This is a genomic window from Microbacterium jejuense, from assembly GCF_039544225.1.
GTDB classification, from domain to species: Bacteria; Actinomycetota; Actinomycetes; order Actinomycetales; family Microbacteriaceae; genus Microbacterium; species Microbacterium jejuense.
Genome location: NZ_BAABLG010000002.1, coordinates 1 through 115,343, shown reverse-complemented (window position 1 = coordinate 115,343; position 115,343 = coordinate 1). Strand labels below are relative to the sequence as shown.

The following is a 115,343-nucleotide window of genomic DNA, read 5'->3' as shown; positions in this document are numbered from 1 at the left end:
CTCCATTCCAGACCTCGCGAGTTCGCGCAACGGCAAGTCACCGCCTCGTTCGTAGGCGACAGCAACCTGGCTCCGAAACACGTCGGCCTCGCGACGCACCACCATTTCGTGGATCCGCTCCTTGTTTCCCAATCGCGCGTACAGCGTGGGCTTGGTCGTCCCGGCCGCACGAGCAATATCGACGATCTGCGCACGCGCAAAGCCGTCGATGTAGAAAATCTCGCGCGCAGCATCCAGAAGGACGTCGACATCGAAGCGGCGTCCGCTGGGACCGGGAAGGGTGGGGGCGGGCACCCGCTCAGTGTAGAAGTCTGCACGGGTGCCCGCCTTACTCATCCGGTGACCGCCGTCAGCGCCGCCAGGTAGCCGAACCGGTACCCGTTGTCGTTGGGGTGTACCGGCGGAAGGTCGACGACCGATCGAACCCACGGCTGAAGCGAACAGACGTTGTGTCCGGAGAAGATCGAGCGCACGTCGACCCAGTGGAAACCGGCATCCGTGGCGAGCTCTCCGAGGCCGTTGTCGAAGAGATCGATCGAGGCCACGATCTTCTGACGCTGGTACTGATTCGGAACGAACAGGCCGTAGCAGAACCAACCGGTCTCGAAGATGTGCGGGTATCCGAGCACGTACACATCCGCGTTCGGCGCCGCGTCGCGAATCGCTGCGTACGTCGCCTCGACCTTCGCCAAATAGCCGGGGAGGTCGACCGCGAACTGCTGATTCACCGTGTTGCACTGGGCATTGCCGAGAAGGCAGTTGGTGACGAGGTTGCCGAGTACCGCGTCGTTGCCACCGATGGTGATCGTGACGACATCCGTCGTTGCGCTGAGCGCTGAGAGCTGGGTCGAGAGAACATCCTCCGTCGTTGCGCCACCGCAACTGGCATCGATGAAACTCGTGATGCCGTGCTGCTCTGCCCACAGCGTCGGATACCCGTTGGGGCTCGTCCCGCATCCGCCCGGAGAGGATCCCGTGGCACCGAGCCCGGACGAGAAGGAGTCGCCCAAGGCGACGTACTCCGTGTCTGGACCATAGGGCGGCGTCGCCTGGGCCGGGGCGCTCAGCCCGAAAGCAAGGACCGCGGTCAGCAGTGCGGCGAGGGAAGAGATCGTGCGTCGTTGCATACTCAGCTCCGTTGCTCGTCGGTCCGCGTCGATGCGGACTCGTGACGGCTCCCGAAGCTAGCGATAACCTTTACTTAAAGTCAAGCAATGGCACCCACTGCGATTTCGTCATGCGCCGTGACGGCGGAAGTGACGCAAGTACAGGTGAAGCATGGTCTGGTTGGGCAGTCCGTCGTAGCGCGCAGAGATGAGGTGATCGCCCCATCGGCGGTAGACCGCCTGAATGTCGACGCCCGATCGCTTGGCCTCCGCAACGAAGTTCCGAACCCCGGCAACCGGAACCAGGTGATCAGGCACGCATGCCGTCAATAGAGTCGGCGGCGCCGCCGGCGACAGGTAGTTGTTCACCCGGATGGCCTCGATGCGTTCCGGGAAGTCCGCGATGTCGCCGCCGATGTAGGTACGCACCATGTCGCGGGTAGCCGGACCCCACTGTGGATCGATGTTGTCGTGGACGTAGACCGGGTCGACCGCGGGTACTTCGCCGGCGACCGCAGTAACACGGGGGACGCTCTTCCCGTTCGGCAGCTCGAGGCGGTCCACCGCTGAGGCATACGTCGCGGCAAGTGCGAGATTCGCGCCGGCCGAGCCACCCCAGACGACGATTCGCTCGGCATCCGCCGTCCACCGCTCCGCATTCTCGGCCGCCCACGCCAGCGCCATGCCGATCTGCGACATGGCGACGTCCCAGGTCGGCCGGGAATCGGTCGCGAGGCTGTACTCCGGTGCGATGACGACGTATCCGTGATCAGCGAACCAGCGCAAGTCCGCCGAAGCGTCGTCGGGCGCGCCCTGGATCCAACCACCGCCATGCACGTAGACCATCAATGGCGCGCTCTCAACCCGCGGATTCCGCGGAAGATAGATCTCTGCACGCAGCGGTCGACCATCGCTGTCCGCGGCATACGACTCCACCGCGTCCGGGGTCGGCTTGGGACTCCTCCGCACAGAGAATGCCGACACCGACACTGACGCCCCGGCAGCCCGAGCGGCCCGCACCTGGTCGACGAGGATCACGGCCGAAGCCAGCGTGCTCACCGAGCCGAGCACTGCGAGCACACTGCCGAATCGCTTGCTCCCCAATGCCGCCGCCCCTGAGGCAGCGCCAGAACCGACCATGCCCGCGATCACCCCCGGACCGATATACGTCGGCCACACCAGCGAGCCGGCGACACCGATCCGCGGGAGGCGGGGAACAAAGGCACCAAGTGTGAAGAGCGAGACAAGCGCCACGATCGGCGCCGCCAGCGTCAGCAGCGCGGCTCGAAAAGCCGACCGAATCACATGCGCCCGCCGAGATACTCGCGCCATGGGAACCTCCTTGAAACCCACCCATCTGGATGGCTTTCATGTTAGTGTGTTGTCGCTCGAGCCGGAGTGCGGCTTGCCATCACAAGGAAGTGAGCCTCTCATGTCGACCGACATCGATGCCCCTGCGGCGGTCTCCGAGAAGAAGCGTCGCGGCATGGTTCCGATGGGAGAGCGTCTCGCGTACATCATCGGATCAGGCTCGCACTTCACCGCACACTTCTTCATCTCGGCGTTCCTCGCCACGTACCTGCTGATGATCGGCATCCCGCCCGCGATCTCTGCTGTCGTGGTGCTCGTGCTGCGCGTGTGGGATGCCGCGAACGACCTGCTGTTCGGCTACCTCGTCGACCGGGTGCGCCTTAACGGCGGCAAGAGCCCCTTCCTCCGCTGGCTCTTCCGCGGTCGCTACCTCCCCTGGTACCGCATCGCGGCCTTCATTCTGCCCATCGCGATGATCGTGACCTTCACGGTCAACACCGACGCGCCGATCTGGCTCCGCATCGTCCAGTACGCCATCGGCTACATGCTGTACGACTTCGCGTACACGCTGTCATCCACGCCCTACGGCTCGATGCTGAACACCCTCACGAACGACAACAACGAGCGCACCACTCTCCAGTCGTACAGCGCACTGGGGCAGATCGTCAGCAACCTGCCAGTCTTGATCCTCGGCACTCTTCTGATCGCGGGCAGCTGGGGATACGCGGGCTCCGCCATCCTCTTCGCTTTCTGGGGGATTCTTCTCGCGATTCCGGCCATGTTCGCCTTGAGGGAGCGCAACATCGCCGTCACCGAACCAGAGCCGGAGAAGGCGGATGCCGAGGCTGAACATGGCTTCCGCCAGATGCTGCGCTTCCTGCGGTCGACGCCCGAGCTCGGCTTCCTCGTGCTCGCCATCCTCGTTCTCGGCTTGACCGCAACCGGCGGCGCCTATTCGCTCTTCATCGGGTTCTATATCTTCGACAACGCGTCGCTGGCATCGCTCATCGGTCTCATCGCGATCGTGCCCACGCTGCTGCTGATCCCGCTCCTCCCGCCGCTGTTCAAGAGGGTCGACAAAGTCGTGGCGATTAGGGTCGCCGGCATCGTCGGTGTCGCCGCTGGCGTCGGGCTCTACAGCATGGGCGTCGAAGGCGCTCCCGCGAACCTGGGTCTGTTCATCGCGCTCGAAGCGGTGAAGGGAACCTGCCTCATCCTCATCCTGCTCGCGACGCAGATGCTGCTTCCCGACATCGCCGAGACCGGCCGGTTCCGCACCGGAACCGATCACACCGCGATGGTCTGGGCGTCGTACGGTTTCGCGAACAAGTTCGGCACGAGCGTCGTGTCGTCTCTCTCGCTACTGATCCTCGCCGCGTATGGCTTCGTCAGCGTGGAGGCCGGCAGCTTCGAAGAGCTCGCGAAGATGAAGGCCGACGGCGTCGCACTTCAGACCGACACTGCGATCCAGGGCTTGTGGGATGTCAGCCACCTCTACCCCACGATCGGACTAGCAGTCACCTGCATCTTCTTCTTCTTCGTGAAGATCCGACGCCGCGACATCGCCACGATGGCCGCCGCGAACTCGGGCGAGATCTCGATGGATGAGGCCAAGCAGCGCCTGAACTGACCATCGTTCACTACTCGAGCCACGTTGCCAAAGCGGAGTCGAACGCCGCTGAGTCGACGTTCGCCTCCCATCCGTGAGGCGCCGGAATCGTTTCGACGAGTACCGAGTCCCCGTTCATCGAGAGGAAGCGTCGGCTGAGTGAGAACGGAATCTCTTCATCCCCCGCGGAGTGGACGACGACTGTCGGCACCTCCACGGACGGACGCCGCAGCCAGTCGAGACTCTCAAAGTCCAGCGGGGCAGCGAGACCGAGCCAGCGGCTGACCTTGCGGGAACCGAGGGCCTGCATCACGGCTGTCGCCGCAATGCGCGGCAACCGCGCTCGATGAACGCCATGACGGATGATGGCGCGCCAGTCGGTCGCTGGGGCGATGAGCGCGAGCCGGTCGAAGGCCGTGGGGTCGTGCTGAAGCAGATTGAGCGCAAGCCCCGCGGCCATCGACCACGCAACGACGTATACGGCGGTTGCCCCCTGCGATCGCGCGAAGGCGACAGCATCGGCGAGGTCCCGCCACTCACACTGGCCGAGCATCGATGCGCCCGCGTGGGGGCCATCGCCAGACCCTCGATATGTGATCACCAGCGACGTCAGACCGCCGCTAGCCGCCGCGTCAACTGATCGCAGCGCGACGAGCCGCGAAGTGCGGATGCCCTGCACGTGGATCACCCACGGCGCATTGAGAGACTTCCCATGCAAGAGCCAGGCCGGGGCCGCGGCGCCGTCGCACAGAGGTACCGTCACGTCCGTCCAGTCAGGGTCGATCTCGCCAGGACCGCTCATGATGTGGCCGGTCCAGTGAGCTTCGAATGGTTCGCTACTGATGGGCGCGGTCGTCTTGAGAACGCGACGTGTCACTCGAGCGCCGCGCAGTGACACCACCGGGCCGATCAGCGCGTGATGCTCAAATTCCTTCCCGAACCAGAGTCCGTAGTGCCCGTCAACAACGGTGAGATCGTTGCGCGGTAGGTCGATGTCGTCGCCTACGCCGCGCACTGTCAGAGTCTTCCGGCGCGGTGTAACGCCGACAACGCGACGTGCCAGCATCCAGATCATTACTGCGGCAGTCGCTGCGAACACGCCAAGGATCGCGACAACAGCGCCAATCACCTTCAAGGTGCGCTCACCGCCCCCGCGACACTCGACATCCGAACCACAGCTGGCGCGCGCATCTGTCGGTCGATCATCTCCGTGGCGGCGCGAAGGAGGACTCTCTCGCGCTTCGTCAGCTCCTGGCTGTTCGCGATGTCTGTCAGGCGAACGGCCAGCCGATAGGTCTCATGCACCGGGTCCTCGTCAGGAATGGGTTTCACGATCATCCCGCGGTCGATGCTCGCCTTCGCGAGGAGCCGCCCGAGTGTCGCGTTCATCGACCTCCTGCCGGCGCGGGCGACGGCGAAAACGATGATGCCGGCGCACACCAGGACGACACCGCCGTAGAACGGAATCGTGAACAGCGCTCCGACGGCTTCGACCGACGGGGTCCGTCCCAGACCTGCGACCCGCAGCGTGAGATAGGCGATCTCGATGAGGCTCGCCACGAGGATCGACCATGCGCCGACGCGGATGAAGATGTACGGCCGTGGCTTTCGACCGCGGATTCCGCGCAGCATCCGCACCATGATGAGCACGACGCATCCCATGTAAAGCGATGCGTACGCCCACAGGCCGAACTGGTCGGCCGTCTCCTTGATGAACTCGTCCGTCGTCGGCCCTCGCTCGGTGATCAGCAGGAACGGGATGGTGAAGGAGAGGAACATCGCGGGCAGCTCCCACAGGCTGCGCGGACTGAATCGGCTGCCGTCGAGCGTGAGGGTTGCCTGCATGACGAACCAGAATGCCGTGGTCGCGAGGATGTTCTGGACGAGGTTTACGACGTTCGTTCCGCCGAACCAGCCGTCGACGATCGGCAGCGGGACGACGACTCCGACCATGAACACGGCAGTGAGCCCCGTGATGGTGGCGATCCAGGTCAGTCGGCTCGACGGCTCGCGAACTGCAGACGGCAGTCGAATCAGCGTGAGGGTCAGGAGCGCGAGAAACGCAATGGCTTCGATACTGAGGACCATCAGCCGAACACCGCTTCGTCGTGACCGTGGCGCGGTCGAAGGAGCAGCCGCGAGAGGAGCTGCGACAGCTTCTCTGCTTCGGCCTCGATGACGAGCTCGTTGTCGGTGAAGTCCAGGTCGAGCTCGAAGTCCGGGGTGACGATGCCCCGCGCGAGCACAGTCTGGCCGGCGCGCACGTGACGAGACCCAGGGTGCTTGATGGGCAGCGTCGCACACCCGGCGTGCTCGAACAGGACGTGCGACAGTTCGTGGAGCACCGTGTGGAACTGATACCAGCGAGGGTCTGACTTGCGCACGAGGATCTTCGCCGAGTCGGTGGTGAGCAGAACCAGGCCGGTGATGTTCTCCCAGTCCCGATCGCCGACCGGTTCGATGTCGATCCGTTTGCCGGTGGCCGACGCGACGTGCCGAACGATGTCGTCGAGCTCAACCTCGTCGGGGAGATCGAGACGCTGAAGCTGAGCATCTGCGCGAGCGCGCAACTCTTCATGATCTCGAGATGCGCGGTAGCTCATGACGCCCGACCTCCGATCACGATCTCGGCACAGCGATCGCTCGAATGGTCCCACTGTACGCCGATGCGCAGTAGCGGTGAGGGGAATGCGCTAATGCGCAGAGATCGACCTGAGGGTCTGAGCAATCGCGCGCAGGGCTGCCGGCGAGATCTCGCCGACGGCCCGCGCTGACACCGAGTCGGCACCGGACGCCTTGAGCGCCTCACGGAACTCGAAGTTCGCCTCCGCCGCCTCGACTGCGGCGGCGTCATCCAGGTCGAGCAGGTAAGCCGTCGGGACGCCCGCATACGAACCGACGCCTTCGAGCACCCTCACACGAACAGGTGTGCGCGGATCCCCCGCGAGCAGGCTGGACCACTCGTCGCGGTCGAGCGCTACCCCGCGCTCGGCGAGTTCGTTGATGAGGCCGTCGATGTCGAACGCGGATCCGTCCAGCCGCGGGGCGTGAGATGCCGCGGTCAGCCGGCGGCCTAGTTCCTTGGCATCGGTGTCGACGACCGGCTCGATCTCCCGAGCGTCGCCGATGGATGCTGCGACCCGCGAGATCTCGTGTGGATGGATTCCGAGTGCCTGTGCGAGCTTCTCGATGTCGTTGGCATCGAAGGGAGCTGCACCCCGCAGGCGCCCATAGAAGTAGCTCGCCGACATTTCGGATCGGTCGATCAGTTCTTGATTCGTCATGCCCGCGGCGTCACGGAGGGTGGAAATCGCGCGCACCAGGTCCATCGACCAAGCGCCGGCCTCGCCCTGGGAACGTCTACCCACGACGACAGGTTATCGCTACGCACAGTGCGGGAGTTTGCTATCTATTTCAGCACATGAGGCGTATGTTGCACCTATGTACGCACACTTCCCATACGCGCTCCCCCGCCTGCCGCCGCCCCGGTGACGACCGAAACGGTGACGACCGAAACGGTGAGTGAACACCTACCTCTGCTGATGAAGCCGCCACAGGGCGACTGCGAAGGGGGTAGGGCGTCATGGCTCATCAGAGGTCCGATGCCGGTGCCACTCAGGCGAAGCTGGACCGGATCCATGCTCAGCTAGCCGAGGCGGTAGCCGACCTCGTGACGGGCGGAGACTGGAAGCGCGCGCTCACGTTCGCGGCTCGGTTCCGCTCTCGGTCATTCAGCAACACCCTGCTGATCTGGATGCAGCACGCTACGGCGTTCGATGAGGGCCGGGTCTCCGATCCGACGCCGACGTACGTCGCCGGCTTCCACCAGTGGCTCACTCTGGGGCGATCCGTCGATCGCGGCCAGCGCGGCTACATGATCCTCGCCCCGGTCGTGGGCCGGTTCGCCTCGCCTACTCCGCAGGTCGCCGAGTCGTGGCGGCGGCTATCGCCGCGCGAGGCTCCACAGCGCGGCGAAGTGATTCAGTCGCGACTGGTGGGCGTACGTCCCGCTTACGTGTGGGACGCCTCACAGACCAGCGGTGACCCGATCCCCGAGCCACCACAGCCCCGGCTTCTTGAGGGGCAAGCGCCGACAGGGATGTGGGACGGACTTGCGGCGCTCGTGCGTGCACGGGGGTATTCGTTGCGCCTTGTCGACAGCGATCGGAATCTCGGAGGAGCGAACGGCATGACGGACTACATCCTGAAGAGTGTGGCTGTCCGAGGCGACATCGATCCGGCCGCCCGAGCGAAGACTCTCGCCCACGAACTCGCCCACGTGCATCTGCATGGGCCGGATCACCCGGAGGCCACGCTGCATCGCGGCATCGGCGAAGTCGAAGCGGAGTCCGTCGCGCTGATGATCGGCGCGGCCCACGGACTCGACACATCTGACTACACCGTGCCCTACGTGTCGACCTGGGCAACGTCCGTCGACGGCAAGACACCCGTCGAAGTCGTTCAGGCAACTGCCGAGCGTGTCCGGTCGACCGCACTCGCGATCCTTTCGCAGCTGGACACGGCACAGGTGGGATCCGGTGACCCGCCGGGGTTGGTGCGCGAGCAGAAGTCGGGACCGACCGCATCCGGACGTGCCTTCGAAGCGCGCGACAACGCGGCCCGGGTGATGGCCGACCGGCAGCACCGGAGCCGCACCGCGACGGCAGGTCGGGGGCTCTGATGGACACCGCGTCGCTGTTCGCATCCGTCATCGGGCTCTCGCAGAGAGAGGGTGTGGAGCGGTTCGCCGCAGCTGGACTTCCAATCTTTCCCTGCAAGGCGGCCGAGAAGCGCCCCCTGACCCGTCACGGGTTCCTCGACGCAACCACCGACATCGACGAGATCCGGACGTGGTGGACTCGGTGGCCCGAGGCGAACATCGGCATGCCGACCGGATCCGCCTCCGGGCTCGAAGTGGTCGACATCGACGTGCACGGTCGAGTGCGCGGCTTCGCGGCGTTCGAGCTCGCTCGCCGCGAGGGCCTCTCGGACCGCTGGCAGGCGTTGGTGAAGACAGCATCCGGCGGAATGCACGCGTACTACCCCGCGGATCCCGACCGTCCTCAACCTTCGTGGCAAGTGGCTCGGGCCGGGATCGACTTTCGTGGTGATGGCGGCTATGTCGTCGTCCCTCCGTCGCGGGTGCTGTTCGAAGGCAACAGGTGCGGATACGAGTTGATCGGAGCAGGGCGAGGGGATGCGGTGCCGATCGACGCGACCGCGCTTCGACAGTTCCTCGATCCGAGGCCGGCTCCCCCGTCGAACGGCGCCATCGGGGACCGGCGCGACGTCGACGCGGATCGGATCGCTGCCTGGCTCGCCACGCGCGTCGAGGGTGAACGCAACCGCGCGCTCTACTGGGCAGCGTGCCGCCTGGCGGAGAACGGGGTCACGGATCACCGCGCGCGGGACGTTCTCGGCCCGGCCGCAGAGCGCGCCGGCCTTCAGCAATCAGAGATCCTGACGACGATCCGCTCTGCCTACCGGACGGCGGTGGTGTCGACGGCGCCCTTTCGAAGCAGCCAGGGCGGCAGGTCGATGAGCGGGCAGGTGGTCTTGTGATCCCCGCTCCCGCAGACCCACGGCCGGGCCGAGTCGCCGTGTGGACGGCGATCGCGGGCACGGTCTTCATCGCGATCGGCGCCTTCTGGCTCTCTTTCACGGCGCTCGCCGATCTTGCGCGCCGATCTGGCATCGCCCCGGCGCAAGCGTGGGCGTGGCCTCTCATCGTCGACGGTGTCATTGTCGTCGGCACGGTTGCCGTCGTCGCATTGGCGGGCCGACGTGACGCCTGGTACCCATGGATGCTTCTCATCGCAGGCGCTGCGGCATCGGTCGCCGCAAACGCCATTCACGCGATCGTCGCCGCCGACGCCGACGTTCCCTCGCTACTCGCTGCGTGCGTCGCGGCGGTACCGCCGCTGGTCCTGCTCGCGATCACCCATCTCACCGTCGTCCTCACACAGCGCTTTCGAGTTCTTCCTTCCTCCACAGCGCGGCCGGAAATCGCGCCATCCACAGAAGTCGTGCAGCTTCGCCCGACGCCGGACACTCCGGAGAAGGGTGCCCGTAAAGACATCGCGGCGCTGATGCGTCAGCGAGGCATGTCGAACAAGGAGATCGCGAGCGTCACAGGAGTCCATCCGTCGACAGTCGGCCGGTGGTTTGCGGGGACGCTCGACACACCTGACCTCCAGAACGGAGTCACGCCATGAACGAGTACGCCCCTGACGAGCGCGTGGACTCGCGCCAAGGTGCGAGCGCGCCCGTCAACTTCGGCGACCGCGCGGACACGTCCGCCCGCGATGAGGTCTCCGAGTTCGCACGGCACGGCGATCCTTCACTCACGAAGCAGCCGCTCAGTCTGTCGGGTGGCGAGCGCGTCCGGAGCGAAGTCGTGTGGATGCGACCCACGGAACTCGTTCCCGCGGTCACCGGCCGCGTCGCCGGGCAAGGCATCGACCTTGAATCGGCGATCGCGCGCCGCGCCCGCGCTTTGCCGACCCAGGGCGTTGCGGCCACGCGACGCGCTATTCGCGATCGGGCGCTTCACCTCCCGCCCGTTTCGGCATTCGGAAGCAGCCGCCATGCGCACGGCGCTGTCCGACGTTCCGGGATCGGTCGGTAGCGAGGTTGCCATGGACACCCAGCGCTCCTGGTCACCTGCGGACGCTCCCACATCGGCTCCGCGTGTCCCCCGCTCGGCGCGGGAAGACGACGCTCGTGAACAATTCGAGACCTCGGAGGGTCTTCGCGAACTGCTCGAACGCCTTGCCGCGCAGGATCACGGAGCCTGGCGCCACGACAAGGATGCGGCCGCGCTCATGGCCTACGTCGTCAAGCGCTACGCGAAGCTGGCGCGCAAACACGGGCTCGACCCGTGGGACGCGGCGGCGGCCGCCTTCGATGCCATGCGCCTGCCCTCGGTGCGAAACGCCGATGATCCGTGGGCGGTCGTGACACGAGCCGTCCAGGTCACCCTGATTGCGGAGGAACGGGCGAACGGTCTGCTGTGCTCGGTGTACCAGGCGCGGAGACCCGAGTTCTCCTCCTTCCACGACCCCGAGCGGTTCAGCGATCGCGAGAACCCGCTGAGCGACTATCACCCGGCGCTCAGAGTGGAGTCGATGGAGGACATCGACGCCGCCGACACGCCGCACGCAGGCGCCGGCATCCTCGAGGCCATCGAGAACGCGATCGCTTTCATGACGCTCCTCGGTTGGCCGCGGACGCCGGCGCGCACCGCGATGGAGTACATCTGTGCCCGGCTCAGCGAGGTGCCCTCGCGCGCGACGGCCTGGGAGTCACTGCGACGAGACGTCCATGGGAGGACTCTCCTCGACTTGTCGTCGGCGTCATGGAACGGACTCCTCCGCGCCGTCCTCGGTAACCCGGAGCCCGAGGTGGCTCGCACTACAGCGGGGCGCGGCATCCTGCTCCGGCTGCTGATCGGCGAACCCTTGAGGTCTCTTCTCACGGATGACGATCTCGTCCTCGCCGTCAGCCTGGCGGCCCCCGCCGAGAGAGCGAGGCGGTGAGCGTGAGCACACGGATCGGACACATCGAGCTCGAACGATCGATCGCCTCGATCGTCGTCGGGAAGCGGCACCGCCACGAGTACGGCGACATCGACGAGTTGGCCGCGTCCATCACCCGCGATGGGCTGCTGCAGCCGGTCACCGTCACGCCGGAAGGCGTGCTCGTGTGCGGGGCCAGACGACTCGAAGCTCTGAAGCGTCTGGGCGAGAAGACGATCAAGGTCTGGGTCAGATCGGGGATCTCGGACCGGCTGGCCGAACTCCTCGCAGAGCAGGCAGAGAACGTGCTCCACAAGCCGCTCACACCCACCGAGGCCGCAACGCTGTACACGGAACTGAAGGAGTACATCACCGAGGACGCGCTGCGACGCCAATCCGCAACGCAGTTCAGCCGCAGGGACGATTCTGCCGGAAACTACGGTGGTGCCACCGTGGCACCACCGCAGTTCAAGCCGGGTAAGAGCCGCACCCAGGCAGCGAAGATGGTGACCGGCAGAGCGTCGTACACGACTCTTGAGCGCATCGCAGAGCTTCAACGGCTCGTCGACAGCCCGGTGACGGATCCGGTGTTGAGAGAACGCGCCGGCAATGAGTTGCGCCTCATCGACCAAGGTGGCAGCGTCACCGCGGCACACGCGCGCATCAGAGAGTTCGTCGACCCGGAACCAGTGCGCACCTTCGAGGACTTCGAGGCGCCCGACGACTTCGAGCCGCCCGATGAACTCGAGCAACTGGCGAACGCCGCGCTCGCCCGCGTCAAGGACGCGAAGCGCAAGGGGCGCTCACCCAAGGCGCGGCCAGCTTCCACGCACGTCTTCCCTGTTCGCGCTTTCGTGCGCGTCTGGGAGGACCTCGACCTGTGGTGGACGCACTTCGACGTCAACGCCGTCGCCACCGAAGTGTCCGACGAGCAGCTCACGCAGTTCGAGGAGACGCTCGCCTCCACGGTGGAGTTCTTCTCCGCGCTCCGCGCAGCTCGCGCTCAAGCAAACAGGGAGATCGCGTGATGGCTCTCACCCCGCATCCCCCACGTCGCCGTCTCATCGTTCTCGTCGCGATCGGCTTCGGGATTCTTGCCGCGCTCGTGGGCGTGGGACTGTACGGACTGACGCTGGCGCCCTCGCCTGGCGCCGGCACCCCGGCTGTCACCCCGTCGACGCGGGACGCTGCCCCCGTCGCGCCAAGCCCGATGGAGACGCGCGGCGCGCCGCACGCGATCGCGTCCACGACAGATGCAGAAGCCTTTGCCCGCGACGCGGCCGAGGCACTGATCACGTGGGACACCACCGAGTTCGACCTGACGGACTACGCGCAGGTCATCGTCGACGCCGGCGACCCGTCGGGAGTCGAGACCTCCGCGCTGGCATCCGACGTCCGCTCATACCTCCCTACCGCGGATGCATGGTCCAAGCTGCGCACATATGAAACCCGGCAGTGGCTGACGATCGATGACGTATTCGTCCCAGCATCCTGGAGCGACGCGCTCGCGCAGGCGACCGAAGGCGAACTCCTGCCCGGAACGATCGCGTACACGCTCTCGGGCACCCGCCACCGCGCCGGCGTCGTCGGCACCGACGATCAAGAAACCTCCCGGCCCATCGCATTCACGATGTTCATCGCCTGCGAACCCAGCTTCGACGAGTGCCACCTCCTGCGGCTCTCCGAAGTGGACAACCCGCTTCGCTGACGGCGGCGAACATGAAGAAGCTCGCGATCTGCCTCGTGGTGGCTGTGCTCACCCTTCCCTTTGCGGGGTTGCTCGCAGTTCCGATCTTGCTCTCCCCCGCGGCCCTCGCGGCATGTCAGATGTCCGGCCAGCTCGTCGTCTCCAACGTGCCTGGTGAACTCATCGCAGCCCGCAGTGACGGAGTGTCCGTCACTCTCGGGCGTGCTCAACTCACGCACGCGGCCACCATCATCACCGTCGGCAGCGGAATCGAAGGCGTCGGGCGGCAAGGAGTGCTGATCGCGCTGATGGCGGCGCTCACGGAGTCGACACTGAGGATGCTGGCGAATCCTGCGCATCCCGAATCGCTCGACATGCCCAACGACGGTGTCGGAAGCGACCATGACTCGTTGGGTCTCTTCCAGATGCGCCCGAGTTCGGGATGGGGCACCGTCGCCAAGCTTATGGATCCGAAATACCAGGTGCGCGCATTCTTCGGAGGGGCGGAGGGGCCCAACTACCCGTCGCCGGCAGGCCTCCTCGACATTGCGGGATGGCAGACCACGGATCCAGGGTCCGCTGCCCAGTCGGTCGAGCGCTCCGCGTACCCCGACCGTTACCAGGAGTACCAGCCGGTCGCGGAAGCCATCATCACGGCGCTGACCAAGCCCACCTTTCACGGAGAGAGCTCGGCGGCTCCTCTTGACACCGTTCCTGAGACATCCCGCGTCGTCCTTCCACTCGCGAAAGGCACGTGGGTTCGATCCAGCGGGTACGGCTGGCGGACCGACCCGATGAGCGGAGAGCGCGCCTTCCACGCAGGCACCGACTACGCCGCCGCGGAGGGCACACCCATCCTCGCTGTGGCAAATGGGATCGTCACTTGGGCCGGGCCCTACGGGGGCTACGGACAGCTCATCATCATCGAGCACACGATCGCCGGTGCGCGCGTTGCGTCCGCCTACGGACACATGTGGCCAACCGGGATCTACGTGGCGGTCGGCGAGCGCGTCAGCGCCGGTCAGCACATCGCGGATGTGGGCTCATCCGGCAAATCGACAGGCTCGCACCTGCACTTCGAGATCCGACCGGGTGGTTCGTTCGAGCCATCGGTCGACGCCGAGCAGTGGCTCGCCGAGCACGGCGCCGCCGGGTTGGATGCCGCGGCGTCGGGGCGGTCCGCGTGCCTGGCTGGCGCACCGAGGTGACCGCGATGGACATCTTCCCGGACTTCGGTGCCGTCGGTGGCGCTGCTGACCTCCGTGCGATCGTGGGCGCACTCCTGATGTACGTGCTCATCTTCGCGGTGCTCGCGATCCTGGTCTGCGCAATCACCTGGGCGATTTCCTCGTCGAGCGGCAACCACCAGTCCGCAATGCGATCGCGCGCCGGGGTCCTCGTCGCCGTGGGCGCGGCAGTGCTCGCCGGCGCGGGAGTCGCGTGGATGAACTTCCTCATCGGTGTGGGCCAGCAGCTGTAGTCGCAGGCGCTCACGCGCTTTGTCGGCGCCGATGTGCCGCGGGGACGCCGCACGCACCTTGTACGCAGGTTCGTTTCCGCCCAGACAAGGAGCAAGACCGTGATTGACATCGCACCCAATGGGTCGGGACTTCCCGGCATCGAGCAGCTCCGCGTCATCGTCGGCGCAGTGATGACGGTAGGACTCATCCTCGCCGTACTCGCTCTCATCATCGCCGCCGTCGCGTGGGGTTACGGCGCGAACTCGTCCAACCCACACCTCGCGTCCCGAGGCAAGCTCGGTGTGCTCGTTGCGTGCGGGGCAGCAGTGATCTGCGGCGCATCCGTGACCCTCGTCAACTTCTTCTGGGGCGTCGGCCAGTCGGTGTGAGCTACAGACCCATCGAGAGAGGCGACGCGCGTGGGTGGAGTATGCGACATCCCGGCCATCGCCGACGTGTGCCAGAACGTCGGCACAGGTGTCGTGTCGCTCGTCGCCGCGCCGTTCGACTGGCTCGCGCACACGCTCGGTGCCGCCGCGGGGTGGTTCTTCGAGGCGGTGTGGGCGGTCTTCGACACAACAACCCTCGTCGACGTGACGGGCGGACAGTACGTCCAGGTCTACAACCTGCTCTTCGGCGTCGCGCTGTTCGTCATGCTCGTCTTCTTCTGCCTGCAACTGATCACCGGGCTGGTGCATCGGGATCCGACCGCCCTATCCCACGCCGCGGTGGGGCTCGGCAAGTCGGTCCTCGGATCATTCGTCGCGATCACGCTCACCGCGACGCTGCTGGAGATCACCGACCGGTTGGCGATCGGCATCGTCCAGGCGACCGGGAACACGATGGAGAGCATGGGCGACGGGATCGCCTTGATGGCGGCAGGGCTGATGGCGATAAACATCACGACGCCTGGCGTCGGCGCGATCATGACGATCTTCCTCGCCGGCCTCGCGATCGCCGCAACAGCGATCGTGTGGTTCTCCCTGCTCATCCGGAAGGCCCTGCTGCTCGTGGCGATCGTGTTCGCCCCGATCGCCCTCGCGGGATTCTCCTGGGATGCCGCGCGCGGCTGGTTCGGAAAATGGGTGGCGTTCGTCGTCGCGCTCGTCTTCTCCAAGCTCGTCCTCGTCGTCCTCTTCCTCGTCGCTGTCAACCAGACAGCCGCCCCGATCGATCTCGACCTCGCATCGATCAGCGACCCGGTCGCCGGAGTCGTCCTCATGCTCGTGGCGGCCTTCGCCCCCTACATGACCTACAAGTTCATCTCGTTCGTGGGCGTCGACATGTACCACGCCATGTCGACGGAACAGGAGGCGAAGAGCGCGATGAACCGTCCCGTGCCGGTACCGGTGACCCCTGCCACCGCAAGATCGGCGAAGTCGATCCTTGACGGCGCCGGCGCCGCAAAGGACGCGGGAGCGGGTTCGACAGCGACGTCGGGTGCCGCGTCGGGCGCTGGTGGAGCGTCCGCTGCAGCGGGGGCAGGATCCACCGGCGCAGGAGCGTCCGGGGTTGGCGCTGCGGGTGCGGGCGCTGCGGCGGCCGCCGGCCCCGCCGCCGCGGTCGTCATCGGGGGGCAGGTGGTCAGCAAGGCAGCGACCGCCGGTCCCAAGCTCGGCAGCGCAACCGGCGCCGCAGCGTCAGGGCACGCCGAAGGTGCCGCGCCCGCGGAGCTGCCGGCGCCGACGGGCGCCCAACCTGGCGCGCTTGGCGCTCCTCGACCGAGGCCCGCAGCTACTCCCCCGCCGCCGCTTCCCGCTCCGCGCGAAAGGACACCCGCATGACGACCACCAACTCTCACCGTGCGCATCAGCTCGGGCCGGTTCAGTTCTCGCGGCTCCCCAAGCGCGGCGTGCTGCTCGGTCTCTCGCTGGCGCAGGTGCTGACTCTCGCCATCGGACTTGTCGCATTCACTACCGCGGTGTACATGGGCGGCGGCATCCTCTTCGGCCTGACCTCGCCGGTCTGGGCGACTAGCCTGGTGCTCTCGTTCGTCCCCCTCGGCGGACGAAAGCTCATCGAGTGGGTTCCCATCGGGGTTCGCTGGGTGTGGCGAAGCATCGGCGGCCAGCTTCGGTTCCGAGCTGATGTCGTGCGGCCGCGCCCGGCTGGCACACTCGCGCTCCCTGGAGACGCCGCGGCGCTGCGCGAGTGGGCGGATCCGGAAACGGGCGCCGCGATGATCCAGGATCCGCATGCCCAGACTCTGACCGCCGTCGTCAACATCACCCATCCCGCGTTCGTCCTTCTCGACAGCGGCGAACAGGAACGACGGGTCGCCGGCTGGGGCCGTGTGCTCGCGACCGTATGCCGATCCGGCCGCATCGCCCGAGTGCAGATCTCCGAGCGCACCATCCCCAGTTCAGGAAGCGGGCTCGCGGAGTGGTGGTCCCGACACGGAATCGACGACGGTAGTTGGCCGGCAGTGACGTACAGGGAGCTCATCGAGCGCGCCGGGCCTGCAGGCGAGCGGCACGCGACCACAATCTCTCTCGCACTCGATACGCGCGCGGCAGCACGACAGATACGAGCGGCCGGAGGCGGGATGAAAGGCGCTGCGAGCGTCCTCCGGCAGGAGATGACCACCTTCGCCGCCGCCCTGCGTGCCGCCGACCTCGCACCGACGGAGTGGTTGACTCCGGGCGAGGTGGCCGTAGCCCTCCGATCGGCTTATGACCCTGCGGTCGCGCCCGCCCTCGAGCGCCATGGTGATATCGGCCGATCACTCGCGACCGCGGGCCCTGTTGCCGTCACCGAGACCTGGGATCGGCTGCGCACCGATTCCGCCCATCACACCGTCCTCTGGATCTCGGAGTGGCCGCGATCGCAGGTGTTCCCCGGCTTCCTCTCCCCTTTGCTCCTGACCTCAGGCATCCAACGCACGCTCACACTCATCTGCACCCCCGTTCGCGCCGATCTCGCGGCACGCGACATCCGGAGGAAGAAGGTGGGGCTCCTTTCCGACGCGACGCAGCGCGCGAAGATCGGTCAGATCGAGGATGCCGCTCGCACGGCCGAGTACAACGACGTCATCCAGCAGGAGTCAGACCTCACCGCGGGGCACGGGGTGCTGCGCTACACCGGCCTCGTCGCGGTGTCCGCGCCGACGGCCGACGAGCTCGATGCTGCGGTCGCTGCGATCGAGCAAGCTGCCGTGCAGGCAGCCTGCGAGACGCGACGGCTTGTGGGGCAACAGGCGCAGTCGTTCGCTGCCGCAGCCCTCCCCCTCTGCCGAAGCATCTGACCCGCCTTGGCGCAACGATGACGGCGAACCTCCCCGGGGACCTCACGCGCACCTCTTCAGAGACTCCGCAGCAAGGGAAGCATCATGCCCACTTTTCAGGATCCCGTCGTGGATGGCGAGGAAGCATGCCAGGCGCTGCGCGCCCTCGCGCACGCCACACGCTCGTTCGACCAGCCGGCACAGACCTACGCCGTAGTCGGAGACGTGCTCGGCGGACTGAGATCGCTCGAACAGGTCCTTGAACAGCTGGCCTCGGCGCATACCAGTGAGACCGCGATCGCCCGCACGGACGATGGCGACCCGTGGGCCGGCATTGAGGAGGCACACGCTGCCGCGAGTGCTCTGCGCCGGGCTTCGACGCTTGTCGCACGAGCCGGCCTCGCCGTGGATCAGGCATCCGTGCACTCGGGACGCATTGCGTGGGGGACCGACACTCCGGCCGCCCTGATACCGCTGACCGAGTCGATCGCTCCGCGGATCGATGCCGACGATTCCTTCCAACGGGCCACAGGACGTTCGTCGTTCCCCCGCGCGGTGACGACACGCCCTCGACGAAGCGGGATGTCGCTATGAACGCGCGCGACGACCAGAGAGTTCACAGTGCGGTGCTTGTCGACCCTGCGGGGGAACGAAGGAAGGACCGCCGCGCCAGAAGGGCGGCGTCACAGCGACTCACCGCCGACTCACGAGCGGCCGCAACGGCGGCTCAGCGAGCCGAGTGGGAGGCACTCCGGGCCGAGCAACGGGCAGCCACCTATCTGCCCGCATCCGGCGAATCCCGGCCCGCGGCGCTGCGCACGCCCGGTCGTCTCCGTCTCCCCCGCCATCAGGACACGAGCGCGACGCTCGCCGGCGCGTACCCTTTCCTCGCCGAAGGCGGACTCGGCTCCCAAGGAGTCTTCGTCGGGCAAGACCTCTACTCGGGCGCGTCCTTCGTCTACGACCCGTGGGTGCTCTACTCGCGCGGGATGATCACCGCCCCGAACATCGTGCTCGCGGGGATCGTCGGCTCCGGCAAGTCCTCGCTCGTCAAGAGTCTCTACACGAGATCCATTCCGTTCGGTCGCCGGGTCTACGTGCCCGGCGACCCCAAGGGAGAGCACACCGCCGTCGCGGAAGCCGTCGGCGGTCAGGCGATCGTGCTCGGACACGGCATGTCGAATCGCCTCAATCCGCTCGACGAGGGGCACCGGCCGGCGGGTCTCTCCGATGAGAGTTGGGCCGGACAGGTCGCCTCCCGTCGCCGCGACCTGATCGGCGCGCTCACTGAGACGGTCCTTGAGCGCCCGCTGAGCCCGCTCGAGCACACCGCAATCGATCTCGCGCTCGCCGACACGGTCCGGTCGTGCGAGACACCGATCCTGCCGATGGTCGTCGAACGGATCCTCTCACCCGACGAGTCTCACCGGGCCGACGATCGACTGGTGGAAGACGGCCGTGTGGTCGGGCACGCTCTCCGCCGACTCGTCGCCGGCGACCTCGCCGGGCTCTTCGACGGCCCCAGCACGGTCACGTTCGATCCGAGCCTTCCGATGATCTCGCTGGACCTCTCCCGGGTCGCCGAGAACACAACGCTCGTCTCCGTGCTGATGACGTGCTCCTCAGCGTGGATGGAGTCGGCCCTCCTCGACCCGCACGGTGGGCAGCGATGGGTCATCTACGACGAGGCCTGGCGTCTGATGTCGCACCCGGCTCTGCTGCGGCGGATGGATGCCCAATGGCGACTCGCCCGCCACTATGGCATCGCCAATCTCCTGGTCTTCCACAAGCTCTCCGACCTCGACAACGTCGGCGACCAGGGCTCCGCCATGCGAGCGATCGCGTCCTCGCTGCTTGCGAACGCCGAGACCCGGATCATCTACCGCCAGGAAGCCGACCAGCTCGGTGCTACCGCGAGTGCGCTCGGGCTCACCGGAACCGAGCAGAGTCTGCTGCCGGGATTGGGGACGGGACAAGGTCTGTGGCGGATCAAGGACCGCAGCTTCGTGGTGCAACACCAGCTGCATCCCGCAGAACTCGCGGCCTTCGATACCACCAGCCGAATGACGGAGGGCGTGAAATGAGCAGAACGCTAGCGGCGCGGAAGGCGCCAGAGGAACGCCGCCTGCCGCCGGTCCTTCCGGTGATCGCGATGACGATCGCGACCGACGGAACCATGACCGTCACCATCGACGGTACGCCGCTCGAGCCGCCCCGATTCAGTCCGCCGTGGGTGCGCTCCTCGTTCGCAGCCGTCATCGACTCCGTGCTGGAAGACCGGGGCTCACCGGTGCGAGTACTCGTCTACGAAGCCGACGGCACCGTCTTCAGCGACCTCATCACCCGACCGCTGCAACGGGAACTTGACCCGACCGCACCGCCGCCGCAGCGAGAGGAGTCACCGGTAGGTCCGGTGCACGGCGCCGACGCCCTCATCGACGCCGCGCCGTTTATCGCGCCGCCGCGAGTCGTGCTCGGCGACGATGGCTTCATCCCCGGAGAGGACGTCGCCGTCGCGATCATCGTGCGACACACGAAGGCAGCCGCGGATGGTTCCGCGCGAGCACTCCTGGAACCGGGGATCTGCCAGGTCAGCGTGACCGGTGAGGTTGTGCTCGTGGGGCGGATCTCGGGCACCTGCGTCATCGGAGACCCGACGTGACCGGCAGCCCGGGCCTGGATGTCTCAGGTCGCGACGGACTCGCCAACCTCGCTCTCCTCGGGTTGGGCGGGGTCATCGCGATCGCCGGGGTTCTTCGTATATCCGGCAACGTCGCCGCGTTAGTCACCGGTGCGGCGCAACCGACCGGTGGTCTCGCGTCCGGACTCGGGGTGTTCGGATCGCCCGCAGACCCCGGGAACGCACTCGGCTCCGTCGGACTCAATCCGATCGTCTACTGGGCCGCCGTGGTTCTGTTTGTGGCGCTCGTCGCCGTTGCCGCGTGGTGGGTGTGGCGAGTCCTCCGCAGCCTGAATCGCCATGCTCTCTCCGATCCCAACCGCATCGCAGGGATCGCCTCCTCGGCAGACGTGCGGCGCGCAGCATCCGATCGCGCGCTCCTCTCCCGAGCCGCCCACCTGCGCGCGTCGCTCACCAACCCGCAGCCCAGCGACGTCGGATACCTCGTCGGCGTGGCACGAGGGTCGAAAGTCTGGACCTCGGTCGAAGACTCCATCCTCGTCATCGGCCCACCGCGGTCAGGGAAAGGGGCGCACATCGTCATCAACGCGATCCTCGACGCCCCGGGAGCGGTCGTCACGACCTCCACCCGCCCAGACAACCTCACCACGACGATTCGAGCGCGGATGAAGCACGGCCCCATTGCTGTGTTCGATCCGCAACAACTCGCCGCCGGAGTTCCGGCAGGACTGCGGTGGTCGCCGGTGCGGGGGTGCGAGATCCCGCTCACGGCGATGATCCGAGCCACAGGGCTTGCAGCTGGTACCGGTCTCTCAAGCGTCGGGGTGGAGAACGGCGGCTTCTGGGAGGGAAAGACGCGCACCGCGCTACAGGCGCTCCTTCATGCGGCCGCGCTCGACGGCCGCTCGCCAGCTGAGCTCTACCGTTGGACCCTCGACCCGACCGCGGCACAGGAAGCCGTCGCGATACTCACGAGCAACCCGGCCGCGGCAACAGGCTGGGCGGAGTCACTCGAGGCGATGATCGACGCTGACCCTCGAACACGGGACTCCATCTGGCAAGGAGTGTCCCTCGCCCTCGCCGCACTTGCCGACCCACGTGTTCTCGACGCGGTCAGCCCGGGCGAGGACGAGCACTTCGATCCAGAAGCCTTCCTCCGCCACAACGGCACGCTGTACCTCCTGGCGACGGGCGCCGGCGCGGGCGCCTCCTCCTCGCTGGTGGCCGCGCTGGTCGAGGACCTCGTCGAGACCGCTCGACGGATCGCCGCCCGCTCCCCTGGCGCGCGACTGGACCCGCCCGTTCTCCTGGCGCTTGACGAGATCGGCAACCTCGCGCCGCTACCTTCCCTGCCGGTACTGATGGCGGAAGGCGGAGGCACCGGGATCACGACGATGCCGGTGTTGCAGTCCCTCGCGCAGGCACGGCAGCGCTGGGGCGACAACGCGGCGACAGCGATCTGGGATGCGAGCATCGCCAAGATCGTGCTGGGCGGAGCATCCGGATCCCGCGATCTCCAGGACATCTCCACCCTGATCGGCGACCGCGATGAGATCACCGACTCCGTCACGGTCGGCGAACGCGGGCTCCGCTCCATCCAACGCTCGACACGACGGGTTCCGATCATGCCGCCCGACGTGATCCGAACCCTGCCGTACGGCACCGCCCTGCTCATGCTGAGGGCCGCGCCGCCGATCGTCACGCAGCTGCGCGAGTGGACGTCGCGACCCGACGGCGCAACGCTGCGCGATGACCGCGCGTGTGTCGAAGAGCGGCTGCGGCGGGGATAGCGAACGCACCTCCTTGGTGACGGCCGACCCGCGGCCTTCTCGGTAGGAGCATCCGATGACCATCCACACCCAGCAATCACTCTCCGGCTTCCTCGCCTCGGAGCCTCAACTCGCTTTCAACGCGAAGGGCGAGGCCCGCTTCTGGGCACGCATCGGGCAGGAACACTACGAGCGCAACGAAGACGGCTCCTTCACACAGACCGAGACGACGTACCACGACCTCGTGATGTTCCGCCGCAACGCCGAACGCGCCTACGCCATGTTCAACAAGGGCGACGCCTTCATCGCCGAGGGTTACACCCACACGTCGTCACGACAGCGCGACGGCGAAACGGTCGAGACCGAAGAGTTCGTCGCGAAACGCCTCGGCCACGACTCGGCCCGCACGAACTACACCCTGCAGCGGGGCCGCACCCTCCCGCCGCTGGCACCCTCGACACCCGCCACGACCAAGCCCGCGGTGCGACCCGTGGGCCTCTGAGGCCGAGCGATGACTGCGGATGAGCCCCTCCACATCCCGGGCTACCAATTCGACCCACCCGCGCCCGACGAGCCGGACACCGAGCCCGAAGGACTTCCTTCGATCCCACGCCCGGTGAACTGGAACATCCTCACATCCGACCAAGCCGCGTTCGAGTGGGTCGAGCTTGACAGATGGGTGAACTGGCTCCGCAGGACATATGGGCTCGGTCCATCGGTCATTCCGCCGCTGTGGCATCGTCACCCTGAGCTCGTCTGGGAGCTATCAGCCCTGCACCTCCACTGGCTCTGCGCCTACGACGAACAGCAGCACGGGTCCGCACCCCTGGGATGGCACCAAGACTTCGCCGCCGTACGCGAACGTCTTCACGACTGGGTGGCTGCGTCCGGCTCGCGTCTCGACCGCGACCGGGCGACGCGTCAGACCGCGTGGCCTGGAGAAGACGCTGCGCCCACGATCGCCGAAGCGCCGATTCACGATCGGGCGGCCGACTTCCGCAGCTTCGTCGTCGAGGATGTCGCGCGACGGAGAGCCGTGGAGGACGCCTTCATCGCGGATGGGGGCGGCGGTCGCGAGTAGACTCTCCGCGGCCGCGCTCGCTGGAGGACCGACCTTCGAACGCCTAGCTGAACGGGCTCGTGCCCCAGAGGTGCCCCTCGTGGTCTTGCAAACGCACGCCTACGACGACTATTGGGTGGACTCGGGCAGGTCGACGAAGAGCTCGCCGTCGTTCGGCCTGGCCGTGGTGGTGATCTCGCCGCGGGCCATTGCCCGCTGATACAGGAGGAACCGGACCGACTTAATGTCAACCTTGGTCATCTGCCGATAGTCGACGTAGCAGTGCCCCGGCGCACGCGCGCGGTCTTCTTCGAGCGGTGCGGCCGCGTCGTCGATCGCGAACGTTTCGGCCTCGAACACCTCGTCGACGCTGACTGCCCACACCCCCGTCGACTTGCTGTTGCCGTTTCCGGGCTCGTTGTGCCAGTCCCGCGCATCCTGCGCAGAAACCACGCTGGATCGAGAGTACGACGGCTTTCCCTGGTCGGCCGTCGACGGGCCAAAGACGTGCGTGAGGATCGCACCGTCAGGCACCATCCACTCAAGGATCTGCCGATACAGGAGCTCCTCGCGATCGTCGATAAGGCTCTCGCCCTCGTGGAGCGTCACGTTCGGCGCCGTCACGTCTCGTCCTCCTTCGCGAAGCGGACAGCGTCCTTCAGGTTGCGAGTCTCAGTCTGCGTGCCGCGGCGCTCGCCGGTTCGCATCGAGAAGAGTTCGAAAAGGCCGTCCTCGAGGATCTCAACTGAGCGGATCCCGCTAGGCGTGATCCACTCCAGGAGCACCCCGCCCTCTTCAGTCGGTGCGAGAGACGGTGGGCGAATCTGCACGTCGACCTGGCGGAGCAGCTGCTGTGCAGCGTCGAGCGCGATCGACGAGATCTGCTCGCCCCTGCCGTCCGCCCATCCGGACGGCAGTGTGACGAAGCTGGTGAGTGCTCGTCCCCAGGCAGTGTCATCGAACTCGATGCGTTCGATTCGCGACGTGGTCCAGAAGCCCCACGGTTCGCCATCTTTGGACCGTAGGTCGCCATAGATTCGGGTGAGCGGCCCATCGCTCGTCGAGTTAACGACCTCGCGGAGAGAGTCGAGGATCTCCGGGTTGCCGGCGTAGCGCCCGAGGATGCGGCCGTACTTCTCGCTGTTGAGCTCGAATCGCTTTCGCTCCGCGTCAACGACGGTCACGCGGGCGACCATGCTCGTCTCCTCGTGCGTCACCCCCGAGGCGGCCGTGAGCGGCGGCTCGCTGAGGAAGTCCTGGAGGATCAGTCGGCCCGCTGCTGCAGGGCGGGTGTCGATGGTGATGGTGACGGGCGGCTCGTCAGCGTCAGCCGAGTACAGCACCATCGACTGGCCAACCTGCAGTGTCGAGCCGAGCTCCGCGATCGTCCCTCGAACCTCGTCTTCGACGTCGTCTGGAAGTTCAGGAAGGGTCGTGCCCTGGTAGGCAGCCTCGATTGTCGAGTCGATCGCGTCCTGAGCTTGTTCGCGGTACTCCTGGTGGATGGCTGTCTGCTCGAATACGAGGACGATCTCCGCGCTGCCGTCTTCAATGTCCTCGATCACCAGGCTCACGGAGTCGCGGAAGTCTGCGGGGAGGGACTCGCCGGGGTGATCACGTAGCCACTCGTGCTCAGCGAAGCTGCGGATCGCGTTCTGGTACCGCTCGAGTTCGATGAGGTAGTCGACGGGCAGGCGTCCTCCGTCGAATCTCGAGCCCGTAAGACGGATACGCTTCGCGCTCGCCTCGGGCTCGGTCATTCGCTCATCGTAGGGGTAGCCATCCCCACCGCGCGAATGCGCGACGACACGTGCGCGACATGGATCGCAGTGGTCATCGTCGAGGCGAACCACGCTCGGCGGTGGCGCGCCTCCCCCGCGCCCTCCGCATCACCGATCGGAGCGCCGGCACCGCTCATCGGCTTCGGCGCGAAACTCGCGCTCGAACACCGCTGAGCCCGCACAGCATGCTGAGCAATCGCGATTGCGCGCATCGGTCCCACCCTCGTGCGGTGCGCGGAAGAGGAACGTGTCAGAGCGTGATGTCGGGTTCCCTTTTGACGAGGTCGGTCGTGAGCCAGCGAAAGATCGTCAGCGACGAAGTCGGGGACGCAGCACTGGCACGGAGGTAGCCGCGGCTGGCGAACTCGAGCGCGTGGCGGCGCGGCTCCGTGTAGACGTCGAGAGGCAACATCCCGCCTCGGAAACGTGCCCGGGAGACCTCTGCGACACGGGCGCGCAGCTCAATCTCATGGTCGGCGAAGTATTCCTCGGCGATCGCGAGGATCTCCCGGACGACACGACGGTTCTCCGAACGCTCGTGCAGCGCATGCACCAGTTCGGGGGGAGTCGGTTCATCCTGCTCTCGGATTCGGGCGACATCCACACCGCTGCGCTTCTTCGCGAAGAAGGCGGTTGCTGCGGCTTCGTTGTGGCGTCGCTCCGGAGCGTGCACGCGGTGCAGCTGCCGCTCAGGGAGCCCGGCGCGTGCCTGGCGACGCGCGAGGCGCCTCGCCTTGTTCTCGCGATCACGGTACGTCGCACGCTGAGCGGTGGTGGGTGACCATGTCGAGTCGCGGCCGGCGGCCCTGGCACGGTCGACGGCGCGGCGGCGGGCCTCGTTCGCCTTCTCCGGGTCTGCGGCTTCACTGGCGCGGCGGCGTTCGGCGATCGCGTCGCGGTTCCGGTAGTAGTAGTCACGCTGAGCCTGCTTGTACGCGTCTGGGTGCTTCTGCTTGTACCGCTCCCGTGCCTGCTGACGCTCCTCCGGGTGCTCCTTGGCCCACGCTTTGGCGCGATCGATTCCCTTCTGGCGCTGAGCTTTCTCCTCTCGCGCACGCTGCGTCCGCTGGCGTTCACGGTCGCGGTTCTTGCGACGGATGTCTTCGCGATTCCGTTCCCGGTACTCGGCGTAGTAGCTCGGGTGCGCGTCGTTCCACGCCTTCCGCTGTGCGGCCAGGCGCGCTGCGCGCTCGTCGTCGCTCGCGTGCGCGTCATTCATGGTGGTCCACGGCGAGCACGTCGTCGAGCTCGACGAGCGCGGTGAACAGCTCCTCGCGTGTCGCGGTGGGGTCGGTGATCGCACGCGCGAAGAGTGCACTCATCCGGCCCCGTTCGGCGTCGGAGACGTCACCGAGCCGCACGAGACACCATTCGATGTCCTCGTCGAGGCTGTAGCTCGGATCATCCGCCTCGATGCCCGGGTAGTACAGGAAGGCGAGCACAGCCACGTGCTCGAGGACGGCGTCAGCCCGCTCACGATCGCTCATGCCAGGAAGGTGCGCGGTGCACGCCCTATCGACCTCGACCGTGCTCAGACCCAAGCGGATCCGAGCACGGCTGAAGTGGCGAGACCTGACTCAGATCAGCGCATCGTCGGAATCTCGACGGCCAGGTGCTCGCTGAGTTCGTCGAGGTCGACGCGGATGAGCCGACCAACGCGATACCCGTGCACGGTTCCGTCCGAGATTCGTCGGCGAAGCGTCTTGATGGAGATGCCGAACCTCTCGGCAGCGACCGCAAGAGACACCAGCGATCGCGCTGTGCGGTCGACCGAATTGTAGGTGGTCATCTCGATTGCCCCTCTCGCGTAACGCTCTCATCTCATAGGTGAGCACGCACGTCCCGCGGCTCGGATGCCGTGCCGGCATCGCTCGCAAGCGCGGCTGCGACTCGATCGCTCATGCGGTCAGCGAGCTCGCGATCCCGTTCCAGCGTGGCGTGCTGATACCGCAGCACGACACGGATGTCGGCGTGACCGCCGCGGCGCATCAGCTCCGCAAGCGTCGCGCCCTCCCGAGCGAAAATCGTGAGTCCCGTGTGACGTAGATCGTGGAAACGGAATCGTGGCGGCAGCCCGTCGATCCCCTCGCGAACATCCGCCCAGATGAAGCCCCATCGCGTGTTCGACAGTGGCATGCTGCTGCGCGCACTGCCGGGAATGAGTGGCGCCTTCGCCTCGGGTGCGACGTTGTCTCGGAGGTGCGCCTCGAGTCGACGCAGCATGAGCTTCGGGATGCTGAGCGATCTTCGACCGGCAGCGCTCTTCAGCTCGTTCGAGTAGTCACCCGTGTTCGCATTCAGCTGGCGGCGCACGTGCAGTGTGGCGCTGCCGTCGGGGTGCCATTCGACATCACGCCGTTGCAACCCCAAGCACTCGCCGCGCCGCAGTTGGCACCACGCAGCGAGCAGCACCATCATCGCCCATGGTGTCGGTGTCGCGTCGAACAACGCCTCGACCTGGCGTGGCGTGGCAACGAACTCACCCTCGTCGTTGTCCTCGCTTCGCCGTACCGACTCCTGCTTCGGAACGGAGATTGCCGGTGCCGCGGCGATGATCCCGTCGCGCGCTGCCTGGCGAAGAATCATCATGAGGACGATGAGAACAGGCCGAGTGATTCCGTTGAACTTGGATCTTGGGTTCAGCGGAGACGGGATGCTGTCGAGCCGGTCGGTCATCTCCCGGATTCGGCCCTTGTCGATGTCGCGCACGGGCGTGTTGCCGAACTCCGGAATCAGGTAGCCGTCGACCTTGCTTTTGTACGCGCGGATGGTCCCTACGGCCCGGCGCTTTCCGCTGCGGTTGGGTTCGACACGGATCTGGGCGATCCAGCGATTCGCGTACTCCGTGAAGCCGATCGAGCGAGCGCGCTCCGCATCCGCCTCTGCGCGCCGCCGCGCCGCAAGTTCGGCCGGCTGCTCCCACTCATGGCGCGCGATCTTCGTGTGCACGCTGGCGAGCCACGAGCGCGCGTCGGTCTTCGTGAGGAAAGTCAGCGGCTTGTCGTCCTCGGTGCGCGCGGTGTAGGTCTCCCCGTCGGGGGCGGGATATCGCGCCTGCCAGCGACCCGACGGGAGCTTGCGCAGGCTCCCCCACGCCTCTCGCCGGACCGACGCCGTCTCTGTCGCTCGCGCAGAACGCATCATGCCCTCCCCTGGTCAGGAGCGGACTCACGTGGACAGGCGTGCCACTCCGTGCCACTCCGTGTCTCGGGCACCAACGAACACCTTCTGATCGGGGATTTCTCCCGCGGCGCAATACACGATGTGGCACGCTGTGGCACGCGCCCGATGGCACGGCGAATCCGAATTCCGGCTGCTGAGCCACCCCGCTCTCCCCAAAGAGGTGGGTGCGTGCCACCCCCGTGCCACTCCGAATGGCCAATCCTGTTCATTCCTGTCCTCCTCTGTCTCTTGAGAGAAGGCACGAGAGAGGCCCGAATCCGCAGAGTCCTGCGCATCCGGGCCTCTCACCGGCCGTTTCGGGCCGGAGTCAGAATCGGGAGGTCAGAAGTCCCAGTCCTCGTCCTCGGTCGCCTCGGCCTTGCCGATGACGTATGACGAGCCCGACCCCGAGAAGAAGTCGTGGTTCTCGTCGGCGTTCGGCGACAGGGCCGACAGGATCGCCGGGTTCACGTCGGTGACGGTCGAGGGGAACATCGCCTCGTAGCCCAGGTTCATGAGGGCCTTGTTGGCGTTGTAGTGCAGGAACTTCTTGACGTCCTCGGTGAGGCCGACGCCGTCGTAGAGGTCCTGCGTGTACTGCACCTCGTTGTCGTAGAGCTCGTACAGCAGCGAGAACGTGTAGTCCTTGATCTCGTCGCGCTTGGCCTGATCCATCGTCTCCAGTCCGCGCTGGAACTTGTAGCCGATGTAGTAGCCGTGCACGGCCTCGTCGCGGATGATGAGGCGGATGAGGTCGGCCGTGTTCGTGAGCTTCGCGCGCGACGACCAGTGCATCGGCAGGTAGAAGCCCGAGTAGAACAGGAACGACTCGAGCAGGGTCGAGGCGACCTTGCGCTTGAGGGGCTCGTCGCCGCGGTAGTACTCCATGACGATCTGAGCCTTCTTCTGAAGGTTCTCGTTCTCGACCGACCAGCGGAACGCCTCGTCGATCTCCTTCGTCGAGCACAGCGTCGAGAAGATCGATGAGTACGACTTGGCGTGCACCGACTCCATGAACGCGATGTTGGTGTACACGGCCTCTTCGTGCGGCGTGATCGCGTCGGGGATGAGCGAGACCGCACCCACCGTTCCCTGGATCGTGTCGAGCAGGGTCAGGCCCGTGAACACGCGCATCGTGAGGGTCTGCTCCTCGGGGGTGAGCGTGTTCCACGACTGGATGTCGTTCGACAGCGGCACCTTCTCGGGCAGCCAGAAGTTGTTCACGAGGCGGTTCCACACCTCGAGGTCCTTGTCGTCCTGGATGCGGTTCCAGTTGATCGCCTGGACGTGGTTCAGGAGCTGAAGCTTCTCGCTCATTTTCTTTCTCTCAAATCCCGGGTCGGCGCGTCACAGGGTGCAGGAGACGCACTCGGTCATGTCCGTGCCCTCGAGGGCCATCTGCCGCAGGCGGATGTAGTAGATCGTCTTGATGCCCTTGCGCCAGGCATAGATCTGGGCCTTGTTGATGTCGCGCGTGGTCGCGGTGTCCTTGAAGAACAGCGTGAGCGACAGGCCCTGGTCGACGTGCTGGGTGGCGGCGGCGTAGGTGTCGATGACCTTCTCGTAGCCGATCTCGTACGCGTCCTGGTAGTACTCCAGGTTGTCGTTCGTCATGAACGCCGCCGGGTAGTAGACGCGGCCGAGCTTGCCTTCCTTGCGGATCTCGATCTTCGCCGCGATCGGGTGGATCGACGACGTCGAGTTGTTGATGTACGAGATCGAGCCGGTCGGCGGCACCGCCTGCAGGTTCTGGTTGTAGATGCCGTGCTGCTGGATCGAGGCCTTCAGCTCGCGCCAGTCGTCCTGCGTGGGGATGTGGTGGCCGGCGAACATCTCCTTGACCTTGTCGGTCGCGGGGACCCACTCCTGCTCGATGTACTTGTCGAAGAACTCGCCCGACGCGTACGTCGAGTCCGCGAAGCCGTCGAAGGTCTCGCCGCGCTCGATCGCGATCCTGTTGGACGCGGTCAGCGCGTGGAACAGCACCGAGTAGAAGTAGATGTTCGTGAAGTCCACGCCCTCTTCGGACCCGTAGTAGACGTGCTCACGGGCGAGGTAGCCGTGCAGGTTCATCTGGCCGAGGCCGATCGCGTGCGAGCGGTCGTTGCCGTCCTCGATCGAGCGGACCGAGGCGATGTGGCTCTGCTGGCTCACCGCGGTGAGGGCGCGGATGCTGGTCTCCACCGTCTTGGCCAGGTTGCCGCCGTCCATCGCCAGGGCGATGTTGAGCGAGCCCAGGTTGCACGAGATGTCCTTGCCGATGTGGTCGTACGAGAGGTCCTCGTTGAACGTCGTCGGCGTGTTGACCTGCAGGATCTCGGAGCACAGGTTGGACATGTTGATCCGGCCCTTGATCGGGTTGGCCTTGTTCACCGTGTCTTCGAACATGATGTACGGGTAGCCCGACTCGAACTGGATCTCGGCGAGGGTCTGGAAGAACTCGCGCGCGTTGATCTTCGTCTTCTTGATGCGCGAGTCGTTCACCATCTCGCGGTACTTCTCGGTGACCGAGATGTCGCCGAACGGCACGCCGTAGACGCGCTCGACGTCGTAGGGCGAGAAGAGGTACATGTCTTCGCCGTTCTTGGCGAGCTCGAACGTGATGTCGGGCACGACGACGCCCAGCGACAGCGTCTTGATGCGGATCTTCTCGTCGGCGTTCTCGCGCTTGGTGTCGAGGAACCGCATGATGTCGGGGTGGTGGGCGTTGAGGTACACCGCGCCGGCGCCCTGACGCGCGCCGAGCTGGTTGGCGTACGAGAAGGAGTCTTCGAGGAGCTTCATCACGGGGATGATGCCGCTGGACTGGTTCTCGATCTGCTTGATGGGCGCACCCGACTCGCGGATGTTCGAGAGCAGCAGCGCCACGCCGCCGCCGCGCTTGGACAGCTGCAGCGCCGAGTTGATGCCGCGGGCGATCGACTCCATGTTGTCTTCGATGCGCAGCAGGAAGCACGAGACGAGCTCGCCGCGCTGCGCCTTGCCGGCGTTGAGGAACGTCGGGGTGGCCGGCTGGAAGCGGCCCGAGATGATCTCTTCGACGAGGCCGACGGCGAGCTTCTCGTCGCCGTCCGCGAGCGCGAGGGCCGTCATCACGACGCGGTCCTCGAAGCGCTCGAGGTAGCGCTTGCCGTCGAAGGTCTTGAGCGTGTAGCTCGTGTAGTACTTGAACGCCCCGAGGAAGGTCTCGAACCGGAACTTCTTCGAATAGGCGAGGTCGTTGAGCTTCTGGACGAACTCGAACGAGTACTTGTCGAGGACGGCGCCCTCGTAGTACTCCTTCTCGACCAGGTAGTCCAGGCGCTCCTTGAGCGAGTGGAAGAACACCGTGTTCTGGTTCACGTGCTGCAGGAAGTACTCCCGCGCCGCGCGCTTGTCGGCGTCGAACTGGATCTGCCCGTTCGCGTCGTACAGGTTCAGCATCGCGTTGAGGGCGTGATAGTCCATGCCCTCGAAGCGTGCCTCCGTCTTGAAGTCCATCTGCGTCAGAGTTCCCACCATCGTTCCAATCCCGCGCTCACGCGTTCCACATCTTCAGGCGTGCCGAATACCTCTAGCCGGTACAAGTGCGGCACGTGACACTTGCGGCTGATGATGTCGCCGGCGATGCAGAAGTGCTCGCCGAAGTTGGTGTTCCCCGCGGAGATGACTCCGCGGATGAGGCCGCGGTTTCGCTCGTCGTTGAGGAAACGGATGACCTGCTTGGGAACGGCGCCCTTCTCGACTCCCCGGCCCTGGCCTCCGCCATAGGTGGGTGTCACGAGGACGTACGGCTCGTCGACCACGAGCGCCGGATCCGTCGAATGCAGCGGGATCCGGACTGCTCGTGCGCCGAGCTTCTCGATGAAACGCGCGGTGTTGCCCGACACGCTCGAGAAGTAGACCAGCAGCGGTGCGCTCGTCGCGACGCGCTGCGCCACGAGAGCAGACATGATGTCAGCTCAGACGCGCGGCGAGCTCGTCGATCTTGTCGGGGCGGAAGCCCGACCAGTGGTCCTCATCGGTGATGACGACCGGCGCCTGGAGGTACCCCAGCGCCTTGACCTGCTCGAGGGCCGTGGGGTCCTCGGAGAGGTCGTGGACTTCGTACTCGATGCCCTTCGAGTCGAGGGCTCGGTAGGTCGCCGTGCACTGCACGCATGCGGGCTTGGTATAGACCGTGATCGCCATGTCGATTCTGCTCTCCTCGTTACTTCTCCGGCAGTCCCCCCGCCGGGAGACCAATACTACATATGGGTACCGACATCCGTAAGCACCACAAGGGCTAGTAGTTACATCGGTGTGATTTTCCACCGTTCTCCCCATGTACAACACAGGTTCTCCACGGATTCATCCACAGCCCGAGGGACCTCGAAAACGCCGGGATCACGGGGGTTTCGGGAGCCACGGCCGCATCCCTCCACAGCCGCGACGGTAGTCCGGGGCTCCGACATCGGATTCGGCTGTGGAGAGCGGCCCCGGCGTGTCGCGCACCCCGTCGGCGTGTCGCGATTCGGCGGCCGTGGCGTAACGTTGTCTGGTGGCCGGCTACGGGGATCTTCTGCGCACTCCTGGCGTCCTCCGCATGATCTCGGCGCAGCTGGTCGCACGGTTCCCGAACGGCATGATCAGCCTCGTGATCCTCCTCCATATCGAGGGCATCACCGGCTCGTACGGCGCCGCCGGCGTCGTCCTGGCGGCCATGTCGATCGGGCAGGCGATCGCCGGCCCCGTGACGAGCCGGTGGATGGGCCGCTGGGGCATGCGGCGGGTGCTGACGCTCACGACAGTCGTGTCGGCGGCATCCCTGCTGGGCATCGCGTTCCTCGTCTCGCCCGTGCCGGTGTACGTCGTGCTCGGGTTCATCGCGGGCATGTCGACGCCGCCCATCGTGTCGGCGGTGCGCACGATCTACCCCAAGCTCGTCAACTCGAAGCAGCTGACCGGGCTGTACTCGCTCGACGCCTCGCTCCAGGAGATCATCTGGATCCTCGCGCCGGTGCTGATCACTTTCGTCGCCACCCAGGCGGGGACGGTCGTCGGCCTCGTGCTGGTGGTGGTCATCCTGCTGTCGGGCTGCGCGTGGTTCATCCTGTCGCCCGAGGTGGGCCGCGTGCGCATCCCGCGCAGCAAGCGGTCGCTCGGCAAGGTGCTCGCTCGTCCGCCGATCCTGCTCGCCACGGTCATCGGGTTCCTGCTGATCGGCTCGTTCGCGGCGGTCGAGGCGAGCGTCGTGGCCACGTTCTCGCACGGCGGCGTCGAGGCGGGCCTCGTGCTGGCGGTGTTCTCGATCGGCAGTCTCGCCGGCGGGCTCGCCTTCGGGCACCTGCCGATGGGGCGCTGGGCGATGGTGCGCCGCCTCACCGTGGTGGCGTTCGGCCTCGTCCTGACCACCCTCTGGGTGAACGTGTGGTGGATCTCGGCGACGCTGTTCGTCGCGGGCATCGGCATCGCCCCCGCGCTCGGCGTGCTGTCGGCGATGACGACCGCGAGCGTCAAGTTCAGCGACACCGCCGAGGCGTTCGGCTGGGTCGGCACCGGGCAGCTGATCGGCGCCGCGGTGGGCTCGGCAGTCGCCGGATTCCTCATCGACGGCCCCGGCGGGGTCACCGCCGCCTACGTGTCGGCCGCGGCGTTCTGCGCACTCGCGCTGCTCGTCGCCCTCGTGTTCGTACGCCATCAGCCCGACCTGCGCGAGCGCGGCGCGAGCCCCATCCCCGACACCGAGCCCGTGCAGACCATCGGCTGAGCCCGCCGAAGGCTGACCGTCGGCCACATCCCGCGCACACGCACCCCATAGACGCCGCATAGGGCGGACCGGTCTACTCGAGCCATGCGCACCGACGAGAAGGACTGGCTCGACGCCGACGGCAACCCCATCGACGAGGATCACCGCGGCCTCGTCTACGACATCCGCACCCTGATCGACCGGCGCCGCGCGCTCGGCATCTTCAGCGGCGTGGCCCTGACCAGTCTGCTCACCGCGTGCGGCGTGACCGGCGACGAGGACGCCTCTGCCACGCCGAGCTCGTCGGGCGCGGCATCCACCAGCCCCTCCGCGACGCCGGCGGCCTCGGCGACCGCCGACGCGTCGGGCCCGGTCGACGAGGTGCCGGACGAGACCGCGGGGCCCTACCCGGCCGACGGCTCGAACGGGGTGGACGTGCTCGACGACTCGGGCATCGTGCGCAACGACATCCGCTCCAGCTTCGGGTCGTCGTCGACGTCCGCCGAGGGCGTGCCGCTCACGATCGCGCTGACGGTGCGGGATGCCGCGACCGGCGCCGCGCTGGCCGGTCGCGGGGTCTACCTGTGGCATTGCGACCGCGACGGCAACTACTCGCTGTACAGCCGCGGCATCGAGAACGAGAACTACCTGCGCGGCGTGCAGGAGACCGACGCGAACGGCACGGTGACCTTCACGTCGATCTATCCGGCGTGCTACTCGGGGCGCTGGCCGCACATCCACTTCGAGGTCTACGAGGACGTCGCGACCGCGGTCGCCACCGGGCCGATCGTGAAGACGAGCCAGATCGCGCTGCCGGCCGAGACGAACGACGCCGTGTACGCGACCAGCGGCTACGAGCAGAGCGTACGCAACGCGAGCCAGGTGTCGCTGAGCAGCGACATGGTCTTCGGCGACGACGGCGGCATCCATCAGATCGCGACCATGGCGGGCTCCGCCTCCGAGGGCTACACCGCGTCGCTCGCCATCGGGGTCTAGGACCGGGTCACACGATCCGGCGCAGCAGCTCCAGCACGGCGAGCGCGTACGCGTCGGCGGGCTCGGGGTGCTCGAACACCTTGCGATCCCCGGCGACGACGATCTCGACCTCGTGGGTGTCGGGCAGGCGGCGCAGCGACCGGAACGCGCCGCGGAGCAGCTCGCGCAGCTGATGCTCGTGCGGCAGCCACAGCGCGTCCTCGAGCGCGACGGAGTCGAGAGCCCACTCGGTGGTGCCGTTGAAGGCGAGGATGCGACCTGTCGGGTACTCCCGCGGCTCGATCGTCATCTCGCTGACCGTGAAGACGTCGGCCTCGAACTCGGGTTCATCGAGCTGGAACCGGTCGCCCGAGCGCGGGTGCCACACCAGTCCCGCGTCACGCAGGGCCATCGCCAGTTCCGTCGAGATCACGCCAACCTCCGTGTCCATCCTGCCGTGCATGACGCCCGGTGGCGCCCACCACGGGTCGCTCCGGCTCCGACTCCTAGGCTGAGCGCATGCCCACCCCCGTCTCGCTCCCCCGCCTGTCGTGGGGCTCGGCCGTCGCCGAGCGCCGCGCGCTGCTCGTGCACGGCCTCGGCTCGACCGGCGCCCTGATGTGGCGCTACGGCGTGGCCTTGGCCGACGCCGGGTGGCGCGTCGAGGCCGTCGACCTGCGCGGCCACGGCACCGCGCCACGCACGCTGGACTACACCCTCGCCGCCTACGGCGCCGACATCGCGGCGACCAGACCCGACGACGGCGGGTCGTGGGATCTCGTGATCGGCCACTCGCTCGGCGGCGCGGCATCCCTCCTCGCGTCGGCCGCCGACCCGGGCTGGGCCCGCCGGCTGCTGCTCGTCGACCCGGCGGTCGCGCTGCAGGCCGACGATCGTGCGGGGATCGGCGCGGGGCTCGCGGCGTCGTTCGACGACCCGACGCAGGAGGCCGTGCACCGCGCCCACCCGCACTGGCACCCGCAGGACGTCGAGCTGAAGGCGCACGCCTCGCAGGTGACGAGCCGGTGGGCCGTGGAGCAGACCACCGCCCAGAACCCGACGTGGGACGTGACGGATGCCGCGCTGCACGTGGCAGTGCCGGTCGATGTCATCGCGGCCGGCGTCGGCTCGATCTTCCGCGACACGCCGGTCGAGGCGGCGGTGGCGGCCAACCCCCGCTTCCGGCCGGCCGTCGTCATCACGGGCGCCGGACACTCCCCGCACCGCGACGACCCGGAGGCGACGATCTCGGCCGTCCTCGCCCTGCTCGACTGAGGGACCTCCTCGCCGAACCGCGCAGGCGGGGGAAGAATGGCGGGGTGACGCTCTTCGATCCGACACAGCTCCTCCCCGACGACCTGCTCGAGCGCTTCCGGGCGCGAGCCGCCGTCCACGACCGCGAGAACACGTTCCCCGACGACGACCTCGCCGATCTGAAGAAGGCCGGGTACCTCGCGATGCTCGTGCCCGAGGAGCTCGGCGGATCGGGACTGGGGCTGGCCGAGGCATCCCTGCTCCAGCAGCGGCTCGCGGGCGCGGCGCCCGCCACCGCGCTCGCGATCAACATGCACCTGGTGTGGACGGGCGTCGCCAAGGTGCTCGCCGACCGCGGCAGCGACGCGCTGCGGTTCGTGCAGGAGGGCGCGGCCGCCGGCGAGGTGTTCGCGTTCGGGATCAGCGAGGCCGGCAACGATCTGGTGCTGTTCGGGAGCGGGACGGATGCCGCTCCCCTCCCCGACGGCGGCTACTCGTTCACCGGCACGAAGATCTTCACGTCGCTGTCGCCGGTCTGGACGCAGCTGGGGCTCCACGGTCTCGACACCTCGTCGGACGACGCGCCGCGCATGGTCTACGCCTTCGTGCCGCGGGCGGAGGTGCAGACGGGCCGCGTGGTCGTGCGCGACGACTGGGACACCCTCGGCATGCGCGGCACGCAGTCGCGCACCACCGAGCTGCACGATGCCGTCGCCCCGGCGGACCGCGTCGTGCGGCGCCTGGCCCCCGGACCCAACCCCGACCCGCTGGTGTTCGGCATCTTCAGCGTGTTCGAACTGCTGCTGGCGTCGGTGTACACGGGCATCGCGCGACGGGCGCTGGAGCTCGCCGTCGCGACGGCCGCCAAGCGCACGTCGAAGCGCACCGGCAAGGCCTACAGCCAGGACCCCGACATCCGCTGGCGCATCGCCGACATGGCGCTCGCGTACGACGCGCTGCCGCCGCAGATCGACGTCCTCGCCCGTGACGTGGACGTGCTCGCCGATCGAGGATCGCAGTGGTTCGCGCAGCTGGCCGGCGTCAAGCACCGTGCGGTGACGGCGGCGAAGTCGATCGTCGACGAAGCGATGCTGGTGGCGGGCGGATCGTCGTACTTCTCGGGCAGCGAGCTCGGGCGCCTGTACCGCGACGTGCTCGCGGGCCTGTTCCATCCGTCCGACCCGGAGTCCGCGCACGCCACCGTCGCGACGGCCTGGCTCGGCCCCGTCGAGGACTGACGTGTCCGGCGCCGCCACGATGACGTCCCCCGTCGGCCCGAGCCCCGCGGACCAGGAGCGCCGGCGGGCGCTGCGGCGCATGAAGGGCGTGGCGCTGGGCGCCCTGCTGTTCATGGCCGCGCTGTTCGCGGTGTCGTTCGCGTTCCAGCAGGAGGTGCCGGCGCTCGCGTACCTGCGGGCCGCCGGCGAAGGCGGCATGGTCGGTGCGCTGGCGGACTGGTTCGCGGTGACGGCGCTGTTCCGGCATCCGCTGGGCATCCCGATCCCCCACACCGCGATCATCCCGAGCCGCAAGGACGAGATCGGCCGCACGCTCGGCGAGTTCGTCGAGACCGAGTTCCTGCGCGGCGATGTGGTGCGCACCAAGCTCGTCGAGACGCCCATCGCCGCGCGGCTCGGCGAATGGCTGGGCACGCCGGCCCACGCCGAGCGCGTGGCCGCCGAGGCGTCGGTCATGGCCTCGAGCGTGCTGCAGGCGCTCAGCGACGACGACGTGCGCGACGTCATCGAGGAGCTCGCCCGCGAGCACCTCATCGCCCCCGAATGGGGGCCGCCGCTGGGCGAATGGCTGCAGCGCATCGTCGACGCAGGCGCCCATCGCGGCGCCGTCGACCTCGCCGCCGACAGCATCGCGGCGTGGCTCGCCGCCAACCACCGCTCGTTCACCGGGCTGGTCTCGCGCCGCCTGCCGTCGTGGGTGCCCTCGGTGGCGCACCGGTTCGTCGACGACACCGTCTACAACGAGGCGGTCAAGTTCGTCGGCGCCGTGCAGCGCGACCCCCGGCATCCCGCCCGCCTCGCGATCGACGGCTACCTCGAACGTCTCGCCGCGAACCTGCAGCACGACCCCGCGACCATCGGCAGGTTCGAGGACGCCAAGCTGGCCGTGTTCGACAGTCCGCGTGTGCGCGAACTGGCCGGCGAGGCGTGGGCGACCGCGAAGGCCGGTCTGCTGCGCGCGCTCGCCGACCCCGAGAGCGGTCTGCGCCGCCGCGGTGTGGCCGCGCTCGTCGAGGTCGGGGAGCGCATGACGACGGATGCCGCCCTCCAGCGCCGCGTGGACTCGTGGGTCACCGACGCCGCGGTCTTCCTCGTCGACCGCTACCGGCACGACATCGCCTCGATCATCACCGACACGGTGGAGCGGTGGGACCCGGCCGAGACGACCGAGAAGATCGAGCTCATGGTGGGCCGGGATCTGCAGTACATCCGCCTCAACGGCACGATCGTGGGTGCGCTCGCGGGCGTCGCGATCTTCACCGTCGCCCACGCGCTGCTCGGGTAGCGTCGAGTCGTGGCGCTCTCTCACGACGAACTCTGGCCGCGCGCCGGCGGGTGGCCCGCCGTCTCGACCTCTCACCCCGACGACGGAACGTGGGATGCCGCGATCCTGGGCGTTCCCGCGCACCGCACGTCGCTCTCGCCGACGGGCGCGCACGCGACGCCGGCCGCGATCCGCGAGGCGCTGCGGCGCTACAGCCCGACGCTCCTCGGCCCGCCGCCGGTGGACCTGAACGACGTGCTGCGGATCGCCGACGCCGGCGACGTCGCCGATCCCGACGGGCCCGAGGGCGAGGCATCCGTCCGCGCCGCGGTCTCGCTGCTGCGCGAGCGCACCGATCTCGTGATCGCGCTCGGCGGCGACAACTCGCTCACCTACGGCGTCGCGCAGGGCGCGGCGGCGACCGGACTCATCACGATCGACGCGCACTTCGACCTGCGCGACGGGGTCTCGAACGGCTCTCCGGTGCGGCGGCTCGTCGAGGACGGGCTCGACGGGCGGCGCATCGTGCAGCTCGGCATCGCCGACTTCGCCAACTCGGCCGCGTATGCACGGCGCGCCGCCGACCTCGGCATCAGGGTGGTCACGCTGGACGAGGTGCGCCGCCGCGGCGCCGCCGACGTCGTGGCCGAGGCCCTCGAGATCGCCGGGGCGGACGGGGGCGCGATCCACCTCGACATCGACGTCGACGTGTGCGACCGCTCGGTCGCGCCGGGGTGCCCGGCCTCGCTGCCGGGCGGCCTCGAGGCGTGGGAGCTGCGGGCGCTGGTGCGCGCGGCCGCCGCGGATCCGCGCCTGCACAGCGCCGACGTCGCCGAGGTCGACGCCACGGCGGACGCGCCGGACGGACGCACCGTGCGGCTGGCCGCACTGTGCGTGCTCGAACTGCTGGGCGCACTGGCGGCGCGCATGACCGCCCCGACGGACGGAGGCCTGTGATGATCCGACTCGCGCTGGTGCGCCATGCCAAGTCCGACTGGGGCGACCCGGGACTCGACGACCACGATCGCCCTCTCAACGACCGCGGCATGCGCGACGCCCCGGCGATGGCCGGCCGGCTGGCGGCATCCGGATTCCGTCCCGCCGTGATCCTCTCCAGCACCGCGCTGCGCGCGCGCACGACAGCCGAGGCCTTCGCCGCCGAGCTGGGCGTCGCGGTGTCGCTCGATCCGGAGCTGTACGGCGCACCGGCGGGTGCCCTGCTCGCGGCCGCCGCAGCCACGCGGGCGGCGTCCGTGCTCGTCGTCGCGCACGACCCCGGGATGACCGCGCTCGCCGGCCGTCTGTCGGGCGACGGCATCGGGCACATGCCGACGTGTGCCGTGGCGACGTTCACGTGGGCGCAGGACGACTGGGACGTAGCGACCGCGCTCGACCCGGTCGACTGGACCTTCGACACTCCCCGCTGAGCCCCGTCCGGGCGCCGATGCGGATCGGGCCGAGTGCGTATCGCGGACTTTCTCCTTCTACATCGTTGTACTCGAGTTCTACATCGTTGTAGATTGCCCTGGACAGAAGCACTGCCGCCTCGAGGTCGAGCCGCGGCAGCCGTCTGATCCCCCGTCCGATGCCGAACAGGAGACCCGATGAGATCACCCAGGGCCGCGCTCGCCCTCACCACGGCCGGAGTGCTCGTGGTGGGCGCCCTCGCGGCGAGCCCCGCATGGGCCAAGACCCCGACCGACCCGCCCGCGCCGGTGTTCGAGGACGTGACGGTCCACGACCCCTCGATCGTCACGTCCGGCGACGACATCTGGGTGTTCGGGTCGCACGGCGCGTCCGCTCACACACAGGACCTGATGTCGTGGACGCAGAACACGGTCGATCTGTCGCAGAACCCCGACAACGCGCTCTTCGACGACATCTACGCCGATCTCGCCGAGACGTTCGACTGGGCGCAGACCTCGACGCTGTGGGCGGCCGACGTCATCCGGCTGCCCGACGGCCGGTTCGCGATGTACTACAACGCGTGCGAGGGCTCGTCGCCGCGCTCGGCGCTCGGCCTCGCGACCTCCGACACCGTCGACGGCCCGTACGAGAACCAGGGCGTCCTGCTCAAGAGCGGCATGCCCGGCGAGTCCGAGAACCCCGGCGAGGTGTATGACGCGCGAGTACACCCCAACACCGTCGACCCCGACGCGTTCTACGACGCCGATGGGCAGCTCTGGATGGTCTACGGCTCGTACTCGGGCGGGATCTTCCTGCTGAAGATGGATGCCGCCACCGGCCGGCCGCTGCCCGGTCAGGGCTACGGCACCCACCTCGTGGGCGGCAACCACAGCCGGATCGAGGCGCCGACGATCCAGTACGACGCCGAGACCGGCTACTACTACCTGTACCTGTCGTTCGGCGGCCTCGGCGTGACGGGCGGCTACGACGTGCGCGTCGCCCGCTCGAAGGACGTCGAAGGCCCGTACCTGGACGCGCAGGGCAACGACATGCGCGAGGTCAAGGCCGATCCGGCACTGCCGCTGTTCGACGACGTGTCGGTCCAGCCGTACGGCGTCAAGCTCATGGGCGGCCACCTGTTCGGGCGCGAGCTCGGTGACCCCGGCACCGGCGTCGGGACCGGGTACGTGTCGCCCGGCCACACGTCGTGGTACCAGGACCCCGACACGGGCCGCATGTTCATGGTGTTCCACGCCCGCTTCCCCGGCACCGGCGACCTGCACGAGGTGCGCGTGCACCAGATGTGGATGAACGCGGACGGCTGGCCCGTCGTCTCACCGATGCGGTACGCGGGCGAGATCGCCGGCAAGGTGAAGCGCGACGACGTCGTGGGCACGTGGCAGCTGGTCGACATGGGCAAGGACATCACTGCGACGGCGGCTGAGGCATCCGACATCACCCTCACCAAGACCGGCCGCATCGGCGGAGCGGTCGACGGCGCCTGGAAGCTGACCGGCCAGCACACCGCGACCCTCACGGTCGGCGGCCAGACCTACCAGGGCGTGTTCGCCCCGGTGTGGGACCCCGATCTGCAGGCGTGGTCGACAGGGTTCACCGCGGTGTCGGCGAAGGGCGTCACGCTGTGGGGCCGTAGGACGGTGGAGGTGTCGGGCCAGGCCGCCGTCGACGCCGTCGTCGCGGACCTCTCGCTCGGCGACACGTCGGGCGTGACGGTCGACCTCGAGCTGCCCACGACCGGCACCGGCGGCACGACGATCGCCTGGGCGTCATCGGCCGCCCGGACCGTCGCGCCCGACGGCACGGTGACCCGCCCTGGGATCGGCGAGCCCGACGCGCAGGTCACTCTCACCGCGACCGTCGCGAACGGCGCGGCGTCGGCATCCGTCCCGTTCGAGATCACGGTGCTCGCGCGCACGCCGGGCGTCCTCGCGGGCGCGTGGTCGTTCGACGGCACGCTCGCCGACGCGGACGGCTCCTTCGCCCACGCGACGCCGACCGGCGCCCGCATCGATGCCGCGGGCACGGCCCCGGCGGCCTACGTGGCCGACGGCGTCGATGGACCGGCGCTGCACCTCGACGGCACCGCCGGCGTGCGGCTGCCCGACGGACTCGTGCAGGGATCGTCGTACTCGGTGAGCCTGTGGCTGCGGCCGTCGGCGCTCACGGCGTACACGACGGCCTTCTTCGCAGCCGCGAACGCGAACTCGTGGGTGAGCCTCGTGCCCCGCGGGCACGACGGCGTCGGCGGGTCGACGATGCTGTGGTCGGGGTCGCAGTGGTACGACGCCGGCACCGGCCGCAGCCTGCCGCTGGGCGAGTGGTCCCACGTCGCGTTCGTCGTCGACGGCGGTGCCGCGTCGGTCTACGTCGACGGCGAGCTGCGCTTCCAGGGCACCGGGTTCCCCGATGTGCTCGCGGGCGCCGGCAACGTCTTCGCCCTCGGCGTCAACTGGTGGGACACGCCCTTCCAGGGCGACATCGACCAGCTGACGGTGTGGAACTCCGCCCTGTCGCCCGATGACGTCGCGGAGCTCGCGACGCGCTGACCGGAGTGCGGGATGCCGCGGGCCCGGGTCGATCGTCCGACCCGGGCCCGCGGTGTCACAGTCGCTCGCCCCCGAGCCACACCGTGCGCACGAGGGGCACGCCGGGGCGGTAGGCGAGGTGCACGCGCGTCGGCGCGTCGAGCAGCACGAGGTCGGCGCGCATGCCGGGCGCGAGCGCGCCGACGTCGGATCGGCGCAGCGCCTGCGCGCCCCCGGCGGTGGCCGCCCACACCGCTTCGGCGGGCGTCATGCCCATCTCGCGCACGGCGAGCGCGATCATGAGCGGCATCGAGCTCGTGAAGCTGGAGCCCGGATTGCAGTCGCTCGCGAGTGCGACGGTGACTCCGGCGTCCAGGAGCCGCCGCGCGTCGGGGTACGGCTGGCGCGTCGAGAACTCGACGCCCGGCAGCAGGGTCGCGACGGTCGACGAGCCCGTCAGTGCTGCGACGTCATCGTCGGACAGGTAGGTGCAGTGGTCGACGGATGCCGCCCCCATCGCGACCGCCAGCTGCACGCCCTCGCCGAGGCCGAGCTGGTTGCCGTGCACGCGCGGCAGCAGACCGTGGGCGATGCCGGCCGACAGGATGCGCCGGGACTCCTCGGGGGTGAAGGCGCCCCGCTCGCAGAACACGTCGATCCACCGCGAGTGCGGCGCGCATGCCCGCAGCATCTCGTCGCACACCAGGTCGACGTACTCGTCGCGGCGGTCGGCGTAGTCGGCGGGCACGACGTGCGCGCCGAGGTAGGTGACCTCGGGCGTGACCTCGGCCGCGAGCCGTGCCAGCCGCGCTTCGTCGTCGACGGTCAGGCCGTACCCGGTCTTGACCTCGAAGGTCGTGGTGCCCTGCGCGTGCAGCTCCCGCGTGAAGCCCTGGAGCCGAACCCGCAGCTCCTCGTCGCCCGCCGCGCGGGTGGCGGCGACCGTCCGCCGTATGCCCCCGGCGGCATACGGCGTGCCGGTCATGCGCGCCTCGAACTCGTCGGCCCGGTCGCCGCCGAACACGATGTGCGTGTGGCTGTCGACGAAGCCCGGGATGACGGCCCGGCCGCCGGCATCCACTGTCGTGAGGGCCTCGGCGTGCGGCGCCTCGGACGCCGCACCGACCCAGGCGACACGGTCGCCTTCGAGCAGCACCGCCGCGTCGTGCCGCGTGCCGAGCGCGTCGCCCGGCCCGCCTGCGTTGGTGGTCAGCTCGCCGATGTTCGTGATGAGCGTGGCGGTCACGGCATCCCTCCCCTTCGTGTCCCGGATTCTCGGCGACATGTCCCGGTCTCGCCTGCTCCGGCGGTCCGGAACCAACGGAATCGGGACATGGATGGCGTCGTCAGGCCTCGTCCGACAGCATCGGCACCTGCAGGCCGCGCTCGACGGCGACCTCGCGAGCCCTGTCGTAGCCCGCGTCGACGTGGCGCATGACGCCCGTGCCGGGGTCGTTCGTGAGCACGCGCTCCAGCTTCTCGGCCGCGAGTGCGGTGCCGTCGGCGACCGTCACCTGCCCCGCGTGGATCGAGCGGCCGATGCCGACGCCGCCGCCGTGGTGCAGCGACACCCACGACGCGCCGGACGCGGTGTTGAGCAGCGCGTTGAGCAGCGGCCAGTCCGCGATCGCGTCCGAGCCGTCGGCCATGGCCTCCGTCTCGCGATACGGCGAGGCCACCGAACCGGCGTCGAGGTGGTCGCGGCCGATCACGATCGGTCCCGCGAGCTCCCCCGATGCCACCATCTCGTTGAACTTCAGCCCCGCGAGGTGGCGCTCCTTGTAGCCGAGCCAGCAGATGCGGGCGGGCAGCCCTTCGAAGTGCACGGCGTCGCCGGCCTTGTCGAGCCAGCGCACCAGCCCGGCGTTGTCGGGGAAGAGCGCCTTGACGGCCTCGTCGGTCTTGCGGATGTCTTCGGGGTCACCCGAGAGCGCCACCCACCGGAACGGGCCGCGGCCCTCGGCGAACTGCGGGCGGATGTACGCCGGCACGAAGCCGGGGAACGCGAACGCGCGCTCGAAGCCGCCCAGCTGCGCCTCGGCGCGGATCGAGTTGCCGTAGTCGAACACCTCGGCTCCGCCATCCTGGAACCCCACCATCGCGGCGACGTGCTTGGCCATCGAGCCGCGGGCACGGGCGGTGAAGCCCTCGGGATCACGGGATGCCTCGGCCCTCCAGTCCTCGAACGCGATACCGACCGGCAGGTAAGCCAGCGGGTCGTGGGCGCTGGTCTGGTCGGTGACGATGTCGACGGCGAGCTCGCCGGCGCGGTGGCGCAGCAGCACGTCGCCGAACACCTCCGCGGCGTTGCCGACGACGCCGACGCTGAGTGCCTCGCCGCCCTCCTTCGCCGCCACGACTCGCGCGAGGGCGGCGTCGAGGTCGGTCGTGTACTCGTCGAGGTAGCCGTGCTCGACGCGACGGGCCAGACGCGACTCGTCGACGTCGACGATGAGCACCGCTCCCCCGTTGAGGGTGACCGCGAGCGGCTGCGCGCCGCCCATGCCGCCGGCCCCGCCGGTGAGGGTGAGCGTCCCCGACAGGTCGTCGCGGCCGAGCGAGCGGGCGACCGCGGCGAACGTCTCGTACGTGCCCTGCAGGATGCCCTGCGTGCCGATGTAGATCCACGACCCCGCGGTCATCTGGCCGTACATCGTGAGGCCGAGCGCCTCGAGGCGGCGGAACTCGGGCCACGTCGCCCAGTCGCCCACGAGGTTCGAGTTGGCGATGAGCACGCGCGGCGCCCACTCGTGCGTGCGGAAGACGCCCACCGGCTTGCCCGACTGCACCAGCAGCGTCTCGTCGGGCTCGAGCTCGTCGAGCGTGCGCACGATCGCGTCGAACGCCTCCCAGCTGCGGGCGGCGCGTCCGGTGCCGCCGTAGACGACGAGGTCTTCGGGGTGCTCGGCGACCTCGGGGTCGAGGTTGTTCATGAGCATGCGCTTGGCGGCCTCGGCGCCCCAGCTCTTCGCGGTGCGCTCGGGGCCGCGCGGGGCGCGGACGGCGTGCTCGCCGAGGCCCCGCGGGCTGCCGGTGGTGGTGTCGGCGGTGGTCATCGTCACTCCTTCGTGGTGGTCTCAAGGGCCGCCCGCGCAACGGCGCCCGAGGCGACGAGCGCGGTCACGGCCTCCATCTCGGGCGACAGGAAGCGGTCGGGGCCGGGGCCGCCGGCGACGGTGCGGACGAGGTCGCGCACGGCGCCGGTCGCGGCACCGGGCTGCAGCGGCGCGCGCAGATCGAGGGCGCGCGCACCGGTGAGCACCTCGATCGCGAGCACGCGGGCGAGCCCGTCGAGCGCGCGACGCAGCTTTCGGGCCGCCGCCCAGCCCATCGAGACGTGGTCCTCCTGCATCGCCGACGACGGGATGGAGTCGACGGATGCCGGCACGGCCAGGCGCTTGAGCTCCGACACGATGCCGGCGGCGGCGTACTGCGCGATCATGAGGCCGGAGTCGACGCCGACCTCGTCGGCGAGGAACGGCGGCAGGCCGTTGCTGCGTGCACGGTCGAGCGCACGGTCGGTGCGGCGCTCCGAGATCGACGCGACGTCGGCGACGGCGATCGCGAGGAAGTCCAGCACGTACGCGACGGGTGCGCCGTGGAAGTTGCCGTTGGACTCGACGCGTCCGTCGTCGGTGATGACTGGGTTGTCGACGGCCGCGGCGAGCTCGCGCGAGGCGATGAGCACAGCGTGGTCGGCGGTGTCGCGGGCGGCGCCGTGCACCTGCGGCGAGCAGCGCAGCGAGTACGCGTCCTGCACGCGCGTGCAGACGGCGGGGTCGCGGTGCGACGCGACGATCGGCGAGCCGGCCAGCACGGCGCGCAGGTTCGCGGCCGACACGGCCTGCCCGACCTGCGGACGCAGCGCCTGCAGGTCGGCGGCGAAGACGGCGTCAGTGCCGAGCTGCGACTCGACCGACATGCCCGCGGCGACGTCGGCGGTGTCCAGCAGCATCGACAGGTCGTGCAGCGCGAGCAGCAGCATCCCGAGCATGCCGTCGGTGCCGTTGATGAGGGCGAGTCCCTCCTTCTCGCGCAGCACGAGCGGATCGATGGATGCCGCAGCCAGCGCGTCGGCGGCATCCCGCTCCACCCCGCCGGCGTCGCGCACGCGTCCCTCGCCCATCGCGGCGAGCGCGACGTGCGACAGCGGGGCGAGGTCGCCGGAGCAGCCGAGCGAGCCGTACTCGCGCACGATCGGGGTGATGCCGGCGTTCAGCATCGCGGCATACGTCTCGACGACCACGGGGCGCACACCGGTGTGGCCGGTGGCGAGCGTCTGCAGGCGCAGCAGCATGAGGGCGCGCACGACCTCGCGCTCGACCTCAGGGCCGGTGCCGGCGGCGTGCGAGCGGATGAGGCTCGCCTGCAGCTGCAGGCGGCGCTCCGGGGCGATGAAGGTGGTGGCGAGCGCGCCGAAGCCGGTCGAGATGCCGTAGTGCGGCTCGGGGTCGTCGGCGAGTCCTTCGACGAGAGCGCGGGTGGCGGCGACGCGGGCCAGCGCCTCGGGGGCGATCTCGACGCGGGCATCGTGGCGGGCGACGGCGACGACGTCCTCCGGGCGCAGGGGTGCGGCCCCGACGGTGACGGGCCCCATCGTCTCGAACAGCTCAGCGGTCATGCCTCGATTCCACACCGCCCGGGTGCCGTGCGACAGCGGGTCGTGGCATCCTGTGTCTGTGATCCCAGACGCGCGCCCACAGGTCCCGGCGGCCGATCACACGCTGCGGATACTGTCGTTCCTCGCCCGCCAGCGCGGGCCGGTGCCGGCGCGCACCATCGCGTCGGCGCTGGAGCTTCCGCGCTCGACCGTCTACCACCTGCTCGCGACGCTGCAGCAGCACCAGTTCGTCGTGCACCTGCCCGAGGACCGGCGATGGGGCCTGGGCATCGCGGCGTTCGAGCTCGCCGGCGGATACTCGCGGCAGGAGCCGCTCGCCCGCCTCGGGCGTCCCGTCCTCGCCGACCTCGCGGACCGCACCGGCGAGAGCGCGCACCTGGCCGTCATGCACGGCCGCGACGTGCTGTACATCGTCGAGGAGCGGGCGCCCCGGCGCCCGGCGCTCGTCACGGATGTCGGCGTGCGGCTTCCTGCGCACCTCACCGCGACCGGGCGCGCCATGCTCGCAGCGCTCCCGCGCGAGCAGGTCCGGGCCCTGTTCCCGGATGCCGCAGCCTTCGCCGACCGCACCGGCCGGGGTCCGCGGCGGCCGGGCGAGCTGCGCGACCTGCTGAGAGAGGTGCGCACGCGCGGGTTCGCTCGGGAGGACGGCGAGGTCACCCTGGGCATGCGCTCGGTCGGGGTCGCGGTGCGCGACCACGCCGGCTGGCCCGCCGCAGCGATCGCGCTCACCTGGCCCGCCGACGACGACGCGGGCGCCGACGAGCTCGCGGCGCGCGCCGAGGCGGCTGCCGCAGAACTCGAGCGCCGGATCGGCCGCGCCCGGCCCACCTGAGCCTCCGGTCCGGCTAGAGGTGCGTGTCGAGCAGCGCCACGATCTCGTCGTAGCCGCGACCCGCGGCGAGTTCGCGCGGGGTCACGCCTCCCCGTCGGCGAGCGACGGATCGGCCCCACCGTCCAGCAGCAGCTCCACGATCCGCTGGTGCGCGGGGCCGCCGTCGCTCAGCACGATCGCCTCGATGAGGGCGGTCCAGCCGAGCCGGTTGACATGGTCGAGGTTCGAGCCCGCCTCGATCAGCAGCGCGACGGTCGAGACGTGGCCGCGCTCGCTGGCGGGGATCACCGCGATGCCGCCGTACCTGTTGGTCACCGTCAGGTCGCCGCCCGCGGCGAGCGCGGCGCGCACGACGTCGTCGTACCCGTTCGCGCCGGCGTACAGCAGCACCGAGTCGCGCAGATCGTCGCGGACGTTGACGTCGGCGCCCGCGGCGATGAGCGCGAGCGCCGCATCGCGGTCGCCGCGCTTGAGCGCGGCGACGGCGTCGAGCCCGGCCCGCTGCGAAGCGTCGGCCGCGGTCGCCATCAGTCGACCTGCGAGATCGTGCCGCCTGTCAGGCGCACGAGCTCGTCATAGGTGAGCGGAAAGACGGTGTGAGGCGTGCCGCCGGCGGCCCAGATCTCGGGGTACTGCGCGAGAGCCTCGTCGACGACCGTCGTCAGGGGCGCAGGGTGGCCGGTGGGTGCGACCCCGCCGATCGCCTGCCCGGTCGCCTCACGCACCTGGTCGGGGTTCGCGCGCTGGATCCTCCCGCGCCCGAGCCGTTCGGCGAGCGCCGTCGTGTCGACGCGGTGCGCGCCGCTGGTCATCACGAGCAGCGGCTCGCCGTCGCTCATGAAGACGAGGCTGTTCGCGATCGCGCCGACCTCGACCCCGAGCGCCTCGGCGGCGAGGACGGCGGTGGAGGCGGCATCCGGGAGCACCACGATGTCTCCGGTGATGCCGGCGGCACGGATCGCGTCGTGGACGAGCAGGCTGCGAGTGGGGAGGGCGGTCACGGCGACAGCCTAACCAGCAGCGCAGACTGTCGTCGCGTGCGCACCCGACGCGGGCGAATCGGTGCAATCTGCACAATCGCCGCGCGCGCGGTTGAACAATCCGCGGGGCCGGTGTGGAATGAGAGTGGATGCCGCAACGCAGCGTCGTCCGCTGCGCCGCGCCACCCGCATCCGCAGCACCCACCAGCGGCCCACGAAGCCCGCCGAAGGAAGCACGCAATGACGCACACCACCCTTCCACTGCCCGATTTCGCGCACGAACGGGTGGAGGTGATCACCGGGCGACGCAGCGGCCTGTTCCTCACCGTGGCGCTGCACTCCTCCGTGCTGGGCTCCGCGCTCGGCGGGGCACGGCTGTGGTCGTACCCGCACTGGAGCGATGCCCTCGGCGACGCCCTGCGGCTGTCGGCGGCGATGACGCTCAAGAACGCGGCAGCCGGTCTGGACGCCGGTGGCGGCAAGGCCGTCATCGCGCTGCCGCCGGGCACCGTGCTGGACTCCGAGCGCCGTCGCGCGGCGTTCCTCGACCTCGGCGACGCTGTCGAGTCGCTGCACGGCCTGTACCGCACGGCCGAGGACGTCGGCTCGACCACCGACGACATGCTCGTCGTGAGCGAGCGCACCGAGCACGTCGTGGGTCTGCCCGACGCCGTGGGCGGATCGGGCGAGCCGGCAGGGCCGACGAGCCTCGGCGTGTACGAGTCGCTGCGGGCGACGCTGGAGCGCGTCGCGGGCACCGGCGACGTCGCCGGCCGCCGCATCACGATCTCGGGCCTCGGCCAGGTGGGCAGCCGCCTCGCGGTGCGCCTGTCGGCCGAGGGCGCGCAGCTCACCGTGACCGACGTCAACCCTGCCAAGCGCGACCTCGCGGTCGAGCTCGGCGCCGCGTGGGCCGAGCCGGGATCGGAGCACCTGGTCCCCGCCGATGTGTTCGTGCCCGCCGGCATCGGCGGCCTGCTCACCGACGACGTCATCGACGCACTCGACGCGAAGGCGGTGTGCGGCCCGGCGAACAACCCGCTCGCCGAGCACGGCGGCGCGGCGCGGCTCGCCGGGCGCGGCATCCTCTACGCGCCCGACTTCGTCGTCAATGCGGGCGGCGTGATCTACCTCGACCTCGAGGCCAAGCAGCTGGGCACGCGCGCCGAGATCATGGGCCGCGTCGCGCGCATCGGCGACACCGTGCGCCGCATCCTCGACGAGGCCGAGGCACGGGGCGTCACGCCGCTGGAGGCCGCGGAGGGTCTGGCCGCCGAGCGTCTCGCCGCGGGAGGGCGGCAGGCCGTACTCGCCTGAGACTGCGTTCCACAGGCACCGGAATCCGGTTCCACATCTTCGGCGCGAGGTGGCATGATGGGCGCAACCCGCGCCGTGCGACGGCTACCGATCAAAGGAGATCCGGTGTTCACCAGTACCCACCCCGATGTCGAGATCCCCGAACTCAGCGTCTACGACTACCTGTTCGCGACGCTGACGGACGACGACCTCGGCCGCGTCGCCCTCGTGGACCCTGCCACCGGCGCCGAGACGACGTACGGCGCGCTGCGCATGCAGATCGACCTGTTCGCCGGCGCGCTGGCGGCCCGCGGGGTCGGCCTCGACACCGTGCTGGGCCTGCTGTGCCCGAACGTGCCGGCGTTCGCGACGGTGTTCCACGGCATCCTGCGCGCGGGCGCGACGGTGACGACGATCAACTCGCTGTACACCGCGGGCGAGATCGAGAAGCAGCTGCGGGATGCCGGGGCCACCTGGCTCGTGACGGTCAGCCCCCTCCTCCCCCAGGCCACGACCGCGGCCGAGGCGGTCGGCATCCCTCACGAGCGCGTGATCGTGCTGGACGGTGCGGCCGGTCACCCGAATCTGCGCGAGCTGCTCACCGAGGGCTCTCCCGCGCCCGCGGTGTCGTTCGACCCGGCGACGCACGTCGCGGTCCTGCCGTACTCGTCGGGCACGACCGGCATCCCCAAGGGCGTCATGCTGTCGCACCGCAACCTCGTCGCCAATGTGGCGCAGTGCGTGCCGAACATGAACCTCGACAGCTCGGACCGTGTCCTCGCGGTGCTGCCGTTCTTCCACATCTACGGCATGACGGTGCTGCTGAACCTCGCGCTGCGCAAGCGGGCGAGCCTGGTGACGATGCCGAAGTTCGACCTCGTCGAGTTCCTCACGAACATCCAGAAGTACCAGTGCACGTACCTGTACATCGCGCCGCCGATCGCCGTCGCGCTGGCCAAGCACCCGATCGTCGACCAGTTCGACATCTCCAGCGTGCACACGGTGTTCTCGGGGGCGGCGCCGCTCGACGGCGAGACGGCCGAGATCGCCGGCCGCCGCATCCACGCGCGCATGCTGCAGGGCTACGGCATGAGCGAGCTGAGCCCGGTGTCGCACGCGATGTACTACGGCCGCGACGACGAGCCGGTCAGCTCGGTCGGCGGCATGCTGCCCAACACGCTCAACAAGCTCGTCGACACCGAGACGGGTGAAGAGATCACCGAGATCGGCCCCGACGGCGTGACCAAGCCGGGCGAGCTGTGGGTCGCGGGCCCGAACGTCATGCTCGGCTACCTCAACAAGCCCGAGGCGACAGCCGAGACCCTCGACGCCGACGGGTTCCTGCACACCGGCGACGTCGCGGTCTACCACGAGGGCGGCTACTTCTCGATCGTCGACCGGGTGAAGGAGCTGATCAAGTACAAGGGCTACCAGATCGCTCCCGCCGAACTCGAGGCGCTGCTGCTGGGCCACCCGAAGGTGATGGATGCGGCAGTCATCGGCGTGCTCGACGACGACAAGCAAGAGATCCCGAAGGCCTTCATCGTCGCCGCCCCCGACTCCGGGCTCACCGAGGACGAGGTCATGGTGTTTGTCGCCGAGCAGGTCGCACCGCACAAGAAGGTGCGCCGTGTCGAGTTCATCGATGCCATCCCGAAGTCCAGCGCCGGCAAGATCCTGCGCAAGGACCTGCGGGCGCGCGAGAGCGCGGCCGTCTGACCCGGCACTGATCCAAGGGATGCCCCGGCGAATGCGTTTCGCCGGGGCATCCCGTCCGTCCGCCGCTAGGTTGGCGCCATGGAAGGGCTCTGGCTCGCCGCGCTGAGCGGCATCATCGGCGGCGGGACGCTGCTCGTCGGCGCCGGTGTGGCATGGTTCGTCGACATCCCGCAACGGGTCGTCGCCGGGATCATGGCTCTCGGCGCCGGCGTGCTGATCTCGACGCTCGCATTCGAGCTCGTCGAGGAGGCGGCCGACGACGGCGGCCTCGTCCCGACGACGGTGGGCTTCCTCGGCGGCGCGATCCTCTACATCGTCGCGGACCAGCTGGTGTCGAGACCGAAGAAGCGCAAGCCCGTCGCCGGGGTCGACGGCGACGGCAGCGCGAGCATCGTCGCCCGGCGCGCCGGCGCGGGCGGTGCTGCCGCCGGCGCCGGGCTCGTGATCGCGATCGGGGCGCTCATCGACGGCATCCCGGAATCCATCGTGATGGGCCTGTCGGTGCTGCAGGGCGGCATCAGCATCCCGATCGTGGCGGCGATCGCGATCAGCAACTTCCCCGAAGGGCTGGGGTCGACGGCGGCCCTCAAGCGCGGCGGCAGCAGCGGGCGGTTCGTCGCGCTGCTGTGGGTCGGCATCGCCCTCATCACGGTGGCCGCCTCGATGCTGGGGTTCGCGGCGTTCCAGGCCGCTCCGGCGAACCTCATCGCGCTCATCACGACGATCGCCGCGGGCGGCCTGCTCGCAATGGTGTGCAACACGATGATCCCCGAGGCGTTCGACGAGCAGCAGGCGCTGACCGGGCTGTGGGCGACGATCGGGTTCCTGGGGGCGTTCCTCCTCCACGAGCTGGCCGGCTGACTCAGCCGCGACCGCTGTGCCATGGTGTGAGGCATGAGGTTCCTCCGCTGGTTCGTGCGGTTCTCCGTCGTGTGGCTCACGATCATCGTCATCATCACCGTGCTGACCCTCGGCGCTGCCGGCTACGAGCGCACCTCGAAGTGGATCGCGATCGTCTACGTCAGCCTGGTCATCGCGTGGACGCTCATCGGGATGGTGCGCGACGTGATGCGCGGGCATGTGGGACTCGACGTGCTCGCCGTCGTCGCGATGATCGCCACGCTCGCGGTCGGCGAGTACGTGGCGTCGCTCGTGATCGTGCTGATGCTGTCGGGCGGCGAGGCGCTGGAGGACTACGCCAGCCGTCGTGCCAAGCGCGAACTGACATCGCTGCTGGATCGCTCGCCACAGGTGGCCCACGTGCTCGTGCACCCGCACTCCGACAGCGACGAGGTGCAGGATGCGGATGCCGCCGACGTACGGGTCGGCGACGTCCTTCTGGTCAGGCCCGCCGAGATCGTGCCGGTCGACGGCACACTGCTCAGCGACGACGGCTCGTTCGACGAGTCGTCGCTCACCGGCGAGAGCCTGCCGGTGAGCAGGTCGGCGGGCGACGAGGTGCTGTCGGGGTCCGTCAACGGATCGCGCGCGGTGCGCATCCGCGCGCTGCGGCGCAGCGCCGACAGCCAGTACCAGCAGATCGTCGAGCTGGTGAAGCAGGCGCAGGACGATCGGGCGCCCACCGTGCGGCTGGCCGACCGCTTCGCGATCCCGTTCACGGCGGTGTCGCTCGTCATCGCCGGTGCCGCGTGGGCGATCTCGGGCGACCCGACGCGGTTCGCGGAGGTGCTGGTGCTCGCGACGCCGTGCCCGCTGCTGATCGCCGCTCCGGTGGCGTTCCTCGGCGGGCTGTCGCGCGCGGCGAAGGCGGGCATCATCGTCAAGGGCGGCGCGGTCATCGAGCAGCTCGCCCGCATCCGCTCGGCCGCGTTCGACAAGACCGGCACGCTCACCGAGGGGCGGCCCGACCTGGTGGCGGTCGAACCGGCGCCCGGCTTCGGCGAGGACGAGCTGCTCACGCTCGCTGCCTCGGCCGAGCAGTACTCCAGCCATGTGCTCGCCGACGGGATCCGACGCGCGGCCGCGGCGCGCGGCATCCGTCTGCATCCCGCCGTCGAGGCGCACGAGGTGGCGACCAACGGGGTCACGGCCGAGATCGACGGGCGGGTCGTCGTGGTAGGCAAGCCGGCCTATGTCGCCTCGCTCGCGCCCGACACGGTCCGGCGCAGCATCCGCGAGGGTGAGGCGGCAGCCTATGTCGCGGTCGACGGCCGCTTCGCGGGAACCCTGGTGCTGGCCGACGATCCGCGTCCCGAGTCCGCCGCAGTCGTCGCGTGGCTGCGCGACACCGGGGTCGAGCGGATCGCGATGCTCACCGGCGACGCGCAGGCGACGGCGGATGCCGTGGCCCGGGGTGTCGGGATCACCGATGTGCACGCCGAGCTGCTGCCGCCCGAGAAGGTCCACCTCGCCGCACAGATGCGGCCGCGTCCCGTGATGATGGTCGGCGACGGCGTCAACGACGCGCCGGTGCTCGCGGCGGCCGACATCGGCATCGCGATGGGCGCGAAGGGGTCCACCGCCGCCGGTGAGGCCGCGGATGCCGTCGTCCTCAAGGACTCGCTCCTGGGCATCGCCGACGCCGTCTCGATCGGTCGCCACACGCTGCGCGTCGCGTACACCGCGATCTGGATCGGCATCGCGCTGAGCATCGGGCTGATGCTCGTGGCGACGACCGGCGTGATCCCGGCCGTGGCGGGCGCGTTGATACAGGAGGGCGTCGACCTCGCGACGATCCTCTACGCCCTGCGCGCGCTCACGGGTCCGGCGACGGGGCTGGTCGTCCCGTCGCCCCAGCCGCATCACCGTGAGCCCGTCGACGCCGCCTGACCCACCTCGCCCGCGAGACGTCGCAACGTGTCGCAACTCGCGAGCCTGTGCGACCATCGCGACGGCTCGGCGCCGGTGGAGCGTCAGTGCAGGGCGGGCGTGGCGGGCAGTGGCGCCGTGCGCCGCGCCAGCAGCGCCGTCGCCGCGCCCAGCACCACGGCGGCGACCGAGACCCAGATCAGCACCCGGAAGTCGACGACCGCGAGCAGTCCCGCACCGAGGACCGACGCGAGCGTCTGGGGCAGGTTGATGACGACATTGCCCGCGGCCCCGGTGCGGCCCTGCAGCGCATCGGGCGTGAGGCGCTGGCGCAGCGTCGCGAAGGCGACCACGGTCGGCGGGATGCCCAGGCCCAGCACGAACATGCCGACACCGCCGGCGATCACGGAGCCGAACGCGAACGGCACGCTCCCGGCCGCCACGAGCAGCAGGCCGAGCGCGGCGGTGCGTCCCTCGCCCCAGCGGGTGACGAGCGTCGCCGACAGCAGTCCGCCGATCACGGCACCCGCCCCCTGGATGGGGACGAGCACGCCGATCGCGGCGGGGTCCGCCTGCATCGCGTCCAGCGCCGGGAACACGACGATGTTGAGCAGGCCGGTCGCGCCGAACCCGATCGCGACGGCGATCGTGACCACGCGCAGGCTCTGCGGCGCGAAGAGGTGCTCGAACCCGGCGGCCAGCTCGCGGAAGTAGCCACGGCCCGCCTCACGCTCCGGCGCGGCAGCCCCGACCGGAAGGCCCGCGACGATCACGGCCGCGACGGCGAAGCACGCGGCGGTCATCACGATCACCGCCGGAGCGCCCAGCCACACGTACAGGGCGGTGCCGATGAGCGGCGAGACCAGCCGCAGCGCGTTGTCGATCGTCGAGAGCATTCCGTTGCCCGACGCCAGCTGGTCGTCGCGCAGCATCGCGCGGATGATGCCCGACTGCGCGGAGGCTGTCACATACCCGGCCGCGCTGTAGACGACGACCACCGCGTACACGAGCCACAGCTGGCCCGCGCCCGAGACCAGCAGCAGCGACAGCAGCACCGGCACCAGCGCGACGTTGTTGATCACGAGCAGGCGGCGGCGCGGCATCCGGTCGGCCATCATGCCGATGAACGGCGCGAGGATCGCGGGCACGCCGAGGGCGACGAACACGAAGCCGGCGGCCACGTCGGAGCCGGTGAGCTCCTTCACCCACACCGCGATCATGAGGTACAGGGCGCTGTCGCCGAGGTTGGTGGCGACCCACGCGCCGGCCAGGCGCGGGAATCCCGGGGCGGACCAGGCGACCGGGAGCCGCAGGCGGCCGGTCATCGGTCAGCCTCCGGCTCGGAGGTTACCGGCCCGGGGGTCACGGGGCCGGGGCTCACGGGCTCAGGGTTGACGACCGCGAAGAACTTCGAGAACCGTGCGCCCGCCGGCCGCTTCGAGGGATCCGCGTGGCGCCCGGCGAACCGGTCGGTGAGGTCCTGGATGTCGCGGCTCAGCTGCGCCAGCTCTTCGGCGGTGGCCCAGAACGACGATCGCGTGAACGTCGTCGCCTGCACCCATTCGTCGCTCTCGCGGTCGATGCGCGAGAACCAGTCCATTGTGCGCACGAACTCGGACTCCAGCCCGATCGACGCGACTGCCTGCAAGGCGCGCAGCGAGCCGGGCTGCGCGGGATCAGGACGCATGTCGAAGTCGGCCGACCGCACCCGCCACGGCTTCTCGCGCCCGCGGCGCTCGGCGCGCTCGATGTACCCGTACTTCTCCAGCGTGCGCAGGTGGAACGAGCAGCTCGCCGGCGACTCCCCCAGCGCCTCGGCGCACTCGGTCGCCGTGGCCTCGGTCACATCGCTCAGGTAGTCCAGCAGCGCGATCCGCACCGGATGCGCAAGGGCACGGATCCGCTCAGGATCCGTGATCCGCTCTCGTCGTTCAGCCGTCATGCGTCTCAGCGTAGATTCTAAAGACTTCTTTCGCAAGACTTCTTTAGAATGACCCGCCGCAGAAGGGTGGATGCCGCCACCCGGCCGGGTGGCGGCATCCATTCCCTCACGGGCGCCGGATCACGGCCACGGCGACGGCGCCGGCGGTGCGACCACCGGCGGCCGGTCGTCGCACGTGATGGTGTTCGGCAGCTCCCACGCCGCCAGCCACGGCCCCGTCGTACCGCCCCCGTCGTTGCCACCGAGGTCGGTGACAGAGAACTCCGAGCCGGTGGACGGGAACCCGAACGATCCGCAGTTGTTGATGCCCACGGCGCCGACGCCCCGCGCGTCCACGTTCTGGAACGAGGCCCCGCCCTTGACCCGCGCACTGAGCACGGACGTGCCGGTGCCGTCGACGCGCACATCGGCGAACGACACGTCGGTCATCGAGTAGAGGTCCTTCACGCCCCACTCCGACACCAGCATGATCGCGTTGTACGTGCTGTCCAGGTAGTGGTCGCCGGTGACGTGGATGCCCGAGATCGAGCCTTCGAGGGCGTACACCCACAGCGAGCCGAGCCCGATGTTCCAGTTGAGCTCGCGCGTGCCCGCGCGCACCGTGGTGTTGTCGCGGAACGTCAGCGCGCCCGCGAACGGGTGCGCGCCGAACCGCGACCCGGCGTGCAGCGCGCTGCCCTCGCGGATCGTGTCGGCGACGAGGTTGCCCGCCACGGTGTTGTCGGTGCCGCCGTAGATCGCGATGCCGTTGGCGAGGTTCGGCGTCTGCACGGTGTTGCGCTCGAACGTGTTGCGGGCATTGGTGAGCGTCGTGCCGCCCCGGGACTCCGCCCACATCGCCAGGCCGTCGTCGCCGGAGTTGCGCACGAAGTTGTGCCTCGCCACCGAGTCCGTCACGCCGATGTGGAAGTTCAGCGCATCGGCGATCTGGTCGACGATGATGTTGCGCTCCACGGTGACGTTCGACATCGGACCGTCGAACCACATGCCGACCTTGGTGTGCTGGATGTACAGATCCGAGAACGACGAGTCGTGGAACGCCCCGCCGATCGCGTTGACCTGGTCGGTGTCGATGCGTTCGCGAACGTCGCCGACGATCGAGAAGCCCGACAGGTGGACGTCGGTGCTGCCTCCGTCGGCGGCATCCTTGCCGTAGAAGCCCACGCCGGTGTGCGTCGAGCCGTCCGCGGCGGGCTGGGCGAGCGCGACCTCGCGGCCCACGATCTTCGTGTACCAGGTGCCGGCGCCCTCGATCGTGACCCCGTCGACGACGATGTGACGGTCGACGCGGTAGGTCCCCGGCGGGATGTAGACGCTGAGGCGCAGCTTCTTGGCTGCGGCGATCGCCTTCTCGATCGCCGGCGCCGAATCCTTGTGCCCCGTCGGATCCGCGCCGAACAGCAGCACGTTCGACGCCTTGAGCTTGACGTGCGGCAGGCCGACCAGCTCGGTGTCGACGAGGTCGATCACCGTCCACGGCACGGTCGACGACGCGGTGAGGCGGATCTTCTCGCCCGCCTTGTACGTCTTCAGCAGGAACAGCCGCTGCTCGTCGTAGAACTTCATCGGACGGAACGGCTTCGTGGGCTCGAACCCGGGCTGGTCGAACTGTGGCACGCAGCCGCACTCGGCGAGCCACCAGTCCGCGTGCAGCAGGCCGGCGTTCGGGTCGTTGGTGAACGGGTACTGGTTGTACAGGTACGAGTACTGCGAGGTCAGCTGCATCGTGGTGCGCTGGTTGCCGGCCTGGACCGTGAGCGGCGCGGTGAGCCCGCCGCCGTTCGGTGCGTCGGGGATGCTGTACCGCACGGTCAGCGCGTTCGCGGTGGCCGGCAGCGTGAACTCGACGTACTGCCCCGGCGTCAGCCGCACGGCCTTGCGGCCCGACGCCTCGGCCTCGATCGTGTACGCCTCGCGACCGAGTCCGATGACGGTGCCGGTGGTGACGGCGTTCTCGGCCTCCTGTTCGAGGAAGGCGACGTCCGCGCCACGGCCGGCGACGAGTGCGGGATCGAGTGCCGCGCGCGTGACGACCGGCACGGCGGCGTTGCCGCCGGGCGGCGCGGCGAGGGCCGCCGGTGCCGCCACCAGCGTGCCGAGGGTGAGGGATGCCGCGGCCACAGCCGCGGCGAGGGTTCGGGGTCGTGTCATCATCGACTCGCTTCATCCGGGGTGGGACGGGCGACGATGCCCGCTCGCGCTCAATCTAGAGGCGAAGCGCGCGAGTTCTCAAGCATCCGTAGCCCATTTGCGTGTATGTGCTCGTTTCTTGCGTTGATTGCGGAGTGCTTGCGCGCGATGTCGGACGCCCTCACCGCCGTGTCCGACAACGCGCGCCCCGACCACCGCGGACCAGAGTGTTCCCTGACACGGGCTGTGCATGTCCGACAAGCCGTCGCGCGCGGGGCACGCGACAGCAGCTTCTCTGACACTCGATGCACCGCGTCCTGTCCGACCGCGCCTCATCGCATTCCGCAGCGGACGCAGGGAGCCGGATGCCGTCACACCGAGGCATGCGGAACAGCCGGGGCACCGGCATCCCATCGGCCAAAGAACTACGCGGTCGCCCAGAGCTCGTCGTCGTCCTCGGCAGCGCCGGGGGCGTCGACAGACAGGCCGTGCAGCAGTTCGAGCGCGCCGTGGACGTCGTCGAGACGCCCTTCGACGGCCAGCTCGCGCATGCGCACCGACGGCTTGTGCAGCAGCACGCCGGCCAGGTGCCGCAGTGCGGCCTCGACGTCATCGCCGGCGCCGCGCGCACGCGCGCGGGCGATCTCGTCGTCGACGACCTTGAGCACCTCGCCGCGCAGCGCCGTGATCGCAGGACCGACCTCGCGGTCGGCGGCGAACTCGGTCGCGGCATCGCCCACGATGGCTCGGGCGTCGGCGTGGGCGCTGAACTCCTCGAGCGGCGCGTGCAGGCGGATGGTCTCGAGATCGAGCAGCTCGACCCCGTCGACCTCGCCGACCGCGGGGTCGACGTTGCGCGGCAGGCCGAGGTCGATGACCAGCACGCGGCGGCCCGACACGAACGCGTCGGCGTGCACGACCGCATCGGCCGTGCAGGTGATGACGACGTCGGCCTGTGCAACTGCCGCGGCGAAGTCGGCCACCGGCAGCAGTCCGCGCTGCACCGCGAAGCCCTCGGCACGGCCCGAGGGCGAGAAGACGTGGATGTCGCCGGCTCCGCGGGCGCGCAGCGCGTCGACGGTTCGGGCCGCATAACGCCCGGTGCCGACGAGCACGATGCGCGCGGCCGACCAGTCGGCGACGCGGCTCGACGCGAGCTCCAGGGCCAGACGCACGAGTGAGCGGTGGGCGCCGCGCAGCTGCGTGCGGTTGCGCACGCCGCGGCTGGTGTGGGTGGCCTTCTGGAACAGCCGCTCCAGCTCGCCGCTCGTGAGCCCGTCCGCACGGGCTGCGTCGAGCGCACGGCGCACCTGGCCCGAGATCTCGTCCTCGCCGACGACGACGGACTCCAGCCCGCTCGTGACGGCGAAGAGGTGCGCGGCTGCGGCCGCTCCCTGGTGCACGGCGACGGACGCGCGCAGCAGGTCGGGGTTCACGTCGGACGCCTCGGCCATGGCCTCGACGACGGACTCGACCGCCACGGCCTCGCCACCGGTGAGCGGCTCATCGATGTCGAGGTAGGCCTCGAACCGGCTGCACGTGGCGAGCACGACGGCGCCCGAGACGAACAGCTCGCGCTCGACGAGCGCACGCGTCGCGGTGGGCGCCCCCACCGAGAGACGCTCCAGGATGTCGAGGCTCGCGTTCCGATGGTTCGCGGTCAGACAGAGGAGCACGTGCCTAATCTTAACGTGTGACGTTGCATGACTCTCACCCTTCCGTCGTTCAGAGAAACGATCCCCCCGCACTGATACGCGCACTGCGCGGCGAAAGGCCCGCCGTGACGCCGGTCTGGTTCATGCGTCAGGCCGGCCGCTCCCTGCCTGAGTACCGCGAGCTTCGCGTCGGCACCGACATGCTCGACGCGTGCCTGAACCCCGAGCTCGCCAGTGAGATCACGCTGCAGCCGGTGCGCCGCCACGGCGTCGACGCGGGCATCTTCTTCAGCGACATCGTGATCCCGGTGCGTCTGTCGGGCGTGGACGTGCGGATCGTCGCCGGCCGCGGCCCGGTGCTCGAGAACCCCGTGCGCACCGCCGCCGACGTCGCCGCCCTCCCCCCGCTCGACCCGGCGTCGCTGGCGCCGATCCGCGAGGCCGTCGCTCTCACCGTGGCAGAGCTCGGCACCACGCCGCTCATCGGCTTCGCCGGTGCTCCGTACACGCTCGCGTCGTACCTCGTCGAGGGCGGGCCGTCCAAGGAGCAGCTGAAGACGCGCGCACTCATGCACTCCGACCCCGACACCTGGGCCGCGCTGCTCACGTGGTGCGCGGGCATCACCGGCGCCTTCCTGCGCGCCCAGCTCGAAGCCGGCGCGTCGGCGGGCCAGCTGTTCGACTCGTGGGCGGGTTCGCTCAGCCTCGCCGACTACTCCGACCACGTCGCCCCCTTCTCCGCGCTCGCGCTCGACGCCGTCCGCGACCTCGACGTGCCCCTGGTGCACTTCGGGGTCGGCACAGGCGAGCTCCTCGCCCGCATGCGCGACGTCGGCGTCGATGCGATCGGCGTGGACTGGCGCCTTCCGCTCGACGAGGCCGTGCGCCGCGTCGGCCAGGGCGTCACGGTGCAGGGCAACATCGACCCCGCACTGCTGCGTGCACCATGGCCCGTGCTCGAAGCGCACATCGTCGACGTGCTCGAGCGCGGCAGGGCCGCGCGGGCGCACGTGCTCAACCTCGGGCACGGCGTCCCGCCCGACACCGACCCGACGGTCCTCACGCGCATCGTGGAGTTCGTGCACGCGCATGCCTGATCGCTCCGGCCGCTTCCCGGTCGGCTCCGGCTTCTCGATCGTCGGGGGCGGTGTCGGCGGGCTCGTCGTGGCGCGCCGGCTCGCCGCCGCGGGCGCCAGGGTGACGGTGTTCGAGGCATCCGATCGCCTGGGCGGCACCGTCGCGCGTCACGAGGTCGCGGGGATCGGACTGGATGCCGCGGCCGAGAGCTTCGCCGTCCGCGGCGGCGTCGTGGCGGCGCTGCTGGGCGAGCTCGGCCTGCAGGACGACATCGTCGCGCCCGCGCCCGGCCCCGCCTGGCTGCAGCCCATGGAGGGCGACGCCGTGCCGCTGCCGGCGACGGCGCTCCTCGGCATCCCCGCCGACCCGCAGGCCGCCGACGTCGTGCGGGTCGTCGGACGCGAGGCCGCGCAGAGCGCCGCCGCGCTCGACGCCCTGCCCGTCGGCCCGGTGCCCGCGACGCTGGGCGCTCTCGTGCGGTCGAGGTACGGCGACGCGATGGTCGATCGCCTCGTCGCCCCCGTCGTGCACGGCGTGCACTCGCAGTATCCCGACGAGCTGCCCGTCGCCCGCGCGCACCCCGGCCTGACCGATGCCGTCCTCGAGGCTGGGTCGCTCGGCGGCGCCGTCTCACGTCTGCGGGCCGCGGCGCCCCCGGGTGCGGCGGTCGCGGGCATCCGCGGCGGCGTCAACCGCATCGTGCCGGCGCTCGCCGCCGACTTCGCCCGCCTCGGCGGCGAGGTGCGCCTGAGCACGCGCGTCGACGACCCGACCCGCCTGGCCGGCACGGTGATCGTCGCGGCGCCGGGCATCGGCGCTCCCGCCGCGCCCGGCCGTCGCATCGACCTCGTCACGCTGGTCGTCGAGCAGGACGAGCTGGATGCCGCCCCCCGCGGCACCGGCCTGCTCGTGGCCGCGGGCGCACCGGTCGGCGCCCGCGCGCTCACCCACGCCACCGCGAAGTGGGACTGGCTGCGCGTGGCCGCTGCGGGGCGCCACGTCGTCCGGCTGTCGTACGACGCGACACCCGCCGACCCGGTCGCCGCGGCCAGGGCCGACGCCGAGGCGCTGCTCGGAGTGCGCCTGCCGACAGTGGTCGGCGCGGCGCATGTCTCCTGGGTGCGGCCGGGTGCGGCATCCATTCCTCCCCGCGGCCTGGCAGTCGTGGGCGAGACTGTCGCGGGCTCGGGGCTCGCGGGCATCGTGGCGCACGCCGAACGCACGGCGGCAGAGCTGCTGGCCCGCTGACGCTCCAGCCTCCCCCAGCGGTTCGGAGGGGCTGCCGGAGAGGGCGTTCAGCGAGGCGTGAAAGGATGGAAGTCATGACGGATGCCCCGGCCCAGACCTCTCCTGACACCCTCGGCTACACCCTGTGGGCCGTGTTCCGGCGGGACCCCCAGCGTCCGGCACCGTCGGGCGACCTGGCCGCCGCGGTGGCCGAGGTCGAGGCCTCGGGTGTCGTCGTGCGCGGGTTCTACGACGTGTCGGGGCTGCGCGCCGACGCCGACCTCATGATCTGGCTCACGGGCGTCGGGATCGCCCCCGAGGTGCTGCAGTCCGCACTGCGGACGCTGCGCCGCGCCGAGCCGCTCGCGAGCCTGCTGCCGGTCTGGAACGCGATGGGCGTGCACCGCGACGCCGAGTTCTCGGCCAGCCACCTGCCCGCGTTCATGCGCGACAAGGATCCCGAGGCGTGGCTCACCGTCTACCCGTTCGTGCGGTCGTACGACTGGTACATCCTTCCCGACGACGAGCGCCGGCAGATGCTCGCCGACCACGGCCGCAAGGGCGCGGCGCACCGTTCCGTACTGAGCAACACCGTGGCCTCGTTCGCCCTCGGCGACTACGAGTGGATCCTGGCCCTGGAGGCCCCGGAGCTCGTCGAGCTCGTCGACCTCATGCGCGACCTCCGCCAGACCGAGGCCCGCCGTCACGTGCGCGAAGAGGTGCCGTTCTTCACCGGACGCCGCATCGGCCTCGACGAGATCGCCGAGGTGCTCGCGTGAGCACCCGGGCCGGGAACGCGCTGAGGATCGGCACGCGCGGCAGCACGCTCGCACTCGCTCAGACCGGCATGTTCGCCGACGACCTGGCCGACGCCACCGGAGTCACGACCGAGATCGTCACGATCACGACCGACGGCGATCGCTCCAACGAGCCGCTGTCGCGTGCCGGCGGCACGGGGCTGTTCACCGGTGCCCTGCGCGACGCGCTCGAGGCCGACGAGTGCGACGTGATCGTCCACTCACTGAAGGACCTGCCCACCGCCCCCCACGAGCGGTTGGTCGTCGCCGCGATCCCGGCCCGCGAGGACCCCCGCGACGCGCTGGTCGCCCGCGACGGCCTGACGCTGGACGCGCTTCCGGCCGGCGCCCGCGTCGGCACCGGCTCGCCGCGCCGCATGGCCCAGCTGCGCGCGCGTCGCCCCGACCTCGAGGTCGTCGACATCCGCGGCAACGTCGACACCCGCATCGGCAAGGTGACCAGCGGAGAGCTGGATGCCGTCATCCTGGCCGCCGCGGGCCTGCGGCGCATCGGGCGCGCCGACGTCGTGACCGAGTTCCTCGACGCCGACGCGTGGCCCACGGCGCCGGGGCAGGGAGCCCTGGCTGTCGAAGTGCGCCGCGGCGATGAGGACCTCGTCCGCGCGCTGGACCACGCCGAGACCCGCGCCGCCGTGGAGGCCGAGCGCGAGGTGCTCGCCCTGCTCGAAGCCGGCTGCTCGGCGCCCGTCGGCGCGCGCGCGGTCGTCGACGCCGGCCTCCTGCTGCTGTCGGCGAGCGTGTACAGCCTCGACGGCACCACCGTCCTCACCTCGTCCCACGCGGCGGTGTGGCCCGATGCCGACGCCCCGCGCGACATCGCCGGCGCCGTCGCGCGCGAGCTGCTCGCCGCCGGCGCCGCCGACCTGACCGGAGAACGCCCGTGATGATGGAACGCCCCCGCCGCCTGCGCGCGACCCCCGCCATGCGTCGTCTCGTCGCCGAGACCCGCCTGCACCCCGCCGAGCTGATCCTCCCCGTCTTCGTCCGAGAGGGCGCGGGCGCGCCGGTGCCGATCTCATCGATGCCCGGCGTCGTGCAGCACACGACCGACTCGCTCAAGGGCGTCGTGGCGGATGCCGCGGCCGCCGGCATCGGCGGGATCATGCTGTTCGGCGTGCCGGAGCACAAGGACGCCGTGGGATCCGGTGCGACCGATCCGGACGGCATCCTCAACGTCGCGACGCGCGTCGCGGTCGCCGAGGCCGGCGACGCGCTCGTCGTGCAGACCGACCTGTGCCTCGACGAGTTCACCGACCACGGCCACTGCGGCGTGCTCGACGCGAACGGCTACGTCGACAACGACGCCACACTGGAGCGCTACCGCGAGATGGGCGTCGCCCAGGCCGAGGCGGGCTCGCAGCTGCTGGGCCTGTCGGGCATGATGGACGGCCAGGTCGCCGCCGTGCGCCACGCGCTCGACGACGCCGGGTTCGCGAACACCCCGATCCTCGCGTATGCCGCGAAGTACGCCTCGGCGTTCTACGGCCCCTTCCGCGAGGCCGTGCAGTCCTCGCTCGTGGGCGACCGCCGCACCTATCAGCAGGACCCCGCGAACCGTCGCGAGGGTGCCCGCGAGCTCGAACTCGACATCGCCGAGGGCGCCGACATCGTCATGGTCAAGCCCGCGATGAGCTATCTCGACGTGCTGGCGGATGCCGCGGCATCCAGCCCCGTCCCGGTGTGGGCGTACCAGGTGTCGGGCGAGTACGCCATGATCGAGGCGGCCGCCGCCCACGGCTGGATCGACCGCCGCCGCGCGATCGAGGAGTCGGTGGTGGGCATCCGCCGCGCCGGCGCCGACGCGGTGCTGACCTACTGGGCCCTGGAGCTTGCGGAGTGGATCCGATGACGACCAACGCTGAGGAATTCGACCGCGCCCGCGGCGCCATGCCGGGCGGAGTCAACTCGCCGGTGCGCGCCTTCGGCTCGGTCGCCGAGACGCCGCGGTTCTTCGTGTCGGCCTCGGGTCCGTACGTCACCGACGTCGAAGGTCGCGAGTACGTCGACCTCGTCGGCTCGTGGGGGCCGGCGATCCTCGGGCACGCGCACCCGGCCGTCGTGAAGACGGTGCAGGATGCTGCGGCCCGCGGCCTCGGCTTCGGTGCGTCGACCCCGGGCGAGACCGAGCTCGCCGAGCTGATCGCCGCGCGCGTGACACGAGACGGCGTCACGAATCCCGTCGAGCGGGTGCGCCTCGTGTCGACCGGCACCGAGGCGACGATGACGGCGATCCGGCTGGCGCGCGGCGCGACCGGCCGCGACCTCGTCGTGAAGTTCGCCGGGCACTACCACGGCCACTCCGACGGACTGCTGGCCGAGGCGGGCTCCGGTGTCGCGACGCTCGCGATGCCCGGCTCCGCGGGTGTTCCCGCAGCCATCGCGGCGCAGACGCTCGTCATCCCCTACAACGACCTCGACGCGGTGCGCGAGGTGTTCGCGGCCCGGGGCGACGACATCGCGGCCGTCATCGTCGAGGCGGCGCCCGCCAACATGGGCATCGTGCCGCCCGCGCGCGGCTTCAACGCCGCGCTCGCCGACATCGCCCACGCGCACGGGGCACTGCTGATCCTCGACGAGGTGCTCACCGGCTTCCGGGTCGGCCCCGCCGGCTGGTACGGCATCGACCCGGTGCCGTTCACGCCCGACCTCATCACGTTCGGCAAGGTGGTCGGCGGCGGTCTGCCGCTCGCCGCGATCGGCGGCCCGGCGCCGCTCATGGAGCTGCTGGCGCCCCTCGGCCCCGTCTACCAGGCGGGCACGCTGAGCGGCAATCCACTCGCCGTCGCCGCCGGGCGCGCCACGCTCGACCACCTCGACGCTGCCGCCTATGCCCGCATCGACGCCGCCGCGGCGACGATCGCGGACGCCGCGGCATCCGCCCTCGCCGAGGCGGGCGTGACGCACGTGCTGCAGCGCTCGGGCAACCTCTTCTCGATCCAGTTCGCGGCAGAGGCGCCCACCGACTACGACACCGTGAAAGCGCAGGAGGCGTTCCGCTACCCGCCGTTCTTCCGCGCGATGCTCGCGCAGGGCGTGTCGCTGCCGCCGTCGGTCTTCGAGGCGTGGTTCGTGTCGGCATCCCACGACGACGCGGCCGTCTCGCGCATCGTCTCGGCGCTGCCCGCGGCAGCCCGGGCGGCCGCGGAGGCGACGCCCGGCTGAGTCCTGCCGAACAGACGGCAGAGGCCCGATCCGTCCGGATCGGGCCTCTGCCGCATGGTGGGCGCGACGCCTGGGACCACGGACTCACCAGCGGATCATCCGCGAGGATGACGGCGATCGCGACAGGTCCCTCTCACGCCGGACGCGCAGCACCGCCGTCGCGCGGCACCGTGGAAGCATGACTTCTCTCGTGATCGAGGCGACAGGCCTCGTGAAGACGTTCGGTACGACGCACGCGCTGGCGGGGGTGTCGCTCGCGGTGCACGCGGGCGAGTCGCTCGCCATCATGGGCGCCTCGGGGTCGGGCAAGACGACCCTGCTGCACTGCCTCGCCGGCATCACCCTCCCCGACGCCGGAACCGTGGCGTTCCAGGGCCGCGCCGGTCGCGTTCAGGTGAACGCGCTGAACGAGCGCGACCGCTCCCGGCTGCGGCGCGAGGAGTTCGGCTTCGTGTTCCAGCAGGGGCTGCTGATCCCCGAGCTCACCGCGATCGAGAACGTCGCCCTCGCCCTCATGCTCAACGGCACGTCGCGGCGTGAGGCCACGTCGCACGCCGCCGGCTGGCTCGCCGCGCTGGGACTGGCCGGCATGGAGGACCGCCGCATCGGGCAGCTCTCCGGCGGCCAGGCGCAGCGCGTCGCGATCGCCCGCGCGCAGGTGACCGGAGCGGCCGTCGTGTTCGCCGATGAGCCGACCGGTGCGCTGGACTCCGCGACCTCCGCCGACGTGATCGGTGCGCTCCTGCACTCCACGACGGGCCAGGGACGCACGCTCGTCATGGTCACCCACGACGCCGAGGTCGCCGGCCGCTGCTCGCGCATCGTCGAGGTGCGCGACGGGCGGATCATCGGCGAGCGCGTCGGAGCCGCAGCATGATCGCGCGCGTCGCGTGGCTGCTGGCCCGACCCGGCGCCTCGGGCACGGCGACCCTCGTGCTCCCGGCCACGGCGTTCGCGATCGTGACGACGCTGCTGCTCACCGTGCTGGGCGGCGCCCAGCCGTTCTGGACCTGGACGGACGACATCGCGCTCAGCTATCAGCTGCTCGCCGTCGTCGCGCTCGTGCTGCTGGTCGTGCCGCTGGCCTCGCTCGGCGGAGCGGCCGCACGTCTGTCGGCGCGGCGCCGCGACGATCGCCTCGCGACGCTGCGTCTGCTCGGCGCCACGCCGGCGACGGTCTCGACGCTGGCCGTGCTCGAGTCGACGGTGCTCGCACTGGCGGGCGCGATCGTGGGCGTCGGCGGCTACTTCGCGATCGTGCCGGCGCTCGCTCTCGTGCCGTTCCGTGGTGCCCCGCTCGGCATCGAGGGCGTCGTGCTCGGACTGCCGGTGATCGCGGCGACTGTACTCGGGATCGCGGTGCTCGCCGCCGTCAGCGCGGTGCTCGGGCTGCGCCAGGTCGTCATCTCGCCGCTGGGCGTGCGCACCCGTCAGGATGCCCCGAAGCTGTCGTGGGTGCGCGCGGGCATCGCCGTGGTCGTGGTCCTCGTGTCGATCGGGCTGATGAGCCTGCTGCAGATCGCGGGCAGCGCGATGGTGCTCATCGCGTTCCTCGCCGCAGCGTTCGGCGGGACGCTCGCCGTCCTGAACCTGGTCGGCCCGTGGGTCATCCGCCTCGTCGCGCGGCGGCAGGCGCGCCGTGCCGCCCGCCCCGCGATGCTGCTCGCCGCGCGCACCGTGCTGGAGTCCCCCAAGGCTGCATGGCGCCAGGTGTCGGGTGTCGCGATGACGAGCTTCATGGCCGTGTTCGCGGGCGTCGGCGTCGCGCTCATCGACCTCACGGCGGGAGACGGGGGCCTGGACGCCGAAGGGGCGCAGCTGTTCACCGACATCCGCACCGGCATCCTCATCACGGTCATCGGGTCGTTCCTCATGGTCGCGTGCTCCGTCGGCGTGAATCAGGCGGCGGGCATCCTCGACCGCCGCGACCTGTATCGCTCGCTCGACATGCTCGGCATGCCGGGAGGCACGATGGATGCCGCGCGCCGCCGCGCGGTCATGTCGCCACTGCGGATCACCGCGGTCGGCTCGGCCGCGATCGCCGCCGTCGTGATGCTCCCCCTCACAGGCGTCACGCTGCTCGTCCAGCCGCTCGCGCTGGTCGTCATCGCCGCGGTGCTGGCCGCGGGGATCGGCGTCGTGGCGCTGGGGCTCGTCCTGACGAAGCCGCTGCTGCGCCGCGCCGCGACCGAGGCCTGAGCCTCCCGCGGCCCGGAACGCCGCGGCTCACTAGGGTGAAGCCATGCGCATCCTCGAGTCGATCGATGACGAGCTCATCGGGCAGCTGCGTGCAGACCACGAGTTCTTCTGGCTGGATGCCACCGACCTCGGCGCAGACGAGGTCAAGCGGCTCGGCACGCTGCTGGGGCTGCATCCTCTCGCCGTCGAAGACAGCATCGCGTTCGGTCAGCGTCCCAAGCTCGACACGTACGGCGACACGGCGCTCCTGGTCCTGCAGGGCGCCGTGTCGTCGCAGCCCGAGGACCGCAACGAGCACCCGCTCGAAGAGATCCACTGCCATCTGAGCGGCGACTTCATCGTCACGCTGCATCAGCGGCCGTACCCCGAGCTGCAGCGCGTCGCGCCGCTGTTCTCGCATGCCAAGACGCCCAAGAGCGAGCAGTACCACGTCTACAAGATCATCGACGTGGTCGTCGACAGCTACTTCCCGATGCTCGCCGATCTCGACGAGCAGATCAACGACCTCGAAGACGCGATCACCGCCGGCGGCGGACGCCGCGAGCTCGAAGAGACGTTCCGTCTCAAGCGCTTGCTGCTGCGGCTGCGCAAGGCCGTCGTGCCGATGCGCGACGTGTTCGCGCGCGAGATCGAGGTGATCGCCGATCTCGCCGGACTCGAAGCCGACAGTCATGATTACTTCCGCGACATCTACGACCATCTGATCCGCATCACCGACGAGCTGGACTCGTACCACGAGATGGTCACCGGCTGCACCGACCTGTACCTCTCGACGGTCGCCAACCGGCAGGGCGAGACCTCCAAGCAGCTCGCGATCATCGCGTCGATCTTCCTGCCGCTGAGCTTTCTCACGGGCTTCTTCGGCATGAACTTCGGCTGGGCGGTCACCCACGTGTTCGCCGGCCCGTGGGCGTTCTTCCTCCTCGGCCTCGGCACGATGGCGATCTCGGCGGGCGGCATGTGGCTGTTCTTCCGCCGCAAGGGATGGACAGGCGAGGACGGCTGAGTCGGCGCGCTACCCGTCCGCATGCTGATCGCGCGGCGGCAGCAGCGCCAGCGAGACCAGTGGCGTGAGCGCCACCAGCCCGAAGGCCAGCGGATAGCCGACCACCGTGATGAGCGCCCCGACGACGGGCCCGACGGCCGAGGCGCTGAGGAACTGCCCGGTGTTCTGGATGCCGAGCGCCCGGCCCGACCAGCGCGATCCGGCGGCTTCCGCCACGGACGTGTAGGCCAGCCCGTTGTCGGCGACGCTGATGGTGGCGGCGATCACGAACACCGCCGCGGCCACGACGTCCCACTGCGCCCCGCCGGCGATCCCGAGCACGATCATCGCGAACACCCCGGCGACGGCGACCCACCGCAGCACCCCGATGCGCGTGCCGCAGCGATCGCTGAGATGCCCGATCACGATGCGGCCCAGCGCCCCGATGAACTGGGATGCGGCCACCAGCATCCCCGCAGTCGCGGCATCCCATCCCATCCCCGCGGTCAGCCAGACCAGGCCGAAGGTCGACAGCGTGAACTGGGGGAAGACCAGCAGTGCCGACACGAGATGGATGCGCAGCAGGAACCTGTCGCGGGCATACGGGTTCGCGGGCGCTTCGGCCGGCGCACCGGCGGGCGCGCTCGGGCGCGGCGGATTGCGGATGCCCCACGCGCACAGCCCGGCCAGGACGAGCGCCGCCGTCCCCGAGAGCACGAACGGCGCGGCGATCCCGTACCCCGACGCCAGCGCCGGCACGGTCACGGCCGCGACCGCGACGCCCAGCGGCTGCGACATCTGCCGGATGCCCATCGCGAGGCCGCGACGGTGGCGCGGGAACCACCCGACGACCACACGGCCGCTGGCCGCGTTGGTGCTGGCCGACGCGGCTCCGCCGAGCATCAGGACGACGGCGAGCCAGCCGTACCCGTCGACGGGCAGCGCCGCGAACGCGAACAGCGCGGTGAGCGCGAGACCGCCCGCGATGATCCAGCGCTCCCCGAACCGGTCGGCGAGGGCGCCCCACGCGACGAGCGTGAGCACCATGCCGAAGGTGGGGGCGGAGGCGAGCAGCCCGGCCTGGGCAAGCGGCATCCCCTCGGCGTGCAGCATCGGGATGAGGTAGGCGGGCGTCGAGACGAGCAGTGTACCGGCGGCCTGTGCGGCGACGCCGAGGGCGAGCATGACCCAGGCCCTCGCCGGCGTCCGGACCTCCTGCGTCGCCTTGTGCTGCGCCACCACCGGGTTCGACATGAGCCTTCTTTCGTTCACCGCTATCGAGTACCATTACGGTATACCACTTCGGTGCACCAGAAAGGATGCCATGAACGCCACCCACGACGGCGGCCCGTCCGACCGGCTTCGCACGGCGATCCTGTCGCTGGAGCTGATGCCCGGCGAGCGACTGAGCGAGCGCGGCCTCGAGTCGCTGCTCGGCGCTTCGCGGACGCCGATCCGCGCCGCGTTGATGCGGCTCGAGAACGAGGGGCTCACGCAGCGCGAAGGGCGCGGGTGGCAGGTGACGCCGATCGACCTCACCGAGATCCGCGCGGTCATGGAATACCGCGAGGCCGTCGAGGCGGCGATCGTCGAGCACGCCGTCGACCGCGCCGACGACGCGGAGCTCGTGGCGCTCGCCACGCTCGCCCAGGCGCACCACACCCACGACGACGAAGAGGCCGGGCTGCAGGACGGCAGCGACTTCCACCTCGCGCTGGCACGCCTCTCACGCAATCCGTTCCTCGCCGAGGCGATGGCCGGCGCGCTGACCCGCCTGAGCCGCACGCGCTGGCTCGAGGTGCGCACCGCCGAGTCGCGCGCGCAGGCGCGCGCCGAGCACATGCGGATCGCCGCTGCGGTCGCCGCCCGCGACGCCGCGCACGCGCGCCGGCTCGTCGTCGAGCACAGTCGCGGCACCCGCGATCGGCTCCTGGCCTCGCTCGAAGAGGAGCGCCGGCGTCTGCGCGGCCGCGGGGTCTCCATCATCGAGTCCTCTGTCGCACCGCCGCCCCTGACGGCCGTCTGACATGACGAAGAGCCCGCCGGATTCCGGCGGGCTCTTCGGTGTTCTGGTGGACCTGAGGGGAATCGAACCCCTGACCTCCTCGATGCGAACGAGGCGCGCTACCAACTGCGCTACAGGCCCGTGAACCTCGAAAACACTATCACGGCTCGAGGCGTGCTCCGAATCGTCCGAGGGTCCCGGGCGCGCCTCACGCGCCCGCTGCGCGACGGGTCAGCAGGTCGCGCACGTGAGCCTCGATCTCGGCGTCGTCGACATACCCCATGCGGGCGTAGTCGGCGCCGGAGGACGCCGTCCGCGTGGTGCGGGCGGTGTCGATCGACGGCGGCCGCTGCTCCTCGGCGCGCACCCGCATGGCCTCGTCGAGAGCCGCCTGGCGCAGCGCCGCACGCGCCGCCTGCGCGTCCAGCACGGCCGCTGCGCGCGAACCCGCCGACGCCGTGAGCGGCTGCGGCAGCGTGCGCGGCTCCCACGCTCGCTGCTCGGCCTCGAGCTCGACGTCCTGCACCGTCGCAGCACGCCGCGGTGCCGCATCCGCCGTCTGCGCGACGGCGCGCGCCGCGACCCGTGAGAGCCGGTGAAGGACGAGAAGGGATGCCGCGGCCAGGCCGACGCCCGTCCACAGCAGCGTCTGCACGCCGCTCGTGACAGTCTCGAACGCGCCCCACGCGGCCAGCCCGAGTCCGAGCACTCCGACGAACGTCGAGGCGAGCCGGAACCGGCGGCGCGCACGTGCCCGACGGGATGCGGGGAGCGAACGGGCGGCAGCGACCTGGGCGCGCGCGTCGGCTTCGGCAGAAGCCCGCTCGGCCCGGGAGCGCTCGAGATCCACGCGGGCGGCCGCTTCGGCGGTGACCCGCTCGGTGCGCGCACGCTCGAGGTCTGCCCTCGCTCCCTCCAGCGCCGCCTGCTCGCGCTCGGCGAGAGCGCGCTTCGCGAGCTTCTGCTGTGCGGCCGCGGTGCGGGCGTTGAGCTCGAGCCGCACCTCTTCGGGAGTCTCACTGGTCTCGGCGAGCACGCGCAGCGCCTGATTGAGGCGGACCGCATTGCGCTCGGCGGCGTCGTACTGGCGCCTGCTGTGCCACGTCGGCAGGAGATACACCAGCCACAACGCCGCGGCGACGAGGACGATGACGCCTCCGCCTAGCACCTGCCCGCCCATGCAGACCACGGTAACGCGACCGGACGCCGGCAACGCACGCTTCCTGTCGCGTGTCGCGCGATACGCGGACGCGGGGACCTGGGTCTCTACGCGTGCAGGCGGTCCGCCGGCGGGACCGTCGCGGCATCCTGCGGTGCCCTACCGGACACCCATCGCTGCAGCACACCCTCGGGAACGTCCTCGCGCACGAGGGCGAACGCGTAGTGATCGCGCCAGTCGCCGTCGATGTGGATGAACCGGCGCCGCAGCCCCTCGTAGCGGAAGCCGAGCTTCTCGACCACGCGCAGGCTCGCCCGGTTCTCGGGACGGATGCAGATCTCCATGCGGTGCAGCCGCATCTCGCCGAAGCAGATGTCGGTGGCCAGCGCCACGGCGGTCGGCGTGATGCCGCGCCCGGCGAACCGCTCGCTCACCCAGTAGCCGATCGTCGCCGACGCGAGCGAGCCGCGCGCGATGCCCCACACGTTCAGCTGGCCGGCGAGCTCACCGTCGGACTCCATGACGAACGGCACTCCGACGCCGTCGCGATACTGCTGCAGCAGTCGCCGCACACCGACGCGCATGTCGAACGACACCGGACCGTCGGGGCTCGTCGCCTCCCACGGACGCAGCCAGCCCCGGTTGGCGAGCAGCTCGTTCTGCAGCGCGCGCGCGTCGCGCTGCTTCACCAGCCGGATCGCCACCGGGCCGTGACTGCGGGGAGCCGTCAGATCCACATGACCCCCTCGAACGGGCGGCGTCAGAGAGTCGCCGCGAAATCCTTGAACCAGGGACGCAGGTCGGGGCCGAGATCGTCACGATCGACCGCCAGCTGCACGATGGCCTTGATGTAGTCCACCCTATCGCCGGTGTCGTAGCGACGGCCACGGAAGACGACGCCGTACACGCCGGGTCCGTCGGGATCGGCGGCGAGCTCCTGCAGGGCGTCGGTGAGCTGGATCTCGCCCCCCTTGCCGGGCTCGGTGCGCTCGAGGATCTCGAACACCGACGGGCTCAGCACATAACGGCCGATGACGGCGAGGTTCGACGGTGCGTCCTCGGCGGCCGGCTTCTCGACGAGGCCGTTGACCTTGACCACGCCGTTGCCGCCGTCGGACTCCACCGACGCGACACCGTAGAGGTGGATGTGCGAAGGCTCCACCTCCATGAGGGCGATGATCGCGGCGCCGGTGCGCTGGTGCTCGGCGATCATCGTGGTCAGCAGCTCGTCGCGCTCATCGATGAGGTCGTCGCCCAGCATGACCGCGAAGGACGCGTCGCCCACATGCGCCTTGGCCCGCAGGACCGCGTGACCGAGGCCCTTCGGCTCGCCCTGCCGGACGAAGTGGATGTCGGCGAGGTCGCTGGATTCCAGGACGCGGTGCAGGCGGTCGATGTCGCCCTTGTCCTTCAGCTTCTCTTCGAGCTCGGGCACCGAGTCGAAGTGATTGGAGATCGCGTTCTTGTTGCGGCCGATGATCACGAGGATGTCGTCGATTCCGGCCTGCGCGGCCTCTTCGACGACGTACTGGATCGCCGGCTTGTCGACGACCGGCAGCATCTCTTTGGGCATCGCCTTCGTTGCCGGGAGGAAGCGGGTACCGAGACCGGCTGCCGGGATCACGGCCTTGATCGGGGGATGTGGCATTGTCCGAGTCTATGACGCCCGGGGCCGCTCCCCCGATTCGGTTCCGGACGCCCTGTGGGATCCGCCCCGTAGAATCGACGGCATGTCCGACGCGATCGCCGATGCGAAGCGCGCTCTGCGCGCGGAGCTGCGCGAGCGACGCCAGCTGCTCTCGGCGGCCGCCCGCGAAGCCGCCGAGTCCGGCATCCACGCCCAGCTCGACGCGCTCGTCGCCGAGCACGACGCACGGTCGATCTCGTGCTTCCTGTCGACGACGACCGAGCCCGGCACCCGTTCGTTCGTCGCGGATGCCGCGGGCCGCGGCATCCGCGTCCTCCTCCCCGTCACCCGCACCGACGGGCTGCTCGACTGGGCCGTCGCGACGCCCGACGGCGACATCGCCGAGGGCCTGTTCGGACTGCCCGAGCCGGTCGGCGAGCTGCTCGGCCCGATCGCGCTCAACGACGTCGATCTGCTGATCGTCCCGGCCGCAGCGGTCGACAGCTCCGGCATGAGGCTGGGCTGGGGCCGCGGCTTCTACGACAAGACCCTCGGATCGATGGAGCGCTGCCCGCCCGTCTACGCCGTGGTGTTCGACTCCGAGCTCGTCGACGAGGTGCCCAGCGACATCCACGACCAGCGTGTGACCGGTGTCGTCACACCCACGCAGACCATCACCCTCGCGCCCACGCGGCGCTGAACCCGAACCCGAACCCGCGAGAGAGCCCATGCCCACCTACGCCTACGCCTGCAAGCAGTGCGGCCACCGCTTCGACGCGGTGCAGTCCTTCGCCGACCCCACGCTCACGGAGTGCCCCGAGTGCGGCGGGCCGCTGCGCAAGGAGTACGGCTCGATCGGCGTCACGTTCAACGGCTCGGGCTTCTACCGCACCGACTCGCGCGCCGGTGCCAAGAGCACCGGATCCGACTCCTCGGGTGGCGGCGCCTCGTCGACTTCGACATCATCGAAGTCCGAGGCGAAGACCTCGCCCGCGTCGTCCGGAGCCTGATCCGGAGCCCGATCCGGCGCGGGACGACACCCAGGGGGGTACCCGTGATCAAGGGCTTCAAGGAATTCATCGTCCGCGGCAATGTCATCGATCTGGCCGTCGCGGTCGTCATCGGCACCGCGTTCACGGCGATCGTCACCGCGATCGTCAACGGTCTCATCAATCCGCTGATCGCATTGGTGTTCCAGGCCGACACGCTGACCGACATCGTGGTGGCGATCCCCAACGTCCGGGGCGGGACCACAGACTTCGGCATCGGTCTCATCCTCGCCGCGGTCATCAACTTCCTGGCCGTTGCCGTCGTGGTGTACTTCGTCTTCGTGCACCCGATGAACGTGCTCAAGGAGCGCGCCGCCGCCAAGCAGGGCGTGACCGAGGAGCCCGAGGCGCTGCCGAGCGAGGCCGAGCTGCTGGTGCAGATCCGCGACCTGCTGCAGAAGCAGAAGTCCTAGTAGTGCGGGGGCACGTCGCGCCGCATGCGCTCGTCGTTCGGCCCCGAGGAATCGGTGGATGCCGCGGCCCGGTCGGTCGCGGCATCCGCCGTCTCATCTGCCGGCGTGGGCTCTGCGGTCGTGCCGGGAGCGGGCGTCAGCTTCGCCCGGCGTGACCCCGCGACCCGCTCGATGCGCTGACGGTCATTCGACGACATCGATGGGCTGCGTCTCGTTGTCGACGCGCGGCGCATCCGGCGGCACGCCGAGCATCGCCGCGATGCGCTGGGCGACGTCGGCCGGATCGCGGTACAGGTCGAACGAGTGCACGCGCACGTAGTGCCAGCCGAGGCGCCGCAGCACCTGCGGACGCAGCCGCAGCGACTCGCGCAGGGACTCGCCGACGGTCTCGGGATCGCTCTCGACGACGACGGCCTTGCCGTCGTACTGCGCGACCAGTGGGAGCAGCCCGCGGTAATGCACGTCGACCGACAGCCCCGCCCGGCGCAGCTCGCGGGCGAGCGCGCGCGTGAGCGGGTCGGCCAGGTCTTCGAGCCGCGCCTCGCGCGAGCGCGCCGCGATGCCGCCCAGGATCGACATGAGCGTCGCCGCGCCGTACTCGAGGCGGCCGTCGTCGAACGCCGACGGCCGGATCGACGAGACGATGACCATCGACCTCCGGGCCCGCGTCATGCCGACGGTCAGGAGCCGCTCGCCGTCCGGCGTCGACAGGTCGCCGAAGTCGCTGAGCACGCGCCCGTGCTTGGTGAGACCGAAGCCGAGGGAGAAGATGACGCGGTCGCGGCTCTCGGCAACCGATTCCTCGAGAGTGAGCACGGCGAACGGCTCGGCGGTGTCGCGAGAGACGAAGTCTGCGACGTCGGACCTGCCGATGAAGGCCGCCTCGACGGCGCCGCGGATGCGCTCGGCGTGCCGTGCGCTGGCCGTCACCACCATGAGGGACTCGGCACCGCGGTTGACCGCGTGCTCCACGACCAGCGTGACCACGCGCGCCACTTCGGAGTCCGGGCTCTCGACCGCGCCGGTCACCGGGTCGGGAGCGCCATGACCGCCCTCGACGTAGTCCACCGCGAGGCTGCCGCGGCCGAGGTACGAGCCGGCCCACGGCAGCGACACGAGCTCCCCGCCGTAGAACGCCTCGTTGACGAGTGCCGCGAGGTCCTCGCCGCCGGCGCGGTAGCTGCGCGTGAGGGTCTCGACCGGGAACAGCTCGGCGAGGCGCTCGAACACGCTGGTCTCATCGAACGGCGCGGGCTCGTCGGCCGTGTCCTCCCCCGCCGGCGCGGGAGCCGGGACCGGCGCGACGCCGGCGGCGACCACGAAGGGCGTCGGCTTCTGCGTCACCGGGTCGCCGAACGCGACGATCTGCGTGGCCCGGCGGAGCGCCGGTGCGGCCTCGGCGAGGCACAGGGCCGCGGCATCGGCCAGCACGACGACGTCGAAGGATGCGGACTCGGGGATCCGGGGCACCTCGTAGGGCGATGCGAGCCATACCGGCGCGAGCGTGCGCGACAGGGTCGGCGCCACGGCGGCGAGCTCGGCGGGCGTCACCGCGCCGCGCTTGAGGGCGTTCTTGAGGGCGCTCGCCTCGTCCGCGTGGTCGACGATGCCGATGCGCCACTGCGTCGCGAGCTGCGCCGCGAGCAGGGGTCCGGACGCCGCCGCGTGCGCCTCGTCGACGAGGCGGAAGTCGCGCTCCAGGCGGTCGACCACGGCCGTGTTCGCGCCCAGCACGGCGCGGTCGGTGCGCAGCACCAGCTCCAGCGCGGACTGCCACCACGCGAACTCGAGCTCGTCGGCCACCTGCTCCTCGGGCACGTGCCGCACCGACAGCTCCAGCAGCAGCGGCTCCAGGCCCAGCGCCGCGAGCTCGGAGCGCAGCGTCGCCCGCTCCTTGAGGTTGTCGAACACGTCGGAGTCCGCGGCCAGCCCCGCGAGCGTGCGGACCAGCTGCTTGACGGGGAGCGTCGCGAGACGGTCGGGTCCGCTGCGGCCGAGCACGGCGTCGAGTTCTCCGAGCTCGGACTCCACGCGGTGCCACGCGACCTGGACGTCGCCGAGGCCGAGCGGCACCTCGGGCGTGACCCCGGACTCGACGTAGCGCTGCCACTCGGTGCGCTGGTGCTGGATGCGCACCAGCGCCTCGTACATGTCGGGCACGTGCACGCCGGGTCGAAGGTACTCGCGCGACAGGCGCCGCAGCCGGCGGCGGTTGGCGCCGGTCATCTCGGGGGCGTCGCGACGGGCAGCGTGCGCGTGGATCAGCTCGCCCAGCGGTCGCTCGAACACCGTCATGCTGAACTTGTCGAGCGAGTCGCGGATCCCCTGCATCAGGCGCAGGTACACCCCGAGCTCGTCGACGGTCTGGAACGGGCGCATGCGCGTCTGCCCCACCAGCTCGTACCCGCGCTCCAGCAGCGTCGGCAGGTCACTGCGCTGCAGCTTGCCGGCGAGGGCGTGCGCGGCGCGCGCCTGCTCGATCGTCGCGAACGTGACGCCGTACCAGGGCGAGTCATCGGGCCCGAAGCGGAACTCGCCCAGTCGTGCGGCCGCCGCGAGCTTGGCCGCGGCCTCGGGGCGCGTCGTCGCGAGGCTCTCGAGCGCGTCCTCGTCGAAGCGGGCCTCGGTCGCCGGCGCAGCTCCCGAGTCGGCGAGGGTCGCGAGTGCGCGCAGGATGTCCAGCACCGAGACGCCGAGCGAGGGATGCCGGTCCGTCACGGCCGCGCGATAGTCGCCGAGCACGCCCCGCAGGCGCACCAGCGCGTCGTCGATGTCGGACACCTTCGGCGTCTCGGCCTTCTCGTTGCGGCCGATCGCTCTGATGAGATCGCGCTGCAGCCGATCGGGCGACACCGCGAGTCCAGGCAGGCCGATGCCCGCGAGGCGGTGGCGCACGCCGTCCAGGGTCGAGCGTCGCGCGCTCACGACGAGCACCCTCTTGCCGGCGCGGACGAGCTGGCCCACGGTGTTGATCACCGTCTGCGTGCCACCGGTGCCGGGCAGGGTGTGCACGACGATCGACTGCCCGTCCGCGATGCGCGCGAGCACGCGCTCCTGCTCGGAGTCCGCGTCCAGCAGCAGCGTGTCCGAGGCCGGCGGGCGGTGGTCGGGGCTCGTCGGCACCGGCCCGTCGCGGTGGATCGTGAGCGCCTCGCGGTCCGACACGTGGCCGGCGAGCGCGTTGAGCACCGGGTGGTCGAGGTTCGAGGCATCCGCCGCCACGCGTCCGCCCACATCGGCGAAGCTCGACACGAGCAGGCGCGGCTTGACGGCGTAGTCGTCGATCGACGCGGTCAGGGCACGCAGGTGATCGATGACCGGCTGAGGCTTGAACACGCCGCCCTCGTACGCGAGAGCGGCGAGGCCGCCGGCGTCGATCGCGATCCCGTAGTGGCGGCGCATCGCGCGCACCAGTTCGGGGTTGACCGAGAACAGACCGTGCAGCTTGAGCTCGAAGTCGCCGTGGTGCCGGCGGATCGCGAGCGGGCGCAGCAGCACCGGGGCGCTGCACACGAGCCCGCCGATGCGCCAGTTGGCCAGGCCCACGGCCAGCCGCACGGTGTCGAGGCCGCGGGTGGTGCGCAGCTCGAGATCCTTCGAGGTGATGCGCTCGGCCGCGAGCCGGGCGCCGCGCAGGGCGACCTCGTCGCGGAACAGATTCGACAGCAGCGTCGAGCGCCCGGTGATGAACTGCGGCAGGCTGCCCGGGTGCGCCTTGGTGATCTCGATCGCGGCGTCCTGGCCGTCGACGAAGTGCTGCAGCGTCGAGCGTCCGCCCAGCGCCGCGGACTGCAGGCGCAGCCGTTCGCGCTCCGGCTCGGCGACGTGCATGACGGTGACGTCGGGTTCGGCGAGGCCGAGGTCACCGGGGGTCACGATCGACCCGCGTTCGGCGTCCTCTGCGCCCAACACGGCGCTCCGCTCTGCTCGCCACACACGAGCAACCCTAAGTGCCGCGTGCGCGGGGTACTTGCAATGGACCTGAGTTTCGCGGTATTGGACGGGTGGCCGGGGCACCCCCTCCTCCCCATCGCGCCAGGGAGGCAGCCGAGCCCACGTTGCCCACAGACGCCGGATCTCGCGGCCGCAGCGTCGCCGGCCCGCGCCAGGATGGTCGCATGACCCCGACGGAACCGCCTCGCTACCGCGTCCACCCGTCGCCCATCGGCGACATCCTGATCGTCGCCTGCGACGTCGGCATCGTGACGCTCCACCCCATCGACGGCCCGCTGCACGACGAGCTCGGGCGCCTGGCCCTCCGATTGCGGGCGGTCCCGGTCCCCGACGACGAAGGGGATGCTGCGGCCCCGGCCGCCCGCGACGCCGACCCCGATCCGTTCGAGGCCGCGCAGTCGCAGCTCGACGAGTACTTCGCCGGCGATCGCCTCGCCTTCGATCTGCCGCTGGACTGGCGACTCGTGCACGGCGGCTTCACCCGCGCCGCGCTCGAGGCGGTGTGCGACATCCCCTACGGCGAGACCGCCGGCTACGGCGAGGTGGCCATCGCGGCGGGTGTTCCCCGCGCCGCGCGCGCCGTCGGGACCGCATGCGCGACCACCCCGTTCTCGATCGTCGTGCCGGTGCACCGGGTGGTCCGCGCGGACGGCTCGCTCGGCGAATACGGCGGCCGTCCGGACGTCAAGCGCTACCTCATCGATCTGGAGCAGGGACCGGTCGTCCCGCCCGCGGGGGCGCGCGAGGCGCAGGCCGCGGGCGTGTAGGCCGCCCGCAGGCGTCCCCTACCGCCGGACCGCCATGGCCCGGTGGTAGGGTCGACGCTACAAAGGCGGCGAGGACGCCGTCACCGCCGGAAGCAGGTAGACGTGGGCGCGTCCCTTCCCCACCACGCACCGGTCCCCGAGCGTTCACGGTCCGGGGTCCGTGCTGCCGTCGGCGCACCCGACGACCTGAGCGACGCACAGGCCCTCGACCACGCCGTCGCCGAACTGGTGCGACGCACCCGCTTCCCGGTCGCGTTCGGCGGGCTCGTGCTCGACGGCGCGATCCATGTCACGTCGGTCCATGGGGCACGCACCCACAGCCTCGACGGCCTCGTCGTCGAGCAGGCACGCGGCCTCGGCGGCCGCGCGCTCATCGAGAAGCGGCCGCGCCTCGCGATCGACTATCGCTCGGCTCGCAGCATCACGCACGACTACGACCGGGCCGTGCTGGGCGAGGGCATCGCGACGCTGTTCGCGGTGCCGATCCTCGTGTCGGGTCGCGCCCGCGGCGTCATCTACTGCGGGTCGTGGGCCGAGGCCCCCGTGGGCGATGTCGTCGCCCGTCCCGCCTTCGCAGTCGCCGACGAGCTGTCCAGCGAGCTGCGGATCCGGGACGAGGTGCAGCGACGCCTGGCGCTCGCCCGCACCGCGCAGGGGGCGCCCGCGCTCCTGCCCGCCGCGGCCCAGGAGGGGCTGCGCGAGACGTACGCCGAACTGCGCAGCATCTCGGCGCTGGTGTCGGACCCGGCCATCCGCGCACGCCTGGACCGTCTGGAGCAGCGCGTCGCCGCGCTTTCGTCCGATGCGGTGGAGCCGCTCGCCGAACTCGACGTGCGCCTGTCGCCGCGCGAAGTCGATGTGCTCGCGTGCGCGGCGCTCGGCTCGACGAATGCCGAGATCGCCGCGACCCTCGATCTCAAAGAGGGAACGGTCAAGTCGTATCTGCAGTCGGCGATGGCGAAATTGGATGCCTCGACCCGCCACGCCGCGGTCGTCATGGCGCGCCGCGCCGGAATTCTTCCCTGAGCAATTCCGACACCATTCCCGGCGTGGCGCAGGCCATTCCTTGATCGCGGCGAATTCTCGTCGCTAATCTCTTTGCCATGGCCCGTAAGATCATCCACCAGCTCGTCGACGACATCGACGGGACCGTTCTGGAAGTCGGCGACGGCGAGACCATCCTTTTCTCGCTCGACGGCACCGCTTATGAGATCGACCTCTCGGCAGAGAATGCGACGGCGCTGCGCGTCGCCCTCGCGCCGTACACCGAGGCGGGGCGCCGCGTGTCGTCCGGCCGTTCCGCCGCGCCTGCTCCCGCGGCCGGGGGCCGTCGCCGGGCCGGCCAGCGCGACCTCGGCGTCGTGCGCGAATGGGCCAAGGCGAACGGCTTCAAGGTGTCGGAGCGGGGCCGGGTTCCGGCATCCATTCTCGAGGCGTACGACGCGGCGCACTGAGCCCCGTCACGCACCGGGCCCTCGCGGCGATCATGGATCGCCGCGAGGGCCTTTGTCATTGCACGTCAGGCGACGGGAATTCGTGAGAGCTCGATGAGAATCTCATCGACTTTCTCTTTCGCATCGCCGAACAGCATCTGCGTGTTCTCGCGAGAGAACAGCGGATTTGCGACTCCGGCATATCCCGACGCCATCGACCGTTTGAAGACGATCACATTCGACGCCTCCCACACGCGCAGCACGGGCATTCCGGCGATCGGGCTCGACGGGTCCTCGGCGGCCGCCGGGTTGACGGTGTCGTTGGCGCCGATCACGAGCACGACGTCGGTGCGCGAGAAGTCGTCATTGATCTCGTCCATCTCCAGCACGATGTCGTACGGCACCTTGGCCTCTGCCAGCAGCACGTTCATGTGCCCGGGCAGGCGCCCGGCGACCGGGTGGATGCCGAACCGCACGTCGACGCCGCGCTCCCGCAGCTTCTGCACGAGGTCGGCGACCCCGTGCTGCGCCTGCGCCACCGCCATGCCGTAGCCCGGTGTGATGACCACGGTTCCGGCGCCGGCGAGCATCTCGGCGGCCCCCGCCGCGTCGATCTCGCGGTGCTCGCCCTGCTCCTCGTCGGACCCCTTGGGCGCCTCGATGCCGAAGCCACCCGCGATGACCGACAGGAACGACCGGTTCATCGCCTTGCACATGATGTAGCTGAGGTACGCACCCGAGGACCCGACGAGCGCACCGGTGACGATCAGCAGGTCGTTGTTGAGCAGGAAGCCGGCGGCCGCCGCCGCCCAGCCCGAGTAGCTGTTGAGCATCGAGACCACGACGGGCATGTCGCCGCCGCCGATCGAGGCGACCAGATGCCAGCCGAGAGCGAGGGCGAGCGCGGTGACGACGACGAGCAGCCACAGCACCGGCGTGATCACGTACCAGACCGTGAGGGCCACGAACACGACGAGCGCGCCCACGTTGAGCACGTTCTTGCCCGGCAGCATGAGGGGGCGCGACGAGATCCGCGCCGACAGCTTCAGGAACGCCACGATCGAGCCGGTGAAGGTCACGCCGCCGATGAAGACGCCGATGAACACCTCGGCGTGGTGGATGTCGGCCAGCGCGCCCTCGAGGCCGGCGTCGTACAGGGCGCCGTTCCACCCGACGAGCACCGCGGCGAGCCCCACGAACGAGTGCAGCAGCGCGATGAGCTCCGGCATCCCGGTCATCTCCACGATGCGCGCCCGCCACAGCCCGATCGAGCCGCCGACGACCACCGCGATCACGAGCAGCACGAGCCCGGTGGTGCCCGACGGGGTGCCCCACGCGCCCGCGGCGGTCAGCCACACCGTCGCGACGAGCGCGACGACCATGCCCACGATGCCGTAGGTGACACCGCGACGGCTCGTCTCGTGCTTGCTGAGCCCCGCGAGGCTCAGGACGAACAGCAGCGCGGCGACGACGTAGGCCGCCCCGGCGACGGCTCCGGCGACGGCGGTCATCGCGCCTCACCCTTCTGGAACATCGCGAGCATGCGCCGCGTCACGGCGAAACCGCCGAAGATGTTGATGCTCGCCAGCAGCACCGCGATCGCGGCGAGGATCTGCACGGTGAGGTCGGGGACGGTGATCTGCACCATGGCGCCGACGACGATGATGCCCGAGATCGCGTTGGTGACGCTCATGAGCGGCGTGTGCAGCGCGTGCGCGACGTGGCCGATGACGTAGAAACCGACGACGATCGCCAGGGTGAGCACCAGGAAGTGCTGCGGCAGGGGCGGCGGCGCGAACGCGCACACCGCGAACAGCGCCGCGATCCCGACGAAGACGAGCGCCGTGCGCGCGCCCGTCGACATCGGCTGCCGGGCGGGGGGCGCGGCCGCCGCGGGTGCGGGTGCGGCCGCCGGAGCGGGCGCCGCCGACACCTGGACGGGCGGCGGCGGCCACGTGACCTCGCCGTCGCGCACGACGGTGACCGTGCGCTGCACGACGTCGTCGAAGTCGAGCGACAGCACGCCGTCCTTGCCCGGGGTCAGCAGCTTCACGAGGTTGACGAGGTTGGTCGAGAACAGCTGCGACGCCTGTTGCGGCAGCCGCCCGGCGAGGTCGGTGTAGCCGAGGATCACGACGCCGTTCGCCGTGACGGTCCGCTCCCCCGCGACCGAGCCCTCGACGTTGCCGCCCTGCCCGGCCGCCATGTCGACGATGACGCTTCCCGGCTTCATACTCGCCACGTCGGCGGCAGTGATGAGCCGCGGCGCGGGGCGCCCCGGGATGAGCGCGGTCGTGATGATGATGTCGACGTCGGCGGCCTGCTCGGAGTAGATCTCGGCCGCACGAGTGTCGTACGCCTCGCTGGTCGCTCTCGCGTAGCCGTCCGCAGAGACCTGCTTCGCCTCGTCGGGCACCACCACCTCGAGGTAGTGCCCGCCGATGGAGGCCACCTGATCGGCGACCTCGGGGCGCGGGTCCGTCGCGCGCACGATCGCGCCGAGGCTCGAAGCCGCGCCGATCGCGGCGAGCCCTGCGACGCCGGCGCCCGCGACGAGCACCTTGGCGGGCGGCACCTTTCCGGCCGCGGTCACCTGGCCGGTGAAGAACCGCCCGAACTCGTGCGCCGCCTCGACGACGGCCCGGTAGCCGGCGATGTTCGCCATCGAGCTCAGCACGTCCATCGACTGCGCCCGCGAGATGCGGGGCACCGCGTCCAGGGCCAGCGCCGTGATCCCGCGGGTCGCGAGCGCGGCGACGAGGTCGGGCCGCAGCGACGGGCTCAGCGTGGCCACCAGGATCGCGCCGTCAGCCAGCCGGTCGATCTCCGCCGGCGTCGGCGCGTTCACCTTCAGCACGATCGGCGACGTCCACGCGGTGTCGGCGTCAGCCACGGCGGCTCCGGATGCCGCGTACGCGGCATCCGGGAAGGACGATGCCGCCCCCGCACCCGCCTCGACGACGACCTCGTAACCGAGGGCGAGGAGTCTGGGGACGGTGGTCGGGGTCGCGGCCACCCGGTTCTCTCCGGGCGCTTCGGCGACGATGCCTATGCGGGTCATGCGTGCCACGATGTCAGACCGCCGCACCCGAACGCCACGGATGACCCCCGACACGGCGATAAGAACCACCGAAGTTTCATATGGCACAGGGATTCATCGCCGAGCCGGTTCATAGGCGGCGGCAAGGGTCGCCGTAAGCCGGCCCCGTACCCATGAAGCATGGACACGACGCCCCCGCCCCAGACCCGACCGGAGAGTGCCGGCGACACACCCGCGACGACGCCGGGCAGACGCCGCCGCACCCGCAACATCCTCATCGCCTCCGGGCTGGTGGTCGCGCTGAGCGCCGGCGGGGGTGCCGTCTGGGCGGCCGACCGGTTCCTCGTCGAGCACGTCGAGATCGCCGATGTGTCGGAGTACGAGGCGCAGAACTCCCCCGCGAGCTCGGACTCCACGACCTCCGGCTCGGCGGATGCCGGCGACGCGACAGGCACGGAGTCCGCGAGTGATGCCACAGTGACCGACACGACCTACTCCGACGGCTCGACCTCGATCACCGTCTCGACTGTGACGGAGGGGACGGGGTCCGACACCGTCACGTACTACGTCGCCGACGTCACGCTGTCGGATGCCACTGCCGTGCGCAGCGCCTTCGCGAAGGACCAGTTCGGCGAGAACATCACCGAGCTGACCAGCGCGATCGCCGCCGACAACGACGCGATCTTCGCGATCAACGGCGACTACTACGGCTTCCGCGACACCGGCATCGAGATCCGCAACGGTGTGGTGTTCCGCGACGAGCCGGCGCGGCAGGGGCTCGTCTTCTACACCGACGGCCGCGTCGAGGTGTACGACGAGACGACGACCAGTGCCGCCGAGCTCCTCGCGGACGGCGCCTGGAACACGCTGAGCTTCGGTCCGGCGATCGTCGAGGGCGGCGCGGCGGTGGACGGCATCGAGGACGTCGAGGTCGACACGAACTTCGGCAACCACTCGATCCAGGGCGACCAGCCGCGCACCGCCGTCGGCGTCATCGACGAGAACCACCTGGTGTTCGTCGTCGTCGACGGCCGGCAGTCCGGCTACAGCGCCGGCGTCACACTGACCGAGCTCGCCGACATCATGATCGACCTGGGCGCCACCACCGCGTACAACCTCGACGGGGGCGGCTCATCGACCATGTATTTCAACGGCCAGGTCATCAACCAGCCGTCCAACGGCGGCGAGCGCGGCACCAGCGACATCCTCTACATCGCCGACGCGTCCGGCTCGGAGTGACCCCGTGATCGTCCTGATCCCGGCCTACGAGCCCGGACCCCGCCTGGCCGGCGTGGTCGCCCGGCTCTTCGGCGCCGACCCCGACATCGAGATCGTCGTCGTCGACGACGGCAGCGGTGCCGACTTCGCGACGGTGTTCGCGATGGTCGAGGGACTCGGCGCGACGGTGCTGCGCCATGACGTCAACGGGGGCAAGGTCGCCGCGCTGCGAACCGGGTTCGACCACGCGCTCGCCGTCCATGCCGGCGAAGACGTCGTCACCGCCGATGCCGACGGCCAGCACACCGTGACCGACATCCTGCGGGTGGCCGACGAGCTGCGTGCCGATGCGGCGGCCGGCGCTCCGACGCTGGTGCTGGGATGCCGGGCCTTCTCCGGTCGCGTGCCGCTGCGGTCGCGGGCGGGCAATGCGGTCGCGCGCGGTGTCTTCCGGCTCGCCGCGGGGTGGAGCCTGAGCGACACGCAGACCGGGCTGCGCGGCATCCCCTCGGAGCTCCTCGAGTGGGTGAGGGAGCAGCCGGGCGAGCGCTTCGCCTACGAGCAGAACGTGCTGCTGCGGTGCCGGCGCGCGGGCGTGGCGACCCGCGAGGTGCCGATCGAGACCGTATACCTCGACGGGAATGCGTCGAGTCACTTCCGTCCGATCGTGGACTCGGTGCGCATCATGCTGCCGCTGCTGCTGTTCGCAGGGTCGTCGCTGGTCGCGTTCGCGGTCGACACCGTGATGCTGCTCGTGCTGACCGCGCTCACCGGCGTCCTCGTGCCGTCGATCGTCGGCGCCCGCGTCGTCAGCGCCTCGGTCAACTTCGCGATGAACCGCCGCGTGGTCTTCCGTGCGAGAGGCAGCGGGATGCCGCGCCAGCTCGCCCGCTACGCCGTCCTGGCGGTCGCGCTCCTGGCCTCGAACATCGTGTGGCTCGACGCCCTCACGCGATACGGCGTTCCCCTCGTGCCGGCCAAGGTCGTTACCGAGGCCGTGCTGTTCGTCACCAGCTACGGCGTGCAGCGCAGCTTCGTGTTCGGCAGGGCACCGGGCGCACAGGAGGGTCGTAACCAACTCGGACCCCGGCCTTCGGCCCGTCATAGCAACCGCATAGCGGCCGCGACTCGAATGGAAGTCAACGAACACCCCATCGGGAGGAACCCATGACCACCAGCGCGCTCATCCTGATCGGCATCGATCTGGCCGCCGCCCTCGTGCTGAGCCTCGGGCTCTACTACCGCCGGCACCACCGCCGCGACCTCGTCGTCGCGTTCCTGGGGGTCAATGTCGGGGTCACGGCCGTCGCTGCGGTGCTCGGCACCGCCGAGGTCGCCATGGGCCTGGGACTCGGCCTGTTCGGCGTGCTGTCCATCATCCGGCTGCGCTCGTCCGAGATCACGCAGCGCGAAGTCGCCTACTACTTCGCCGCCCTCGCGATCGGGCTCGTCACGGGCCTGCCGCAGCCCGACCCGTGGCCGGTCGCCGCTCTCGTGGCGCTCATCCTCGTGGTGCTCTGGGCCGCAGATCACCCGGCGTTCCTCGCCCGCACCCGCCACCAGGTGGTGCGCCTGGACCGCGCGGTGTCGGACGACGGCGAACTGCGCGCCGAGCTCGAGGCCCGGCTGGGAGGCACCGTCAGCTCCACCACGATCCAAGAGCTCGACCTCGTGAACGACACGACCCTGGTCGATGTGCGGTATCGGATGCCGCGCCCCGGCGCCCGCCCGGCGACACCTGCCCCGGCGACGGCCCCGGCGACGGCGACGGCCGGAGCGGACCGATGACGGCCGTGGCGCGATTCGACCCCGTGACCCTCGACGGGCTCGTGGCCGAGGCATCCCTGCTCACCCGCGTCGACCGCAAGTACGTCGTGCCGCGCGACGGCCTCGACGCCGTCATCGCCGCTCTCGACCCGCAGACGCGCGTGCTCGAGATCGACGGCGCACGCGAGTTCGCCTACGAGTCGGTGTACTTCGACACCCCCGACCTGCTGAGCTTCCGCATGGCGGCGCAGCCGCGCCGGCGCCGGTTCAAGCTGCGCACCCGCAGCTACCTCGACACCGGCACTTCGTACCTCGAGATCAAGACGCGCGGCGCGCGCGGCACCACCGTGAAGGACCGCGGCGAGTACGACCCGCAGCACCGCGACCGGCTGACCGACGACGCGCGCGACGACGTCGCCGACGCGTTCACCACCATCGGCGTCGCGGCCGAAAGGGCGGAAGAGCTCGACGCCACCCTGGTGACGCGCTACCGCCGGGCGACGCTGCTCGCCCCGGACGGCTCGGCCCGCGCCACCGTCGACACGGTGCTGGAGTGGATCGAGCCCGACGGCCGCGGCTTCGCGCTGCCCGAGGTGGCGATCGTCGAGACCAAGTCGGGCGCCCGCCCGTCGGGTGTCGACCGCGCGCTGTGGCGTGCCGGGCATCGCCCGGCGACCGTCAGCAAGTACGCCACCGGCCTCGCGGCCCTGCATCCCGACCTGCCCCGCAACCGCTGGTCGCGCCTGCTGCGCGGCCCGTTCGACGACGCGCACCGCGCCGCACCCCAGACCCGAAACGCCCCCACGAACGAGGAGGACTCGTCATGCCCCGCCCCCACCTTCGCCGCCGCCTGATCCTGGCCGCCGCACCCCTGACCCTCGCCGGCGTCGTGCTCGCCGGCTGCGCGGCGACGCAGGCTGCCGCCTCCGGTTCGAGCTCCCCGTCCACCGACAGCTCGAACACCGAGACCGCCGCAGTCGTCGACTCCGACCTCAGTGCGGCCGCCGTGCTCGCGGCCAACCACGACGTCACGACGGTGAACGACGACGAGTGGAGCGAATCGGATGCCGCCGACATCACCCTGAGCGGCTCCTCCGCGTCGTCCGACTCCGACGCGGTGACCGTCGACGGCTCGACGGTCACGATCACCGAGGCGGGCGTCTTCCGTCTGTCGGGCTCGCTCGATGGACAGGTCGTCGTGGCCGCCCCGGACGACGCGCAGGTCGTGCTCATCCTGGACGACGCCGACATCACGGCATCCGACTCCCCCGCCATCACGGTGAGCGGTGCCGACGATGTGGCCCTGTACCTCGCCGACGGCAGCGCCAACGCGGTGTCGGACGCCTCGTCGTACGCCGACGACGCCGACGCGAACGCCGCGATCTACTCCAAGGCCGACCTGACGATCTCGGGCACGGGAGCGCTGGAGGTCTCGGCCAACGGCAACGACGGCATCACGTCGACCGACGACCTGGTCGTCCTGTCGGGCGAGATCACCGTCGACGCCGTGGACGACGGCCTGCGCGGCAAGGACTCGCTCACCGTCGAGGGCGGCACCGTCGCGGTGACCGCGGGCGGCGACGCGCTCAAGAGCGACCAGGACTCCGACACCACCCAGGGCTTCGTGGCGATCACCGGCGGCACCGTCGATCTCACCAGCGGCGACGACGGCATCGCCGCCGCGACCGACGCGGTGATCACCGGCGGCACCGTCGACATCAGGTCAGGAAAGGATGCCGCCAGCGCTTCGGACAGCGCCAAGGGCGTCACTGCGGGCGTGGTCGTCGCGATCGACGGCGGCGAGGTCGCGATCGACGCGACCGATGACGCGATCCATTCGAACGGATCCGTCGGCATCGGCGGCGGCACAGTGACCGTCTCGACGGGCGACGACGGCATCCACGCGGACCAGCGCCTCGAGATCCGCGACGGAGAGGTCTCCGTCTCCGAGTCGTACGAAGGCCTCGAAGGCACCGACATCGCCATCTCGGGTGGCACCGTCGACGTCACCGCGAGCGACGACGGCGTCAACGGCGCCGGCGCGAGTTCGGGCGGCGAGCAGGACACCGGCGAGACCATCTCGATCTCGGGTGGCACGGTCACCGTCGTCTCGGGCGGCGACAGCCTCGACTCCAACGGCACGATCACCATCTCTGGCGGCACGACCGTCGTGAGCGGCCCGAGCGACTCGGGCGGTCAGGGCGCCCTCGATTCCAACGGCACCATCACGATCGACGGCGGTGAGGTGCTCGTGGCCGGCACCGCGCTGGTCGACCCGACCGGGTCGCAGCAGTGGCTCGCGGCGACGGCCTCGGGTTCGGCGGGCGACACCGTGACGATGACGGATGCCGCAGGCACCGTGATCGCCACATTCGAGGCCGGCCGAGACTTCGGCGCGGTGTTCTACAGCGGCCCGGCGGTCACCGACGGCGGCTCGTACACGGTGGCCGTCAACGGCACCACGGCCGCAACCGTCACCGAGGGCTCGAACGTCGCCGACGGCGGGTTGGGCGGCGGAATGGGCGGCGGCCCCGGTGGCGGCGGCGGCCCGCGCCCCTGACGGACGCGGGGCCGGACGCCACCGAAAACGTGGGAGCTTCCTCCGAATCGGCACACGTCGGCGCGTACGGGTTGCAGACGGGCACGGTTCTCGGCATCGTGGCCGGTCCACAGCCCCAACGGAAAGGAAAAGCATGCTCACGCTGACCCAGACCGCCGCCGAGGCCGTCAAGGAGATCGTCTCGCGGGTGCCCGCCGTCCAGGACGGAGGAGTCCGCATCCGCGACACGGGAGGCACCGGTGGATTCGAACTGAGCGTCGCCCCCGACCCCCAGCCCGCCGACACGGTCGTCGTCACCGACGGCGCCCGCGTGTTCCTCGACGAGACCGCCGCGATCGCACTCGAGGATCGTGTGCTCGACGCGGAGCTCTCCGAGGACGGCGCCGTGCGCTTCGCCCTCGCAGCCCAGGGCTGACCCCGCACCCGTGGCCCCGGCATCCACTCCCGGTGATCCGGGAGGGATGCCGGGGCCTTCGCTATTCGCTTGCGGCGGCGCCGTCGCACAGCGCGAAGACGTAGGCCTCGTCGTCGGGACCGACGAGATCGCGGTCGCGCAGCACCAGCGACGCGGGCGCCGACGGATCGGCGCAGGCGGCGGCGAAGTCCACGTCGGTGTCGGTGTACTCGACGGCGATCACGTGCGCGCCGTAGGCGTCCGCGTACAGGCCGCACTCGTCGTACACGGTGCACTCCTCGGCCACCGCGAAGTCGAATCCGGCGATCTCGTGAAGCAGGTCGGCGTCCTCGGCGGCGTTCTTCTGCGCTGCGGCCAGCCCGGCGCCATGAGCGGCATCGACGAGCATCGTCGCGAGCGCGAGGTTGTCGTCGAGCGTCAGCGCCCCGTCGCTGCGCTCGTACGTGTCGAGGTTGTCGAATTCGACGGCGTCGAAGCCGGACTCGGCGCAGCCCTGGATCCACGGGGCGGCGATCTGCGCGATCTGTGCGCGCCCCGCCTCGGACGAGGTGTCGAGCAGCGCCTCGTCGGGCCAGTCCGGATCGAACACCGGGTCGCCGTCGGCATCCGTCAGCAGAGCGCCGGTCGGCCAGTCCTCCAGCTCGCCCGGCTGGGTCTGAAAGCCGTTGACGTAGCAGATCGAGTAGGCGCCCGGTGCGGGGTCAGCGGTGCGGTCCCGCGCAACGATCTCCACTCCGACGGGCGGGTCGTACGAGGCCCCGAGCTGATAATCCGGTGCCGCGCCGGCCGGCGGGAGGGTGACGGCTGGTGCAGGCTCCACGGAGCAGGCGGCAAGCCCCACGGCGAGCGCCGCCAGCGCGAACGCCGCACCGGCGAAGTGCGTCTGGCGGCTCCGGATCACGAGGCGAGGGTACACGGCGCCGGTGCCCAGCCCGGGTAGACTCATCCGGCCAGCCTCTGTAGCTCAATGGAAGAGCAGTTCCGTCCTAAGGAAACGGTTGGGGGTTCGAGTCCCTCCAGGGGCACAGTCTCTTTTTGCCTCTGACCAGGTATTTCTTCTGTGGTCAGACCACTCAGAATGCGTTTTTGCCCGCTTTTTGCCCGCATTCTGAAAAATTCGGCACGCCGAAATCGATGTGTGCAACGGCCTGCGCGCGACGTCTGAGAGCGCCGAAATCCAGCGTTTCGGGCGAAATCTGCCTCGTCGAAAAACTGAGCAATCTGCTCTCTGCGGCTACTGCGGTCGGGCGTAGCGGGTCTGCGGACCCGAAGGCAGCGCCACGAGCGGCATCTGGTCGTTCAGTCGCGTCGCGACGGCATCCAGATCGTCGTCGAAGAGGTCGGCGTACGTGTCCAGCGTCATCGCCGCCGACGCGTGGCCGAGCATCCGCTGCACCGCCTTCACGTTCGCGCCCGAGCTGATCGCGAGTGACGCGGCGGTGTGCCGAAGGTCGTGAGGGGTGAGGCGCGGGATCGATGGATCGAACTCTTGCGCGCGGCGGACCGCGTTCGCGAACCATCCCTTGCTGCCCGAGTTGCGCATGTGGTTGACGCCGTCGCCGAACAGCAGTCCCTCGGGTCCCTTGCCGGCGCACGCCTGCTCGATCATCGGCACGAGGCGCTCCGGGTACGGGACCGAGCGCTTCTCGTGCGTCTTCGGCGTGCCGACGTGGATCTCGTACGCGATCATCACCGCGTTCTCTTCGATGACGAAGCGCCGTCGGAGGCGATTTACGCTGCGCACCCGCAGTCCCGTCGCCTCGCCCCAACGCAGGCCCGTGTACGCCAGCGTCAGGACGAGCGTCGGATACGCGGAGCAAGCCGCCAGTGTCGCGACCTGGTCGTGCGTGAGGTAGACGCGCCGCTTGCCGGGCCCGCGTCGAGGAAGACTGCGCACGTGGCGGGCCGGGTTGCTCGCGAGGCGCCGATCGTCGATCGCGACGTCGAGGATGCCGGCGAGGACTCCCAGGGCGCGAATCACGACGGTCCGTGACTTCTGCGTCGCGAGGTCGGCGACCCAGTCCTGGACTTCAGAGCGACGGATCGACGAGATCTCTCTGTCGGCCCAGACCGGCGCGACGTGGTTCTTCCACGCGCGCTCGAGCGTCATATAGTACGAGGGCTTCGACATCGGAGGTTGCTTGGATCGCAGCCAGCTGTCGGCGAACATCCGAACCGGAACGCGTGACATTGACGGGTCGATGTACTCGCCCTTCGACTTCGACACCGTGACCATGGAGAGGTACAGCTTCGCCTCGCGCATGGTCGTGAAGCCGCGCTTCTCCGCCTCGGTGCGATCAGGCTTGCGATAGCGCACGCGGTAGCGCCGACCCTTCGCCGATTCGTACGGCGTGATGCTGCCCATCTCGACCTCCGATCTTCGCCAGGATGATGGTCAGTATCGGGCCAGTGTCGGACACAGGACGGGAGTCGTCAACGCGGTCGATGACGGATGTGGACAGATGTCGGAAGACGTCGTCTACTGGCGTTGAGGTGGAGGGGGCGCCTCCCTCCGACGCCGAGAGTGTAGCGATCAGTCGCGTCTCCGTCCTCGCCGCTCACTCCTTGCAGACTCCGCGCTGGCGCGTCGCTTAGCAGCCGTTCGACGGCGAGCACTGCGCCGCGCCCGATCGCTGGGGTGGCTGTTGTCGGAGCGACGGCGGGATGTGTAGGCGGCTATGGTCGCGACGCACGACTACGGGAGCGGGCTCGGCAAATGCGGCTTGCGGACGAGTTAGCTGGGCGCGGGGCACTAGAGAAACCTGGAACGGATATGGTCGACGGACGACCACATCGGGAGGCCAGCGGTGGCACGAATCATCTCTGTCGAGGACGGACATCAGGATGTCCGTGGTCACGTGTCCGAGGTCGAATGCTACGTGCAGCAGGTGACGACGGCGGATGGCGAGTTGCTCGTCCACATCAGCACCTTCGGTTCTGTCCAGAGGCAATCTGCGCCAAAGAGCAGCCAGTCCATGCAGTTTGACCTCGCCGCTGCGGCGGCACTCGTTGACCGGTTCGTGACGGCCTTCGGTCCCGCTGTCCTCCCAGATCGCTGAGCAGGTATCGGCCATCGGCGTGATTGGGCAGGCCGCCAATCGATGTCCCCCTCCAACGACCTCTCCGCAACCGATCGCTGGGGTACTGTGCCCTGTCCTCGTCGGTCGGGCAGCGATTTTCGGAGTGGTCCACGGCAGGCGCGGCGCGCTGCCGGCTCAGTGTCGTAGGCGCTAAGTAAGCTTGCTCCGAACTCAGAGCTTGGGGCTGAGGGAGTTGCGATGGAGGAGACAGACGAGTGGTGCCGGAATACACACTTGGAGAACTCTTCTCAGGACCTGGCGGCATGGCCTTGGGCGCGCACAAGGCTGCGCGAGCAGCGGGCGTCGGTCTTCGGCACGGGTGGGCGAATGACTATGACGCAAACACGGTGAAGACATATATCGAGAACATCAAAGGCGCGTCCGAAGAGTCCGTGATCTGCGGCGACGTGCGCTCACTCGACATCGAATCTCTGCCGCACATCGATGGGTTCGCGTTCGGGTTTCCATGCAATGACTACAGCCTGGTGGGAGAGAATCGCGGACTGAAAGGGGAATTCGGTCCGCTTTTCGCGTACGGCGTGAAAGTGCTTGAACATCATCAGCCGCAGTGGTTCGTCGCCGAGAATGTCAGCGGTCTTCGCAGCTCGAATGGCGGCGCCGACTTCGCGTATATTCTCAAGTCATTGGGGGAAGCCGGACCCGGTTACCGGCTTACACCTCACCTGTATCGATTCGAGGACTACGGCGTCCCTCAACGCCGCCATCGCATCATCGTCGTCGGAGTTCGAAAGGACTTGCCGATCACGTTCCGCGTGCCGACTCCGACACATCTGGGCAGCGGGAAGTGGAAATCCGCCTCATCCGCGCTGGAGAACATTCCGGCCGACGCGCCGAATCAGGAGCTCACGCGCCAGTCGCCGACCGTCGTCCGGCGTCTCGAATTGATTGATCCCGGCGAGAATGCGTTCAACGCACGTAGGATGACGGACGATCTGCGGCTAAACGTCAAGGGGGCGACGCTCAGTCAGATCTACAAGCGTCTTCACCCCCAAAGACCGTCTTACACGATCACGGGCTCCGGTGGAGGCGGCACCCACGGCTACCACTGGTCCGAACCGCGTGCACTCACCAATCGCGAACGCGCGCGCATACAGACGTTTCCCGACAACTTCAAGTTCATGGGGCCGAAGGAAAGTGTTCGAAAGCAGGTAGGGATGGCTGTGCCGCCGCGCGGTGCATTCCATATCTTCCAAGCTCTGTTCCGTTCCTTCCAAGGCGAGCCCTACGAATTTGTCCAGGCGAATCTCAACGACGATGGATCGCCCGTAGATCACGAACTTCTCCTCGACGCGTAGCCGCCAGGCGAATCGCGTATTGTCACACGTCCCCTATGCTCACCAATTGACTCTTGTTGACAGGATCTCCGATGTCGCAGACGCCGCTCCCCGCCGAATTGTTCCGCAACGGACTGCTCGCGTTTGAGGGAATCCTCGCGGGCCAGTTAGGCCGTTCTGCATCAGCCGCAGAAGCCGAAGCCCGCCAGGTCATGGAAGGCTTGATGCCCGGGTTCGGGCTCGCGCTCGATCTGTACCTCGCGGATCAACGAGACATCATCGAGACGATTAAGCTCGGAAATCTCGTCAAGAACGATGGCGGTTACACGTCGTGGTACAGCGGGCCTCGGATCGCTACAGGCGAATGGCCCGAATACAAGAAGATCTTGAGCACAAAGTTGCCGGAGCCGGCCGTGCAGGGAATCGACGAGTCGACTACGCGAATTCTTTCGCGATGCGCGAATCCTAAGGAACCAGGTGATCGTCGCAAAGGCCTGGTGATCGGATACGTACAGTCGGGTAAGACCGCCAACTATGCGGGTCTGGTCGCTAAGGCGGTGGATGCCGGCTATCGCATCATCATCATCCTCGCGGGCATGTACACGAATCTCCGGGCGCAGACGCAGCTTCGACTCGAGACCGACCTTAACGTCAATGACGCCAAGGACAAGAACGGAGTCGCATGGTCGTTGCTGACAGGCCGAGACACCGATATCGCCCCCAGCAACAACGTCGGCTTCATGTCCAGTTCAACCAATGTCGCGATCATGATCGTGAAGAAACACGAGAAGCGTCTCGCAAACGTCGCACGGTTCCTTCGAGACATTAACGACGACACGTTGCGCAACCGCGCTGTCCTGATCATCGACGACGAGTCGGATCAGGCGACGCCCAATACGCTGAGCGACCGGGAGCTGGTCTCCACGATCAACAAGCGCATTCGCGGTATCTGGAACGAAGTGCCCACTGGAACATACGTCGCGTACACCGCGACTCCATTCGCAAACATGTTCATCGACCCGAACGATCCGGAAGACCTCTACCCCGAGGACTTTGCGATGGTACTGCCGCGACCCGAGGGTTACATGGGTGCCGACAGCTTCTTCGACGTCGATCAGGACGCTGACCGTGATGAAGACGAACCCATCTATGCGCTGTCGCACGTGATCGATCTCGCTGAAGCTCAGTCCTTGGTGCCGGGGAGGGAAATCGACGACTTCGAGCCGGAAGTCACTCCGTCGCTGGACGACGCCATCCGCTGGTTCATAATTGCGACCGCCATCCGCCAGATTCGGACAGGCACGACCAACCACTCGTCGATGCTTCTCCACACGTCGCACCGAGTGGCGGCACACCAGCGACTCAAGGACGCTGTGGCGTCCTTCACCGAGGATCTCGCGCTGCGTCGTGATGCGGAGGAGGAGTCGTTCAGATCGGTCTTTGTGCGCGAGACCGAGCGGACGACACACCTGCGGGGTGAGGAGCTCATTCCGGAGTGGCCCGCAGTCTGGAATCAGGTGCGTGAGATCATTGGTCGACTGACCGTGAAGATCGACAACGGTCAATCGGACGATCGCCTCGTCTACCCCGACGATTCTCCCCAGTTCGTCATTGCGATCGGTGGCGGCACCCTCTCAAGGGGTTTGACCCTAGAAGGTTTGGTCGTCTCGTATTTCCTGCGAACCTCTAATACCTACGACACCCTTCTCCAAATGGGCCGTTGGTTCGGATTCCGACCGCACTACCAGGATCTCGCCCGCGTGTGGGTCGGGCCTGGGCTCCTCGAGGACTATGGACATCTCGCTCGAGTCGAGCGGGAGATCCGCGCGGAGGTAGCGGTACTCGAAGCCGAGGGAAAGACGCCTCGGGAACTTGCTATCCGAGTTCGAACTCACCCCGGCCGCCTGCAGATCACATCGCCCGGGAAGATGACGAATGCAATGATCGTCCACGCTGGGCTTGGCGGGAGTCGGCGGCAGACAATCTACCTCGACCGATCGGCCGAAGGCGCGATTAAATCGCAGACGGCTGCTCGTGGCCTCATCGAGGCGGCGCGGTCGCGAGGCGCGACTCAACTACTGCACGACCCGTCTGGGAAGAGCTCCCGCGACTCGCAGATATTCGCGGGGCTGAGCAACGATGACGTGGTCGATTTCCTCCGCAAGTACTGGGTCGCTTCCGACCCGTGGCTGCAGGCAGACAAGATGGCAACCTGGCTCGCGAATCACGGCTCGAAGGTCACGTGGAACGTGGTGCTGGTGTCTGGACCCCGAAAGAGAGGATCCTTCGCCTACGCTCCAGGTGTTGAAGTTGGGCTGGTCAGTCGTGCTCCTCTCCAGGAGGAGTACTGGACGCCAGAGCGCCTGGACGGGGAGCTGCCAGAAGGTTCCGACGTCATCAATATCCGCGCGCTGATGTCGGGCACAGACTCGATCCTTGACCTCGAGATCCTCGCGGCCAACGGTGCGCTCGTCGATCCGAACGGGTTGCTTCAATCCACCGATACCAGTCGCATCGAAAGCGTCCGCGCGACGAGAAAGGCGATCGCCCCTGACGTCGGGACGCTACTACTCTATGCCGTCGATAAGGATTCTCAGCCTCTGGCGAAGTCGAAGACCCGCCGAGAGATGGGGGCGCCGGCGCACCTGATTGGCCTTGGCGTGATCTTCCCGCATGCGGAGACCGAGGAGCAAGGTGAGTTCGTCGCCGCGGATGTTCAGCCTCCCGTCGTCGAGGATGAGCCGTCAGAGAGCTCAAGCTGGCAGGACACCGAAGGTGACTACTCCCACCCGGAGGAACGATGAGCACCGGGTATGCCCGCGTCGAACACGCGCTGAAGATTCTCGGGACCCGTAGTCCGCGGGTCGGCGAAGCGATCGCTGCATCGATCGGTCCTGACCGAGACATGCACGAAGCACGGCTGGCGAAGGACCATCTCGGCATCGTGCACTTGATCGTCACTCTCCCTTCCGGTCGCAGTCGATTCGCGCCTCCTCTCGGCGACGTTCTCCCCGCGACCTGGCTTGACGAGGACCTTGATGACGGCGTCAAGACCTCCTTGGACGTGGCGAGCACCGATCCCAGTCTCACGCCGACTTTCCTCTCCCTGGTGGGCGAGATGCTCTCGCGTGTGGACGAGACTGACGCTCCCTGCATTGACGAGCTCATGAGTGTTCTCAGTTCCTGGCGGGAGGCGCTCTCGCGGGAGAAGCGTACGCTCTCTCGCCAGCGGTTGATCGGGCTCTTCGGCGAGCTGACAGTACTGGCACGGCTCGCCGAGAAGGACCCTTCCCGCGCGAAATCTGCATGGCGGGGACAAGCGGGCTACCGGCACGACTTCTTCCTGAGCAACGCTCTCGAGGTGAAGGCGTACACCGGTACTGATTCGCCGTCTGTTGAGATTCACGGTGCGCATCAACTGGATCCGCCAATCGGCGGATCTCTCCACCTCCTAACGCTACGGCTCGAAGAGAGCCCTGAAGGGGAGACCATCGCTGAGCTGATCAACCGCGTCGACGCTCTTGGCCTGCCGAAAGGCCTGCTATTCGAACGTTCCACTGATGAATCGCCCGTCGCGGCTGACGACACCGTCGCCTTCGTGGTCGCCGAAGAACGACTGTTTCTCGTCAGCCCCGACTTCCCGGGGGTGCGCGCATCCGTCGTCGGCGCGGAAGCGTTGACCGCAGTTTCCAGGCTTCGTTACTCACTGTTGCTCGATGCCTGCCCTGACAGCATCGACTCTGACCTGCTTCCATCCGTCTTGGAAAGACTTTGATTCCTTCTGCTCTAACGCCGATCGAGCCGCTCGATTGGTATCCGAAGAAGTTCACGCCGGGAGACATGGATGCGACCGGCGGTGAACGTCTGCTCGGCCGCACGGAGTTGTCACCCCTCGAGGTGCTGATTCGCGAGACCGCCCAGAATAGCTGGGATGCGAGGCTCGACGACATGCGCCCCGTCTACGGGGTCAGCCTTCGGCGGGCGGACTTCCGTTTTCGGGGGGATCTCGCCCGTCTGCTTCCTGAGAAGCGTCGAGCGACACCAGTTGGGCAGCTCGCTTATGACTGTCCCTACGTGCTCGAGGTCTTCGACCGCGGGACATGTGGACTGGACGGACCTGTCACGTTGATGCCAGTCCAGGGCGATCTGCCCCGCAACTTTCAAGATCTGATTCTCAAGGTGGGGGTACCTCGAGACGACGGCAAAGGTGGGGGCACATATGGTTTCGGCAAGACTGCCTCGTACGCGTTCAGTAGCCGCGGAACCGTTGTCTACTGGACACGATGCAGGAATGAAGAGGGGCGGCTCGAACACCGCCTCATCGCTTCCGCATTTCGCGGGTCTTATCAGGAGTCCGGGGTTCAGTACACCGGTCGTCATTGGTGGGGGCGTCGCGACGGTGAGAACATTTACCCGCTTATCGGCCCAGAAGCGGAGGCGCTCGGCGGTCGACTGTTCAAGCGGGGCTTTGGAGCAGGGGAGACTGGCACATCGATGTTGATCATCGAGCCGACCCTCACGCCCGAGAGCCTCGGTTCCACGCCCGCGGATGAACTGCCGCTGACTGACGACGGCGAAGACATCCTAGGTGAGTTCGCTGCCCGTGCGCGGAGCGCGATACGCCGACATCTCTGGCCCAAACTCATCCCCACGCCGGGTGCGGTCGAATCGCCCATGGACATCTCACTCGAAGCTGGCGACACCACGGTGCCACTTGTGGACGAGAAGCCAGGCGCGATCGAACTCTGGGGTGCCGGACTCAACGCGATCAGATCGGTGCGACAGCGAGGCACAACATCAATTGCGACCCCGCAAGGGTTGCCTATCAATGTATTGGCGGTGACGCGGCTCCAGCAGACAATCGGCCACGTCGCTATAGTGCGGCGGATTCTCGCTTTGGAGAATCCACCGAATCATGACGACTTGGATCCTCTTGAGAATCCCGCAGTCATGCGAATTTCGCTTATGCGGGGCCAGCCCGAGCTGGTCGTCGCCACCGTCGACTGGGTTGCCCAGTCGCCGCTCGAAGGCATGGACTGGCTGGCCGTTTACAAGTCGAGCGACGATTGGGACGCCATCTACGCACGCACGGAACCGCCGGCGCACGACGCATGGGTCAGCAGCTCGGGGGGAGAGCCCGGACTCGTGGTGAAAGCGACCAAGCAGCGCGTCACCAAAGCGATTCGAGACGAAATGTATCCCGAGCCGGTCGTCGTTGAAGCCGAACATCGTCCGGTTCGTACCGGGGCGTTGTCTCGTCGTTTTGGCTACCTCGTACCATCGCCCGCTGTCTCAGCGCCATCAACGCCAGCAACTTCTGAGGGCGCCTCGGGCAGGCGCCGTGGCAAGCCGACGAGCCGAAGTCGCCTTCAGATTTCAGCTCCGCGACTCGTCCGAACCTACGAGGATGGTCGCCAGCGTCAAAGTGTCAGCTTCAGCGTCGCGGGCGGGTCGGCATCCATCGTGACGCTGAGCGTGAGTCTGATCGGGGACGAAGGCGCCCACGAGACCCTCGACGCGGACGAGCTCAACCTCGAGTGGCGCGACGCAGTTGCAGTCGGTGCAGGGAAAGCCCTAGTACAGGGCAGCCAGTCTGCATCAGTGGAATTCACTGGGGCAGCTCGTCGAGCACTCCGCATTGAGATGAGTGCGGAGGAACACCGTGGCGATAATTGAGTCCCGGCCCTATCTCACACCCGCAGCAAGCGCGGTCGAGGCGACGATCTCGCTTGTTCCGGACGACCTGGACCTCGATCGAATCGGCGAAGATTGGGCGCCGGGCGATGACCTCACTTTCCGGTGCGTCGCTTCCCTTGACGACTTGTTCTGGACGGAGACCTCGATTGACCAGGGCGAAGAGATCTCACTGGTCGTAGTTGTGGCATGCGCTTCCGCCCGCGCGCGGTGGCGGGCGGAATCCCCCTTCAAGCTGGTGGGCGGCACCTGGTGTGCGGACCTGGACCTCGTCGTTGACGGGGGCGAGATTGCAGTCGATCTCACGGCGGACGTGTGGGTAGTCGGCCCGGGGCGAACTGGCAGCTCCAACGCCGCTCACGCAATCCACCAGGGGGCGAAGCTCTGGCAGCTTGGTTCGCCGATGTGGATCCCGCTCGAGCGAGCGAGCACGGACTTCCCCACATCCGCCTTGTCCTTCTCTGGGACCGGGCGCCGCGCGGTCCCATGGTCGGTGGAGACTGCAACTGATGCGGAGCCGCATTGGAGCATCAGCGGGTCGGTGCGCCTGTACGTGAATACTGATCTCGCGGTCTGCCACTCCATTGTCGAGGGCACCGCGAGTGAGGATGTCTACTCGGCGATCACGTGCGACATCCACCTCGCGGTCCTGCATCAGATCGGCTCATGGCGTGACTCGGTCAATGGCGCGGCCCTCCAGGCCACCGCTGATGACGATCACGGATCTCTCGCCGCGATGGGCGCACACATTGCACTCACCCTCGGTCTCTCGCTGGACGAGGCGTGTCGTCTGGCAGTCGAAGACCCTCTTGGCCTCGCAGTGCGATCACGCGAGTCAGTCGAATACTACGGAAAGGCTGGAGCTGCATGAGCGTCGTTTATCCGCGACTCAGCCGCTCCGATATCGCGAGCGAGATTAGTCGACTCGAGCGCACTCTGGGCTCCGGCGGCGTCGCACAGGCCTTCCCTGATGGCGGACACCATCCTGGCGCGATATTCCCATCCGTAGGTGTGCCTGTACCGGTCGCGCGTCTTCGTGAACTGCATGCAATGACCTTTGACGCTGTGCATGCGCTCGATGTGCGCCGCCGCGCAGATCGTGACAGGCTCTTCGACGTCACCGTCGGAAATGTGCTCGCTTCATGGTTCGAGGAGGATGGACGAAGTCAAGCAGCGCATCCCGACATCTGGCCGTACATCACCCTTGTCGTCCTTCCCGACCTCGCTGTTCAGCGATTCGGACCCGATGCGGTGGGTAAGCTCCCTCACGATCGGTTCGCCGCTGGGCGTCGCAATGTCTTTCAAAGGCTCTACCTCCGATCGTGGATCTTGGGTGATCTGCTGAGCGATCCCGAGTTGCCGCTGTTCGAGGACGAGCTCGTTGGCCTCGTCGACCGAAACCTCTCATCCGATCACCGATTGGCGCGAATGGTCAGTGAGCAGATCAGGAACCTTGATCGAACCGAGAATCGGAGGGAGCCGGTCCGCAACGCGTTCAAGACATTGCAGTTCGAGTTGCGTGTCACCGACGTATCATCCTTGAACGATGACGCCCTTCGATCGCTCCTCAGCGGCATGTTTCAACCTTCGACCTGACCCACGTCTTGGTCGGTGCACCCAGATGTCGACGCAATGACCGGATCCTGGGCGTCCAGCGAGGGTGCGCGACGCACGATGGTCGCCAACCGTAGACGCGATACGCAACCTGAGTTGCGAATCCGTCGGCTCCTCCATGCGGCCGGCCTTCGGTATCGCGTGGATTTTGCGCCCTTGCATGGGCTGCGGTCTCGTGCGGACATCGTCTTCACGAAGCAGCGCATTGCCGTCTTCATCGACGGCTGCTTTTGGCACGGTTGCCCGACCCATGCAACCGCTCCCAAGGCGAACGCCGACTACTGGGGGCCGAAGCTCGCGCGAAATCGGGCGCGAGACACGGAGGTATCGAGGAGGCTGGTGGAGAGTGGCTGGGAGGTCCTCCGCTTCTGGGAACACGAGCCGCCAGAGGAGGTTGCCAAAGTCATTGAGGAGAAGTGGCTTGAGTCGATGAATCCGCCGACCACGCCGATTCAGACAGCTCGTTGACGGACCAGGTGCGACGAAGATTCGAGGCCAGATGGTGTTAGCTCCCTCTTTGCCGTCGAAGTGACATGTCCTCGGCAGTTCTTAGCTGATGTGCGCCTGCTTCCGGGTGATCCGGCTGCTGGATTCGAGCATTCGAACCTTCTCGGCGCTATCAACCCCCAATTCGACGCATCGTGAGATATCGAAGAGAGGGTGATCATCGGGCAACGGGTTGCGTTCGCCGAGCATTGCGCGCTGACCTTGGATGAGGACCGGAAGCCCGAAGAGGTATGCGAGATCGGGCACAACGCGAAGTACGAATTTGCGTGCAAACTCGAGTCGTCGATCCACGCTCGCGAGGCCGCGCGCGATACCAATGTCTTGGATCTCCAAGAGTGCCGCGCCTTCCATCCAGAGCGGGAGGATCGCCCGGATATGATCGATGAGCGTTGTACTCGCTGCCGACCATTCTCCGAGCTCCTCAGGAGCGCCAGTAAGTGCCGCCCTGCTACCGACACGTAGAACCTCCTCGACCATGGCGGGTCGATCGTGGAGGACGTCAAGCACCCACTCAACCCACTCTTTGATCACGCGGGACTGCTCGAGTGCCGGATCAAGCCTCTCAGCCACGTACATAACGTCGGCAACAGGTAGACCTGAGATCAGCGAACATCGCCGTGCCCAGGGAGCGATGGACTCGCCTGCAATCGTTGCGGTTAGTTGTGCGACTCGCGTCCCAATCCACTCATCGGATCCTCGCTCACGTGCTGAGTATGCGGCGAAGCTTCGACGGAGCATCTCTGGGCCAACCACCGCGTCTGCAACACTTCCCACGCGGCGGGAGAGATATTCAAGCAGGGGCGCCTCCGTCTCCGAATCGAGTCCATCGAGGAGCACGCGAATGGGATCATCTACTGTGACGCATTGGTCGCTCTTGGAGAAGGCGGCCTGCAGGGGCGACCATCCGGAACCCATCTGAGCGGCTCCGTCATACTCCACGACCTCGCCCGGGATGGCTAGGACGAGAGCATTTGCATGGGAGCCAGCTCGCCCGGCGCGACCGGCGGCGTTGAGCAACTCATGCGCCTCAAGTCGGATTCTCTCATTAGAGCTCGAGTCAAATCGCCGGTCTCCAGCGATGATTACGAACTCACTCGGAAAATTCATTCCCTGACTGACTGTCGAGGTAGCGACAAGCACCGGTACGCCGTCGGGACGTCGGTACAGAAGCTCGTGCAAACGGCGTTCGTCGGGAAGGAGTAGACCATGGTGCGGAATCGCCGCACCGACCACTGCATTGCCGTCGAAGTCGAGGTACAAGGCGGATCGGTCACCGAGAAGCTCCGCGCTACGGTCGACAAGCCGCAACTCGGCCTCAACAAGTGGAGTCTTGTGCTCGGACGACGACGACACGTCGCGAGCTATGGACGACGTCCAACCAATCTGCTGCGTAAAGACCAGAGTCTTGAGACCAGACTCAGCGGCAGCGTGTGCGAGCCGTGCGGCGACTTGATTGGCGTTCGGCGTAAGCCACCATGCGCCTTGCCGATCGCGGTGACCCCCTACTCCCAGTTGAACTGGTGTCTCCAGAAGCGGCGTCAAGCGGTAGTCGCGCGTGTTCGTGGACTCCCAGGTGGACTGGAGGCTGAAGAATCCGTGAGGCACCGCGACCATTGCCTTCCTGACCGTGGCAGGCGCACCCTGGGTGGTGGTAGTGCGATAGGCGACATCAAGTGATTCACGTAGTCGTTCGATTTCGTCAAGCCGATAGACCAGGGCCCCGCGCGCCTGCCTGGTGGGCTTCCACGGATTGTCCAACGCAAGCGCCCTGCGCCCGGTGATGTCGCTCAGCCACCCAGCGAGTTCAGAGGTATTCGCGAACATGGCCGATACCAGCATTAGGTCCGAGGCGGGAAAACGCGATGCGAGCGTCAGAAAGCACAGCGAGGCATCTAGGGCGCGACGCGTAGGCGTTTCGCCTTCGCTATGCATGAGGTGCGCTTCATCGAAAAGTATGAGTCCGACGTCTCCGAATCGAGCCGGATCTAGGCCAAGGGCGGACAGGCAACTTTCCGGCGTCATTATGAAGATCTCGGAGACGTCATCTTCAGTCGGTACGAGTTCCTCGTCTGCGTCTCGTTGCGCGGTTACCCGCGCATCGGGCGCAGCCAGTCTGAATGATCTTGCAAGTTGATCGATCAATGACAGTGTGGGTGCGAGACAGACAACGTTCTTGTTTCGGAGGACGGTAGCAGCGACTTTCAGCTCAGACACGGTGGACTTCCCGGCGCCGGTCGGGAAGGACAGCACGGCGGAAACGCCGGGGTCGAGAAGTCCAGAGTCGAGTGCGGCGCGATGGTTTCGCCAGAGCAGCGGTCTCTGCCTGATCGTCCCGGAGAGGGTTCTCCACCACCGAGACTCGTCGATGCCTGTCGGTGTAGGGATTGAGGCCGTAGAGGATTCGATGAGGACCGACTCGGCCATATCAAGGAGCTTCGCGAGATGCCACGGGCCAGCGATCAGGTTAATCGAGGTTCGCAAGCCCTCGGGTGATCTGAATGTGAACTCCGAACCCATCGCCGACGCGATCTGTGCGAATCGGCCGGCCTCCCAGCCTGAACCCTCGCGCGGGTTGGCGAGGTATGCCAAGAGATCTGTGAGCACACGTTCACAGCGCCAATACCCGACGGCAGCGCCAACCCCCGTCGGCCCCGCCGCATTGTCAAGGGCAACCTCGGGCGCTTTCGACGTAACGCGGACTTCACCACGTCCGAGCTGCCGCAGACGTTGAATGAGTGGTGCGAAGGTTTCGCCGTCTGTCGGCTGGAGATCATTGGCGACCTCGGCGGCGTCTGCCGATGCATCGGCAACGAGAAAGAGCAGCACCGAGGCTATTCGTGGAGCGATCGAGCCCGGCTCAAGCCGTGGGCTATCGGAATCGGCGTCGGGGAATGCCTCAGCCAGCGCTCGATATGCACTCGCGGCGACGTATGCGGCGGAGGATCGAAGTTCGCCCGGTTCGAGATTGAGGGCGATCGCTTCCTGTGACGCACCGATAGAACGGAGTTCGCCGAAGACATCGTCCCTCGCCACGAGATCGTCTCCGAGCAGCGACTTGGCGACTGCGACTTTGACGTAGGCGTCGGTAATGAGCGAGGGCAATCGTTCGCTGTCGACTCCGCTTAGCTTTGGCGCCGAGGCGATGATCAGAGCGGTCACTGGATCAAACACGCTGTTCCTCAAGAAGTTCGATGGCGCGGGTACAGAGCAAATTCATCCACTCTCGCAGGTCAGTAACTTCCAATACGTTCCCATGGCGTCGCGAGCGGGCACCTGGGACGACCTCTTCAAACCCGTCGAAGAGGCCGTTGAATGCCTCTGCACGTGCGTGGTGGCTCCCAACGGTTACCGATACTCGGTAGGCCCGTCGGGACGCATCTCTCATGAGTCGATCGACGGCGGCGGGAACGTCGGCGCCGGACACACGCTCGAGGAGGTACCCGACCTCAGCCGCCAATGCAGGATTCCGTTCGCCTGCTTCCACCGCCTCGAATGACGGCCAAACGTCGTCACGCACCATGTCGCGAGGCGCACTCGTTGCTTTGTCCTCAAAAATGATCAACCGGCTCGGATATCCAGACTTCCGGTCCACCACCAGCTGGAGTCCATCGAAGCCTTTGGAGGCTTGCTCCATCTGGGGCATCCGTGCTGGGCCTTGGTTTTCCTCGACAGCAGCGATCCACGAGATCAATTGAAATACCCAACCGTCGCGATGCCACGGATCCTTGCCAGGCGGGACTGTAAGCAGTTGGATTGCGCCGTCTACGGCGTAGTTGGCCCCAGTCGCATCCCATCCCTCGGTCGAGTGAAGCAACGCCTCGACGTGGCGCCACTGCCCGAGCGCAAGATCGGCGATCGCCCGCGCAAGTGCCTCCAAGTCACGCGGTTCCCAGGCGCGACCCCTGTATAGCTGATGTCGTGGCTTCAGCTTGCGGTGGCGTAGCAGTCTCCCCATGTCTCCATTCTTAGGAGCATTCCCGCGAGTCGTCGCTCGAGCGGCAACCGACACGCAGGACGATCTGACCGAAGTGGACGGATCAGGCGCCCGACGACTCTCACTGCCAGCCAACAGATTGAGCAATGCACGCAGGCACCGTCGGTGAGCGACACCCTTTGGAAGCACTCCCCTACACTTACCTGCACGCCACAAAAATCCCTGGATAACTGGCAAAACGGGATCTAACCTGGCGGCATGCGCGGCGGCCTCGAGCGATGGAAGCGAGGTGCCGAATCCCGAGGGGTTCGACAGGCGATCGGCTACGCACTTGAGGGCACGTGCGACGCTCACCTGCAACATTCCCCCGGTGTTGACGCGCTCGAAGCGTACGGTGCCGCACCAGATTCGACCGTCTCGCGGTTCATTGTCGAGAACGGCATCATCACTTCCGACGAACTCACCGCCGGCGGCCTTCGTGTCTGGCTCACCGGCCACGACCCGGTCACTGGGGAAGAGCGTGGCCATCAGCGGCTGAGCCCTGACGCCGACCTGCTGCTCGACGGAACGATCAACCACCCGAAGTCGTACAGCATCGCCGCACTGCTGCATCCCGAACTCGCGACCGAGTTCGAAGCGCTCCAGGATCGGCTGCGTGACCGCATCCTGCTCACGTGGCAGACGGAACTCAACGCGCGGCGCGGGCACGGCGGGCTCGTCCGCGAGGAGCTCACCCGCATCGAGGTCATCGAGCTGCAGCATCGGCGCTCGCGCGCGCTCGACCCGCACATCCACCGTCACCTCTGGCTGAACATCAAGGTGCTCGGTGCGGACGGCAAGTGGTCGAACCTCGACTCGCGCGTTGCGATGAAACTGCACACCGTCGTCAACGCCGAGGGCGAGCTCGCCGCCCGCACCGATCCCGCCTGGATCGCCGCGCTCGCCCGGCACGGGTACACGCTCGACGAAACTGGCGAGATCGCCGAACTCGCCGGCGCCGTCCGGCCCATCTCGCGTCGGTCGGCGCAGATCGAGGCCAACCGCGCGCGCCTGATCGCGGAGTGGTCGGCGGCGCACGGAGGATCTGCGCCGAGCGTGGAGGTGCTGCAGCAGATCGATCGCCGCGCGTGGGCGGTGGCGCGTCCGAACAAGCCGGCCGATCTCGACGAGGCGTCGTGGGAGGCGCGCGTCCGCGACGAGATCACAGCAATCGATCCGAGTCTGACCACCCCTCGCACACCCGTTCCCGTCCATGCGACAGACCGGCATGCCATCGACTTGGATCTGCTCGCTGCACAGGCGGTCGTCGACGCGGACGAACGGTCCACCCCATGCGGCGGGAGGTTCAGCATCTTCGACGTCTGCGCGGGAGCAACACGCGCGCTCTCGCGCACGGGCGTCGTTGCCGAGCGCGACCAGCTCGACGGCGTGATCGCCGACATCACGGAGCGCGCCATGCGCTCCGTCTGCCGCCTCGTTGCGGATGATCCGCCGGCGCACGTCAAGGCGTTCATGGCGACCGAGACCGTACGCGCCAAGGTGCGTCTCGCCGGCCGCTTGGAGGTGCTCGCCCGGCCCGGGCGATCCCTGCTGCCGGGCGAGCTGCACCGGCTCGCACCGAACGCGGACTTGTCGGCGCTGGATGCCTCGCAAGGCGTCGCCGCGTGCGCCATCGCCGGCACGGACGGGCTCGTGACGGTTGCCGGCCCCGCCGGCACGGGCAAGACGACGATGCTGCGCGCTGCGTTCGCGGCGCTCACGTCGCAACGGCGGCGGATGCTCGTCGTCGCCCCGACCCGGAAGGCGGCATCGGTGGCGTCTCGCGAGGTCGGGGCCGCGGCATCCAGCATTCATGCCCTGCTTATGGACCACGGCTACCGATGGGGCACCAACGAGGCCGGCGCGAAGGTGTGGACCAGGCTTCGAGTGGGAGAAGTCGATCCCCGCACGGGCGCCGTATTTGGCGGACCAACCCAGTACGTGTTGCGTTCTCGCGATCGGATCGTGGTCGACGAAGCCGGGATGGTCGACCTGCAGACGGCGAACGTCCTCGTCGAGCTCGCGATCGAGCAGGGTGTCGGGCTGGCGTTCGTTGGTGACACGCATCAGGCGTTGCCGGTCGGACATGCGGGTGCAATGGGTTCTGCGATCCGGCACGCGAACGCTGCGGTCGAGCTCGACACGGTGCACCGGTTCCGCGATCCCGACTACGCGGCGCTCACGCTGCGGCTGCGGGATGCGGGTGATCGCGAGCGCGCGCTGGTGGCTGCGGGCGAGCTTGCCGAACGCGGTCATGTTGATCGGGTGGAACACCACGACGCGGCGCGTGAGCGGATGATCGACGCGTACTTCGACTGGCACGCTCGCGGCAAGCGGGTGACGCTGGTTTCCGGCACGAATGCTGAGGCGGATGCGATCAACGACGCCATCCAGCAGCGGCGAGTCGATCAGGGCGAGCTCGACGTCCGCGTCGCGACGTGGGGAATGGGCGAGCAGCGGATCCTTGTCGGCGACACCGTCCAGACTCGTCGCAACGACCGGTTCACGGGGGTCGAGAATCGCGCGCAGTGGATCGTGCGCGGCATCCACGAATCGGTCGTCTATCTCGTCTCCGTGGGTGACAGCGGCGAGGTGGCGCGTGTGTCCGCTGAGTACGCGCGGGAGCACCTGCAGCTCGCCTACGCATCGACGGTGCATGGCGTGCAGGGCGACACCGCCGATGCGTCCGTGGTCGGGCCGGATGTGGATGCCGCGGGACTCTACGTAGGCCTCACGCGCGGGCGGCTGAGCAACGTCGCGATCGTCGTGGCGCGGACGGATGCCTCAGCCCGCGAGTGCCTCGCCGACTCGATGCAGCGCGGGACTCCGGAGTTGACGATGCAGGATGCTTTGCGCGCGGCCCAGGCGGAGATGCGGCGTGCGGCGCGGAACCGGGAGGCGGCCGTAGTGACGCGGCCATCGGTCGAGGTTGCGAGTTCCGGCCGCGGGATCGGGATATAGCCCACTTGCCGGGCAGAGGGCTCTCAGTCGTTAGGGCGCACGCGGCTTATGTGTCTACTGCCCCAGGCTTCATCGTTGATCGATCGAAGTGTTGGCATCCCGCTCCTCTGCCCACGCGTCCTGCGTCACCTTCATGTCAGCCGATGCCGCCCTTACTAGCCTCGCGGGCGTCCAGCGAGCCGGCGTCCCGCCGGAGGTTTTTGGTTGCCCTAGGTGGCCACAGTTTGGCTCGCGGAGTCTCCTAACCCGGCGCTTTGACGGAGCGTCAACGGGCGACTGGCCCGATTCGGGAATGCGGCCATTACACAGCTGATCAACCCAGAATCCCGTTAAACGCGGGCGCGAGTCCTCATTTCCAACTCCCTGAGTTCATCGCAGCCGCCAGCTAGAGAGTCCCATCCGCTTGCCAACGAAAGTGCGATGAGCCTGGCACGACCGCCCCCAGGCTGAAGGGCATCTGACTTGGTGACGAGTGGCTCGAAGAAGCGTTCCTTTGGGTGTTGCTCGGCGCGAACGGTGGACCAGCCTTCGCCCAGCTGACCCCGCGAACCCCATAGCGCCCAGACTTCCGTCTCCTCAACTGCCAGGACAATGTCAACCTTCGCCGAGACGTCGGGCGCAAGCCTGGAATGAAGTTCCGTGAACTTGGCCAGACGGTCACCTCGTCCGCCAGTGCCGTCCTGTTTGTCACGGTCGAGCGCAAACACAACCAGGTCCGCGATCTTTGCGTAGCGTTCGGCGATTTCCGCGAATTTGCTCTCGACCTGCGAGATGCCTTGAAGTCGCGGATTTGACACGGGTCTCACTCGTGCGTGGGGTCGACCCACGTGTTTGAGCATCGCCGAGACGAGGGGTACCGCGACGAATTGATCTAGGGTGTGGTCTTCACAAACCACGAAGGCACGGTAACTCAACGTCGTCAGATCTCCGCCGCGAGTTGGAGCCAACCCTCTTCTTGCAGGTCCCCGAGCGATTGAGATCTGAGTGCGTCGCTAAGACCGGGCAGCTCGTTGATTGCAACGGTTCGAGAGGAGACCGCCTCGTCGTCCCAGCCAATTACGATTGCGCGACTAACGGTGTCGTTCTCCGCGAAGTCAAGCACCGCCGGGCTGTGGGTAGACGCAATGACCTGAACTCCATCATCGAGCGCCACCGTCTGCTCAAGCATGCGAATAAGTAACGAGATTCGGGCAGGGTTAATGCCGTTCTCGATCTCCTCGATTAGCAGTGTCCTTCGGCCGACCGCGCCCACCGTCGATAGCGCGAGCGCAGCGAACCTCAATGTTCCATCAGACAATGAGGGAGCCGTGATCTCTTGTTCGTATGGCGCCTCCGTGACGCAAACAATGACTTCGTTGGTCGGCGACGTCGCGGTGGAGAGACTTGTTATCTCTCGCGGCGTCACCTGACTCAGCCAGGCCAGAACTGCGTCACGGCGAGCGATGGCGCCCTCGTCATAGACCGGGTAAATCTCATCCTTCTCGACTTCGTAATCGACTGGATTCTCTGCGTCGCTATTGAGCTTCCATACCGCGGCTGCGAAGTATTCGCCGTGTTCACCCATCTCGAAACGACCGATCGGCGAGTACTTCCGCAGCACCTCGGGTTGAAGTTCTAGCGGAGCGATGGACGAAAGCTCCTCACGGACGATGTCGGCTACTTCTTCGTTCACTCGGGACTCTGCCCTACGGCTCGTAAACTGCGAGAGCACAAACTCAAACGGAGAGAACTCCCTTTTCGGGTTCAGCCCTCTCGCGTTCTTGTGGAACCTCGCGGCGATCGCCGGACCATCGTCGGATTGCTCCAAAGGGCCGGTCTCGGGTCGCGTTGAGTACACGTATGAGCCGGGATGAGAGCTTGAGCTCAATTGCTCGGAGACCACTCGATGACGCGCGGTATCGACCTCGACCAAGTAGACGATTTCGCTGGCGTCTACGTGCACCGTGACTTCAAGTGAGAACGTCGTCGACTCGGAGGAGAAGTGCGTAGCGGCGGCGCCCCCTCCGCGTATTCCGGATACCAGCGGGTTGATCAGACCCGGAGGCGCGTGCCCCTCGATTGCATCACGGACGGAACGACCCTCACCGATAGCTCGCAGAAAGCGAAGGGCGTCGAACAGATTGCTCTTGCCTGCTCCGTTAGAACCGATCAATAGCGTGAACGGGCCGAACTCGATCTCAGCGTCCGCGAAGCTCTTGAAGTTCCGCAGTCGAAGGCGCTTGATCACTCGCTTGCACTCCAGTCGTTGGCGGGCGCTGACGTGCCCATGCTACGGGCTGGTCAGCCTCCGCCATAGGCGGCGCGGTCGATGGCTCGGAGTTGGTCAGTGTTGGCGCGACTGGGACTGTGCGGCGGTGGATTCGCCACGCAGAGTCTCGGCTGGGCCGCACATTGATGGGCAGGCGTTCCGGACGCACCCGCACCTGATTAGAAGCTGACGGACACGACGCACCTCAACGAAGTGCGTACAACGATGTAGTTGACAGCGGACCCTCTCGCTCAGAGCAACGTGACGTGAGTGCCATAGAAGAGAATGCCCCCGCCCCGGAGGGTTATGCGCCGTCGGCACCCGGCTGGCTGCGGGGCACCGTCAAAGCCGGTGTACCGCCTGGGAGCACGACCCCGCGCTCAGCGCTCATGTCATGATGCGGAGGCCAGCGTCCGCAAGTGCTCCAACAATTTCGAGAGCGATCTTCACACCGTTGATGTGCGCGACGGATGCCTACTCGAACCCGCGAGGGTTTTAAGGGCGTGACCGAGGCCGCGGCACGCCGTCCTCCCCCATCCCGCCCGCTCCGAGAAGATGTCTCTATGGATGATCCTCGCCTCGACCAACGCCGCGAATGGAGCGGCGAGTGGTGGCTCCCGGATGCACCCGAGCAAACTTTCGGTGGCGTCCTCACGTACGAGCCCGGAAAGGAACTGAGTCTCGGTCTGATCGGCGGGTGGAGGTATGCCGAACCGGCCGAACCGTTGCCAGGCGTGCGCGTCGGCCGAGGCGATTTGCTCCGCTGGCCGATCATTCACGGCCGAACGGGCGAAACGCCTCTGACCCTCATAGACGCCTGGGTGAGTGAAGCGCGGGGTGGCAACGACGACCGGCCGGATGCACTCAGCATCGGGGCGATGACGCTTCTCGTGGATCTCCACCTCCATGCGGAGGACGAACCGGTATTCGTATCTGGATGGGTTACAACCGAGAATCTCAATGAATGGACCCGACGCAGCGGCTTCCGCGAGGAGCGAGGAAGAGGGCTTGAAGCTGAAACGCTCGAACCTCTGGAGGCGGTGACGGGCGAACTAAGGGTTCGCCTTCACACGCTTTCGTCGAACCAGTCATGGACTCGTAAGAGGGATGGCTTCCATATTGAGCATTGGGAGCAGGCGGCGATGGAGTTCCGATCGGACACGCCTCGTCCGATGGACGACTTCTTCGAGCCGATGCGAAGTGTGAGCGACCTGATGACTCTGTCAACACTCGAGCCCTGCGCCGACATCACTGTGCGTCTGTACACTCCTCCTGTCCCTGACCGATATGCCGAGGGCCATGTCTTCGCGACCGCTCTGCACAAGGTAGACGTCTATCAGTACCGAACCCGAACGCCCGAGCCAGAAGCTGGTGCCACCGTCTGGATCGACTTCATCCTGAGTCGCGAGGATCAGCCGTTCGACGACCTGATCCCACGGTGGTTCGAACTCCGTGACACATTCAAGGCCGCCCTCGACATGGTGCTTGGACTCACATACCTAACGGGCGGGTATCTACAGACCCGAGTGGTGAGCGCGGTCTCGGCGGCTGAAGCCTTCCATCGAGCTCTCAAGGTGCCGCCGCCGCTATCCGACGCAGAGCACTCCAGCCTGCGAGCCGCACTGTTCGCCGCGGTGCCTGACGACCATAGGCAGTGGTTGCACGATCGGACGCGATACAACCAACCCACCCTGAGAGAGCGCCTGGTTGACCTCGCTCGCCGACCTGGTCCGTTCATGAACGATCTCGTCCCGAATCCCGACGCTTGGGCCAAGGCGGCCGCACAATCGCGCGATGGCGTGGCGCATTTTGGCGCGGCTGGTCATTCCCGCTATGACGAGCTTCACGCGATCGTCATGATTACCGCGGCGGTTGTGACCATGAACCTCCTTGGCGAGCTCGGGATCTCTCAGGAGCGAATGCGTCGGGCGCTTCGCGAGAACCGCGACCTTCGCTGGACATGCGAGCTTGCCCGACAGCATTTCGGAGAGACGCCCCTGGCGGAAACGGGGCACTAGCCGCATCGACGTCACGTAGCTGCTTATGACGCGCGCGGCCGCGACGGGTGAAACGCAACCCTGCCAACCGGACTGGTACGTTCGGCGTCGTGACGCTGGAACTGGGGCCGGACGACAAAACCATGCGGCTGCGGTACGCCGGGACGTGCCGGCTCTGCACTCGGCAGATTTCCGCAGGCGAGGAAGCGGTCTACGAGCGCCGCTCGAAGACCGTTCGCTGTGTCGACTGCGCGGTCGAGGTCACGGGTGTGGACCCAGGCGAGGCTGGGGCGTCCGCGCGACGCGAATACGAGCGCCGTCGAGACAACCGGGAACAGCGGATCCGTACCGACGGGACTGCCCCGAGTTTGGTTGACGATCGGGGGTTGGGGTAGTCAGGCCGCGATTGCGGTCGTGTAGATCATCTCAAACTCG

At 68.5% G+C, this 115,343-nt stretch carries 105 protein-coding genes and 2 tRNA genes (1 of these 107 running past the window's edge); 65 read left to right on the top strand and 42 right to left on the bottom strand.

Annotated elements, in window-relative coordinates; genetic code table 11:
• The 3 genes from ABEA46_RS02930 to ABEA46_RS02920 all read right to left on the bottom strand — a co-directional run.
• Positions 1–294, bottom strand: the 5' portion of a protein-coding gene (locus ABEA46_RS02930; RefSeq protein ID WP_345542858.1) for a TetR/AcrR family transcriptional regulator. Its footprint begins 363 nt before the window's first position; 294 of the gene's 657 nt are visible here — the first part of the coding sequence; its start codon is at positions 292–294; its stop codon lies off the left edge, out of view.
• A gap of 38 nt (positions 295–332) precedes the next feature.
• On the bottom strand, positions 333–1,127 hold the full coding sequence (locus tag ABEA46_RS02925; protein ID WP_345542857.1) for an SGNH/GDSL hydrolase family protein: 795 nt from the start codon (positions 1,125–1,127) through the stop codon (positions 333–335).
• A 108-nt stretch (positions 1,128–1,235) separates the two neighbouring features.
• Positions 1,236–2,438, bottom strand: a complete 1,203-nt coding sequence (locus ABEA46_RS02920; protein ID WP_345542856.1) for an alpha/beta hydrolase fold domain-containing protein — start codon at positions 2,436–2,438, stop codon at positions 1,236–1,238.
• Positions 2,439–2,538: 100 nt separating this feature from the next.
• Between ABEA46_RS02920 and ABEA46_RS02915 the strand changes: the two genes are divergently transcribed.
• Positions 2,539–4,047, top strand: coding sequence for an MFS transporter (locus ABEA46_RS02915; protein WP_345542854.1), 1,509 nt, complete (start codon positions 2,539–2,541; stop codon positions 4,045–4,047).
• A gap of 10 nt (positions 4,048–4,057) precedes the next feature.
• Here ABEA46_RS02915 and ABEA46_RS02910 read toward each other — a convergent pair whose 3' ends face one another.
• The 4 genes from ABEA46_RS02910 to ABEA46_RS02895 all read right to left on the bottom strand — a co-directional run bounded on the left by ABEA46_RS02910 (position 4,058) and on the right by ABEA46_RS02895 (position 7,355).
• A complete protein-coding gene (locus tag ABEA46_RS02910) occupies positions 4,058–5,041 on the bottom strand; it encodes an alpha/beta hydrolase family protein (protein WP_345542853.1) in 984 nt (327 codons plus the stop codon).
• A 116-nt stretch (positions 5,042–5,157) separates the two neighbouring features.
• The gene (locus ABEA46_RS02905) at positions 5,158–6,114 is read right to left on the bottom strand and encodes a hypothetical protein (RefSeq protein ID WP_345542852.1); all 957 of its coding nucleotides are present in this window, start codon (positions 6,112–6,114) and stop codon (positions 5,158–5,160) included.
• Positions 6,114–6,596 (bottom strand): hypothetical protein, encoded by a 483-nt coding sequence (locus ABEA46_RS02900; RefSeq protein ID WP_345542851.1) that lies wholly within the window; start codon positions 6,594–6,596, stop codon positions 6,114–6,116. Before ABEA46_RS02900 ends, ABEA46_RS02905 begins: the two co-directional genes overlap by 1 nt.
• A gap of 123 nt (positions 6,597–6,719) precedes the next feature.
• Positions 6,720–7,355 carry a helix-turn-helix domain-containing protein gene (locus ABEA46_RS02895; protein WP_345542850.1) on the bottom strand — a complete coding sequence of 212 codons (636 nt, stop codon included), beginning with the start codon at positions 7,353–7,355 and terminating at the stop codon, positions 6,720–6,722.
• 254 nt (positions 7,356–7,609) lie between these two features.
• On the opposite strand from ABEA46_RS02895, the gene ABEA46_RS02890 reads away from it, so the two are divergent.
• The 18 genes from ABEA46_RS02890 (at position 7,610) to ABEA46_RS02805 (ending at position 23,404) form a co-directional block, all read left to right on the top strand.
• The gene (locus ABEA46_RS02890; RefSeq protein WP_345542849.1) at positions 7,610–8,707 is read left to right on the top strand and encodes an ArdC-like ssDNA-binding domain-containing protein; all 1,098 of its coding nucleotides are present in this window, start codon (positions 7,610–7,612) and stop codon (positions 8,705–8,707) included.
• Entirely contained in the window at positions 8,707–9,588 is an 882-nt protein-coding gene (locus ABEA46_RS02885) for a bifunctional DNA primase/polymerase (protein ID WP_345542848.1), read from the top strand. The genes ABEA46_RS02890 and ABEA46_RS02885 overlap by 1 nt, the downstream gene beginning before the upstream one ends.
• Positions 9,589–9,626: 38 nt before the next feature.
• Positions 9,627–10,241, top strand: coding sequence for a helix-turn-helix domain-containing protein (locus ABEA46_RS02880; protein ID WP_345542847.1), 615 nt, complete (start codon positions 9,627–9,629; stop codon positions 10,239–10,241).
• Positions 10,238–10,654, top strand: a complete 417-nt coding sequence (locus ABEA46_RS02875; RefSeq protein ID WP_345542846.1) for a hypothetical protein — start codon at positions 10,238–10,240, stop codon at positions 10,652–10,654. The genes ABEA46_RS02880 and ABEA46_RS02875 overlap by 4 nt, the downstream gene beginning before the upstream one ends.
• Complete coding sequence (locus tag ABEA46_RS02870) at positions 10,614–11,564, top strand: hypothetical protein (protein WP_345542845.1); 951 nt, start codon at positions 10,614–10,616, stop codon at positions 11,562–11,564. The genes ABEA46_RS02875 and ABEA46_RS02870 overlap by 41 nt, the downstream gene beginning before the upstream one ends.
• Before the next feature lie 2 nt (positions 11,565–11,566).
• Positions 11,567–12,571, top strand: coding sequence for a ParB N-terminal domain-containing protein (locus tag ABEA46_RS02865; RefSeq protein WP_345542844.1), 1,005 nt, complete (start codon positions 11,567–11,569; stop codon positions 12,569–12,571).
• A complete protein-coding gene (locus tag ABEA46_RS02860) occupies positions 12,571–13,251 on the top strand; it encodes a hypothetical protein (RefSeq protein ID WP_345542843.1) in 681 nt (226 codons plus the stop codon). The genes ABEA46_RS02865 and ABEA46_RS02860 overlap by 1 nt, the downstream gene beginning before the upstream one ends.
• A gap of 11 nt (positions 13,252–13,262) precedes the next feature.
• Positions 13,263–14,438: a M23 family metallopeptidase gene (locus ABEA46_RS02855; protein WP_345542842.1), complete on the top strand. Its 1,176-nt coding sequence runs from the start codon at positions 13,263–13,265 to the stop codon at positions 14,436–14,438.
• Between the two features lie 5 nt (positions 14,439–14,443).
• Positions 14,444–14,710 carry a DUF6112 family protein gene (locus tag ABEA46_RS02850; protein WP_345542840.1) on the top strand — a complete coding sequence of 89 codons (267 nt, stop codon included), beginning with the start codon at positions 14,444–14,446 and terminating at the stop codon, positions 14,708–14,710.
• Positions 14,711–14,809: 99 nt separating this feature from the next.
• Positions 14,810–15,079 (top strand): DUF6112 family protein, encoded by a 270-nt coding sequence (locus tag ABEA46_RS02845; protein WP_116193375.1) that lies wholly within the window; start codon positions 14,810–14,812, stop codon positions 15,077–15,079.
• A 30-nt stretch (positions 15,080–15,109) separates the two neighbouring features.
• Positions 15,110–16,474: a conjugal transfer protein TrbL gene (locus ABEA46_RS02840; RefSeq protein ID WP_345542839.1), complete on the top strand. Its 1,365-nt coding sequence runs from the start codon at positions 15,110–15,112 to the stop codon at positions 16,472–16,474.
• Positions 16,471–17,934 (top strand): SCO6880 family protein, encoded by a 1,464-nt coding sequence (locus tag ABEA46_RS02835; protein ID WP_345542838.1) that lies wholly within the window; start codon positions 16,471–16,473, stop codon positions 17,932–17,934. The genes ABEA46_RS02840 and ABEA46_RS02835 overlap by 4 nt, the downstream gene beginning before the upstream one ends.
• 84 nt (positions 17,935–18,018) lie before the next feature.
• Positions 18,019–18,507: a hypothetical protein gene (locus ABEA46_RS02830; RefSeq protein WP_345542837.1), complete on the top strand. Its 489-nt coding sequence runs from the start codon at positions 18,019–18,021 to the stop codon at positions 18,505–18,507.
• Positions 18,504–19,997, top strand: a complete 1,494-nt coding sequence (locus ABEA46_RS02825; RefSeq protein ID WP_345542836.1) for an ATP-binding protein — start codon at positions 18,504–18,506, stop codon at positions 19,995–19,997. Before ABEA46_RS02830 ends, ABEA46_RS02825 begins: the two co-directional genes overlap by 4 nt.
• A 68-nt stretch (positions 19,998–20,065) precedes the next feature.
• Complete coding sequence (locus ABEA46_RS02820) at positions 20,066–20,575, top strand: hypothetical protein (RefSeq protein WP_345542835.1); 510 nt, start codon at positions 20,066–20,068, stop codon at positions 20,573–20,575.
• Positions 20,572–22,344, top strand: a complete 1,773-nt coding sequence (locus tag ABEA46_RS02815) for a type IV secretory system conjugative DNA transfer family protein (RefSeq protein WP_345542834.1) — start codon at positions 20,572–20,574, stop codon at positions 22,342–22,344. The genes ABEA46_RS02820 and ABEA46_RS02815 overlap by 4 nt, the downstream gene beginning before the upstream one ends.
• 55 nt (positions 22,345–22,399) lie before the next feature.
• Positions 22,400–22,825, top strand: coding sequence for a single-stranded DNA-binding protein (locus ABEA46_RS02810; RefSeq protein ID WP_345542833.1), 426 nt, complete (start codon positions 22,400–22,402; stop codon positions 22,823–22,825).
• Positions 22,826–22,834: 9 nt separating this feature from the next.
• The gene (locus ABEA46_RS02805; protein ID WP_345542832.1) at positions 22,835–23,404 is read left to right on the top strand and encodes a hypothetical protein; all 570 of its coding nucleotides are present in this window, start codon (positions 22,835–22,837) and stop codon (positions 23,402–23,404) included.
• A gap of 108 nt (positions 23,405–23,512) precedes the next feature.
• Here ABEA46_RS02805 and ABEA46_RS02800 read toward each other — a convergent pair whose 3' ends face one another.
• The 10 genes from ABEA46_RS02800 to nrdH form a co-directional block, all read right to left on the bottom strand.
• Positions 23,513–24,007 (bottom strand): hypothetical protein, encoded by a 495-nt coding sequence (locus tag ABEA46_RS02800; protein WP_345542831.1) that lies wholly within the window; start codon positions 24,005–24,007, stop codon positions 23,513–23,515.
• Positions 24,004–25,143: a hypothetical protein gene (locus ABEA46_RS02795; protein WP_345542830.1), complete on the bottom strand. Its 1,140-nt coding sequence runs from the start codon at positions 25,141–25,143 to the stop codon at positions 24,004–24,006. Before ABEA46_RS02795 ends, ABEA46_RS02800 begins: the two co-directional genes overlap by 4 nt.
• Before the next feature lie 271 nt (positions 25,144–25,414).
• Entirely contained in the window at positions 25,415–26,383 is a 969-nt protein-coding gene (locus ABEA46_RS02790; RefSeq protein ID WP_345542828.1) for a hypothetical protein, read from the bottom strand.
• Positions 26,376–26,651, bottom strand: coding sequence for a hypothetical protein (locus ABEA46_RS02785; protein ID WP_345542827.1), 276 nt, complete (start codon positions 26,649–26,651; stop codon positions 26,376–26,378). Before ABEA46_RS02785 ends, ABEA46_RS02790 begins: the two co-directional genes overlap by 8 nt.
• Positions 26,652–26,746: 95 nt before the next feature.
• Complete coding sequence (locus ABEA46_RS02780) at positions 26,747–26,953, bottom strand: helix-turn-helix domain-containing protein (protein ID WP_345542826.1); 207 nt, start codon at positions 26,951–26,953, stop codon at positions 26,747–26,749.
• Between the two features lie 32 nt (positions 26,954–26,985).
• Positions 26,986–28,308, bottom strand: coding sequence for a tyrosine-type recombinase/integrase (locus ABEA46_RS02775; protein ID WP_345542825.1), 1,323 nt, complete (start codon positions 28,306–28,308; stop codon positions 26,986–26,988).
• Between the two features lie 360 nt (positions 28,309–28,668).
• Positions 28,669–29,643, bottom strand: a complete 975-nt coding sequence (nrdF, locus tag ABEA46_RS02770; protein WP_345542824.1) for a class 1b ribonucleoside-diphosphate reductase subunit beta — start codon at positions 29,641–29,643, stop codon at positions 28,669–28,671.
• Between the two features lie 30 nt (positions 29,644–29,673).
• Positions 29,674–31,806, bottom strand: coding sequence for a class 1b ribonucleoside-diphosphate reductase subunit alpha (gene nrdE, locus ABEA46_RS02765; protein ID WP_345542823.1), 2,133 nt, complete (start codon positions 31,804–31,806; stop codon positions 29,674–29,676).
• A gap of 5 nt (positions 31,807–31,811) precedes the next feature.
• Positions 31,812–32,258: a class Ib ribonucleoside-diphosphate reductase assembly flavoprotein NrdI gene (nrdI, locus tag ABEA46_RS02760; protein ID WP_345542822.1), complete on the bottom strand. Its 447-nt coding sequence runs from the start codon at positions 32,256–32,258 to the stop codon at positions 31,812–31,814.
• Between the two features lie 4 nt (positions 32,259–32,262).
• Positions 32,263–32,496, bottom strand: coding sequence for a glutaredoxin-like protein NrdH (gene nrdH, locus ABEA46_RS02755; RefSeq protein ID WP_141893947.1), 234 nt, complete (start codon positions 32,494–32,496; stop codon positions 32,263–32,265).
• Positions 32,497–32,845: 349 nt separating this feature from the next.
• On the opposite strand from nrdH, the gene ABEA46_RS02750 reads away from it, so the two are divergent.
• Both ABEA46_RS02750 and ABEA46_RS02745 read left to right on the top strand, forming a co-directional pair.
• Positions 32,846–34,054: an MFS transporter gene (locus ABEA46_RS02750; protein WP_345542821.1), complete on the top strand. Its 1,209-nt coding sequence runs from the start codon at positions 32,846–32,848 to the stop codon at positions 34,052–34,054.
• 84 nt (positions 34,055–34,138) lie between these two features.
• A complete protein-coding gene (locus ABEA46_RS02745; RefSeq protein ID WP_345542820.1) occupies positions 34,139–35,029 on the top strand; it encodes an intradiol ring-cleavage dioxygenase in 891 nt (296 codons plus the stop codon).
• A 7-nt stretch (positions 35,030–35,036) separates the two neighbouring features.
• Here ABEA46_RS02745 and ABEA46_RS02740 read toward each other — a convergent pair whose 3' ends face one another.
• Complete coding sequence (locus ABEA46_RS02740) at positions 35,037–35,441, bottom strand: pilus assembly protein CpaE (protein ID WP_345542819.1); 405 nt, start codon at positions 35,439–35,441, stop codon at positions 35,037–35,039.
• An 86-nt stretch (positions 35,442–35,527) separates the two neighbouring features.
• Between ABEA46_RS02740 and ABEA46_RS02735 the strand changes: the two genes are divergently transcribed.
• From ABEA46_RS02735 to ABEA46_RS02710, 6 genes are all read left to right on the top strand, one after another.
• Entirely contained in the window at positions 35,528–36,283 is a 756-nt protein-coding gene (locus tag ABEA46_RS02735) for an alpha/beta fold hydrolase (protein ID WP_345542818.1), read from the top strand.
• Positions 36,284–36,327: 44 nt separating this feature from the next.
• Positions 36,328–37,500 (top strand): acyl-CoA dehydrogenase family protein, encoded by a 1,173-nt coding sequence (locus tag ABEA46_RS02730; protein WP_345542817.1) that lies wholly within the window; start codon positions 36,328–36,330, stop codon positions 37,498–37,500.
• 19 nt (positions 37,501–37,519) lie between these two features.
• Positions 37,520–38,785: a DUF445 domain-containing protein gene (locus ABEA46_RS02725; RefSeq protein ID WP_345543106.1), complete on the top strand. Its 1,266-nt coding sequence runs from the start codon at positions 37,520–37,522 to the stop codon at positions 38,783–38,785.
• A 9-nt stretch (positions 38,786–38,794) separates the two neighbouring features.
• Positions 38,795–39,721 (top strand): arginase family protein, encoded by a 927-nt coding sequence (locus ABEA46_RS02720; protein WP_345542816.1) that lies wholly within the window; start codon positions 38,795–38,797, stop codon positions 39,719–39,721.
• Positions 39,721–40,191 carry a SixA phosphatase family protein gene (locus ABEA46_RS02715; RefSeq protein ID WP_345542815.1) on the top strand — a complete coding sequence of 157 codons (471 nt, stop codon included), beginning with the start codon at positions 39,721–39,723 and terminating at the stop codon, positions 40,189–40,191. Before ABEA46_RS02720 ends, ABEA46_RS02715 begins: the two co-directional genes overlap by 1 nt.
• A gap of 177 nt (positions 40,192–40,368) precedes the next feature.
• Positions 40,369–42,738, top strand: a complete 2,370-nt coding sequence (locus ABEA46_RS02710) for a LamG-like jellyroll fold domain-containing protein (protein WP_345542814.1) — start codon at positions 40,369–40,371, stop codon at positions 42,736–42,738.
• A 55-nt stretch (positions 42,739–42,793) separates the two neighbouring features.
• On the opposite strand, the gene hutI is transcribed toward ABEA46_RS02710, so the two are convergent.
• From hutI to hutH, 3 genes are all read right to left on the bottom strand, one after another.
• A complete protein-coding gene (gene hutI, locus ABEA46_RS02705; RefSeq protein ID WP_345542813.1) occupies positions 42,794–43,963 on the bottom strand; it encodes an imidazolonepropionase in 1,170 nt (389 codons plus the stop codon).
• Between the two features lie 100 nt (positions 43,964–44,063).
• Positions 44,064–45,773: a urocanate hydratase gene (gene hutU / locus ABEA46_RS02700; RefSeq protein WP_345542812.1), complete on the bottom strand. Its 1,710-nt coding sequence runs from the start codon at positions 45,771–45,773 to the stop codon at positions 44,064–44,066.
• A 2-nt stretch (positions 45,774–45,775) separates the two neighbouring features.
• Positions 45,776–47,338: a histidine ammonia-lyase gene (hutH, locus tag ABEA46_RS02695; RefSeq protein WP_345542811.1), complete on the bottom strand. Its 1,563-nt coding sequence runs from the start codon at positions 47,336–47,338 to the stop codon at positions 45,776–45,778.
• 52 nt (positions 47,339–47,390) lie between these two features.
• Here hutH and ABEA46_RS02690 point away from each other — a divergent pair, with 52 nt between their 5' ends.
• Complete coding sequence (locus ABEA46_RS02690; protein WP_425563150.1) at positions 47,391–48,173, top strand: IclR family transcriptional regulator; 783 nt, start codon at positions 47,391–47,393, stop codon at positions 48,171–48,173.
• An 81-nt stretch (positions 48,174–48,254) separates the two neighbouring features.
• Here ABEA46_RS02690 and ABEA46_RS02685 read toward each other — a convergent pair whose 3' ends face one another.
• On the bottom strand, positions 48,255–48,701 hold the full coding sequence (locus ABEA46_RS02685; RefSeq protein ID WP_345542809.1) for an ankyrin repeat domain-containing protein: 447 nt from the start codon (positions 48,699–48,701) through the stop codon (positions 48,255–48,257).
• A complete protein-coding gene (locus ABEA46_RS02680; protein ID WP_345542808.1) occupies positions 48,701–49,174 on the bottom strand; it encodes a YbaK/EbsC family protein in 474 nt (157 codons plus the stop codon). Before ABEA46_RS02680 ends, ABEA46_RS02685 begins: the two co-directional genes overlap by 1 nt.
• A 219-nt stretch (positions 49,175–49,393) precedes the next feature.
• On the opposite strand from ABEA46_RS02680, the gene ABEA46_RS02675 reads away from it, so the two are divergent.
• The 4 genes from ABEA46_RS02675 to ABEA46_RS02660 all read left to right on the top strand — a co-directional run bounded on the left by ABEA46_RS02675 (position 49,394) and on the right by ABEA46_RS02660 (position 54,958).
• Entirely contained in the window at positions 49,394–50,470 is a 1,077-nt protein-coding gene (locus ABEA46_RS02675; RefSeq protein WP_345542807.1) for a Glu/Leu/Phe/Val dehydrogenase family protein, read from the top strand.
• A 105-nt stretch (positions 50,471–50,575) separates the two neighbouring features.
• Complete coding sequence (locus ABEA46_RS02670) at positions 50,576–52,168, top strand: AMP-binding protein (protein WP_345542806.1); 1,593 nt, start codon at positions 50,576–50,578, stop codon at positions 52,166–52,168.
• Between the two features lie 78 nt (positions 52,169–52,246).
• Positions 52,247–53,029: a ZIP family metal transporter gene (locus tag ABEA46_RS02665; RefSeq protein WP_345542804.1), complete on the top strand. Its 783-nt coding sequence runs from the start codon at positions 52,247–52,249 to the stop codon at positions 53,027–53,029.
• 33 nt (positions 53,030–53,062) lie between these two features.
• A complete protein-coding gene (locus ABEA46_RS02660) occupies positions 53,063–54,958 on the top strand; it encodes a heavy metal translocating P-type ATPase (protein ID WP_345542803.1) in 1,896 nt (631 codons plus the stop codon).
• A gap of 83 nt (positions 54,959–55,041) precedes the next feature.
• On the opposite strand, the gene ABEA46_RS02655 is transcribed toward ABEA46_RS02660, so the two are convergent.
• The 4 genes from ABEA46_RS02655 to ABEA46_RS02640 all read right to left on the bottom strand — a co-directional run bounded on the left by ABEA46_RS02655 (position 55,042) and on the right by ABEA46_RS02640 (position 60,685).
• A complete protein-coding gene (locus ABEA46_RS02655; RefSeq protein WP_345542802.1) occupies positions 55,042–56,262 on the bottom strand; it encodes an MFS transporter in 1,221 nt (406 codons plus the stop codon).
• Entirely contained in the window at positions 56,259–56,879 is a 621-nt protein-coding gene (locus ABEA46_RS02650) for an ArsR/SmtB family transcription factor (protein WP_345542800.1), read from the bottom strand. Before ABEA46_RS02650 ends, ABEA46_RS02655 begins: the two co-directional genes overlap by 4 nt.
• Positions 56,880–56,999: 120 nt before the next feature.
• Positions 57,000–59,030, bottom strand: coding sequence for a glycosyl hydrolase family 28-related protein (locus ABEA46_RS02645; protein WP_345542799.1), 2,031 nt, complete (start codon positions 59,028–59,030; stop codon positions 57,000–57,002).
• A gap of 404 nt (positions 59,031–59,434) precedes the next feature.
• Positions 59,435–60,685, bottom strand: a complete 1,251-nt coding sequence (locus ABEA46_RS02640; protein WP_345542798.1) for a glutamyl-tRNA reductase — start codon at positions 60,683–60,685, stop codon at positions 59,435–59,437.
• Between the two features lie 17 nt (positions 60,686–60,702).
• Here ABEA46_RS02640 and hemE point away from each other — a divergent pair, with 17 nt between their 5' ends.
• The 9 genes from hemE (at position 60,703) to ABEA46_RS02595 (ending at position 70,153) form a co-directional block, all read left to right on the top strand.
• Positions 60,703–61,761, top strand: a complete 1,059-nt coding sequence (gene hemE, locus ABEA46_RS02635; protein WP_425563149.1) for a uroporphyrinogen decarboxylase — start codon at positions 60,703–60,705, stop codon at positions 61,759–61,761.
• On the top strand, positions 61,754–62,989 hold the full coding sequence (locus ABEA46_RS02630; RefSeq protein WP_345542797.1) for a protoporphyrinogen/coproporphyrinogen oxidase: 1,236 nt from the start codon (positions 61,754–61,756) through the stop codon (positions 62,987–62,989). The genes hemE and ABEA46_RS02630 overlap by 8 nt, the downstream gene beginning before the upstream one ends.
• 65 nt (positions 62,990–63,054) lie before the next feature.
• Entirely contained in the window at positions 63,055–63,747 is a 693-nt protein-coding gene (hemQ, locus tag ABEA46_RS02625; RefSeq protein WP_425563148.1) for a hydrogen peroxide-dependent heme synthase, read from the top strand.
• Complete coding sequence (hemC, locus tag ABEA46_RS02620; protein ID WP_345542793.1) at positions 63,744–64,670, top strand: hydroxymethylbilane synthase; 927 nt, start codon at positions 63,744–63,746, stop codon at positions 64,668–64,670. The genes hemQ and hemC overlap by 4 nt, the downstream gene beginning before the upstream one ends.
• Entirely contained in the window at positions 64,670–65,635 is a 966-nt protein-coding gene (gene hemB / locus ABEA46_RS02615) for a porphobilinogen synthase (protein ID WP_345542792.1), read from the top strand. Before hemC ends, hemB begins: the two co-directional genes overlap by 1 nt.
• On the top strand, positions 65,632–66,948 hold the full coding sequence (gene hemL / locus ABEA46_RS02610; RefSeq protein WP_345542791.1) for a glutamate-1-semialdehyde 2,1-aminomutase: 1,317 nt from the start codon (positions 65,632–65,634) through the stop codon (positions 66,946–66,948). Before hemB ends, hemL begins: the two co-directional genes overlap by 4 nt.
• 178 nt (positions 66,949–67,126) lie before the next feature.
• Positions 67,127–67,825, top strand: coding sequence for an ABC transporter ATP-binding protein (locus tag ABEA46_RS02605; protein WP_345542790.1), 699 nt, complete (start codon positions 67,127–67,129; stop codon positions 67,823–67,825).
• Entirely contained in the window at positions 67,822–69,147 is a 1,326-nt protein-coding gene (locus ABEA46_RS02600) for an FtsX-like permease family protein (protein ID WP_345542789.1), read from the top strand. The genes ABEA46_RS02605 and ABEA46_RS02600 overlap by 4 nt, the downstream gene beginning before the upstream one ends.
• 43 nt (positions 69,148–69,190) lie before the next feature.
• Positions 69,191–70,153 (top strand): magnesium transporter CorA family protein, encoded by a 963-nt coding sequence (locus ABEA46_RS02595; RefSeq protein WP_345542788.1) that lies wholly within the window; start codon positions 69,191–69,193, stop codon positions 70,151–70,153.
• Between the two features lie 9 nt (positions 70,154–70,162).
• Here ABEA46_RS02595 and ABEA46_RS02590 read toward each other — a convergent pair whose 3' ends face one another.
• On the bottom strand, positions 70,163–71,386 hold the full coding sequence (locus tag ABEA46_RS02590; protein WP_345542787.1) for an MFS transporter: 1,224 nt from the start codon (positions 71,384–71,386) through the stop codon (positions 70,163–70,165).
• A 70-nt stretch (positions 71,387–71,456) separates the two neighbouring features.
• On the opposite strand from ABEA46_RS02590, the gene ABEA46_RS02585 reads away from it, so the two are divergent.
• Positions 71,457–72,158, top strand: a complete 702-nt coding sequence (locus ABEA46_RS02585) for a GntR family transcriptional regulator (RefSeq protein ID WP_345542786.1) — start codon at positions 71,457–71,459, stop codon at positions 72,156–72,158.
• A gap of 44 nt (positions 72,159–72,202) precedes the next feature.
• On the opposite strand, the gene ABEA46_RS02580 is transcribed toward ABEA46_RS02585, so the two are convergent.
• The 4 genes from ABEA46_RS02580 to galU all read right to left on the bottom strand — a co-directional run bounded on the left by ABEA46_RS02580 (position 72,203) and on the right by galU (position 74,944).
• Positions 72,203–72,278: transfer RNA gene (locus ABEA46_RS02580), tRNA-Ala, on the bottom strand.
• Positions 72,279–72,345: 67 nt separating this feature from the next.
• A complete protein-coding gene (locus tag ABEA46_RS02575; RefSeq protein WP_345542785.1) occupies positions 72,346–73,317 on the bottom strand; it encodes a large exoprotein in 972 nt (323 codons plus the stop codon).
• An 86-nt stretch (positions 73,318–73,403) separates the two neighbouring features.
• Positions 73,404–74,033 (bottom strand): GNAT family N-acetyltransferase, encoded by a 630-nt coding sequence (locus ABEA46_RS02570; protein ID WP_345542784.1) that lies wholly within the window; start codon positions 74,031–74,033, stop codon positions 73,404–73,406.
• 23 nt (positions 74,034–74,056) lie between these two features.
• Positions 74,057–74,944 (bottom strand): UTP--glucose-1-phosphate uridylyltransferase GalU, encoded by an 888-nt coding sequence (gene galU / locus ABEA46_RS02565; protein ID WP_345542783.1) that lies wholly within the window; start codon positions 74,942–74,944, stop codon positions 74,057–74,059.
• A gap of 82 nt (positions 74,945–75,026) precedes the next feature.
• Here galU and ABEA46_RS02560 point away from each other — a divergent pair, with 82 nt between their 5' ends.
• Genes ABEA46_RS02560 through mscL form a run of 3 tightly spaced genes read left to right on the top strand, consistent with a single transcriptional unit; the run spans position 75,027 to position 76,385 of the window.
• Entirely contained in the window at positions 75,027–75,623 is a 597-nt protein-coding gene (locus ABEA46_RS02560; RefSeq protein ID WP_345542782.1) for a 5-formyltetrahydrofolate cyclo-ligase, read from the top strand.
• Positions 75,624–75,651: 28 nt separating this feature from the next.
• Positions 75,652–75,933 (top strand): FmdB family zinc ribbon protein, encoded by a 282-nt coding sequence (locus tag ABEA46_RS02555; protein WP_345542781.1) that lies wholly within the window; start codon positions 75,652–75,654, stop codon positions 75,931–75,933.
• Between the two features lie 44 nt (positions 75,934–75,977).
• Entirely contained in the window at positions 75,978–76,385 is a 408-nt protein-coding gene (gene mscL, locus ABEA46_RS02550) for a large conductance mechanosensitive channel protein MscL (protein WP_345542780.1), read from the top strand.
• Here the strand turns inward: mscL and ABEA46_RS02545 are convergent.
• Both ABEA46_RS02545 and ABEA46_RS02540 read right to left on the bottom strand, forming a co-directional pair.
• A complete protein-coding gene (locus tag ABEA46_RS02545) occupies positions 76,382–76,582 on the bottom strand; it encodes a hypothetical protein (RefSeq protein ID WP_345542779.1) in 201 nt (66 codons plus the stop codon). The genes mscL and ABEA46_RS02545 overlap by 4 nt on opposite strands.
• Positions 76,569–80,297, bottom strand: a complete 3,729-nt coding sequence (locus tag ABEA46_RS02540) for an AAA family ATPase (RefSeq protein ID WP_425563147.1) — start codon at positions 80,295–80,297, stop codon at positions 76,569–76,571. The genes ABEA46_RS02545 and ABEA46_RS02540 overlap by 14 nt, the downstream gene beginning before the upstream one ends.
• A 206-nt stretch (positions 80,298–80,503) precedes the next feature.
• Here ABEA46_RS02540 and ABEA46_RS02535 point away from each other — a divergent pair, with 206 nt between their 5' ends.
• The 3 genes from ABEA46_RS02535 (at position 80,504) to ABEA46_RS02525 (ending at position 82,560) form a co-directional block, all read left to right on the top strand.
• Positions 80,504–81,106 carry a methylated-DNA--[protein]-cysteine S-methyltransferase gene (locus tag ABEA46_RS02535; protein WP_345542778.1) on the top strand — a complete coding sequence of 201 codons (603 nt, stop codon included), beginning with the start codon at positions 80,504–80,506 and terminating at the stop codon, positions 81,104–81,106.
• Positions 81,107–81,208: 102 nt separating this feature from the next.
• Positions 81,209–82,132 (top strand): helix-turn-helix transcriptional regulator, encoded by a 924-nt coding sequence (locus ABEA46_RS02530; protein WP_345542777.1) that lies wholly within the window; start codon positions 81,209–81,211, stop codon positions 82,130–82,132.
• A gap of 77 nt (positions 82,133–82,209) precedes the next feature.
• Positions 82,210–82,560 carry a histone-like nucleoid-structuring protein Lsr2 gene (locus ABEA46_RS02525; RefSeq protein WP_345542776.1) on the top strand — a complete coding sequence of 117 codons (351 nt, stop codon included), beginning with the start codon at positions 82,210–82,212 and terminating at the stop codon, positions 82,558–82,560.
• Between the two features lie 65 nt (positions 82,561–82,625).
• Here ABEA46_RS02525 and pntB read toward each other — a convergent pair whose 3' ends face one another.
• The gene (pntB, locus tag ABEA46_RS02520; RefSeq protein ID WP_345542775.1) at positions 82,626–84,050 is read right to left on the bottom strand and encodes a Re/Si-specific NAD(P)(+) transhydrogenase subunit beta; all 1,425 of its coding nucleotides are present in this window, start codon (positions 84,048–84,050) and stop codon (positions 82,626–82,628) included.
• Positions 84,047–85,600: a Re/Si-specific NAD(P)(+) transhydrogenase subunit alpha gene (locus ABEA46_RS02515; RefSeq protein ID WP_345542774.1), complete on the bottom strand. Its 1,554-nt coding sequence runs from the start codon at positions 85,598–85,600 to the stop codon at positions 84,047–84,049. The genes pntB and ABEA46_RS02515 overlap by 4 nt, the downstream gene beginning before the upstream one ends.
• 159 nt (positions 85,601–85,759) lie before the next feature.
• Between ABEA46_RS02515 and ABEA46_RS02510 the strand changes: the two genes are divergently transcribed.
• The 6 genes from ABEA46_RS02510 to ABEA46_RS02485 all read left to right on the top strand — a co-directional run bounded on the left by ABEA46_RS02510 (position 85,760) and on the right by ABEA46_RS02485 (position 91,539).
• A complete protein-coding gene (locus tag ABEA46_RS02510) occupies positions 85,760–86,818 on the top strand; it encodes a phosphodiester glycosidase family protein (RefSeq protein ID WP_345542773.1) in 1,059 nt (352 codons plus the stop codon).
• A 4-nt stretch (positions 86,819–86,822) separates the two neighbouring features.
• Positions 86,823–87,968 carry a GtrA family protein gene (locus ABEA46_RS02505; protein ID WP_345542772.1) on the top strand — a complete coding sequence of 382 codons (1,146 nt, stop codon included), beginning with the start codon at positions 86,823–86,825 and terminating at the stop codon, positions 87,966–87,968.
• Positions 87,965–88,585: a DUF4956 domain-containing protein gene (locus ABEA46_RS02500; protein WP_345542770.1), complete on the top strand. Its 621-nt coding sequence runs from the start codon at positions 87,965–87,967 to the stop codon at positions 88,583–88,585. The genes ABEA46_RS02505 and ABEA46_RS02500 overlap by 4 nt, the downstream gene beginning before the upstream one ends.
• The gene (locus ABEA46_RS02495; RefSeq protein WP_345542769.1) at positions 88,582–89,418 is read left to right on the top strand and encodes a polyphosphate polymerase domain-containing protein; all 837 of its coding nucleotides are present in this window, start codon (positions 88,582–88,584) and stop codon (positions 89,416–89,418) included. Before ABEA46_RS02500 ends, ABEA46_RS02495 begins: the two co-directional genes overlap by 4 nt.
• Positions 89,388–91,124: a carbohydrate-binding domain-containing protein gene (locus ABEA46_RS02490; protein ID WP_345542768.1), complete on the top strand. Its 1,737-nt coding sequence runs from the start codon at positions 89,388–89,390 to the stop codon at positions 91,122–91,124. Before ABEA46_RS02495 ends, ABEA46_RS02490 begins: the two co-directional genes overlap by 31 nt.
• A gap of 133 nt (positions 91,125–91,257) precedes the next feature.
• On the top strand, positions 91,258–91,539 hold the full coding sequence (locus ABEA46_RS02485; protein ID WP_345542767.1) for a Fe-S cluster assembly protein HesB: 282 nt from the start codon (positions 91,258–91,260) through the stop codon (positions 91,537–91,539).
• A gap of 61 nt (positions 91,540–91,600) precedes the next feature.
• Here the strand turns inward: ABEA46_RS02485 and ABEA46_RS02480 are convergent, their stop codons facing one another.
• Entirely contained in the window at positions 91,601–92,440 is an 840-nt protein-coding gene (locus tag ABEA46_RS02480) for an endo alpha-1,4 polygalactosaminidase (RefSeq protein WP_345542766.1), read from the bottom strand.
• Between the two features lie 52 nt (positions 92,441–92,492).
• On the opposite strand from ABEA46_RS02480, the gene ABEA46_RS02475 reads away from it, so the two are divergent.
• Positions 92,493–92,564: transfer RNA gene (locus ABEA46_RS02475), tRNA-Arg, on the top strand.
• 209 nt (positions 92,565–92,773) lie between these two features.
• Here the strand turns inward: ABEA46_RS02475 and ABEA46_RS02470 are convergent.
• Entirely contained in the window at positions 92,774–93,904 is a 1,131-nt protein-coding gene (locus ABEA46_RS02470; RefSeq protein ID WP_345542765.1) for a tyrosine-type recombinase/integrase, read from the bottom strand.
• Between the two features lie 442 nt (positions 93,905–94,346).
• Between ABEA46_RS02470 and ABEA46_RS02465 the strand changes: the two genes are divergently transcribed.
• From ABEA46_RS02465 to ABEA46_RS02430, 8 genes are all read left to right on the top strand, one after another.
• Complete coding sequence (locus tag ABEA46_RS02465; protein WP_345542764.1) at positions 94,347–94,598, top strand: hypothetical protein; 252 nt, start codon at positions 94,347–94,349, stop codon at positions 94,596–94,598.
• Positions 94,599–94,834: 236 nt separating this feature from the next.
• Positions 94,835–95,935: a DNA cytosine methyltransferase gene (locus ABEA46_RS02460; RefSeq protein ID WP_345542763.1), complete on the top strand. Its 1,101-nt coding sequence runs from the start codon at positions 94,835–94,837 to the stop codon at positions 95,933–95,935.
• A 71-nt stretch (positions 95,936–96,006) separates the two neighbouring features.
• Entirely contained in the window at positions 96,007–98,718 is a 2,712-nt protein-coding gene (locus tag ABEA46_RS02455; RefSeq protein WP_345542762.1) for a Z1 domain-containing protein, read from the top strand.
• Positions 98,715–99,689 carry a PD-(D/E)XK motif protein gene (locus tag ABEA46_RS02450; RefSeq protein WP_345542761.1) on the top strand — a complete coding sequence of 325 codons (975 nt, stop codon included), beginning with the start codon at positions 98,715–98,717 and terminating at the stop codon, positions 99,687–99,689. The genes ABEA46_RS02455 and ABEA46_RS02450 overlap by 4 nt, the downstream gene beginning before the upstream one ends.
• Positions 99,686–101,590 (top strand): hypothetical protein, encoded by a 1,905-nt coding sequence (locus ABEA46_RS02445; RefSeq protein ID WP_345542760.1) that lies wholly within the window; start codon positions 99,686–99,688, stop codon positions 101,588–101,590. The genes ABEA46_RS02450 and ABEA46_RS02445 overlap by 4 nt, the downstream gene beginning before the upstream one ends.
• A complete protein-coding gene (locus tag ABEA46_RS02440; protein ID WP_345542759.1) occupies positions 101,577–102,479 on the top strand; it encodes a hypothetical protein in 903 nt (300 codons plus the stop codon). The genes ABEA46_RS02445 and ABEA46_RS02440 overlap by 14 nt, the downstream gene beginning before the upstream one ends.
• Positions 102,476–103,204 (top strand): DUF6339 family protein, encoded by a 729-nt coding sequence (locus ABEA46_RS02435; protein WP_345542758.1) that lies wholly within the window; start codon positions 102,476–102,478, stop codon positions 103,202–103,204. Before ABEA46_RS02440 ends, ABEA46_RS02435 begins: the two co-directional genes overlap by 4 nt.
• Before the next feature lie 36 nt (positions 103,205–103,240).
• Positions 103,241–103,690, top strand: coding sequence for a very short patch repair endonuclease (locus tag ABEA46_RS02430; protein WP_345542757.1), 450 nt, complete (start codon positions 103,241–103,243; stop codon positions 103,688–103,690).
• 81 nt (positions 103,691–103,771) lie between these two features.
• On the opposite strand, the gene ABEA46_RS02425 is transcribed toward ABEA46_RS02430, so the two are convergent.
• Both ABEA46_RS02425 and ABEA46_RS02420 read right to left on the bottom strand, forming a co-directional pair.
• A complete protein-coding gene (locus tag ABEA46_RS02425) occupies positions 103,772–106,900 on the bottom strand; it encodes a DEAD/DEAH box helicase (protein WP_345542756.1) in 3,129 nt (1,042 codons plus the stop codon).
• Complete coding sequence (locus ABEA46_RS02420) at positions 106,893–107,684, bottom strand: hypothetical protein (RefSeq protein WP_345542755.1); 792 nt, start codon at positions 107,682–107,684, stop codon at positions 106,893–106,895. Before ABEA46_RS02420 ends, ABEA46_RS02425 begins: the two co-directional genes overlap by 8 nt.
• 237 nt (positions 107,685–107,921) lie before the next feature.
• Between ABEA46_RS02420 and ABEA46_RS02415 the strand changes: the two genes are divergently transcribed.
• A complete protein-coding gene (locus ABEA46_RS02415) occupies positions 107,922–110,663 on the top strand; it encodes an AAA family ATPase (RefSeq protein ID WP_345542754.1) in 2,742 nt (913 codons plus the stop codon).
• Between the two features lie 329 nt (positions 110,664–110,992).
• Here ABEA46_RS02415 and ABEA46_RS02410 read toward each other — a convergent pair whose 3' ends face one another.
• Both ABEA46_RS02410 and ABEA46_RS02405 read right to left on the bottom strand, forming a co-directional pair.
• Entirely contained in the window at positions 110,993–111,460 is a 468-nt protein-coding gene (locus ABEA46_RS02410) for a hypothetical protein (protein WP_345542753.1), read from the bottom strand.
• A gap of 122 nt (positions 111,461–111,582) precedes the next feature.
• Positions 111,583–112,890, bottom strand: a complete 1,308-nt coding sequence (locus ABEA46_RS02405; protein WP_345542752.1) for an AAA family ATPase — start codon at positions 112,888–112,890, stop codon at positions 111,583–111,585.
• Positions 112,891–113,474: 584 nt separating this feature from the next.
• On the opposite strand from ABEA46_RS02405, the gene ABEA46_RS02400 reads away from it, so the two are divergent.
• Positions 113,475–114,929 carry an ApeA N-terminal domain 1-containing protein gene (locus ABEA46_RS02400; RefSeq protein WP_345542751.1) on the top strand — a complete coding sequence of 485 codons (1,455 nt, stop codon included), beginning with the start codon at positions 113,475–113,477 and terminating at the stop codon, positions 114,927–114,929.
• Positions 114,930–115,343 lie beyond the last annotated feature (414 nt).

Coding starts and splice junctions, on each gene's coding strand:
- ABEA46_RS02870 (WP_345542845.1), top strand. CDS start 10,614: ATGCGCACGGCGCTGTCCGACGTTCCGGGATCGGTCGGTAGCGAGGTT.
- ABEA46_RS02675 (WP_345542807.1), top strand. CDS start 49,394: ATGACGCACACCACCCTTCCACTGCCCGATTTCGCGCACGAACGGGTG.
- ABEA46_RS02790 (WP_345542828.1), bottom strand. CDS start 26,383: ATGAATGACGCGCACGCGAGCGACGACGAGCGCGCAGCGCGCCTGGCC.
- ABEA46_RS02650 (WP_345542800.1), bottom strand. CDS start 56,879: ATGACGGCTGAACGACGAGAGCGGATCACGGATCCTGAGCGGATCCGT.
- ABEA46_RS02810 (WP_345542833.1), top strand. CDS start 22,400: ATGACCATCCACACCCAGCAATCACTCTCCGGCTTCCTCGCCTCGGAG.
- ABEA46_RS02820 (WP_345542835.1), top strand. CDS start 20,066: ATGACGATCGCGACCGACGGAACCATGACCGTCACCATCGACGGTACG.
- ABEA46_RS02515 (WP_345542774.1), bottom strand. CDS start 85,600: ATGACCCGCATAGGCATCGTCGCCGAAGCGCCCGGAGAGAACCGGGTG.
- ABEA46_RS02595 (WP_345542788.1), top strand. CDS start 69,191: ATGCGCATCCTCGAGTCGATCGATGACGAGCTCATCGGGCAGCTGCGT.
- ABEA46_RS02545 (WP_345542779.1), bottom strand. CDS start 76,582: ATGTCGTCGAATGACCGTCAGCGCATCGAGCGGGTCGCGGGGTCACGC.
- ABEA46_RS02850 (WP_345542840.1), top strand. CDS start 14,444: ATGGACATCTTCCCGGACTTCGGTGCCGTCGGTGGCGCTGCTGACCTC.
- ABEA46_RS02795 (WP_345542830.1), bottom strand. CDS start 25,143: ATGACCGAGCCCGAGGCGAGCGCGAAGCGTATCCGTCTTACGGGCTCG.
- ABEA46_RS02560 (WP_345542782.1), top strand. CDS start 75,027: ATGTCCGACGCGATCGCCGATGCGAAGCGCGCTCTGCGCGCGGAGCTG.
- ABEA46_RS02725 (WP_345543106.1), top strand. CDS start 37,520: ATGACGTCCCCCGTCGGCCCGAGCCCCGCGGACCAGGAGCGCCGGCGG.
- hemL (WP_345542791.1), top strand. CDS start 65,632: ATGACGACCAACGCTGAGGAATTCGACCGCGCCCGCGGCGCCATGCCG.
- pntB (WP_345542775.1), bottom strand. CDS start 84,050: ATGACCGCCGTCGCCGGAGCCGTCGCCGGGGCGGCCTACGTCGTCGCC.
- ABEA46_RS02805 (WP_345542832.1), top strand. CDS start 22,835: ATGACTGCGGATGAGCCCCTCCACATCCCGGGCTACCAATTCGACCCA.
- ABEA46_RS02590 (WP_345542787.1), bottom strand. CDS start 71,386: ATGTCGAACCCGGTGGTGGCGCAGCACAAGGCGACGCAGGAGGTCCGG.
- ABEA46_RS02420 (WP_345542755.1), bottom strand. CDS start 107,684: ATGGGGAGACTGCTACGCCACCGCAAGCTGAAGCCACGACATCAGCTA.
- ABEA46_RS02920 (WP_345542856.1), bottom strand. CDS start 2,438: ATGGCGCGAGTATCTCGGCGGGCGCATGTGATTCGGTCGGCTTTTCGA.
- ABEA46_RS02895 (WP_345542850.1), bottom strand. CDS start 7,355: ATGGACCTGGTGCGCGCGATTTCCACCCTCCGTGACGCCGCGGGCATG.
- nrdI (WP_345542822.1), bottom strand. CDS start 32,258: ATGTCTGCTCTCGTGGCGCAGCGCGTCGCGACGAGCGCACCGCTGCTG.
- ABEA46_RS02890 (WP_345542849.1), top strand. CDS start 7,610: ATGGCTCATCAGAGGTCCGATGCCGGTGCCACTCAGGCGAAGCTGGAC.
- ABEA46_RS02685 (WP_345542809.1), bottom strand. CDS start 48,701: ATGGCGACCGCGGCCGACGCTTCGCAGCGGGCCGGGCTCGACGCCGTC.
- ABEA46_RS02715 (WP_345542815.1), top strand. CDS start 39,721: ATGATCCGACTCGCGCTGGTGCGCCATGCCAAGTCCGACTGGGGCGAC.
- ABEA46_RS02645 (WP_345542799.1), bottom strand. CDS start 59,030: ATGACACGACCCCGAACCCTCGCCGCGGCTGTGGCCGCGGCATCCCTC.
- hutH (WP_345542811.1), bottom strand. CDS start 47,338: ATGACCGCTGAGCTGTTCGAGACGATGGGGCCCGTCACCGTCGGGGCC.
- ABEA46_RS02400 (WP_345542751.1), top strand. CDS start 113,475: ATGGATGATCCTCGCCTCGACCAACGCCGCGAATGGAGCGGCGAGTGG.
- ABEA46_RS02600 (WP_345542789.1), top strand. CDS start 67,822: ATGATCGCGCGCGTCGCGTGGCTGCTGGCCCGACCCGGCGCCTCGGGC.
- ABEA46_RS02555 (WP_345542781.1), top strand. CDS start 75,652: ATGCCCACCTACGCCTACGCCTGCAAGCAGTGCGGCCACCGCTTCGAC.
- ABEA46_RS02535 (WP_345542778.1), top strand. CDS start 80,504: ATGACCCCGACGGAACCGCCTCGCTACCGCGTCCACCCGTCGCCCATC.
- ABEA46_RS02435 (WP_345542758.1), top strand. CDS start 102,476: ATGAGCGTCGTTTATCCGCGACTCAGCCGCTCCGATATCGCGAGCGAG.
- ABEA46_RS02735 (WP_345542818.1), top strand. CDS start 35,528: ATGCCCACCCCCGTCTCGCTCCCCCGCCTGTCGTGGGGCTCGGCCGTC.
- ABEA46_RS02490 (WP_345542768.1), top strand. CDS start 89,388: ATGCCCCGCCCCCACCTTCGCCGCCGCCTGATCCTGGCCGCCGCACCC.
- ABEA46_RS02415 (WP_345542754.1), top strand. CDS start 107,922: ATGCGCGGCGGCCTCGAGCGATGGAAGCGAGGTGCCGAATCCCGAGGG.
- ABEA46_RS02925 (WP_345542857.1), bottom strand. CDS start 1,127: ATGCAACGACGCACGATCTCTTCCCTCGCCGCACTGCTGACCGCGGTC.
- ABEA46_RS02835 (WP_345542838.1), top strand. CDS start 16,471: ATGACGACCACCAACTCTCACCGTGCGCATCAGCTCGGGCCGGTTCAG.
- galU (WP_345542783.1), bottom strand. CDS start 74,944: ATGCCACATCCCCCGATCAAGGCCGTGATCCCGGCAGCCGGTCTCGGT.
- ABEA46_RS02885 (WP_345542848.1), top strand. CDS start 8,707: ATGGACACCGCGTCGCTGTTCGCATCCGTCATCGGGCTCTCGCAGAGA.
- nrdE (WP_345542823.1), bottom strand. CDS start 31,806: ATGGACTTCAAGACGGAGGCACGCTTCGAGGGCATGGACTATCACGCC.
- ABEA46_RS02485 (WP_345542767.1), top strand. CDS start 91,258: ATGCTCACGCTGACCCAGACCGCCGCCGAGGCCGTCAAGGAGATCGTC.
- ABEA46_RS02585 (WP_345542786.1), top strand. CDS start 71,457: ATGAACGCCACCCACGACGGCGGCCCGTCCGACCGGCTTCGCACGGCG.
- ABEA46_RS02495 (WP_345542769.1), top strand. CDS start 88,582: ATGACGGCCGTGGCGCGATTCGACCCCGTGACCCTCGACGGGCTCGTG.
- ABEA46_RS02575 (WP_345542785.1), bottom strand. CDS start 73,317: ATGGGCGGGCAGGTGCTAGGCGGAGGCGTCATCGTCCTCGTCGCCGCG.
- ABEA46_RS02605 (WP_345542790.1), top strand. CDS start 67,127: ATGACTTCTCTCGTGATCGAGGCGACAGGCCTCGTGAAGACGTTCGGT.
- ABEA46_RS02665 (WP_345542804.1), top strand. CDS start 52,247: ATGGAAGGGCTCTGGCTCGCCGCGCTGAGCGGCATCATCGGCGGCGGG.
- hemQ (WP_425563148.1), top strand. CDS start 63,055: ATGGAAGTCATGACGGATGCCCCGGCCCAGACCTCTCCTGACACCCTC.
- ABEA46_RS02500 (WP_345542770.1), top strand. CDS start 87,965: ATGACCACCAGCGCGCTCATCCTGATCGGCATCGATCTGGCCGCCGCC.
- ABEA46_RS02830 (WP_345542837.1), top strand. CDS start 18,019: ATGCCCACTTTTCAGGATCCCGTCGTGGATGGCGAGGAAGCATGCCAG.
- ABEA46_RS02860 (WP_345542843.1), top strand. CDS start 12,571: ATGGCTCTCACCCCGCATCCCCCACGTCGCCGTCTCATCGTTCTCGTC.
- ABEA46_RS02455 (WP_345542762.1), top strand. CDS start 96,007: ATGTCGCAGACGCCGCTCCCCGCCGAATTGTTCCGCAACGGACTGCTC.
- ABEA46_RS02655 (WP_345542802.1), bottom strand. CDS start 56,262: ATGACCGGCCGCCTGCGGCTCCCGGTCGCCTGGTCCGCCCCGGGATTC.
- ABEA46_RS02905 (WP_345542852.1), bottom strand. CDS start 6,114: ATGGTCCTCAGTATCGAAGCCATTGCGTTTCTCGCGCTCCTGACCCTC.
- ABEA46_RS02660 (WP_345542803.1), top strand. CDS start 53,063: ATGAGGTTCCTCCGCTGGTTCGTGCGGTTCTCCGTCGTGTGGCTCACG.
- ABEA46_RS02510 (WP_345542773.1), top strand. CDS start 85,760: ATGGACACGACGCCCCCGCCCCAGACCCGACCGGAGAGTGCCGGCGAC.
- nrdH (WP_141893947.1), bottom strand. CDS start 32,496: ATGGCGATCACGGTCTATACCAAGCCCGCATGCGTGCAGTGCACGGCG.
- ABEA46_RS02525 (WP_345542776.1), top strand. CDS start 82,210: ATGGCCCGTAAGATCATCCACCAGCTCGTCGACGACATCGACGGGACC.
- ABEA46_RS02825 (WP_345542836.1), top strand. CDS start 18,504: ATGAACGCGCGCGACGACCAGAGAGTTCACAGTGCGGTGCTTGTCGAC.
- ABEA46_RS02855 (WP_345542842.1), top strand. CDS start 13,263: ATGAAGAAGCTCGCGATCTGCCTCGTGGTGGCTGTGCTCACCCTTCCC.
- ABEA46_RS02915 (WP_345542854.1), top strand. CDS start 2,539: ATGTCGACCGACATCGATGCCCCTGCGGCGGTCTCCGAGAAGAAGCGT.
- ABEA46_RS02775 (WP_345542825.1), bottom strand. CDS start 28,308: ATGATGCGTTCTGCGCGAGCGACAGAGACGGCGTCGGTCCGGCGAGAG.
- ABEA46_RS02430 (WP_345542757.1), top strand. CDS start 103,241: ATGACCGGATCCTGGGCGTCCAGCGAGGGTGCGCGACGCACGATGGTC.
- ABEA46_RS02780 (WP_345542826.1), bottom strand. CDS start 26,953: ATGACCACCTACAATTCGGTCGACCGCACAGCGCGATCGCTGGTGTCT.
- ABEA46_RS02630 (WP_345542797.1), top strand. CDS start 61,754: ATGCCTGATCGCTCCGGCCGCTTCCCGGTCGGCTCCGGCTTCTCGATC.
- ABEA46_RS02450 (WP_345542761.1), top strand. CDS start 98,715: ATGAGCACCGGGTATGCCCGCGTCGAACACGCGCTGAAGATTCTCGGG.
- ABEA46_RS02470 (WP_345542765.1), bottom strand. CDS start 93,904: ATGGGCAGCATCACGCCGTACGAATCGGCGAAGGGTCGGCGCTACCGC.
- ABEA46_RS02785 (WP_345542827.1), bottom strand. CDS start 26,651: ATGAGCGATCGTGAGCGGGCTGACGCCGTCCTCGAGCACGTGGCTGTG.
- ABEA46_RS02875 (WP_345542846.1), top strand. CDS start 10,238: ATGAACGAGTACGCCCCTGACGAGCGCGTGGACTCGCGCCAAGGTGCG.
- hutU (WP_345542812.1), bottom strand. CDS start 45,773: ATGACCACCGCCGACACCACCACCGGCAGCCCGCGGGGCCTCGGCGAG.
- ABEA46_RS02745 (WP_345542820.1), top strand. CDS start 34,139: ATGCGCACCGACGAGAAGGACTGGCTCGACGCCGACGGCAACCCCATC.
- nrdF (WP_345542824.1), bottom strand. CDS start 29,643: ATGAGCGAGAAGCTTCAGCTCCTGAACCACGTCCAGGCGATCAACTGG.
- hemB (WP_345542792.1), top strand. CDS start 64,670: ATGATGGAACGCCCCCGCCGCCTGCGCGCGACCCCCGCCATGCGTCGT.
- ABEA46_RS02710 (WP_345542814.1), top strand. CDS start 40,369: ATGAGATCACCCAGGGCCGCGCTCGCCCTCACCACGGCCGGAGTGCTC.